The following is a 111,433-nucleotide window of genomic DNA, read 5'->3' on the forward strand; positions in this document are numbered from 1 at the left end:
CAATTTTCCCGGCCAAACGGCTGTCGAGATCGCGAGAATGGCACTGCGGATCGGCGACACCTGTGGGAAACACAGGGAGGAGACAGGCCTTGCCCCGACAAATTCACAATCTCATGCTTACCAACACGCCATCGTCCCTCCGCATCGCATGGCAGGGACAGGCATGCCTCGGTCAATGCTGGAGCCTTATAAGAGATGATAAGAACATCTCCTGTCGGGCTCCTCTTCAAGATACCCCTCTCGTTCCCGCCGGTCGTTTGACTCCGGCGAGCGAAAAGGGCACATCTCTTGCCCGAGCTGCCACAGAGAGAATGGCACCGGAAAAATGGCCTGAAATCGGCCAGATACGGGAAGTGGTACAGATTTGGCATGATGACGCCACGCAACATGATCCGGTCGCTAGGGAACGAGGCCCCCATCCTTGCGGATGGCCGTCGTGCTCCCGACCGTCGCGAGATTTCGCTGCGCTGGCTGTCCGGCACCTTCCTGACCGGTATCACCTCGTCCGTATTGATGGGCGTCGCCCTGTTTGCCGCCCTCGACGGTCGTCAGCAGCTGGCAATCCCTGCAGAAGCCTCCGCCTCGGTACCCGCCGATCACGACAATGAATCCGTCCAGCGCGGCAAGCGGCTGCTTGGCGGCAAGATCGTCGCCGTCCCCACCGATCGCAAGATCATGGAAGTCTCGACCGTCGTCCATGAGGGCAACAAGGAACTGGTGCGCCGGCGCCCCTTCGCCCACGTGAAGATGAACCTGGCGGCAGAACATGTCGCCCCGGAATCCTATCCGAAATTCGACCCCCTGGCGATCTTCGCCTCGAGCGAAGTGCCGCCTCCGCCGGCCAACCGTACCGGCCTGATCTACGGCTCAAATGTCGAATCCGAAGTCAGCCTGCAGACCATGCCCTTCCCGCTCAAGGGCACGACCTATGCCTATGCCGCGCCGATGACGCTCGAAGAGGTCGAGGAAAACGTCCGCTCCAACGGTTCCGTCCTCACCTCCGGCGATGCGCAGCTCTCCGCGCTCTATTACGTCGACCCGCAGCGCTTCTCGACACCCGACGATGTCGACCTGACGTCAGGACTGGCGGCGCGCGTGGTCGAGGAGAACATGTCGGTCTCCACCGCCGAGCAGATCACCCCGCATACGCGCGAATATGCCGACGACATCATTCCGGTGCGCAACCCGGCAACCATCGCCGATGCGATGAACCAGGTCGGCTATCCGGAAGGCAAGGCGAAGGAGATATCCGGTTATCTTGAGGCCCGTCTCGGCAGCGCCAATGTCCAGCCCGGCGATGTCATCCGCGTCGGCGTCATCCAGCAGGGTGACATGGCGCTGGTCGTCCGCGCCAGCGTGTATCGCAACGGGCAGCATCTGGCGACCGTCGGCCTTGACGACCACGGCCATTTCGTCGACAGCCGCGAACCGCCGATGCTCGACGCCGTGGCCACCGCATTCAGCGATCAACCGCCACAGGCCTTGGCGGGCCGGGATCTGCCGAGCGTCTATGACGGCATCTATCGCGCTGCCCTCTCCTACGGCATGAGCCCGGAAATGACCGCGCTTCTCATCAAGCTGCTCGCCAGCAATGTCGACCTTCAGGCTCAGCTGAAACCGACCGATACGATCGAGGCCTTCTTCTCCGTCACCGACGAGAAGGGCAAGGCGTCGAAAGATTCCGAACTTCTCTATGTCAACGCCCATTTCGGCGACACGAACACGCGCTTCTACCGGTTCCAGGACGCCGACGACGATAATTCCGTCGACTATTTCGACCAGGATGGCCGCAGTATCCGGCAGTTCTTGCTGCGCAGCCCGGTTCCGAATGCCCGCATGACCTCCGGTTTCGGTATGCGCAATCACCCGATCCTTGGCCGCGCGCTGATGCATACCGGCACCGACTGGGCCGCCCCGCGTGGCACACCGATCATCGCAACCGGCAATGGCGTGGTGGAAAAGGCCGGATGGGATAGCGGCGGTTACGGCAACCAGACGATCATCCGCCACGCAAACGGCTATGAATCCTCCTATAACCACCAGAGCGCCATCGCCAAGGGCATCGTTCCCGGCGCCAAAGTGACTCAGGGCCAGGTGATCGGCTATGTCGGCTCGACTGGCCAGTCGACCGGCGCCCACCTCCATTACGAGCTGATCGTCAACGGCACGCGGGTGGATTCGATGAAGGTCCGGCTTCCGGGCGGAAAATCCCTGGAAGGCAAGACGCTCGCCCGCTTCGAAGACGAGCGCAAGCGTATCGACGCCCTGCTCAACACACCGGCCTCGGACGAAGTCGCAAGCCGCTAACGTCTTGGAAGACATCGCCGCAAATACGAGGCGGATATGAAAATGGCGGCCCGAAGGCCGCCATCATTGTTTTCAGGGATTGAGCGATAAGCCGCATTACGCCGCTTCGCTCATGCTGCCCTTGATCCGGAACAGCAGCCGATCCGAGCCGGAGGTCACCTTGACGGTCGACGCATCCGGAATGTGACCGCCGAGGATCTGCTCGGCGAGCGGATCCTGAACGTATTTCTGGATCACCCGCTTCAGCGGACGTGCGCCATAGACCGGATCGTAGCCCTTTTCGGCCAGCCATTCGCGAGCATCGCCGTCGAGTTCGAGTTCGATCTTGCGATCGGCCAGAAGCTTCAGCAGGCGCTGTAGCTGGATATCGACGATCGCACCCATCTCGCTCCGCTTCAGGCGGTGGAACAGGATGATCTCATCGACGCGGTTCAAAAATTCCGGCCGGAACGACGCCCTCACCACGCTCATCACCTGTTCGCGAACACTGTCCGTATCCTCGTGTTCACCGAGATTGGTCAGATATTCGGCCCCGAGGTTCGAGGTCATGATGATGATCGTGTTCTTAAAGTCGACCGTGCGGCCCTGACCGTCCGTCAGACGCCCGTCATCGAGCACCTGCAGGAGAACGTTGAACACGTCCGGATGCGCCTTCTCGATCTCGTCGAACAGCACGACCTGATAGGGCTTGCGCCGGATCGCCTCCGTCAGTGCACCGCCTTCGTCATAACCGACATAGCCCGGAGGGGCACCGATCAGCCGCGAGACGGAATGCTTCTCCATGTATTCCGACATGTCGAGGCGAACCATCGCGGTCTCGTCGTCGAACAGGAACCGCGCCAGGGACTTGGTGAGCTCCGTCTTGCCGACGCCGGTGGGGCCCAAGAAGATGAACGAGCCGATCGGCCGGTTCGGATCCTGAAGGCCGGCACGCGAACGGCGAACCGCACGCGACACGGCCTGGACCGCATCGCCCTGTCCGACCACCGACTTCGCCAGCTCGTCTTCCATCCGCAAGAGCTTGTCGCGCTCGCCTTCCAGCATCTTGTCGACGGGAATGCCGGTCCAGCGCGAGACAACATGCGCGATCGCATCCGGATTGACGACTTCCTGCACCATGCTGTTAGACGAATTGTCCTGGGCTTCAGCCGTTGCAAGCTGCTTTTCCAGATCCGGAATGACGCCATAGGTCAATTCGCCGGCGCGCTGGAACTCGCCCTTGCGCTGGGCGGTGGCCAGTTCGTTGCGGGCATCGTCGAGCTGCTTCTTGAGGTCGGCGGCAAGACCGAGCTTCTGCTTTTCCGCCTGCCAGCGGGCCGTCAGCGCATCTGCCTCTTCTTCGAGAGAGGTGACTTCGCTTTCAAGCCGCAGCAGCCGGTCGGCAGATGCCGCATCGGTTTCCTTCTTCAGCGCTTCACGCTCGATCTTCAGCTGCATGATGCGGCGGTCGAGTTCGTCCAGTTCTTCCGGCTTCGAATCCACCTGCATGCGAAGACGCGAAGCGGCTTCGTCCATCAGGTCGATGGCCTTGTCCGGCAGGAATCTATCGGTGATGTAGCGGTTCGACAGCGTTGCCGCAGCCACAAGCGCCGAATCCGAGATCCGTACCTTGTGATGCTGCTCGTACTTTTCCTTCAACCCGCGCAAGATCGAGATCGTGTCCTCGACCGTCGGCTCGTCAACCATGACGGGCTGGAAACGACGAGCAAGAGCCGGATCCTTTTCCACATGCTTGCGGTATTCGTCGAGCGTGGTCGCGCCGACGCAATGCAGCTCGCCGCGGGCAAGCGCAGGCTTCAACAGGTTCGATGCATCCATCGCGCCATCCGACTTGCCGGCACCGACCAGCGTGTGCATCTCGTCGATGAACAGGATGATCTCGCCGTTTTCGGACTGCACTTCGTTGAGCACGCTCTTCAGCCGCTCCTCGAATTCGCCGCGATATTTCGCACCGGCAATCAGGGCACCCATGTCGAGCGCCATCAGCTTCTTGTCCTTGAGGCTTTCCGGCACATCGCCATTGACGATACGCAGAGCAAGACCTTCGGCGATCGCCGTCTTGCCGACGCCGGGTTCACCGATCAGGACCGGATTGTTCTTGGTACGGCGCGACAGAACCTGGATCGTGCGACGGATTTCGTCGTCGCGGCCGATCACCGGGTCGAGCTTGCCCTCGCGGGCATCGGCTGTCAGGTCGCGGGCATATTTCTTCAGCGCGTCAAAGCCCTGTTCGGCGTTTGCGCTGTCGGCCGTGCGGCCCTTGCGGATGTCGTTGATCACCTGGTTCAGGCCCTGCGCCGTAATGCCGGCCTTCTTCAGCGATGCCGAAGTCGATGCCGAGCTTTCGATCAGAAGCGCAAGCAGCAGCCGTTCGACGGTGACAAAACTGTCGCCGGCCTTCTTGGCGGCGTCTTCCGCTGTCGAAAACACCTTGGCAAGCGGCTGCGAAAGATAGATTTCGCCATTGCCGCCGGAAACCTTGGGCAGCTTGGCAAGGGCGGCGTCATTGGCGATCCGCGCTTCCTTGGCATTGCCACCGGCGCGTTCGATCAAGGATGAGGCCATGCCCTGGTCGTCATCGAGAAGCACTTTCAGCACATGTTCGGGCGCAAACTGCTGATGCCCGTCGGAAAGCGCCTGGGTCTGTGCCGACTGCAGGAAACCGCGCACCCGCTCGGAGTATTTTTCGATATTCATTCCATACCTCCTGTGATCGCCCTGCCCTTAAAGAAGGCACAGACCGACGATTGAGATTGAGCTCCCTTCGTGAGGCAAGCCCCGCCGGATCACCGGCTCCGATCAAGATATGGGAGTATCATCTTCGGTTTTAAAGAAGCATGTTCAAGCTTTTGCGGCCTGCCGAAAGCGCCGGTCTCCGCACTTTCGAATCGAAATTTAATCAGCAAAATGTGATGGCAAGATCAGAAAGACGTGAGCGCCATTTTGTCGCAGGGGGAGTATACCTACATATGTTGTGAAGCCGGTTGGGGCCTGGCTTCGAAAGACTGTCAACAAGGTAAATCAAAATGTCTGAAGACAAGACCTCCCAGCTTATCAGCATGTTCAAGAACCTGATCAAAGACCACGGCCTGCCGCAGGGCGTCGCCGATATCCGCGATCCCGACTTCCAGGCACTGGCCGAAGCCCATATCGACGAGTTCCATGAAGCTCGTGACGAATGCGAAAGCGACCGTACACTGTTTTGATTGAAGCACTGCCTGCCAGAGATTTAACCTGGCAGGCCATGTGGTCGGGCTATCGCGCCGGCCTGTCGAACGGGTAGGGAACCTCGCCCGGTATCGACAAAGGGAACCCCGCCCTTAGGCAGGTTCCGCCACCTTCTCCGCATTGTATTCGGCACTGATCTTGGCAATCTCGTTCTTCGAGCCGAAAATCACCGGCACGCGCTGATGCAGTCCGGTCGGCACGATGTCGAGGATCGTCGACTTGCCGATGATGGCCGCGCCACCAGCCTGCTCCACCAGAAAACCGATCGGATTTGCCTCGTAAAGCAGGCGCAGGCGCCCCCCGGCCGCAGGCTTGTTGCGATCCGCCGGATAGAGGAACACACCGCCGCGGTTGAAGATGCGGTGCGTATCGGCAACCATAGAACCGACCCAGCGCATATTATGGCCTGTATCGATGGCGTTTTCGACATAGGCCGAAACCACGTCGTCCCAGGAGGAACGCCGCGCCGCATTGATGGCAAATTCCTTGGCATCCGGCACGATCTTGGCGTCCGCATTGGTCATCACATAGACGCCGTCATCGTTGAGCGTGAAGATCTGCACGCCCGCGCCGATGGTGATGACAAGGCTCGTCTGCGGCCCGTAAGCCGCATAGGCGGCAACCATCTGGCCGCGACCGCTCTTCAGGATATCGGCAGGCGTCTTAGCTTCGATCACCGAGAAAATGGTGCCGACGGTGACATTGACATCGAGATTGGACGAACCGTCGAGCGGATCGAAGATCACCGCATATTTGCCGTCGGCATGAATGGCGACCTCGGTGTCGAGCTCCTCGGAAACGGCAAACGAAACCGCCGGCGATTTGCGGCAGGCCTCGAGCAGGATCTCGTTCGAAAGGATATCGAGCGGCTTCTGCGTTTCGCCCTGGACATTGGTATTTTCGGTGGCGCCCGTCAGCCCGTCCAGCGCCGATGTCCTGAGCTTGTCCGAAATCTGCCGTGTGGCCTCCGCGATATTGCCGAGCACGGTGACGAGATCATCGTCCAGCACGGTACCTTTGCGGCCTTCGAGATAGGTTTCGAACGTCGTCATCACATCACTCCCTGCAGGATAGGCGGAAAATGCGGCTCGGGCCGCCAGGAAACCTATCTAGAGCGGATTTTTGTGTAAGCGCAATGAATTTCCGCACTGCGGTAAGCATCTATAATCGTTTGAAAATCTCTTTGTCCGGGCAAGCCGCTCAAATGAGGAGATTCAATCGTTTGAGAACTGGCGTGTTCGCCCTTGCCGCCGCCTGCGGCAAGGACGGTCGCCAATCAGATGCCGACCGTCCGCGTTGCCACATGTTCCGCCTTGCCTGCCAGCCAGCCATTGATGGCGGCACCGAGGCCCAGCAGGATAAAGACGATTGCCGTCGAGCCGAAGCCCCCCGTCCAGCCATGGATGATGCCCACCACAAGCGGGCCGATTGCGGCCAGCAGATAGCCGACGCATTGCGCCATGCCGGAAAGATGCGCCGCGACATGCGGATCGGGAGAACGCAGGACGATGACGGTCATGGCAACCGCAATCAGCCCGCCCTGCCCCACACCTTGCAATACCGCCCAGAACCAGACGGACCACAGCGGCGCGAACAGGAGCCCGAGCAGGGCAATCATGGCAATGGTGCAGAGCACCACATTGATGATCCGCTGATCGCGACCGCGCACGGCCAGATGCGGCGCGACAAGACACGATCCCGCCTGCACCATGACCGAGACGGACACGATCGCGCCGGCCGTCACCCCATCGATGCCCCTTTCACGCAGGATCGGAGCGAGCCAACCGAAGACGCAATAGGCGAGTGCGGACTGAAGACCCATGAACAGCGTCACATGCCACGCAAGGCGGTCGCGCCACAGGCCGATGACACGAAATCCGGTGCGCCGCGCCGTCTTCGGCATGCTGAGCACCTGCGGCAGGAAGATCAACCCGACGACAAGCGCCGGCACGGCCCAGGCGGCGAGCGCCATGCCATAGGATCCCGACATCAGCGTTTCCAGCGGAAGCGTGAAGCCGGCGGCACAGGCGGCACCGGCGCAAAGCGCCATCGTGTAGCATCCCGTCATCAACGCCGCCCTGTCGGCAAAGTCTCTTTTGACGAGACCGGGCAGAAGAACATTGCCGACGGCGATGCAGGCCCCGGCAAGTGCGGTGCCGACAAACAGCAGCGGCACGGAGGCAAGTCCCCGCATCGCCGTGCCGAGCGCCAGCAGAGCGATGACGCCAAGCAGAGTCCGCTCCGCCCCGAACCTCTGGGCAAGACGCGGCGCCAGGGGCGAGAACGCACCGAGGCAGACGACGGGCAGCGTCGTCAGCAGGCTGGCGCCGAACGAGCCGAGGCCAAGGCCAGTCCGGATTTCCGGCAGGAGCGCCGATGCGCTGGAAAAGAGCGGACGAAGATTGAAGGCGATCAGCACGAGGCTGACGGCCAGCAGCAACCGGCCACGTGTCGTCGCCAGTTGAGGCGGTGCCGGCGGAGGCAGGCTATCGGCCTCTGCATCGATCAGTTGCCGGCCGTCGTCGATGACGGCGGCGTCGTCCGTCTGTTCAATTGCTGTCATTGGGGCATGTCCTTCAACGCGGCGAGAACCGGCGCCATGAAACGCCGGACCGCCGCATCGGCCGCTTCGGGGCGGCCGGTTTCAATGGCATCGATGATATCCGCATGGGCCTGCATGTCGGGCTCCGGCACATCGCGATCGATGGTGGCTTCGATTGTTTCACTGATCGAGGCGGAGAAGAAATCGTAGATCTCCACCATGGCCCGATTTCCGCTGGCTGCGATCACGGCGCGATGAAAGGCAAGATCGCGGGAAACGAAGGCCTCCCTGTTGCCACCGTCGAAATTGCCGCGCTCGGCCAGCAGCCGGCGCAGATCGGTGATGATGATCGGCGTTTGCCTGAGCGAGGCAAGACGCGCCGCTTCGACATCGAGCGCGCAGCGCGCCTGGAACTGGTCGCGCAGGCTTGCCCGCCGCGCTGCCGAGAGCAACGGCGCAGTGTCGGTGCGCGACAGGACATAGGTGCCCGAGCCCTGGCGCGCCTCGACGAAACCCTGCGCGGCCAGCACCCGCACGGCCTCCCGCACGGTCCCCTTGCTGATCGACAGCATGGTGGAAAGCGCCGTCTCGTTCGGCAACTTGGCACCCACGGCCCAGCGCCCATCGACGATCTCGCGCCGTATCGCGGCAACCGCCTCGTCGGCCAGACTGGTCTTGCTCAGGTTCATCATCGACATAATCACAAAGTCATTGGATGACTTTGTGATTATGTCGGCAATTGCCTATTGTCAATATTCCTGCCGCGGCAAGCTTAAGACCGGAACAGAGAGACGTAAGTGCCGTGAACTCCACCCGCCGGCAAATGGTCAGCCGGTGGAAAGACCCGCCTTCCCGGCCCGAAGCCATTCGATCACGGCTTGCGCATTCTGCTGCGGCGGAAAGACCGGATAGAAGACATGCCTGATCCGGCCAGCCTCGATGATCATGGTCAGGCGCTTCATAAGCACCAGCCCGCCAGCCTCGAAAGTCGGCAGGCGCAGAGCCGAGGTAAAATGCAGAAGATGGTCGGAAAGCAGCGGAAACGGCAGATGCAGCCGCTCGACCGCCTCCATCTGATACTCCGTCGTCTGGGTGGAAAGACCGAAGACCCGATCGACGCCGAGCTCTCTCAACTCGGCAAAATGATCGCGGAAGGCGCAGGATTGCGGTGTGCAGCCTCGCGCCCCCGGTATCTCGTCCCATCCGGCAAGCGCCTTCCCATCAGCCGGGCTGGTGCGCGGATAGGCATAGACGACCGCGAGTCCGCCATCACGCAGATCGACCATGGTTCCATCCGTGGCCCGCAACACCACATCCGGCAGTGCCATGCCGGCAAGATGCAAGGCCGCACCATCGTCTTCCGGCATTTCGGCAACCATCCCGGTCTTGTCTCCGCTCATATGCTTCCGCCAAATTCTAGGTCTGCCCAAATCGCGAAGTTACAGGATTCTTCCTGTGTTTGAAGCCGTTGGCACCGGAACACCCATGCCGGCTTCCGCCCTTCACCCGTTGCGGACACGCGCCATCAGGCATAGCTACAATGATCTCAGCAGGAAATATCAGAGCGATGGATCTCTACAAGAATACACTCAATATCGCGCAGGATACGAAGAAGATGGCACTCTGGGCGCTGGCGGGTGCCATTGTCTCCCTGCTTTGCGCAGCCTCCGGCCTGCATCTCATCAAGGGTGCCGCCGCAGGCTGCTTCGATGAATTTCTGCTCGACTGCGGCGCGCTTTTCTTTGGCGGCTGCACCATCGCGCTGATCTACCGGCTGTACAGCATGGGGGGAGCCAAGCCAGTCGTCACGCTTGGCCCGGAGGGGTTTTGCGATGTGAGGATTGCGTCAGGCACCATCCCCTGGGCGGCCATTCAGGGCATCTCCACTGCACAGATACGTCGGCAGAAATTTGTCGTGCTGACGATCGATCCGGCCATCGAGGCAGGTCTCGGCCTGACCGCGATGACGCGGTGGACGCGCAACGCCAATCGCAGTCTGGGAATAGACGGGCTTTGCGTCGCAACTCAGGGCTTGAAGATTGGGCACAAGCAATTGCTGGACAAGCTTGAGGGATACATGGCCGCTCGGGCGAACGAAGCCAGATAGGTCGCCGGAAATAAACCCCGGAAACCCTCGTCGATTACGCAGGCAATCGGTCCGCGCGCGGAAAAAGAGCCGCACGCCACCTCGCGCCTCAAGTCTACAGCGCTTTCGTCAGCACCTCGAATTGCAGGCCCGGCTTTGTCGGGGTGCCGAAGCGTGTGTCGCCGTACGGAAAGGGTTCCGTAATCCCTGTCCGCTGATAGCCTCGCCGTTCATACCAGGCAAGCAGCGCATCGCGCACGTCAATGACCGTCATCTTGACCGAGCGACCGCCATGCAGGCGAATATAGGCTTCCGCCGAGGACAGCAGGCGACGCCCCAAACCTGCATTCTGCATGTCCGGGTCGACCGCCAGCGAACCGAGATACCAGACATCGTTGCCGCTTGGCTCGAGCCAGACACAGCCCTTCACCTTGCCCTCGGGCTTGAACACCATCAGCCGCGCATCCGGCTTGTCGGCCACGTCCTGTGCCAATGTTTCCTCGCTGATCCGGTCGCCGTCGATGAGGCCGACCTCGGTCGTCCAGGCAGACTGTGAACTGTTGTCGCGATACGCCTGGTTCAACAGCGTGACGACGTGCGGCAGGTCTTCATCCCTTGCCTGTTCTATTTCGAGCATAGTGTGATCCTCCGCTCGGTTGCTGAGAGAGCGGTCGGAAAGCCGTCTCTCGATAATATCGATCTGTCTTGAAAAATCGCCGGAAAGACCGGCAGTCAGCTCGCGCACTACGTTGTCGATCAGGGGCAGGATCGCCTGCTGTCCGCGCTCGACCGCCGTTCTACCGGCAGCCGTGATGATCACGATGGACTGCCGCTTGTCCGACACGCCCTTGGAGATCTGTACCAGTCCCGCCTTCACCAGCTTGGCCACGCTCTTCGTCATCGCCGGCTGACTGACCTTCATGGCAAGCGCCAGGTCACCCACCGTGCGGCCGTCCGGCCCGACCAGCAGGAACAGGACCGGATAGAGCCCGGAAGGCACGGATACGCCGTTATGCCTGGCAAGCGCACTCGCATCGGCCAGCATCTCTTCAGCCAGCCGTTTCAGGCGACTGCCCAGGAAGGCGTTGGGGTATTGCGCCAGGACATCCATAAGTAAAACCTTTTATATAACCGGTTATATAGATAGAGATGCACTTATCAAATATCAACCCAATTCATGACTACCTATCACAAATAATGTTGATCATGCCTTGGGATCGGACGCCCGGCGCGCCGCAAAACCCGAATGAGACAGGCAACCGGCTACGCTACGATCCATAAAGATCAGTCATTCATGTCGGAGTTCTTGCATCCCATCGCGGCCCCCTTAGGATGCCGCCATCGGCACCGGCTGATCATGCCCCGCAAGACACAGCCGGACTTCAAGACCGGGCGCTCTGCGCCGCATCGGACAGACGAGAATGCACCCCAAACCCGCCATCGTCGCAGATCGATCCGCCCTGGATTATTACGACAGCCAGACCATCGACGTCCCCCGCGCCATCACTGCACTTGAAGCCTGGACGATGATAACCGAACAGACGGGACCGCTGATGCGCCTTGCATTCAAGGCCCGCGACGCGATCTCCGCGCCTTTCGGCGTAAGGCGCATCGGTGGCTTCGCGCAGCCGCGGCGAGACGAGGTCAAAGTCGGCGATCATCTCGACTTCTTTCTCGTCGAGGATATCGGCTCCGATATCCTCGTACTCACGGCCAGAGACCGCCATCTCGACGTGATGACCTGCGTGACCACCGGCGCAGGCAGCGTATCGATCACCGCATCCGTCATCACCAAGAATCGTTTCGGCAGGCTCTACATGCTTCCCGTCGGCCTCGCTCACCGGCAAATCGTGCGCAACTCGCTTAAACGGTTGAGGAAGACGATCGGCAGCAAGCAGTGACAATATCCCGGATGTCATCCTCAGGGAGCGCTTGGCATACAAGATCCACCAGCCATTGCCATTCAACCGCGGAAACCAGATGCAAGTCGTTCAAGCCAACTCTATTGGCCACAGCGGATGGCAAAACGTTCAAGGAACCGGAGAATTGCTTGCCGGTTTTCCGCTTCTTGCAGATAGCGGTGGATCTCCTCGCCGGATTTGTTCATCAACTCGAAACGCAGGAATATATCTGGAAAAAATCGGTCACTGATCGTCGACAGTACTCCCCTGAGTTGGTTCAGCGCGTCGTCCCCACGATGCGAGGCATGCATCAGCACAATTGGCTTGCCGATGATCTCGGGACGGGAAACGAGCCAGTCGATGGCGTTCTTCATCCCGCCCGCAATGGATCGGACATATTCCGGGCTAGATATGATCAGCCCATCCGAGTGCTGGATGGAAGACATGAAATGCCGGAGAATCTGAGGCAGGGGTGCCTCCTCCAGATCCGGTGAAAAGATCGGAAAATGACCAATGGCGTCGAAGACGTCCATGTCATGCAGGGGCCGCGCAGCCGATGCGACCCCGGCCAACATCGCCGTATTGGTGGATGCCCGCCGGGTGCTGCCGGATAATGCCAAGAACTTCATCACGACGATCTACAGCATTGCCCGGAAAATCGAAATCGGTTTTCGGAAAGCATGGCGCTGAGGCTCGGAGGGCACGCAAGGGTATCACCAATTTGCCCCATGACACTCTCTCGGAGCACGGAATTGCAACGAAGGCGGCCGGCGGCAGGACCCGCCACGGCGCGTTGATCACGATCCGGATCACTTCCCGCAAATCGCGCCTCCCGAAACGTCAATGCTCGAATGACGATCCCGCCAAAACATAAAAAAACTCCGGCCAATGGCCGGAGTTTTTGCAATGTGCTTGGCGTTGGTCGTAGCCTTATTCGCCGGCGGCGACGTCTGCCATTTCCGTTGCGGGCTCTTCACCCTCGGCGGCTTCGGCGCTCTTGCGCGGCTGACGGCGAGGACGGGTTGCGGCAGCACGGCGGCGGCGCGGGGCGGCCTCCGTCTGGGCTTCTTCCTCGACCACGACCTCGGCAGGCGTGCCTTCGATCACCGGCTGCGGACCGGAGCCATCCTCGATGACAGGAGCCGAAATCTCGGCAGCTTCCGTCACCTGCGGCGCGACCGGAGCCTTAGGCTCGGCGGAACGCTCGGCGCGCTCGCCACGGTCGGGACGATCCTGGCGACGCTCGCGGCGCTCGTTGCGATCCCGGCGGTTTTCGCGCGGCTGCTGCTCCTGGCCACCCTGGGCCTGGTTGTTCTGGCCCTGACCATTCTGACCTTGCGGGTTCTGGCCCTGAGCGTTCTGCTCGCGGGGTTCACGCTGCTCACGCTGTTCGCGACGCTGCTGCGGTTCATCGATCATCGGCTGCGGTGCGTAGCCCAGATCGTCGCCATCACCACCGTCGAGGTCGTCCTGATCGATCGAATTGCCGTCACGTTCCTGATGCTGGAAGCGATCCTGCATCTGGGCCTGGGCTGCTGCGATGATGCGGTTGTAATGTTCGGCGTGCTGCAGATAGTTTTCCGCCATGACGCGGTCACCTGAACTCTGCGCATCGCGGGCAAGAGCCGAATATTTTTCTGCAATATGCTGGGCAGTCCCGCGGATTTTTACATCCGGTCCGGAGCTGTCATACGTCCGGCTGAGCGGGTTTCCGCCCTTGCGCTGGAAGTTGTTGTTACCACCACCGCCGCCGCCGTTATTGTTGCTACCACGCCCTCGACCACGCTTGTTCTGCTGTCCTGGCCTCATTTATCGTTCACCAACTCTCTGTCTTCGCTGATAAGGGGCCACGCGGCTCGCCGGTCAAAGCCGGAACAAGACTTCGCGTGTTACGCACAGGTCGACCAAGGCGGCCTGCCGCTTTCAAAGTCAAATTACCTGATTCACGCACCGGGAATGCCCAACCTTATCGGCCCCTCGAAAAGGACAGAATTAAGGGTTGACCCGTAACCCGAACGAATCGCTGTTCATTCCCAGCTGCCCCGATGCGTAGCCGCAAGCTATCCCGCTTCCTTTGCGATTCCAAGCTTTTTCTTTTGCTTTGCAACATCTCACGGCACATCAAATGCAGGCCTGGTAAATATCAGGGCGCGATCGTTTCCGCCGTAATCACGCTGAGCCTCCACAAGCTCGAAGCCCGCATCGGCAAACAGCGCAGTCACGGTAACCTTCTGGTCGAAGCCGATCTCCACTCCGACATATCCGCCGGTTTCGAGAAACTCCGACACCCGGCCGGCGATTTCGCGATAGGCGTCCAGTCCGTCGACCCCACCATCCAATGCGGCGAGAGGGTCGAAACAGCGGACTTCCGGTTCCAGTTCGGGAATGACATCACTGCGTATATAGGGCGGATTTGACACGATTATGTCGAAACGCCCTTCAATTTTGTCAAACCAGTGGCTGGAAACCGCCTGGAAGCGCTCCGAAAGCCCAAGCCGCGCAGCATTTTCCCGCGCCGTGCGAAGTGCATCCTCGGAAATATCGCTGGCCACACCGGTCGCATCGGGCAATGCATCGAGCAGTGCCAGAATGATCGCGCCGGTTCCGGTACCAAGGTCGAGTATGCGCAGATCTCGTCTTTCAAGCATCCGCGCGTGGGTAATCAGGGTCTCGACCAGAACTTCCGTATCGGGCCTTGGTTCCAGCGTCTCCTTCGAGAGCAGCAGATCCAGCCCGTGGAATTCCCTTTTTCCTAATATGCGGTGCACCGGCTCGTGTTTCAAGCGGCGGGCGGCGGCCTTTTCGATCTCCGCGATCTCGCCATCGCTAAGAACCCGGTCGCCGCCGACGAAGACTTGCGTACTCGAAAGATCGAGCAGACCGCCGATCAGGATGCGCGCCTCCATCGCCGCATCGGTAAAACCGGCCTTGGAAAGCCGCGCCCGCAGATTGGCAACCGCCGCACCCAGCGTGGCCGGGCTCTTCGTTGCCTCGGGCGTCATCCCTGTTGCTCGCCGAGCTGCGCCAGCTGACCCGCCTGATAATCGGCGATCAGCGCATCGACCACTTCGTCGATTTCGCCCACCATCATCCGGTCGAGCTTGTAGAGCGTCAGGTTGATGCGGTGGTCGGTGACACGCCCCTGCGGGAAATTATAGGTGCGGATGCGCTCCGACCGGTCGCCGGAGCCGACCTGGCTCTTGCGGTCCGCCGAACGCTCGCTGTCGGCCTTCTGCCGCTCCATGTCATAGAGCCTGGAGCGCAGCACCTGCATCGCCTTGGCGCGGTTCTGGTGCTGTGATTTTTCCGAACTGGTGACGATCAGCCCGGTCGGTAAATGGGTGATGCGCACCGCCGAGTCGGTCGTGTTGACGTGCTGGCCGCCGGCGCCCGACGATCGCATCGTATCGATGCGGATGTCTTCCGGGCGGATCTCGATATCGATCTCTTCCGCTTCGGGCAGCACCGCGACGGTGGCAGCCGACGTGTGTATGCGCCCCTGCGTCTCGGTATCGGGCACGCGCTGTACCCGGTGCACCCCGCTTTCGAATTTCAGCTTGGAAAACACCCCGCGGCCGGAAACCGTGGCGATGATTTCGCGGTAGCCGCCGGCCTCGCCCTCGCTGGCCGACAGCACCTCGACCTTCCAGCCATGCGCGCTGGCATAGCGCTCATACATGCGAAACAGGTCGCCGGCGAAAAGAGCTGCCTCATTGCCGCCTGTACCGGCGCGGATTTCCAGGATCGCGCTCTTCTCGTCGGCGGCGTCCTTCGGCAGGAGCAGGATCTGCATGTCCTTTTCCAGCCCCTCGATCCGCTCTTCCGCATCGGGCAGCTCCATTTCGGCAAGCTCGCGCATCTCGCGGTCGGTGCCCTTGTCGGACAGCATCGCCCTCAGATCCGCCACTTCCGCGACGGTCTTTTCATATTCGCGGATCTTGCCGACCACCGGCTGCAGTTCGGAATATTCCGATGCCAGCTTCACATAGACGTCGGCCGCCGGACCTTCCGACATGCGCGCCTCGATCTCGCCGAAGCGGCGTTCCAGCTCGCGCATCTTTTCGACAGGAAGCTTCGCCACCCAGTTACTCCATGTTTTTTTCTGCTTGCTAGAGCATTGGCGCAGGAAGGGAAAGCCTTGTTTCCGGGGGCTTTATCCCCTCACCAACAAAATCTAAGACTTAGCTTTGCTAAGATCTTGATTTTGTATCCTCTCCCGCAAGGCGAGAGGTGGGGCACAGAGCGCGCCTCCCCGGCATCTCTCCCCTTGTGGGAGAGAAAGCGATTTCAACATCTTAGCCAGAGGCTAAGTGTTAGAAATCGCAAGTAAGGGGATCGCACCTACAATGGAATGTTGTTCGCCTCGGCAAATTTCAAGAGCAGCTCGCGGATCGGTTCGTTCGACCGCACATCATCGAGCGCGGCATTCAGTTCCGCCTCCAGCTGCCCCGCATCCAGCCCCAGCAGCATCGCCTTGACCGGACCGATCGAGGTTGCCGCCATCGATACCGAGCGGAAGCCGACGCCGATCAGCGCCATGGCCGAAAGCGGCTTGCCGGCCATCTCGCCGCACAGCGTCACCAGCGTCCGGTTGCGCTCTCCGGCCCGCGCGATATCGCGCAGGATCCTGAGGAACGGCTTGCCGAGATTGTCGAACCGGTCGGCCACCCGCGCATTGCCGCGATCGGTCGCAGTGGAAAACTGGAAGAGATCATTGGAGCCGACGGAAACGAAATCCACTTCCGCCATCAATTCGTCGAGCTGCCACATCAGCGCCGGCACTTCCAGCATCGCTCCGAACTGCAGCTTGCGCGGCAGCGAATGGCCGAACTTGGAGAGATACTGCACTTCCTTCTGCAACAGGTCGCGCACCTGACGGATTTCGGAAACCTCCGTCACCATCGGCAGCATCATCCTGAGTTCGTTTCCGGCAGCCGCCTTCAGCAGCGCGCGAAGCTGGGTGCGCAACAGGCCCGGCCGGTCGAGCGCCAGACGGATCGCCCGCCAGCCCAGCGCCGGGTTTTCCTCTTCCTGGTTGCGGAAATAGGAGACCACCTTGTCGCCGCCGATGTCGAGCGTGCGGAAGGTGACCGGCCGGCCGGCCGCCTGCTTGATCACGCTGCGATAGAAGGCTTCCTGCTCCTCGAGCTTCGGCATGGTCGAGGCGATCATGAACTGCAGCTCGGTGCGGAACAGGCCGATGCCCTGCGCGCCGGATTCAAACAGCTGCGGCAGGTCGACCAGAAGGCCGGCATTCATGTTGAGGCTGATCGGCCGTCCATCCTTGGTGACGGATTCGACCTCGCGCAGCGCCCGGAACTGTTCCTGTCGCTTGGCGCGCAGGCGCACCTTTTCCTCATAGGCCTTCTGCACCTCGGGCATCGGCCTAACATGCACCTGCCCGTCATCGCCGTCGATGATGATCGGATCGCCGTTTTCCGAAAGCGCGACGAGGCCCGCCGCCTGGCCGACGACCGGAATGCCCATGGCGCGCGCCACGATCACCACATGACTCGTCACCGCGCCGTCTTCCAGCACCAGGCCGCGCAGGTTCTGGCGCGGATAGTCGAGCAGTTCCGCAGCCCCCATGGCACGCGAAAGAATGATCGCGTCGGTCGGGAAACCGTCTTCCATGTCGCGGCCGGAATAGCCGGTCAGCTGCCGCAGCAGGCGGTTCGCCAGATCGTCGAAATCATGCATCCGCTCGCGCAGATAAGGATCGGTCAGGCGCATCATGCGCGCCTTGGTGTCGCTCTGCACCTTCTCGACCGCGGCTTCCGCCGTCAGGCCGTTATGGATCGCCTCTTCCATGCGGCGCACCCAGCCCTGGTCATGGGCAAACATTCGGTAAGTCTCGAGCACCTCGCGATGCTCGCCCTCCTGCGCCACGTCGCGACGCTGCAGCATGTCGTCGATCGAGATCCTGAGCGACCCGAGCGCCCCTGCCAGCCGGATGATTTCCTTGTCGGCATCGTCGTTCAGGAGATTGGTGACGACGATGCGCGGCTCGTGCAGCACCACATGGCCTAGCCCGATGCCTTCGTTATAGCCGTTCGCCTCAATAGAGACGGCGCGCGTCAGGTCAAGTTCCAGCCCCGGCGCGGTGATCTTTTTCAGTTCCCCGGTCGCGATCATCTCGGCGATCACCATCGCCGTAGTCTCTAGCGCCTCGACCTCGTCCTCGCGGTAATTGCGGCTCGCCTTGTTCTGCACGACGAGAACGCCGAGCGTGCGCCCGGCCCGGAGGATCGGCACGCCGAGGAAGGAATGATAGATCTCTTCGCCGGTTTCCGGCAGGTAGCGGAAGGCGGGATGCGCCTGCGCGTCGGAAAGATTGAGTGGCTGCGCGGAGGCGGCGATAGTGCCGACGAGGCCCTGTCCCATTTTCAGCTGGGACGTATGAACGGCCTCCTTGTTGAGGCCCTCGGTGGCGTAGAGTTCGAGCACGCCGTCGGAGCGCAGCACATAGGCCGAGCAGACCTCGGCCACCATGTTGCTGGCGATCTGGGTAACGATCCGGTCCAGGCGTTCCTGCGGATCAAGCGGCTCGGCCATCAGTTCGCGCAGGCGCTTCAACAGAACGCGCGGACCTGCCGACAGGTCTCTCATCGGCATCATGCTCCCCTTACAGCCCCAAAATTGCCGGCCCGGCGCGACGCACCGGACGGAGCATCATGCCGAACTATTACATCAGTTTTTATCCAGACCGTAAGCGGAATGCAAAGTCCGAACTGCAAGTTCCGAATATGCACCGTCGATCAGGATGGAAATCTTGATTTCCGACGTGGTGATCGCCTTGATGTTGATCGACTTGCCGGCCAGCGCCTGGAATGCGTGGGCGGCAACGCCCGCATGGCTGCGCATGCCGATACCGATGACCGACACCTTGGCGAGGCCCGTTTCGCTCTGCGCGACGTCGAAGCCGATCTTGTCCTTGTTGTCTTCCAGAACCTTCAACGCCTTCTGCACGTCGCCGGACGGCACGGTGAAGGTCATGTCGGTCTTCGATCCGTCCTCGGAAATATTCTGGACGATCATGTCGACATTGATATGGGCTTCGGCCAGCGGACCGAAGATCGCAGCCGATACGCCCGGCCGGTCGGCCAGACGACGCAGCGAAATCTGCGCTTCATCCTTGGCATAGGCGATGCCGGTGACGACTTCCTGTTCCACGATTTCTTCCTCGTCGCAAATCAAAGTACCGGGCGGGTTCAAGAAGTCTCCCATGCCCGGCGCATCGGGATCTTCGAAACTGGAGCGCACGAAGGTGCGGACCTTGTGGACCATGGCAAGCTCGACGGAGCGCACCTGCAGCACCTTGGAGCCGAGCGAGGCCATTTCGAGCATTTCCTCGAACGACACCTTCTTCATCCGGCGCGCAGCCGGCACGATACGCGGGTCGGTCGTGTAGACGCCATCGACGTCGGTATAGATATCGCAGCGATCGGCCTTCACGGCAGCAGCGATCGCCACCGCCGACGTGTCCGAGCCGCCGCGGCCGAGCGTCGCGATCCGGTTGTCGGGACCGAGCCCCTGGAAGCCGGCGACGACGGCCACCTGGCCCTCGCCCATCCGCTTGATGATGTCGGAGCCGTCGATCTCGAGAATACGCGCAGCGCCATGGGCGCTGTCGGTGCGGATTGGGATCTGCCAGCCCTGCCAGGATCGGGCATTGATGCCCATCGACTGCAGCGCGATGGCAAGAATGCCGGACGTCACCTGTTCGCCGGAAGCCACGACCGCATCATATTCGCGCGCGTCGTAGAACGGCGAATTGGCGCCGGCGACCTTCGGCATGTCCTGCACCCAGCCCACCAGTTCGTTGGTCTTGCCGGACATGGCGGAGACGACGACGGCAACCTCGTGCCCGGCATCGACCTCACGTTTGACATGGCGCGCGACGTTGTGAATGCGTTCAAGATTGGCGACGGACGTGCCGCCGAACTTCATGACGATGCGAGCCATAAGACTAAAACCACCAACTCGCCCACAGCCCTGCCGGGGCGCCTGAAAACCATTGCAGAATATCCTGCCGGAAGGGCCTGATATCGAGTTGGCGTCTCTTAGCGAAAAGGCACGGTGGGTGCAATGGCCGGAAGAGGCCCAAACAGTACGCCTGTCATAAAAGTGGATATCGGCGCTCATGATCGCCGCAAACGACATAGCAGCGAAAAGGGCCGGTCAGCCCGGCCCTTTTGCAATTCTCGTTCAGGACGCAGGCAGGAAGCCTGCCTCAGTCAACTCGCCGACGCGCCGAAGCGGAGGCCGTCACTGGTTCCAGTGACGATTGAACTGGCCCTGCGGATCCTGCTTGTCCGGTGGCGGAGGACGCTTCGGCTGTTGCGGACGCTCGTCCCGTTGAGGACGCTGCTGATCGCCGCGCTGCGGCCGCTGGTCGTCGCGCTGCTGGGCGCGATCCCGATCCCTGTCGCGGTCATTGTTCCGGTCACGATCGTTGTTCCGATCCCGGCCACGATCCCGGTCCTGGTCGCGACCGCGGTCTCCGCGATCGAAGCCCGGCGGTGGCGGCGGGCGGCGATCGTTATCGTCGAAGCGCGGGCGGTCCCGATCACGGTCACGGTCCCTGTCACCCCGATTCCAGTCACCACGGTCCCTGTCCCTGTCACGGTCGCGATTGGTGTCCCAGCGATCCCTGTCGCGGTCATGCTGCCAGCCGGGCGGCGGCGGCAATGGCCGTTCGGCCCGCCAGTTATAGTCGCGCCAGCGACCCCGATCCCGATAGAAATTGCGGTCGCGGTAATAGGTACCCCAATAGCGGTCGACGTCGAATGTCACCGTCGGAATGCCGAGGCCACCGTAATAGTCGGGCTCCACATAGACGCGATTCGACCGGTAGGAAGCCTGCACGTAGCTGCCGGATACCCAGCCGCGGCCGCCGGCAAAGGCGACATCGCACCAGTTCACCGAACTCATGCAGCCATAGATGGTCACCGGCGAACCATAAGGAATGACCGTCACCGCCGGGTAACCGGTGCTGGGGCCGGAGCGCATGTTGACGTTTGCCGTGGCATATCCCTGGACTGCCGCATCGGCGATCGATGGCGCAGCCATCAGCGCGCCCAGGGCGGCAGCACTCATCAATAACTTCTTCACGGGCTTCCTCCTGATCGGTTTTCTGGTGCGAGCCATTGTTTTCACACCAGCTTTTATTGTCGCCGTAGAATGTCGAACGGCCCCGATTGTTCCAGTGCACGCCTGAATAGGCAATGAATGGCATGTTAGACATTCGTTCACCAACCAGCCGACAGCCGGTACGGGGAAGAAGTCCGGTTACCGCCCCAATCCGGTCAAATACTTAGCAGAAAAATGTCCGAATTTCGTCCCCGCCCCCAAGACCTGGGCCTACAATCATGCCGTTCCGCTTCGGCTACACCGGTCTGCATTGCCGGCGAGGCGGAGCCGGTGATCCGGAGAAACGCCCTTATGCAAGCGGGACGCCGGGGGCCGCGCAGAAAATGGTCTGCCTCTCCTTGAAGAAAGGGGACGTGCGTGTGTCGCACACATACCGGGTCAGTGCCGCAAGGCATCAAACCCGCCGCAGACGGACCGGAGTTGCGCGGAAAAACACACCGAACGGGACACGCCGTGTGTCACTTTATAAAAATTTCATTCGAGGCACCCGACGTGTCCCGGCCGAAATTCCGGAATGTCGAAATTTCAGAACCGCCAAAGGCACCAAGGGAGGACTCTGTCCTCCAGCCAGCAGGAAATATAGGCAAGGAGAACAACAGATGGCACGCCCCGACTATACCGAATACGAAAAGCGCCGCGCCGAACACCATGAAACCGCGTGGCGGTTTGCAGCAACGCTCAACAACATTCGCAACCGCCACTGCAGATTGAGGCTTTGCCGCAGGCTCCAGTCCTGTTCAGGCCCCATGCTGCCATCGGAGCACCAGCGCGGCGCAATCCGGGCGCAACAGGAAATCGGCCTCACTGGCAAGGCCTGTGCCACCCTTCCCCTCTGTATGGCGGCAACCTCCGCAGAGCACTATGCCTCAACCCGTGCACTTTCGGAGAATCTGACCGAGCTTCGCAGCACGCGTTTCAAGGACTATACCAGCCGCGAATTCCTCGACGTCTTGAAACGGCATATGCGCATCCAGCACCGTCGGCCGTGATCTGCCCCTTGACTTCATCTCCCCAACGTCCGACTTCAGGCTCCAAACGCGAAGGATGAAAAGATGACGGAAGCAGCCAGAACAACGGTCGACAAGGATCAGGTCGAGATGTTCTCGAAAATGGCTGCCGAGTGGTGGAGCCCGACCGGCAAGTTCAAGCCGCTGCACAAGTTCAACCCCGTGCGGATTTCCTATATCCGCGACCGCATCTGCCAGAATTTCGGCCGCGACCCGAAGGCTCATCGCCCGCTCGAGGGCCTGCGCATCCTCGATATCGGCTGCGGCGGCGGGCTTCTGTCCGAGCCGGTTGCCCGCATGGGCGCAACCGTCGTCGGCGCCGACCCGTCGGAAAAGAATATCGGCATCGCCTCGACCCATGCTCGCGAGACCGGCACCGAGATCGATTATCGCGCCGTGACCGCCGAGGATCTGGCGAAAGCCGGCGAGACCTTCGACGTCGTTCTCAACATGGAGGTCGTTGAGCATGTCGCCGACGTCAACCTGTTCCTCACCACCTGCGCCTCCATGGTGCGCCCCGGCGGCCTGATGTTCATGGCGACCATCAACCGCACCCTGAAGGCCCGCGCACTGGCCATCTTCGCCGCCGAAAACGTGCTGCGCTGGCTGCCGCGCGGCACCCATCAATACGAAAAGCTGGTGCGCCCCGAAGAGATCGAACGCCCGCTCGAAGCCTCCGGCCTGCACGTCATCCACCGCACCGGCGTCTTCTTCAATCCACTCCAGGATCGCTGGAACCTGTCCTCCGACATGGACGTCAACTACATGCTGCTCGCCAAGCGGGAGGGGTGATTTCAAACTTACCGTGGTCATGCTAATCTGCAGTTCGGTGATAGGAGTGTGAAATTAGATGGCCAAGGTAACGCTTGCACCGGAAATCGAAGACTTCGTCAACGCAAAGGTGGATCATGGTGCGGCCACTTCCGCGGAAGACTATGTGAACGACGTTCTGCGCGCACGGCGGGATGCGGAAGACGAACTCTGGGCCGAGATTCAGATCGGCATCGATGACATCGAGGCCGGCCGCTTCACCAGTGTGGAAGAGGCTTTTGCAAGTGTCCGTGAGGAACTTGGCCTGAAGAAATCAGCCGCTGAATGAAGGTTAGATTTTCGCGACAGTCGCACGTTGATCTCTTGAACATCACCGGAAATATTGCGAAAGACAATCCTGCGCGGGCTGATAGCTTCGCGGACGAGCTTGAAGCGGCCAGCCTCGCGCTTTCCGACATGCCGAAGGCATTTAGGGTGCTGACGGGGCGCGATGGCCGGGAGGTCCACCTCAAGCCGCACGGCAAATATGTCATCATCTATCGGGTGACGGAACGAAACGTCGACATTCTTCGCATCATCCACGGCGCCAGAAATTATCGCGGGGCCTTTACCCGCAAGGAGTGATCCATGCGCTGTGCCGGCTCGCCGGTCGGGGGTCCAAAAATCCCCACGACAATCCGCCGTGCTAGACTCCTCCCGAACAGACAGGCAATAGTCCCGCAGACGGCGGCCCGTCCCGCCGGGATATTTGACAACATGAACGAGTCGTCGCCCGAAAACGGGATCAATTCGTCTCGTCGGGCACTCTCGGCAGCGGTGCGATGTCTATGCCCTCTTCGAGCAGTTCCTTGACCTCGCCGAGGCTCGCCTGGCCGATGATCCCGCGGGCATCCGCCTCGCCGTAATGGATCTTGCGCGCCTCTTCGGGAAACTTCTCGCCGACATCCTCGGCATTGGCCCGGATCTCGGCCACCGCCTCCCTGAGCTTCGCCATAGCTTCCTGCCGTGCGAGGTCCATCGCCATCTGCTTCTTGGCTTCCTGCTTGCGTGCGGTCGAGACCGCCGGCGCCATCAGCGACTTGGAGATCGAGGCGGAATCGCAGACGGGACAGGTCAGGAACCCGCTCTTGATCTGCCGGTCGAAATCCGCGCTTTCGGAAAACCAGCCTTCGAACACGTGCGCATTGTCGCAGCACAGCGAATACTTGATCATGCGGCTACTCCTCCGGCACCGCGATCAGCATCCGGGCCGGGCACGTTTTCCAGCACGAAGTCTCGTGCATTCTTGAGATTGGGAACCTTCTGGCGGGCGGCGGAAACCGCTGCGATATCGATATCCGCAACGATCACCTCTTCGCCGGCATCGGCCGCGCGGGCAAGGATCTTGCCCCACGGATCGACGATCAGCGAATTGCCATAGGTCTCGCGTCCGTCCTCATGCACACCGGCCTGGGCGGCGGCAATCAGGAAGGTGCCGTTTTCGATCGCCCTCGCCCGCATCAGGATCTCCCAATGCGCCTCGCCCGTCTGCCTGGTGAACGAGGCAGGTATGGTCAGGATTTGCGCACCGGCCATGGCCTGGGCACGAAACAATTGCGGGAACCTGAGGTCGTAGCAGATCGCCATGCCGAGCTTGCCGAACGGCAGGTCGACCACTTTCGATGTGCCGCCCGGCTCATAGGCCGAGCTTTCGCGCCAGCTCTCGCCATTGTCGAGATCGACGTCGAACATGTGGATCTTGTCATAGCTGCAGATCTTCTTGCCATCCGGCGCAAACAGGAAACCGCGATTGGCAATCTTGCCGTCGTCGCGGATGATCGCCGTCGAGCCGATATGCAGAACGATCTTCAAGTCCGCTGCAAGCGCGCTTGCCGCAGCAACGATCAGGTCGTCCGCCTCGCCGCGCAGCACCTCGCGCGCCGCCTTGCGGTCGCGCTGCAGCATGCCGGTCATTTCCGGCGTCTGCACATAGGTCGCACCGCGCGAAGCGGCATCGCGCACCAGCCGGGCCATGTCGGCGGCGTTTCTCTCGGGGCTGCCCCCGGAGCACATCTGGACTGCAGCTACTCTTGTCACCATCAAAACACCTTACGCGGCCAGCATTGCATCCAGCTTGCCCTGGCGATCGAGCGCATGCAGGTCGTCGCAGCCGCCCACATGCTCGCCGTTGATGAAGATCTGCGGAAACGTCGAGCCGCCATGGGCCTTTTCGATCATCTCGGCGCGCAATTCCTTCGAATAGGTCGCGTCATGCTCGACATAGAAAACGCCCTTCTTCTCCAGAAGCGCTTTCGCACGGGCGCAGTAACCGCAATATTCGCGGGTATAAATGATGACGTCTGTCATGATGGTCTCCGGGCGCAGAGGATCTTCGCGCCGCCTTGTCATGTTTTTCATATAGTTTCGGCAAGCGCCATTGCAAAGGTCAAAACGCTGACCTCTGTCGCACCGGCCTTCTTCAAGGCGCGCGTGGCGGCAGAAACCGTCGCCCCGGTCGTATAGACGTCGTCGATCAGCACCAGCCGCTTGCCGAACACCTCCGCCTCATGCCCGGCGGCAATGGCAAAGGCTGCCCGCACATTGTCCTGCCTGGCCCGCGCCGTCAGCCCGACCTGCCGCTGCGTCCTCTTCGTCCTCACCAGCGCCGCCGGCAGGTAGGGCGTTCCGGTCCGACCAGAAAGATGCCGGGCAAGTTCGGCCGCCTGGTTGAACTTGCGCAGCGCAAACCGCGTCCGGTGCAGTGGCACCGGCAGGATCGCATCGCAACCGGCAAGGCAGTCCTGCCCTGCCCGCTCCATCCATCCGGCCATGACCGGCGCAAGATCGCCCCGGTCCCGGTATTTGAGCCCGTGTACCATGGCCCGCGCCGCGCCATCGAAGATCGCCGCAGCCCGCAGGCGCGCAAACACCGGCGGATCGGCAATCGCCTGCGCCGACAACATTCCCGGCCCCGGATCATAGGAAAACGGCAGTCCCAGCACTTCGCAATAGGGCCGCTCGATGAAGCGCACGCCACTCCAGCAGGCCGCACAGACGCCACCATGCCGCCCGGTCAGCGCCCCGCAGGACAGACAGACCGGCGGATAGACCATATCGGCGACGCGCCGCCCGCAGCCGGAAACGGATGCGATCAGCAGTCTGGCGATACCGGCGGCACTGCGCTCTATCATCGGTTCTTCGCTATGGCTCGGCCACGAAGGCGGTCTTGGACTTGACAATAGGCGCAAGAGCGCGCCTTAGCGAAGCACAATCGAGTGGTGATGATGCAGATTATTTTCGACGAGACCCTGGTTGCCCGCCGCCGCGAACGCGCCCGTGCCAATCGCGCCGAAGGTTCGGACTTCCTGCTCGATCTCGCAGCCGAGGAAATGGCCGAGCGGCTCGCCGTCGTCGAACGCGAATTTCTCCACGCGGTCGAGCTGCACGGTGCGACCGGAATTGCAGCCCGCCGCGCACTCCTGACCGGCAAGATCGGCACGATCGAGCGCATCGAGACCAGCGACATCTTCGCCAATCCGGGTGAGACGATCACCATCGCAGCACTCGACGACGTGCCGCTGGAGCCAGCGTCGGCTAATCTCATTCTCTCGCCGCTCTCGCTGCATACGCTGAACGACCTGCCGGGCACGCTGGTGCGCATCCGCCGCGCCCTGAGGCCCGACGGCCTGTTCCTTGCCGCCATTCCGGGCGCCGGAACGCTTGCCGAACTGCGCGAGGTGCTGCTGGAGGCAGAGGCCGAGATGACCGGCGGCGCAAGCCCGCGGGTCATTCCGTTTGCCGACGTGCGCGATGTCGGCGGCCTCCTGCAGCGGGCAGGCTTCACCCTGCCGGTGGTGGACTCGGAAACCTATACGGTGCGCTATGACAGCATTTTCCCGCTGATGAAAGATATCCGCGCCATAGGCATGGCAAACCCGCTGACGGGCCGCAGCCGCCAGCCACTCGGGCGGTCATTCTTCATGCGGGCGGCAGAACTCTATGCCGAGCGCCATGCCGACCCCGATGGCCGCATCCGCGCAAGCTTCTCGATCATCTATGTCTCGGGCTGGGCCCATCACGAAAGCCAGAGGCCGGCTCTGAAGCCCGGTTCCGCCAAGGTCCGGCTGGCCGATGCGTTGAAGAAGATGGAAATCTGAGTGCGAACGATAGGCGAAGCGGATAAGCGCTCGCGGCGCCAAACGGCTCAGTGCGCCGCGTTGCTGTAGGTATTGGCAATCCCGGTGAACATGTTGTCCATCAGGCTGTAATAGTTGCCGAGGGCCGCGGCCAGCGTCACGCCGACAATGGCCACCAGAAGGCCGTATTCGACCGCCGTCGCGCCGTTAACATCCTTCAAGAAGCTGCGTAGCAGGCGCATCGGCCGTCCTTAATCCACAGTGGAAACAGTTGTCAGTCCTGTTCGGGGATGGATCAGCAGCCGCTGTCTGCCCCATACCCCTGAACGATGCATACGGAGCCCGGCGTTTCCTGCAGCACGCTCCTGCGGATCGTGTAATGCTTGGTACTGCCGTCTGCCGGCTTGATCGAACCGGTCGTCAGCGTATCGAAATCTTCCTGCACATGCGCCAGACGCCTCTCGTCCGAATGTTCGGCCAGCATCGGCGTCAGGATCAGGGAAAGAGCGATCGCCGCCGTACCGAAGAGCAGCGCCATGTTGAGCACGCCCGTCCTGCCGGATCTGTATGTCGACCGTTGGCGGTTCCGAACAGTTTTCCAGAACTCGTCGTCCATTCCTCGAAAGCCTCGTCAAACATTACGTGCTGAAAATGAACGATGCCAGAATGCGTTGAATGAAATGTTAACGCGGAATAAATTCGAGGACTCTAATTTAATTAAAATGCCGCCTTTCGGGCAGCATATTCGGCCAAGAAGCACCCTTCAGAGAAGGTCCTGAAGGATCGGAATGAGCGGCTCGTCTGCCGGCGGCATCGGATAGTCACGCAGCGCAGCAGGGCGCACCCACTTGATCTTCTGGCCCTCGCGTCCGGTCGGTACGCCTTCGAAGCGGCGGCAGACATAAAGCGGCATCAAAAGATGGAACGTCTCGTAGGTGTGGCTGGCAAATGTCAGCGGTGCGAGGCAGGCAGGCTTCGTCACGATCCCGAGCTCTTCTTCAAGCTCACGCACCAGCGTCTCTTCCGGCGTCTCGCCGGGCTCCATCTTGCCGCCGGGAAACTCCCAGAGGCCGGCCAGCGACTTGCCCTCAGGCCGCTGGGCAAGCAGGATGCGCCCATCCGCATCGATCAGCGCACAGGCGGCCACGAGCAGCATTTTCCTCTGTTCGGTCATGATTTCCGCCAATAGCGATAGGAATAGGCCCTGGTGAAGCCGAACCGGTCGTAAAGCGAAATGGCGCCATCATTGGACGCCTCGACCTGCAGCCAGGCGGTCTTGGCGCCGCTGATCCGGGCCCATCGGAGCGCCGAGGACAGCATTTCGGTACCGAGCCCCCCGCGCCGATGGGATTGCGCTACGGCGAGCGACAGGATGCCGGCAAGATCGTTGTCCTGCACGCAGAGCACCGTCGCCACCGCGCCATTGCCCGGATCCTGCTTCATGAAGAAACCCGACGGCGGCTTGATCGCGCTGAGGATTTCGGCAAGCGCCGGCTTCAACGCCGCATCCTCTTCCGACACCTGCAGGCAGGCATCGGCAAAGCGGCCGATATCGTGGCTTGGCAGATAGTCCAGCGTATCGGGCAGTTCCAGATGCGAAAGATCGACAGTCATCACATCGGCCGTCTCGAACATCTCCCAGCCATCGGCTTCCAGATGGCGGATCATCGCCGGCGGTGCGAGCGGCGTCTCGCGCAGCACCAGTGTGCGGCCATAGTCGCCGAAGCGCTTGGCAGCCCTTGCCAGTCTCAGATCGAGATCGCGATGATCGGACGGATCGAGCGGCACGACGCAGTTGACCCGCTTCGACGGATGCCCGCCGGTCAGCCGCACCTGCCAGCTTCCGTCATAGACGACGGATGCAGCCGGCCAGGCCCGGAAGCCGACGGCTTCCAGCCTGCGCACCAGCGGCAGATTGGCCTCCACTGTTGATGTAGCCATCAACGACATCAGCTCCTGTAGTCGCCGTTGATGGCGACATATTCCTTGGTGAGGTCGCAGGTCCAGACGGTTGCCTTGCCGGCCCCGAGCCCGAGCTCGACCTTGACCGGAATATCCTGCTTCTTCATCACCGCCGATGCAGCCTCTTCCGAATAGGAAGGATCCCGCTCGCCATTGACGGCAACCCGGATATCGCCGAACCAGATCGCCAGCTTGTCGCGCTCGGCAGCCTCACCGGCCTTGCCCACGGCCATGACAATACGGCCCCAGTTGGCGTCCTCGCCAGCAGCCGCGGTCTTCACCAGCGGCGAATTGGCGATCGACAACGCAATCGTCTTCGCCGCAGCGTCACTCTCGGCGCCGGTCACGGTGATTTCGAGCATCTTGGTGGCGCCTTCGCCATCGCGGGCCACCTGGATCGCCAGATCCTTCAGGAGCGCATTCAGCGCCGCGCGGAACGAGGCGAGCGCCGGGTCCTTTGCATCGGAAACATGCTTCTGGCCATCGGCGGAAGCGGCTCCGGTGGCAAACAGCATCAGCGTGTCGGAAGTCGACGTATCGCTGTCGACGGTCATCGAATTGAAGCTCGGCTCGACACCGGCAGACAGCATGGCCTGCAGTGCGGCAGAGGAAATATCGGCATCGGTGACGACGAAGGACAGCATCGTCGCCATGTCGGGCGCGATCATGCCGGCACCCTTGGCAATGCCGTTGATCGTCACCGTCACGCCACCGATCTCGGCCGTGCGGGTGGCGACCTTGCGATAGGTATCGGTGGTCATGATCGCCTTGGCGGCTTCCTGCCAGAAATCGCCGGTCGCGGTCTTGTTCATGTCGCCGAGAACGCCGGAAAACTTGGTCGCGTCGAGCGGTTCGCCGATCACGCCGGTAGAGGCAAGGTAGACCTCGCTTTCGCCGCAGCCGACCGCTTCCGCAGCCGACTTCGCCGTCAGCGCGGTGGCGGCCTTGCCCTTGGATCCGGTAAAGGCATTGGCATTGCCGGAATTGACGACAACGGCGCGCGCCGTTCCGTGCGGCAGATTGGCCCGGCAGAAATCGACAGGCGCGGACGGGCATTTCGACTTGGTGAACACGCCTGCGACGGCAGCCGGCTTGTCGAACACCATCAACAGCACGTCGGTGCGGCCCTTGTACTTGATGCCGGCAGCGGCAGTGGCCATACGGACACCACGGACGACCGGCATGTCGGGATAGGTTTTCGGAGCGAGCGGCGAGACGGAAGCGGACATATTCGATTGACCCGGGGCGATTGACCGTAAACTGGATATGAAAGGGCCCGGAAAGACCGGGCCCTGGCACGATATTACTGCTTCGGCGCTTCGGCAGGCGCCGCAGCGGCACCGGCCGCCGCCGGATCGGCCGCATCACCGGCACCGTCCTGCATCTTGCTCACCTCGTCATAACCCTTCTTCAGGGCTTCGTCGGTGATGTCGATCTTCTGCTCGGCCTTGGCCTTGTCGAGAATGGCGACATACTTGTCGCGCATGACGAGCTGCTTGACCTGGTCCTTGACCTGGTCGAATGCCGGCGGGGCGGCATCGCGCTTATCTTCGACCTTGATCACGTGGAAGCCGAACTGGGTCTTGACCGGGGTCTTGGTGTACTGGCCCTTGTCGAGAGCGAATGCCGCCTGCTCGAATTCGGGAACCATGCGGCCGGGACCGAACCAACCCAGTTCGCCGCCGTCATCCTTGTTGCTGTCCTGCGAGTTTTCCTTGGCCAGCTTGGCGAAATCCTCGCCCTTGTCGAGCTTGGCAATGATCGCCTTGGCTTCGTCCTCGGTCTTCACCAGAATGTGGGCAGCCTTGATTTCCTGCTGCTTCGGCATCGCTGCGATTTCCTTGTCGTAGCGCGCCTTGACTTCAGCATCGGTCGTTGCGTCGACGACATGTTCGCGGAAATAGGCATTGTGCAGCTCGCGATCGCCGATATAGGCCATGCGCTTCTTGAACGCGTCGGTCTTGTCGATGCCTTCAGCGAGCGCGCCGCTGGCGAGAAGCTTGACGTCGATGGCGCCGGAAAGCGCTGCGACCTGCTTCTGGTCTTCCGGCAGCTGTGCGAGCTGCGGGTCAAGGTTCTGGATCGCCAGGTCGAGTTCCGACTGGTGGATTTCCAGCTTGCCGACCTTGGCAACGACCTTGTCTTCCTGAGCAAAGGCCGGAACCTGGAACGAGATCGCAGCGGCAATCGCCGCCGTTACGAGAAGTTTGTGACGCAACATCAAGTTACCTTTCGCATGGGTGGCCGGTCTCTGGGCTCGGATCCGGTCTCGAATCCTTCACAAACACCGGAATGTGGCCATTCTGTATCGGCCGCAACCGTTGACATAATTCGGACCCCCTCTTATCTGTCACGCAACTTGGCGTCCAGAAGAGTTTCCGGGCGCAGCGGGTCAATTTGCCGGCACCGGAACGGGTAATCGTCCGGCCAGCAATCCCATGGTACTGAGATCAGAAAGGACCATTCGCATGGTCAGCTTCGGCGGCATCGCCCGCAAACTTTTCGGTTCGGCCAATGAGCGCCGCGTTCGCGGCTACAAGCCGAGGCTCGACAAGATCAATGCCATCGAGGAAGCAACCAAGGCACTGACCGATGAGCAACTGGCTCACAAGACGGTCGAGTTCCGCCAGATGCTCGCCGACGGCAAGACGGTCGACGATCTGCTGATCCCGGCCTTTGCGGTCGTCCGCGAGGCCTCGCGGCGTGTGCTCGGCATGCGACCTTTCGACGTCCAGCTAACCGGCGCGATGATCCTTCACGACGGCGCAATCGCCGAAATGAAGACCGGTGAAGGCAAGACGCTGGTGGCAACGCTCGCCGTCTACCTCAACGCGCTGCCCGGCAAGGGCGTGCATGTCGTCACGGTCAACGACTATCTGGCCAGCCGCGACGCCGGCATCATGGGCCGCCTCTACGGATTCCTCGGCCTGTCGACCGGCATCATCGTCCACGGCCTCGACGACGACCAGCGCCGCGCCGCCTATGGCTGCGACATCACCTACGCCACCAATAACGAACTCGGCTTCGACTATCTGCGCGACAACATGAAGTACGAGCGCGTCCAGATGGTCCAGCGCGGCCACAACTATGCGATCGTCGACGAAGTCGATTCGATCCTGGTCGACGAAGCCCGCACGCCGCTGATCATTTCCGGTCCTCTCGACGACCGCTCCGATCTCTACACAACGATCGACACCTTCATTCCGCTGCTGATCGAGGAAGATTACGAGATCGACGAGAAGCAGCGTTCGGCCAACTTCTCCGAAGTCGGCACCGAGAAGCTCGAAAACCTGCTGCGCCAGGCTGGCCTGTTGAAGGGCGAATCGCTCTACGACGTCGAGAATGTCGCGATCGTCCACCACATCAACAACGCGCTGAAGGCTCACAAGCTCTTCCATCGCGACAAGGACTATATCGTCCGCAACGGCGAGATCGTCATCATCGACGAATTCACCGGCCGCATGATGCCGGGCCGCCGCTATTCGGAAGGCCAGCACCAGGCGCTGGAAGCCAAGGAAAAGGTACAGATCCAGCCGGAGAACCAGACGCTCTCCTCGATCACCTTCCAGAACTATTTCCGCATGTATTCCAAGCTCGCCGGCATGACCGGTACGGCGCAGACCGAAGCGGAAGAATTCGGCAATATCTACAAGCTCGAAGTCATCGAGGTTCCGACCAACCTGCCGATCGCCCGTATCGACGAGGACGACGAGGTCTACCGGACCTTCGAAGAGAAGTTCAAGGCGATCATCACCGAGATCAAGGCAGCCCACGAGCGCGGCCAGCCGGTTCTCGTCGGCACGACCTCGATCGAGAAGTCGGAAATCCTGGCAACCATGCTGCGCCAGTCGGGCTTCGAACAATTCAACGTCCTGAACGCCCGCTACCACGAGCAGGAAGCCTATATCGTCTCCCAGGCCGGCGCGCCGGGTGCCGTCACGATCGCCACCAACATGGCGGGCCGCGGTACCGACATCCAGCTCGGCGGCAATATCGACATGCGCCTCGAGCGCGAGCTCGAAGGCATCGAGGACGAGGCCGAGCGCCATGCCCGTGAAGCGGCCGTGCGCGAAGAGGTCAAGGCGCTGAAGGCCAGGGCTCTCGAAGCCGGCGGCCTCTACGTCATCGCCACCGAGCGCCACGAAAGCCGCCGTATCGACAACCAGCTGCGTGGCCGCTCCGGCCGCCAGGGCGACCCCGGCCGCTCGAAATTCTTCCTGTCGCTGCAGGACGACCTGATGCGCATCTTCGGCTCCGACCGCATGGACGGCATGCTGCAGAAGCTTGGCCTGAAGGAAGGCGAGGCAATCGTCCATCCCTGGATCAACAAGGCTGTTGAACGCGCCCAGAAGAAGGTCGAGGCCCGCAACTTCGACATCCGCAAGAACCTTCTGAAATATGACGACGTCACCAACGACCAGCGCAAGGTCATCTTCGAACAGCGCATCGAGGTGATGGATTCGCAGGACGTGTCCGAAACCGTCGAGGACATGCGCCACGAGGTGATCGAGGTCATCGTCACCAAGCACATTCCCGAACGCGCCTATGCCGAACAGTGGAATGCTGCCGGCCTGCATGAGGATGTCATCCGCCTGCTCAACCTCGATCTGCCGATCGAGGACTGGGTCAAGGAAGACGGCATCGGCGAAGAGATCATCCTCGAACGGGTGACAGAAGCTGCCGACGCCGCCGCAAACGATCGCCGCGAACGCTTCGGCGCCGACATCATGAACTATGTCGAGCGCTCGATCCTGCTGCAGACGCTCGACCACCTGTGGCGCGAGCATATCGTCAACCTTGACCACCTGCGTTCCGTCATCGGCTTCCGCGGCTATGCCCAGCGCGATCCGCTGCAGGAATACAAGGCCGAGGCCTTCGAACTGTTCCAGGCGCTTCTCGCCAACCTGCGCGAGGCGGTCACCGCCCAGCTGATGCGCGTCGAACTGGTGCAGAACCCGGAAGCTCCCGAACCGCCGCCGGTCTATGACGAAAGCCATATCGATCCGGTCACCGGCGAAAACCAGGTCACCGGCATGGACGGCGAGAACTTCATCGCAGCCCCTGCGGATCGCCACCCGGAAGATCCGTCAACCTGGGGCAAGGTCGGCCGCAACGAAGCCTGCCCCTGCGGCTCGGGCAAGAAATACAAGCACTGCCACGGCGCCTTCGAACAGGCCTGAACCTGACAGTCAAAGCCATTTGAAACGCCGCCCACCGGGCGGCGTTTTCATGTGCGGCCCCTCTTCATCCACAAGCAACCTCAAATCCACCAACCGTTTCTTAACCGCGACCTGTCAGGTTTTGCAGCAGTGTTGTGCGGCATAACGAGTGTCACGTGCCTTTGATGGCGGTCATCGAAACAGCGGGAAAATTGCTTCCGCCGGGTCTGCGCGCCCGGTTTGCGCCGCTGATTGCCTCAGTGACCGACAAGGCCGGCACGCTGATGACCGACCGCAGCGATGTCGCGCGGGCGCAGCGCCAGGCCTTGACCGCCTTCGTCATCCGCATCGCCAGCGCCGCCATCGCCTTTCTCTCCCAGATCGTGCTGGCCCGCATCATGGGCGAATTCGAATACGGCCTCTATGCCTTCGTCTGGGTGATCGTCATCCTCACCGGCAATCTCTCCTGCCTCGGCTTTCACACCTCGATCATCCGCTTCTACCACCAGCATGTCGCCGCCGGTGACGCTGCTGCGGCACGCGGGCTGAACGTCGCCGCCTGCCTGGTGGCGCTCGTCGTGGCATCCGTCGTCGGCGCCCTCGGCTTCGCCTTTCTGGGCGTGTTCGGCGAAAGCCTCGCCGCCTATTACATCCTGCCGGTCGGCATCGCGCTGTTCATCATCCCGATGATCGCGCTCGGCGACATACTCGATGGCCTGGCCCGCTCGCGCGACTGGCCCGTCTCGGCCCTCGCCCCGACCTTCATCGCAAGACCGATCCTGATCCTCGCCTTCATGGCGATTGCCGCCCTTTCAGGCGCCCCGCGCGATGCCACGACGGCGATGGGTGCTGCCCTTGCCGCCACCTATCTGACGACGCTCGCCCATCTTCTCCAGCTCGTCCTGCGCCTGAGGAAAACCGCTGAGAAAGGCCCGCGCCGCTATCTCCTCGCCCCCTGGCTGAAATACTCGCTGCCGCTCTTTCTCGTCGACGGCATCGGCTTTCTCTTGACCAATGCCGATGTCGTGGTCGTCGGCCTCTATCTGCCTCCCGACCAGGTGGGCGTCTATTTCGCCGCCGCCAAGACGATCGTGCTCGTCCAGTTCGTCTATTTCTCGATCAAGGCGGCCGCAGCGCCCCGCTTTTCCGCCATCGTGGCCAAGAAGGACATCCCGGCCCTGGCAGCCTTTGCCGCCCAGGCGACCCGCTGGACCTTCTGGCCGTCGCTCGCCGTCGGGCTCACCGCACTTGCCGCCGGCGAGCTGCTCCTGTCGCTGTTCGGCCCGGCCTTTACCGATGGATACTGGCTGATGGCGATCCTGTTTGCCGGCATCCTGACGAAATCCTCGATCGGCCCCGCCGAAATCCTTCTCAGCATCGCCGGCCATCAGAACCTTTGCGTCGCGGTCTATGCCGTGACCCTGTCGGCAGCGATCGCGCTCTACGTGATTTTGATCCCGCTCTTCGGGGTTACCGGTGCAGCAATCGCTGCATCGGGTGCGATCATGATCGAAACCCTCTTGCTTCACATCGCCGTTCGCCGCAGGCTGGGAATCACACTCTTTGCCTTCGCAAGGCAAAGCCCGGCAGTATCCGCAGGGTATTGATGACGATGCAGATCCCTCCCTTCAACGGCGAGATCGAGAAGACCGGCGCACCGGACGGCAGCGCCGCGCCCGACCAGCAGGACCAGGACCGGCCGTCGCTGCCGGAGGCGGACCTGCGCCTTGCCGTCGGCAAGCCGGGGCGCGAGCTTTCGCTCTATCCCGCAACGCTGGGCTACGACCTGCAGGAAGAGCTGGAATTTCTCTCCAACCGGGCGATGGAGCCGAATATCTTCTTCTCCGCCCGCCTGCTGGCACCCGCCATGCCGCGGGTGGAGGACAAGCAGGTGCGCTTCGCCCTGATCCGCGACGACAATGGCGCGCGCTCGCGCCTTCGCCTGCTGATGCCGTTCACCGTCGAGCGGCCGGGCTTTTCCGTCGGTGCATCGATCATCCGCACCTGGGCCAATCCCTTCGGCCCGCTCGGCACCCCGCTCGTCGATGCCGAGGATGCCGCCGAGACGATCGACAACCTGTTCGAAGTGCTTGCCAACCCGCAGACCAAGCTGCCATCGGTCCTCGTCCTGCCCGATATAAGGGTCAACGGCCGCTTCGCTCAGCTCGCCAAGGCGGTCGCCATCGCCCAGGACCTCGCCGTCGCCACCACCGACACCTTCCGCCGCCCGATGCTGGAAAGCTATCTCGACGGCGATGCCTACCTCAAACAGGCACTCTCCTCCCATCACGTGCGCGAAATGCGCCGCCAGTGGCGCAGGCTCGCAACCCTAGGCGACCTCTCCTACAACGTCGCCCGCCAGCCGGAAGAGGTGCGCCTGCGCATGGAGGAATTCCTCGCGCTTGAGGCCAGGGGCTGGAAGGGCAAGAAACGCTCGGCGCTGATCAACGACCGCTACCGCGCAGCCTTCGCCCGTGAGGCGATCACCAATCTCGCCGAGGCGGATGCCGTGCGCATCCACACGATCGATCTTGATGGCCGCGCGATCGCCTCGCTCATCGTCTTCCTGATGGCCGGCGAGGCCTATACCTGGAAGACCGCCTATGACGAGACCCTCGGCCAGTATTCGCCCGGCAAGCTTTTGATGATGAAGCTGACCGACTGGCATCTCGACGACGCCAACATCCTGCGCACCGACAGTTGCGCCATACCAGACCACCCGATCATGAGCCGCTTCTGGGAAGAGCGCGAAGAGATGGGCACGCTCGTCATCGGGCTCAGACGCAACAGCGACCGCGACGTGCGCCAGGTCGCAGCCCAGCTGCATCTCTACCGCAACACCCGCAACCTCGCCCGCATCCTGCGCGAAAAGATCATGCACCTCGCCGGCCGCGATGGCTGAGACATACGACAGGCCCTGAGCCCTGAGCCCTGAGCCCTGAGCCCTGAGCCCTGAGCCCTGAGCCCTGAGCCCTGAGCCCTGAGCCCTGAGCCCTGAGCCCTGAGCCGTCATGTTAGACCGCCGGCCCGGCTCGCAACCCCATTTGCGGGCCTCTCCGGCACCCCGCCGACAAAATGAAATGGCCCCGCCGATATTTGCCCGCCTGCGCCTTGCACGACCGGCCGCGACCATGTTAGAGCCCCTCTGCCTGCCGTGCCCCGTTGGCGGAATTGGTAGACGCGCCTGACTCAAAATCAGGTTCCGAGAGGAGTGCTGGTTCGATTCCGGCACGGGGCACCACCACATCCTGAAATTACTCAGGAAAATCAATGATTTCAGCGCCTTAAGCCTTTCCCTTGGTACATATTTTGGTACAGGGAAGGTACATTCGTGGGTCTTATGCTCCCTTACACACAACCACTTCCGGGTGGGGCTTGGCGTTATCGCCGTCCCGTTCCTGATCGCCTCAAGCCAATCATCGGGAAAAACAATCTCATAAAGACGCTTGGTAAGACGCATCAGGCAGCGCTAGTAGCTTATCCGAAGGTTCATGCCGAATTTGAACGAACCTTGCGCAAAGCCGAGGAAATTCTGAGCGCAGAGACTGAGCCTAAGGACTTGCCGATCCTGACGAAACTTGAGCTTTACCTTGAAGGCATTGCCAGAGTTCGCCGCATGGGGTTCGATCCTTATGATGCAACGGTCGATCCGTCCGATCCTGAAAGTATGGCACAGGACAATGCCCGGACAGCTGTCGCAGACATGATCCTTGACGAATATCCCACTGACCCAACGACGGGTGATCCCAGCGATGTGAGCAAGATGGATGCCTTTGTCGTGAGGGCATTGAACAGCGGCGCTCCAACCACCCCCGAGCCAACATTGGAAGATGCTAAGAAGCTCTACATCGCGGAACGCATCACAGGCACAGAAATAGACATCAAGAAAAAAATCCAGCGCCTTGATCGGGTCACAGGCTACATCGAGGCCGCTTTGGGCCGTCCACCAACAGTTCCAAAGTTCAGCCGTTCCGACGCCAAACTGGTCCGCGATCACATGCTTTCGACCAACCTCAAGCCCTCTTCCGTCAAACGTGATCTGAACGTCGTCAAAGCTATGTTCAACCATATCATCACTGAGATGCAGTTGGCGGGATGTATGAACCCGTTCGCAAAGCTTCCGATTGCTGGCTTAAATGAAGACCCAGAGGATGAACTCCGAGACCCCCTGCCCGACGACATCCTGCTGTCCGTGCGACGGTTGATCCTCAACAGCGCCAATGACGACCTGCAATCAATTTGGCGTCTGCTTGAGGGTACAGGATGCCGTTTGGCGGAAATCACCGGCTTACGCCGAGAGGATTTGGTGCTTGAAAGCGACTACCCTCACATCGTCGTCACATGGCACGAAGGACGGCGCATCAAAAACAACGCTTCTAAACGTGAGGTGCCATTGGTGGGTGATGCCTTGGAAGCCGCAAAGGAAGCATTGACGGCGGCGAAGGACGGAACGCTGCTCTTTGCTCGATACGGTAAGGAGAGCGGCCCAACCAATGCATCTGCTGCGCTGATGAAATATGTCCGTCGGGTGACGGAAGACCCTGCACATGCCGTCCATTCGCTGCGCCACAACATGAAGGACCGCCTCATACTTGCGGAAGCCACGGAGATGGACCAAAACCTTATCCTTGGACACTCTGTCGGAGGTGTTGGCAACCGAACTTATGGAAGCCCGAGAGCAAAGCTTAAGGCGATCACACGCGCTATGCTACGGGCATTTGCCGAGGGTGAGACCATGGCGGCATAACCAGCGAGACACCTTTGGCGTTTACTCGGGCGGACCATTGCTTGAACAGGCGAGGCGCTGCGTTGAGGCGGTGAAGTTGCCGAAGTTAGAACCAGAGCAATCATAGCGGTGGTGCATCCCAGCCTCTGTCTCGCTGGCTTCTAAAGCTCCTGAGCGGGGCTTGAGGTGCGCCGTTTAGTTGAAGCTGTTCTTGCTGAGCAACAACGCCCTCGTACTGCCGAAGGATTGCTTCTGCATGGGGAACGAACGCTGAGGCTGTGACCCGCCACTGGTAAGTCATTCGCACGGCCTTATCCCAATCCACCCAGCGCCCGGAGTTCTCAATCGAAGCCTTGTTGTTCTCTGCCATGTCATAGATCTGCTGGCACTGGGACCGCATCGTTGAGAGCGTGTCGGTGCAGCTCTGGTAGATTTGAGGTTCACCGGGGTAGAGGGCTTGGAGACGGCGCATCAAGCTTGCCGTTCCTTGGTCCAACAAAGTTATTGCCCTGATGCATTCCCCGGCCACCTCGGCATTCAGGCGGAAGGCTTCCATCTTTCTGTCTGCCTTCTTGGCTGCATCTTCTCTGCCCCATCCAATCGCTGCGAGTATGATCGAAAGGAAATCCATAGCGCCCACCAAAGCCGAACTATCGCTAGATTGCGCGATTGTAAGTGGCGGTCAATGGTCGCTATGGTTGATTTTGAGCGGTGCGGATCAGGACAATCACGATGAATGAAACGGTCGACGATTATGAGGTGAGCCCAGAGTTTGCACAGCTACTTAGACGAGCGGAGCAGATGCTCTCGAAGATGGGGCTAGACCTAAAGTTCGTCTACGATTTATCAGACGGCGAAGACTGGGGTTTCATACTCAAGTGTCTGAGCATCTTGGAGGCAGCTATGGGGGAGGTAATTCTCGACCGTTGCTTCAACAACAAATACGCTCTTCCCAGAGACGAGAACGAATTGTCAAAGATCGTTGCAAAGATGAGCTTAGAGGGCGGGACAGGCAAGCTTGCGTTCTTGAGGGCATTCTCGCTTCTCTCGAAAGAGACGGTAACATTCGTTCGAACTCTCAACTCAGTGCGAAATCGCTATGCCCACGATATACGCCTCAATACCATGAGGCTGGAAGAGGTTGTCGACGGTGATACTATTCGTTCACTGGTTAGAGTTCGTGGCATCTATGATGCTACAACTACGCCCCAACAGCTTAGGTTCTTCATTTCGTTCGGGGTCCTCAGTGTGCTTTGGGAATTGCATTTCCGCGCGGAGCCAAAGCCAACGATCCTCACTGGCGGCTTATCTACTATGTGACAGGGAATATTTTGGCGGAAATTTCTGAGCCACCCATCAAATAAGCAGCAACCGCACAATCCCCCGTGCCCCCCTCTCGATCTTATCGCGTGGCTAGATATCAAGTGTGCTTAAATCGCCGTAGCAAGGGGTGCCACCCCCTGTGTACGTTGTGATGAAACGTCCTTTATCGGCAATGGCGTAAGCCGATTATCCCCCTTTGCATGGGACCAGCGATGACACGTCGGACATAAGACGGCCAGATCGGAGAGAGCGGTTTGGCGCGGACCGGCGCTTATCGGATAGAGATGATGGACATCGAACATTGCGGCATCTTCATCGGTGAAGTTGCACCCTTCACAAACGATCATTCCACCGTGTTTCCTGCGGTTCTCATCCTTCTTGGCGCGACGTAGTGGCTTGTTTCGCTCGATTTCCAACATCGCCTTCAATAAGCGTTCGCCTTCGGGTGAGGACGGCTCAATCCCAGGGTAGACCGAGCCTACCTGAACTAATTTTCCACGATCAATAAAACCGGCTGGCGGCATAATCTCATGGCGGCGTGTAATCTCTCGGTCTTTCAAAGCTTCCCAGAGATTGTCTATTGCCTCTGGGTCTCGACGAACTGTGTCGTAAGCATTCTCAAGGATACGCCTGTCGGCAAATCCCAAGTCCTCAACCAGACGCGGCTCACCCTCGATAGCGTAAACCTCAGTCAAAATCGTCGCTACAGGCCACTGGCTCATGCGCTCCTTGGTTGGGCCATCTGCAATAAAATCGGAAGTCTTTCCATAGACCCCTGTGACCCTCATTACCTCAAGCGCCCGCCCTCGGAAATCATCGGAGACCTGAGCGCCACCGCCGATACTAACGAGGAATGGCATTTGAAGAGCCTTCTCTGCAGTATTTCTCCCAAGCATAAAGAATTTGCTGGGTTCCTTGTCTAAATCCCCTCGGGGGCCGAATGCGATCAAGCTGACTATCGATGTTCCATAAACAGCTTTCACGCCCATCAACTCGGACGAGTTCTTAACTAGCTCTTTGAATTGCATGATAAACTCCGTTCACAATAGGACTAAAGCTCACCTCTTAATTGTCCGTTTCTGCATTGATGCAACTCGCCTTGCCAATTGGAATGCAAGGGCATGTCCGCGATGGGTGTGCTTATAGCGAACTAGCCGCTATTCGGTTCGATAAAGACCCATTGACAACCCAAATCGAACCGAAGATAAGCGAACCACCTTAATCGAACTCAGGGGTTCCCGATGCACCTTCGTGCCTATCTCCGCGCCAGCACCAAAGAGCAGGACGCCAGCCGCGCCAAGAAAGACCTCCAGTGCTTTGCTGATGAGCGGGGAATGAAGATTGTGTCGTGGTATGTCGAGAACGAGAGCGGCGCGTCGCTGGCCCGCCCTGAGCTGTTCCGTCTGCTTTCCGATTGCCATCCCGGCGACGTGCTTCTTGTCGAACAGGTGGACCGCTTGAGCCGATTAAATGCCGACGACTGGTCCAAGCTCAAGGCAGAGATTGCCGCCAAGCGGGTGCGGGTGGTCGCGCTTGACCTTCCAACCTCCTATCAGCTGGCCAATGCTGGGGATGATTTCAGCAGCCGGATGCTGGACGCCATCAATGGAATGATGCTGGACATGCTGGCCGCGATTGCTCGGAAGGATTACGAGGACAGGCGTCGGCGTCAAGCTCAGGGTATTGCCGCAGCCAAAGCCAAGGGTGAATACAAGGGTAGACCCGAGGACGCCAAGCGCAACGCCGAGATCATGCAGATGCTTCGTGACGGCAAGAGCTGGGCGGGGATCATAGCTGCGACACGTTGCTCTCGCTCAACCCTCAGCCGCCTCCGTCTTCGAATGCAGGAAGAAGCTGCTCTCGATCAGAACAGTGCGCGGTAAACCCGAATTATCGCTATGAAGGAAATTCCAGCAGACAGGTAGGTCAAATCCACAAATGCGGCTGGGGCCCGCTAAGGCGACATGCGGTTGGCACGAATAGGGGCATCAGTAGCTCATTCTTCATTGTGAGCATTCAACCCACCGCAACGAAAGTATCTCCCATGACCACTCATACCCAGATCTCCACCCAGTTCTTCCTCGTCCATCATTGGCGTTTGTACCACATGGATGGCGGCGTCACGTGCCTGATAGAAGCCCCAGATCACGCAACAGCCAAGCGTAAGGCCGCTGAGCTTAGCCCCGATTGGACGACTGATCTCCGCGTCGAATGGGTACCCTATCATGACGTGAACGAGGCACGAGAGCTCGTAGAGTTCCTCGCCCAAAGAAAGCCATCCCGGCCTCTGCCGCCCATGGACGATGACATCTACTAAGCTACTGGCCAGTGGTCGTCAGCATATCTCCTTGAGTAGCCGGAGGAACTGGCGGCCGCTGGACGCGTTTGCTTTGGGTTCCTCTGAGCATTGCCTGAATAGGGGCAACAGTAGGCCACCCCCGGTTCCCTCACTGTAGTTATACCTTGGTTGACTATAGCTCCTTGACCGATGGGTGGTGGATGATGGACCACCCTTCCTCAGCATAAACAGAGGCTAATGAGGTCTACCATGGTCCCACCTGTGTCAGCCTGAGGACCGATGCCGTCGCTCCCTGCACAGATCATGCCATGAAATCCACATGGGCAGACATCCAACTCCATCATCCTGATCACGGAAGCCAAGGGTGAGTATCTCCGGTTCGCCACGGTTCTGTCGGAGGTCTGCACTGCTTGGTAGTGAACCAAGGTCCAGCACGGCCTGAACGCCGACGAGCTTGATGGCCAGCGGAGATCTCCCCCCGGCTCACGCTCCACAAAGTTTATTTAAGGCAATAGTGCAGGTGTCCCCCGAAGCTCTCGTTACATAACCACTTCGGCCAGTGCCATCATCCTGTCGATAAACCGATAAACGGCCCACGCCCTGTCGATCCATTTGATCACCAGAGGGAAATAGCGAACGAGAGCCGGTTTATGAGAAGTTGAGGTTCTCATTGACCAATCCTCCTAACATTCGAACTGAGGTTGACCCTCAGCGGCCCGTCCGTCGCGGATTGCACGAACGGCATATTGGCTATGCATTGGACTGCTGCCGGAGCGAATGTATCGGGGGACCCCCGGCACCCTCGTAACTGATCGCGTCACCGTGCACCAGAACTGCGCTCGGCAGTCCCCGGCTATCTGCTTCCACCGCCATCGCTACAGCTCATAAATCGCCCTGACCGAGGGATAGGAAACTGCTGTCTAGCGGCACCCTTCACCCACGAATTGTTTTACCATTCACAGCAAAGGTATCTGTTCTGCAGCTAGATCTTTTCCATTACCTACGTCCGTCGATCACCGTCGAATTGATCGGCTCATTTACTGCTCGGCACGTCGAGACCGGCCTCACCGTCGATCTCACCAAACGCCGGAACCGCAACACGACCAAGGGTCCCATCTCTCCGCTTTGCCGAAAGCTCCTAGACCTCGGGCACGACCCTGAGACCCAAGTGCTTATTGTTCGTGACTTACCCGGTCGTGACCAACCGATGGCGATCTTCAAGCGGGACCGCAGCCTCAAGGCTTGGGCCGCCCGTGATTGTGTCGAGAGCGGCACGGCATCGCTTCGGGTCAAGAAGTGGAAATCGCTACCGTGCGCGGTCAAAGCATTTCGCGAGGGCTAGGTGTCTGGCCTACCTTTGAACCGGCAAATGACGCAACCGCTCTGAATTGCTTCGACCGCACAGTGGCGCTCAGCCATTGCGCTGCACCGGAATAGAGCCATGGTACCGACCGATGTTGGACCATGGTTTCACGGCCAAGGCGGAGACCAGTGGGTTTTGGTCTGCGTGTGCCTATCGGTGTGTTTAGACTTTAGCTTTCAAAAGCGCCGGACCTCGAACCCGCCTTCCACAACGTGATCGGCAGCGGCCCAATCTGGAAGCCAGCCATCTACCAGTTCCCGAGTGTCAAAGTTGAGTGCGTCGAGGAGGCCAAGTGTTTCATCAGAATATTCCCCACAATGGAGACTTCGGAAATCATCGTAAGCTTCGCCACCGCCTAAACGTGCAGCGCAAATCAGGATATCCTCAAATATAACTAGAGAGCTGTCCTGAGCCGATTGTCTCAGACACGTAGCCCATAGGGCATTTGCTGGTCGGTTGAAGGCAGCGATCAACAAGCTCGCCAGATTGGTGGAAATTGCCTCACCCCAGCCGTGGGCTTCTTCGCGATGCGGAGCTATTGCGGACAGGATACGCAGTTTCAGCAGCGCTTCCGCCCGGAGAACTTTGTCGCTCAGCAGATTTAAGGCGATAAGGAAATACGATTTTGCTTCGTCGTGCTTCCCGGTAAAATACAAAGCATCCGCGAACCGAAACGCGACTGAGCCTGTCGGCTGAGACCCAAACAGCTTTCGGTAAAGTTGGGCTGCGATACGGTACCTACGGCACTCGAACAATGCCCCAGCTAGTTCGCTCAGGAAAAAGCCTTGTTCGAGAAGGTTCGGCCTAAGTCGTTTCGCTTCGTTGAGCTGCAGAAAAGCATTCTGGCTATCCCCTCGCATCATGTAGAGATTGGCAAGGGAGTAGTGGATCAGAGCTGCCCCCTCATCGTCACCTTCTGCGTGGTCGAGTGCAGCCAGATAGAAGCGCCTTAAGGCTTCCGCATCGATGAAGTTGTGTTGGGTGTCCATGAAAGCAGAGACAACAGCAGCATAGTATTCGTCGCCCTGCTCGTGAAGGCCGTTCTGGATCGCTAGATCGACTGCATCCTCCATGTCCTGGCATAGCGATTTCGATGCGAAAGCTGCGAGTTCCCGAAAGGGTGTAGCTAGCTCACGCGCAAGGCAAAGCCGCGCCATCTCAACAACGCGATCAAGAAGTCCCATGTGCCAACACGCGGCGAGAAGCCCGTAGACAAGCGTGGGTTCAAGAACCTCGGCTTGGTCCACAGCAGCTATAAATCTCATCTGCGCCGTTTCACCGTGCGCGATCGTCAGCGTATCCTTCTCGACCTTAATTGAAAGGACAACCCCTGTGCCGCCCTGATTTTGCTTCAAGCGGATGAATGGAAGGGAACGCCGAATATCAGTGAGAACTCTTTCAAATGACAGGCGGACCGACGTCGGCACATCATAGCTGATCGCGAGGCAGACCTGCTCTTGCTGACCGAGGCTCTTAAGCTGCCTAGTTCGCTCCAGCACGTCGCGGACACGCAGTCCCGCAGCGCGATCCCACCGTTCACAAAGCTTGACGGTTACCGAACTCGCGCCGTCACGCCGCTGCTGGTTTGCCTCGCTCGACCAAATCCAATGAAGTTCACGCGTTGGCACACACGCCCGAACCACTATCGACGGAACTCCTAATTGGTCCATATATCGAAGCCGGTCCATTTTGACGGGTACCCTTTTGGCTTCACGCGGGTTGTCGGTACCTTTCATCTGGACGTAAAAGAGCAGACCTGTTGCTGTCCCGTCGTCCTCGAAGATTTCTACCTCAAGGTCGATACCGTAGTCTCCGGTCTTTCTTCTGCAGACCCACGCATCGGGCATCGTGGCCTCGAAGAGCTTGATCGACAGATCTTCGATTTGGTGAGATCGGTGACGTGTTGGCAACTATCGGTTCCAAGGTCGGACAGAGACTATATAAGCCTGATCTAAATCGAGAATGACTAGCTGGAGCACCATGCACCCAAAATCACAATCTCTCCACACACAATCAGAGGCGAACCGTGGTCTCCTGCTGATGCAGCCAAGTCCCGCTCTGTCGCGTCACCCAATTCTAGCGTGTGGAGCGTCTTCGGATCCACGACTGCGACAAATTGGCTCGTCAGCAATCCGGAACGACCAGACGTATGGTTTATGGACCTAAATTGCGATAACGCCCTAGAATTTCTCAAAGCCCCCCCAAATTATCTTTGAGGCAAGGTTTCACACCTACAACTGTGATTAGACAATGTGCTACCGAATCAATATCACGGTAATCGGACACACAAGGAGACTGGAATGTCGCTTTCGACCGGATCCATCAGCCAACTCCGCAAAGACCGCAAGCGCCCAACGGAAGAACATCCCACCTACAAAGTGGTAATGAACCGCCCCGGCTTTTCCGGAGACCGTTTGGCTTAAGTTATGCGGCCATGGCTGGTGCGTCCAGCATGGCGTAGTATCGCTCTTCGGCCTCGGCTGGCGGTATGTTGCCGATGGGCTCCAGAAGGCGGCGGTTGTTGAACCAATCGACCCATTCGAGCGTGGCGAACTCCACGGCTTCGAAGTTGCGCCATGGTCCTCGCCGATGGATGACCTCGGCCTTGTAAAGACCGTTGATCGTTTCGGCGAGAGCATTGTCGTAACTATCACCAACGCTTCCGACCGACGGCTCGATGCCTGCCTCCGCCAGCCGTTCGGAATAACGAATGGACACATATTGCGAGCCGCGGTCGGAATGATGAACCAGCCCGCCACGTTTGACGGGCCGCCGATCATGAAGCGCCTGGTCGAGGGCATCGAGCACAAAGCCCGCATGGGCCGTTCGGCTTGCCCGCCAACCGACGATACGGCGGGCGAAGGCATCAATGACGAACGCCACGTAAACGAAGCCCTGCCAGGTCGCGACATAGGTGAAATCGGATAACCACAGCATGTTCGGCGCGGGAGCGAAGAACTGTCGGTTCACCCGGTCTAGCGGACACGGGGCAGACTTGTCCGACATGGTTGTTTTGACTGGCTTGCCGCGAATGACGCCTTGAAGCCCCATCATTCTCATAAGCCGAGCGACGGTGCAGCGGGCAATATCGTAACCCTCTCGCTGCAACTGCCGCCAGACTTTGCGCACGCCATAGACCTGGAAGTTCTCGTTGAACACCCGGCGTATCTCGACTTTCATGGCAATATCATTCCGTTCGCGGGCTGACAGGCGGTCCACGTCCGTGCGTTTGGCAACGACCTCATAGTAGGTGGACGGGGCAATCGGCAGCAGCCTGCAAATCGGCTCGACCCCGAGCACCGAGCGGTGTGCATCGATGAAGGAAATCATCGCTTCAGTGGGCGGTCGAGCTCCGCCTGGGCAAAATACGCCGAGGCTTTGCGTAAAATCTCATTCGCCTGACGAAGCTCCCGGTTCTCCCGCTCCAAAGCCTTCATCTTCTCCGCCACGTCACTCGGCAAACCTGCACGCTTGCCGCTGTCGACCTCGGCCTTCTTCACCCATTCATTGAGCGTATGCGCCGAGCAGCCGATCTTGGCCGCTATGGAAGATACAGCCGCCCACCGGGAAGGATGTTCGGCTTCATGATCGGCCACCATTCGAACGGCCCGGGCGCGGACTTCAGGAGAAAATTTGTTCGTCGTCTTGCTTGTCATAGACCCTACTTCTCACGAGTTGGGGTCTCCGGCAAAGCCGGGGCGGTTCATAACCAGAGAGCTTCGATTTCTTCAGTCAAGCGTGGAACGTGAACCACAATCAGCATGGTCGCTGATCAGCAAGGCTTCCAATTCGGCGAAACGAAAGAAGAAATAAGCATACGCATGGGGGATCTTTACTCTTCGCTTGATTGGCAACGCGAGGTCGGGCCGATCGAACACGGTGAGCCTGAGGCTCATCGCTCACCGTGGCGGCGCGACTTTGCTCGATTGATACACAGCAGTGCATTCCGTCGACTGCAGGGTAAGACCCAAGTCTTCCCTGGACACGAGAGTGACTTTTTCCGAAACCGGCTCACCCATTCGCTTGAGGTAGCCCAGATCGCGAAGTCCATCGCCATAAGGCTGAACGCAACACACCCATTATTTCGATCAAAAAAGCAAAAGATCGATCCGGACATCGTTGAGTTCGCCGGCATGGCGCACGACCTAGGTCATCCTCCGTTCGGCCATAATGGCGAAGAAGCACTCGACGAATGCATGCGTGAGAAGTAACCGTTGCGAGGACCCCACATTTCCAGAGGGTTTCGGCTCGCGCATAGTTCGGCTCTGACATGATTGTGGGAGACGGAACTATGGATTTCGGACCAGTCGATTTCGACGAGAAGGCGTCACCGCATAGTGCTGATGACAATCATCAGCACTATGCTACGAGCGAAGTTGTCGATGATAGGCGGGCACCTCGCCGTGTCGAGGTTTTGCTCGGCAAAGAACGCCGGCGCCGTTGGAGCGCTGATGAGAAGGCGGAAATCACGGCGGCCAGCTTCGTGCCTGGTGCAAATATCTCTGCCGTTGCGCGCCAATATGGCGTGAGCCAGGGGCTGCTGCACTATTGGCGGCGCTGCGCGCGAGAGCACATGTCGGATGACGAGGAAATGCGCTTTGTGCCGGTTGTCAGGGCCGATGAAGGCTTGGGCGGCCCGGCCGCGGTGACGGCGCTGATGATCCGTGTCGAAATCAACGGCGCCTGTGCCGTGATCGAGGGTGGCATCGATGAGCAGGCACTGTGCATGGTGTTCAAAGCGCTCAGGGCCTCGGCGTGATCTCACTTGGATCGGATTTGCGGATCATGATTGCTTCAAAACCGGTGGACTTCAGGAAGGGCATCAATGGGCTGGCGGCGCTGGTATCGACTGCGCTCGGCGCCAACCCATACTCAGGCGACATCTATGTCTTCCGCAGCAAGCGGAACGATCGTCTGAAGATGGTTGTCTGGGATGGCAGCGGCATGGTGCTGTTGACCAAGGTTTTGGAGGATCGGCGATTTACCTGGCCGGCTGTTCACGATGGAGCGGTTCGTCTCGGCGCCAGCGAATTGGCGCTTTTGCTCGATGGCCTGGACTGGACACGCGTGGAGAAGAAGCCGGTCAAACGGCCTGCAAAGATAGCGTGATCTCATTGGAATTGATCGACAATTCCGTGACGATATGCTAGATTTTGGCATGCTCGATCGTGGCCAACATCTGCCGCGGGATCCTGACATTCTGGTCGGCATGATCCTGGAAAGAGACGCTGAAATCGAGCGTCTCAAGGTGCTGTTGAAGTCGGCCCATGCAAAGCCCTTTGGCCAACGATCCGAACAGTTAGCCCATGTGGTCGAAGGTCAGATCCGTCTCGATCTGGGAGACGTGGCCGTTGAGTCTGAGGTGGCTTCGGAAAGCGAAGGTACAGGCCTCCCGAAAATGCCGCGCCCGGCAAGGAACCATTCTCAGCCTCGTCGCAACATCGGCGCTTTGCCGGAGCATCTTGAGCGAGTTGTCGAGGTCATCGAGCCATCCTCGTTGGAATGTGCCTGCTGCCAGGGAAAGCTCCATCGTATCGGAGAAGACCAGAGCGAGGTCCTGGCGTCACGGCCGGCAACGCTCTATGTCCTGCGCACGGTGCGCCCGAAATATGCCTGCCGGGCCTGCGAGGCCGGCATCGTTCAAGCGAAGGCGAAGCCTCGGCTGTTCGACGGAGGGCTGGCCACGACGTCCATGATCAGCAATGTCGTGGTATGGCGATATGCTTGGTATCTGCCGCTCAACCGCCAGGTTCAGATGTTGAAGGGTCAGGGTGTCCGGCTCGATACGTCAACGCTTTGCGGTTGGGTGAAACGCTCCGCCTGGTGGCTGAAATCGCTCTACGACAAGCTATTAGCCTATATCCATAGTCATTCTCGGGTCTTTGTCGATGAAACCCGAATGCCGGTACTCAAGCGAGACCGAACACGAACCAAGATTTGTCAGTTCTGGGCTCACGCCGTGGACGATCGGCCCTGGAATGGTCCAGCCTATCCGGCTGTCGCCTATGTCTTTGCGCAAGGTCGGGGAAAGACGGAGATCCAGTCGCAGTTGGTCCGCTATAGCGGGATTTTGCAGGTTGATGCGTACAAGGCCTACAAGAGCCTGACCCGACCGGATCGCCGGGCCGGCAGCATTGCGCTTGCCTACTGCCTGGCCCATGCGCGTCGCAAGTTTGTCGATGTCTTCAAGAAGTACAAATCCGAGCTGGCCAAGGTGGTGATCGAACGCCTGGCTGAGGTCTATGCGATCGAGGCCTCAATCCGCGCAACGAGCGCCGAACACCGGCTCGGTGTCCGGCAAGCAAAGAGCAAGGTCCTGATGGCTGATCTGAAAGTGCTCCTGATGGACGCGCTCAAAGATATATCCGCCAAGGACCCAGTCGCTTCCGCCATCAAATACACGCTTGGCCATTGGGCTGGCCTGACCCTCTTCCTTGAGGATGGAAGACTTGAAGTCGATTCCAACACCGTCGAGCGTAATATGCGCAGCGTCGCACTCGGGCGCGTCAACAGCCTGTTCGCCGGCAGTGATGGCGGTGCCGAGACCTGGGCCATATTAGGCTCTTTGCTGACCACGGCCAAATTGAACGGGCTCGATCCCTATACCTGGCTCAATGACGTTCTTGAACGCATCGTGTCCGGGGAGATAAAGTCTACCTCGCTTTGGCGTTGCCTGCCGTGGCATTGGAAACAGGAACATGCGGATATGAACATGGCGGTAGCAGCGTGAAGGCTCCCAAGCGTGCAAAGCTTCTGACGCTTGATCAGTTGGAGGCGTGGTTCGACAAGGCAGAGCCGGCGCCACCATGCCGGGGCGTGTCAACGCTCAATGGGTTCCTGACGGGATTGGCCGCAGGTCCGGTCTTCCTGCTTCCCAATGACTGGATGTTCCATGTCATTGGGAAGCACGAGGAAAAGGCCTTCGTCGGAAACAAGACCTACGCCGTGATCGAAACGATCGTCGATCACTACAACCTCATCGCTCACCAACTGACGGCGCCCGGCCGGTATGCACCGATGTTCATGCGCACGGATGATGAGGAAGTCCTGCCTGGCGATTGGGCCGATGGGTTCTATGGCGCCATCAAACTGAACCTGGCAGCCTGGGCGCCTCTCATGGCCGAGAAACAGACCGGCGAACCCATCATGGCCATATTGATGCAAGCCACCGAGGCAGATCTCCTCGAAATGGTCTCAGCAGTGTACCCGAGGCCGCCCGAGGCCCTCCTTAAAGACGCATGGCGTGCCATCCCAACCGCCGTCGAAACCATCTACGCGCACTGCAAACCAATGCGCTTCAATCCCGGCGCTCCAGCAAACGATATCTCGTAGGAAAGATCCCCCAGAGGCACCTCGTCAAGCGTCAAGCTAAATCCGTGTGGGGCGCTCGCAACGGATACCGTGAGAATGGTGGCTTCGAGGGCAACGCGCAAACTCTGCACATTCTTGCTCGACTTGAAAAAAAGAGTACCGGTTCGACTCCTGAAGACTTTAAGCAATTCAAAGACGACGGCTCGGATAATAGGGTCGGGCTGAATCTCACCTACAGATCGCTCAGCGCCATCCTGAAGTATGATGCCGCGATTCCATTAACGTCGGACAATCGCCCCGCTGGGAAGAAACAAAAGGTCGTCAAAGGCTACTACGAAAGCGAACGCGAATTAGTAGAAAGAATAAAAAAGTCCGTAGTGGGCGATGCACATTATGCGGACTTCAAAACCATTGAATGCTCCATAATGGACATAGCTGATGACATCGCATACTCCACTTACGATCTTGAGGATATATTCAAGAGCGGATTCCTCAAGCCTCTCGATCTCTTTGACCTAAACCATGATATATATAAAAATGTCGTAGACACGATAAATGAACGCATAATCAAGCAATACCCTGGAATTGATGTTGTAGTAGATATTGAAACAGTACATCAGGTTCTGCACTTTGTATTCCAAGACATCTTCAGTGTCTCGAAGGACGACATAAAACTCGTTCGAAACAAATCCGTTTCGCCAGAGCAGAAGAAGATGATTTTCTCAGCTCAGGCCCACAGCTGGTCCAATGTGATGGCAGAAAACGGATATCACCGGACAGACTTCACTTCTTCGCTCATTCAGATGTTCATAGAGGGTGTCGAGGTGGTGAAGCACAAATCACACCCGCAGCTCCATCAAGCTAAACTTGAGATTGATACGTTTGTTGCTGTCGAAACGTTGAAAAACATCACGTATCAGGCGATTATTCGATCCCCCGCACTACAGGTCGTGGAGTTTCGTGGAAAAGACATTGTTAAGAAAATATTTGTCGCAATAACGAAAGACGACGGGGACAGATTACTTCCCAGTGACTTCAGAGAGCTATACAAAGCGTCTCCCGGCAAAGATGAAAAGCTTCGAGTGGTTTGCGATTTCATCGCAGGTATGACGGATAGGTACGCGATTGAGTTCTATAGCCGTCTGTACGGCGCAAACGGGCTCACCATGCACAAGCCATTCTAAGGAGTTGGTAAGCAAAAACTTAAAAGTCTTGTTCGGTAAAGAGGTGAATATCTTGGGCGATCGGGCCGAGCTAAAAAAAATAATCGAAGCCGTCGAAAATTTCTACGACGCGGATATTTACGCGTACTCTGCACCGATTGACCATGAGGGCTTTGGGCGGATCGTAAAGAGTTTTCGAAAACGGCGACCTAATGCAATCCTCATACTCACGACCTCAGGCGGGCTAGCTAATTCAGCTTATAAGATCGCGCGGTTCTTTCAGGAACAGTACGAAGAGTTCTTCATCTGCCTTCCTAGCGTATGCAAGAGCGCCGGCACATTACTCGCCATTGGAGCCCATAAATTGATCATGGGGCCTTTCTCCGAACTTGGCCCGCTCGATGTCCAACTCTACGAACGCGATGAGATCTTTTCTCGAAAATCAGGCTTGTTGAGCCATTCTGCGTTCGACGCGCTTAAACAGGAAGCCTTCTCCCTGTACGAACACTTCCTTCTGTCGATTAAGGCTAGAAGCGGCGACAATATCAGCTTTCCCGTAGCGTCATCTGTAGCTGGCGACTTAGCCGGCCACCTGATGGCACCTATATTTGAACAGATATCACCGAACGTGCTTGGCAGTGACTTTAGAGACCTACAAGTGGCCATCCATTATGGTAGCCGCCTGGCGCAATATTCCGAGAATATCAGCGATGCAAATATCCAACTGCTTACTGAAAATTATCCGTCCCACGATTTTATCATAGACACTCAAGAGGCTTCTGAGCTTTTTTCAAACGTCGAAGCTCCCGATGAAACTCTTTGGAAACTTATCGGAACAATAGCCCAGTTCGTGCTTTCGGAGAGCGAAAGCGGCATCGTTAATCGACTCAGCTCACTTACCGATCCAAAAGCGACCGAGGAACAGGACAATGAGGATGAGGAAGACATCTTTGAAGATAAAGACCACGCCGGAAACATGGGTAGTGGCGCAGACCCAGATCGCGAAGGCCATAATCGAAAGGGGTCGCAAGGAACACATACCCCCGAAAGTCACGGCCCCAGCGAAACCGACGACGAAGCTGGCGGTGAGACAACTACCGCTTGAGCTTCTGTCCATCTGAGATCGGACAGCTTGTGTAGCCCTATATCCGTGTTTGAGGGGTGAAGAAGCATCACATCCATGCTAAGGGCGGATATTGAGCGCCCGACTCTGCGGATCGATACGCATCAGCCGATCTAGCACATTCACAATGCCTGACATCATACCAACCTTGCCGCTCTAAAGTCCGTGATGACGCCTTCTGCTGGAAGCGGAAAGCGATACCTCGCTCGTGCTCCATTCACCGGCCAAGAGAAACTCCCCCGAGAAGAGCCTAGGTTACCGCAGCTTACACCGACGGAAAACTCTGCTGCCATCAGAATGGTCGACCATCTAAAGCCCGCAGGTGCATTGTGCCGGTCGATAGAGCCAAGATTTCGGTACACTTTTACAGCTGTTTTGGTACAATACGTGGCTAGAAGCGGGAAAGACATATCGCGCAAACCATTGATTCAAAAGTCATGTTTCACACCCCTCAACCAGCCTCATGCCGGCACGGGGCACCACATCTTCCCGAAAAATCCAGACATTCCGTACCCACCCGCACATGACACGATGACACAGAGGCGGCACTAAGGGTTTTCCTGTGGCGGCTTGCGGGATAAGAAGACACCGGGCAAATGGCCGCCGACCATGGGACCCGCTGGACCATCACGACAATGTGCCGGATAGGCGCGAGCCGCGGCAGGACCATGGCCGTTTACACCAAGGCCAATTCTGTTACAGCTTCGGCAAAATTCCGCCCCGGTGGCGGCATAGACGGCAATCGTCGACACGAAAATTGAAGGAGACAAGCATGGCGCTGGCAGCTACCACCCCCCAGACCCGCAAGGGCCTCGGTTATGCGGTTTTCATGACGGTTGCGATGGCCGCCACCGTTGGCAGCGCCCTCGGCTTCGAGCATATCGGCGGCTATATTCCCTGCGCGCTCTGCCTTCTCGAACGCGAGCCCTATTATTACGGCGTCCCGATCGGCATCCTGGCAATCGGCGCCTGCGTTCTCAGCCTGCCAACCTGGATCGTCCGTCTGCTTCTCGTCATACTCGGCATCATGATGCTGGTCGGCGCCGGCATGGGCGTCTATCATTCGGGCGTCGAATGGGGCTTCTGGCCCGGCCCGACCGCCTGCGGCGGCAGCACGGCCATCACCACCAATGCCGGCAATCTTCTGGGTGACCTCAACACCGTGCACGGCCCGTCCTGCGCCGATGCGGCGCTTCGCGTCCTGGGCCTCTCCTTCGCCGGCTGGAATGTCGTTGCTAGCGTCTTCCTCGCAGCCGTCGCCTTCATCGGCGCAAAAAAGGCCGCCTGAGGCGGCCTTCATTCCGAACGGCAAAAGCGGCAAGCGCCGTGCAGCCCGATGATCAGGGCTGCAACTCGGTATCCCAGTAGAGATAGTCCATCCAGCTTTCATGCAGGTAGTTCGGCGGGAAAAGCCGGCCATTGTTGTGGAGATCCTGCACGCTCGGCGCATAGGGCTTCTGGTGCGGCACCATGCCTGCCTGCTTCGGAAGCTTGCTGCCCTTCCTCAGATTGCAGGGCGAGCAGGCCGCCACCACATTTTCCCAGGTCGTCTCGCCGCCATGCGCCCGCGGGATGACGTGATCGAAGGTGAGATCGTCATGCGCCCCGCAATACTGGCATTCGAACTTGTCGCGCAGGAACACGTTGAAGCGGGTAAAGGCCGGGTTGCGGGTCGGCTGGACATAGGTCTTGAGGCTGACGACGCTCGGCAGCTTCATGGTGAAACTGGGTGAGCAGACCGAATGGTCGTATTCGGCGATGATGTTCACACGGTCAAGAAAGACCGCCTTGATCGCGTCCTGCCAGGACCACAACGACAAGGGATAGTAACTCAGCGGCCGGTAGTCAGCGTTCAACACGAGCGCCGGCAAGGCCTGCGGGGAGACTGCAATCGTCAAGTGACGCTCCTACCCGATTCGGCATCTATCTCCTCTATATTAGGTCCGTTGTTACAGGATTGTGAAGCCCAATAAATGCAGTGGGATACTTCCTTTCGGCAAGCACCGTGCAAAGCCCTGCGCGCAAGGCTTTTGACTGCCGCCGCAAGCCGTTGCGAACGCCTGTTTCAGGCCACGGGCAGCGCCTCGCGACGCATCGTCGCGGCATAATGCGCCCAGAAAAGCCGGGCCGCGACGGAGCGGTAGGGGGCCCATGCCGCAGCGATCCCGGCCACCTGGCGGATATCCGGCCGCGCTTCCAGGAGAAGCCCCCGGCCAACAGCCGCCCTCAGCGCCACATCGCCGGCAGGAAAGATATCCGGATGCCCGCCGCAGAACATCAGATAGACTTCTGCCGTCCATGGCCCGATACCGGGAAGCGCCACGAGCCGACGCATCGCCTCATCCGCGTCAAGCAGACAGATACCCTCTAGCTCGATGCCGCCGCTGTTGACGGTGTCGGCGAGGCCCTTGAGCGTCGAAGCCTTCGCCCGTGACAGACCGAATGTGGCGATCACTTGTGGGTCGAGCGCCGCATAGCGCTCCGCCGTCACCGGCCCCGATGCCTCGATCCGCCGCCAGATCGCATCCGCACTGGCGCGCGACACCATCTGCGACACGATGATCGAGGCAAGCCCACGGAACCCCGGCTCCGCCAGCCTCAGCGGCAGCGGCCCGGCAATCTCCGCCACCGGCACGAGCCGCGGATCGATGATGAGCAGTTGCGCAAGGCCGGCCTCGACATCGGCGTCGCTTCGGATGATTGTCAAAACCACAGTCTCCCTCGTATTCCCCATTGGCCGCCCGGCAAAAACCATGGCACAACAAGCCATGCCAGCCGCCTCTCCCAATAGCCCTGTCTTCCGCTTCGCGCCAAGCCCGAATGGCCTTCTCCATCTCGGCCATGCGTTCTCCGCCCTCATCAACCAGAACATGGCAAGCGCTACGGGCGGGCGCCTGTTGCTGCGCATCGAAGATATCGATCTCACCCGCTGCACAGACGAATTCGAACAGGCGATCTACCGCGATCTCCAATGGATCGGCCTTTCCTGGGAAGAGCCGGTGCGGCGGCAATCGCAGCATTTCGATCTCTACCGGCAGTCACTGGAGACTTTGCGTGAGATGGGCCTCGTCTATCCCGCCTTTCTAACCCGTGGCGAGGTGAAGGCGCATGTGGCCGAACACGAGGCGAGCGGCGCCGCATGGCCGCGCGATCCGGACGGCTCGCCGCTCTATCCCGCCACCGACCGTGAGCGCAGCGATACCGAGAGGCGGAAGCTGATGGCAGGCGGCATCCGCCATGCCTGGCGGCTCGATATCGCCAAGACGCTTGCCTTCGCAGGAACACCCCTGTCCTGGCAGGAAACCGGCACGGGAGCGCCCGAGGTCATTGCCGCCGACCCGTCAGCCTGGGGCGATGTCGTTCTGTCGCGCTCCGATGCCCCGTCGAGCTATCACCTGTCGGTCGTAGTCGACGATGCGCTGCAAGGGGTGACGCATGTGGTGCGCGGCCGCGATCTCTATGAAAGCACCGCCATCCACCGGTTGCTGCAGGTCCTGCTTGGCCTGCCGGAGCCGGTCTATCATCACCACCGGCTGATCCTCGGTGCCGATGGCCGCAAGCTTTCCAAAAGCGAGGGATCAACCGGAATTGCGGCCTTGAGAAACGAGGGGTTCGTGCCCGCCGATATCCGCCGCCTCGTGGGTCTCGGCGTCGGCCTCTGACTGTTCCCGTCTCTTGGCGCGGCGCTGCTTCTGCACCTGGTTGACGACCGAATAGACCCGGTACTTCAGGATCGCCGCATTGAACTCTGCGCCGAGCATGAAGATCACGCCCACCATATAGAGAAACACCAGCACGATCATGATCGACGCCAGCCCCGCATAGGTGGCGGCATAATTGGCAAAGGTCGACAGATAGGCGGCAAAGCCGAAGCCGAACAGCGTCCAGATCACGATCGTCAGAACCACGCCCGGCAGCACGTCGATGATCCGCCTTTTGCCCGAAGGCAGCCATTTGTGGGAAAACAGAAGCCCGATCAAGAGAAGCAGGCCGGTGCCGACAAGGCCCCAGTTGGCGACCGCATTGAGGTCGCTCATCAGCCAGGGGAATTTGGTTTCCGCATAGCGCTGCGCCACCGGCACGGCGAGAAGCACGATGCTGATCACGGCAAAGATGACGACCGCCACCACCACATAGCCGAGGCTCGCCAGACGCGTCACGTACCAGGCACGCGTTTCCGTCATCCGATAGGCGCGGTTGAGCGAGATGCGCAGCGCCTCGACCCCGTTTGAGGCGAAATAGGCGGCGGCAAGCACCGAGACGGTCAGCAGCCCGCCGCGCGGCATCTCGATTACCCGCTGGATTTCCGAGGCGATCGGCGTGGCTATATCCGCCGGCCAGGCATCGAACATCAGGTGGATAGCCGTATCGGAAAAGCCGCCGGCACCGAGAAAGCCCGCAAGAGCCGTGCCGAAGATCAGGAAGGGAAACAGCGCCAGAAGCCCCGATAGCGCCACATGGCTTGCCATCGCCCAGCCGTCATCCTCGGTGAAATGCCAATAGGCGTCCCACAACACTTTGAAGGCCAGCCTGTGCCATCGCGGCCTGCGCATCTCCTCCGTCAATGGACACTCCGTTGTGACTTCCAGCGAAATATGGGAGGAACACTCTCGATTGTACAGACGCTCCGCCCAAAAGCGCCCACGGGAAGTGCCCCACATGACTGTAGCAAGAACGATCATCGTCACCGGCTGTTCCTCCGGTATCGGCGCCTATTGCGCCAGAGCGTTAAAAAGTGATGGCTGGCGTGTCTTCGCGACAGTGAGGAAGGCAGAGGATCTGGCAGCGCTGGAGGCAGACGGCATCGAGGCGCTGCTGATGGACTATACGAAGCGCGATACGATCGACAGCCTGGTCGAGACGGTCGTCGAACGCACCGGCGGACAGATCGACGCGCTGTTCAACAATGGCGCCTATGGCCAGCCCGGTGCGGTGGAAGACCTTTCGACCGACGTGTTGCGCGAGCAGTTCGAGACCAATCTTTTCGGCTGGCATGAGCTGACCCGCCAGATCGTGCCGCTGATGCGCGCCAGAGGCCGGGGCCGCATCGTCAACTGCTCGTCCATCCTCGGTCTCATTCCCTATCGCTACCGCGGCGCCTATACCGCGTCGAAATACGCGCTCGAAGGACTGACGCTGACGCTTCGGATGGAGCTTGCCGGATCAGGCATCGAGGTGAGCCTCATCGAACCCGGCCCGATCGAGAGCCGCTTCACCGCCAATTCGCTCGCAAAGATCAACCAGCATATCGATCTCGAAGGCTCCGTTCACGCCAAGGAATACAAGCGCCAGCTCAAACGGCTGAACGGGCGGGGCCAGATCAGCAGGCACAAGCTTGGCCCCGATGCCGTCCATGCCGTGCTCGATCACGCCTTGAACGCGCCACGCCCGAAGCCGCATTATCTGGTGACGCGACCGGCAAAGCAGGGCGTCTTGCTGAAACGCTTGCTTCCGGCGCAACTCTTCTACACGCTGATGCGCCGTATCGACTGACAACTGACGGGAGGCAGGACATGTCGAGCTTCACCACCATTCTCGCGCTGATCGTGATGGGCCTTGTCGTGCTCGTCCTGATCCGCGGCCTTTTCAACATGCTGAAGGGCACCGACGCCAACCGGTCCAACAAGCTGATGCAGCTGCGCGTGCTTCTCCAGGCAATCGCCGTCGTGCTGATCATGCTGACGCTGTGGATCACCGGCGGCGGCCGCCCGACCTGAGGAGACCGGACTTGGTCAAACTGAACAAGATCTACACCCGCACCGGCGACAACGGCACGACCGGCCTCGTCTCCGGCCCGCGCCGGGAAAAATTCGACCTGAGGGTCGAGGCCTATGGCACGGTCGACGAGACCAACTCGGCCGTCGGCATGGCCCGTCTCCATACGGCAGGCGTCGAGGAACTCGATGTCATGCTGGTCCGCATCCAGAACGATCTCTTCGATCTCGGCTCGGACCTCGCCACACCCGATACGGACGAGGAATTGAGCTACGAGCCGCTGCGCATCATCGAGGCGCAGGCGGATCGGCTGGAGCGCGAGATAGACGCCCTGAACGGCGAGCTCGACCCGCTGAAATCCTTCGTGCTTCCCGGCGGAACGCCCGCCGCCGCCCATCTGCATATGGCGCGAACCATCGCAAGACGCGCTGAACGGCTGATGGTCGAGCTGTCGCGACAGGAAACGGTCGGCGCCGCGGCACTCAAATACATCAACCGCCTGTCGGATTTCCTCTTCGTCGCCGCCCGTTTTGCCAATGACCGCGGACAGGCGGATATCCTATGGGTGCCGGGCAAGCACAGGTGAGGCGTGGTAGCTGTGCAGAATGTCAGGCGCATTGGTCCGACGCCGCACACACCCGCGACCTGTCGGCAATCTCCATTTCCTGATTGCCGGCCCGCAGCAAGTGCCGCCGCCGGTCGAATAGCGATATGAGAAAAGCGCAATACGCGACACCGAATCCGCGTTGTAATCGGGTGAAAAATGCGTATCCATGTCGCCCACTGACAATTGAGAAGACGACAAATGTCGCAGTTTGCCGTCAGTGAAAGTCAAGGAAGGACCCCATGAAGATCCTGGTGCCTGTAAAGCGCGTCGTCGATTACAACGTGAAGATCCGTGTGAAGCCGGACGGCACGGGTGTTGAACTTGCCAACGTGAAGATGTCGATGAACCCGTTCGACGAAATCTCCGTCGAAGAGGCGCTGCGTCTCAAGGAATCCGGCAAGGCAACAGAGGTCGTCGTCGTCTCGATCGGCCCGGCCAAGGCGGAAGAAACGCTGCGCACCGCGCTCGCCATGGGCGCCGACCGCGCCATCCTCGTCGAGACCGACGATCTGGTCGAGCCGCTCGCCGTCGCCAAGATCCTGAAAGGTGTCGTTGATGCCGAGCAGCCGGGCCTGATCATTGTCGGCAAGCAGGCGATCGATGACGATTCGAACCAGACGGGCCAGATGCTGGCAGCCCTTCTCGGCTCCGCCCAGGCGACCTTTGCCTCCAAGATCGAGATCGCCGGCGACAAGGCGACCGTCACCCGCGAAGTCGATGGCGGTTCGCAGACGATCGAGGTCAAGCTTCCGGCCGTCGTCACCACCGACCTGCGCCTGAACGAACCGCGTTACGCCTCGCTGCCCAACATCATGAAAGCGAAGAAGAAGCCGCTCGACAAGAAGGCTCCGGCCGATTTCGGCGTCGACACCGCACCGCGCCTCAAGGTGCTGAAGACCGAAGAACCGGGCGGCCGCAAGGCCGGCGTCAAGGTGGCAAGCGTCGAAGAGCTGGTATCCAGCCTCAAGACCGCCGGCATCATCTGATCGCGCAGGAACAGGAGCAAACATCATGACCATTCTTCTTCTTGCCGAAAACGATGCGTCCGGCCTGTCCGACCAGACCGCCAAGGCGCTGACCGCAGCAACTCAGATCGGTGGCGACGTGCATGTGCTGGTTGCCGGCGCAGGCGCCAAGGCTGCAGCGGAAGCCGCTGCCAAGCTGTCCGGCGTCGCCAAGGTTCTCGTTGCCGACGATGCCTCGCTCGCCAACAATCTCGCCGAACCGCTCGCAGCTTTGATCGTCTCGTTGGCACCGTCCTATGACGTGATCATCGCTCCGGCCACCACCTCCGCCAAGAACGTCCTGCCGCGCGTTGCAGCCCTGCTCGACGTCGCCCAGGTCTCGGAAATCATCGAGGTCGTTTCGGCCGACACGTTCAAACGCCCGATCTATGCCGGCAACGCGGTCCAGACGGTGCAGTCGACCGACGCAAAGAAGGTCATCACCGTGCGCACCGCCTCCTTTGCCGCAACGGCAGAAGGCGGCTCTGCCTCGGTCGAAAGCGTCTCGGCTGCCGGCAATCCGCGCGTATCGAGCTTCGTCTCGGACGCGCTCGCCTCGTCCGAGCGCCCGGAACTGACCTCTGCCAAGATCATCATCTCCGGTGGCCGTGCACTCGGCTCGTCGGAAAAGTTCCAGGAGGTGATCCTTCCGGTCGCCGACAAGCTCGGTGCCGCCGTCGGTGCCTCGCGCGCCGCCGTCGATGCCGGCTACGCCCCCAACGACTGGCAGGTCGGCCAGACCGGCAAGGTGGTCGCCCCCGATCTCTACATCGCGGTCGGCATTTCCGGCGCCATCCAGCACCTCGCTGGCATGAAGGACTCGAAAGTCATCGTCGCCATCAACAAGGACGAAGAGGCACCGATCTTCCAGGTTGCCGACTACGGCCTCGTCGGCGATCTCTTCGACATCCTGCCGAAACTCGAAAAGGCCCTCTGATAGGGCTCTTCGTCTCGCAGGTGCGAAAAAGCTGGCAAAAACATGGCCAGGCGAATAGAAAAAATGCCGAGCCGCAACACGCGGCCCGGCATTTTCAATAAAGAGCGCGCGCAAAACAAATGCGGGCCTGGCAAGGGAGCGGGTAAGGCTATGGCCATGAAGAATATCGGCATCGTCGGCGCAGGTCAGATGGGCTGCGGTATTGCGCATGTATCCTCGCTCGCCGGCTACAAGGTACAGATCTACGATCTGGCGGCCGACCGGATCCAGGCGGCACTGGCAACCATCAACGGAACGCTTGCCCGCGCCGTATCGAGCGGCAAGCTGACCGACGAGGAGCGCAATGCAGCCCTCTCCAAGATCTCCGGCTCCGACAACGTCAACGATCTCGCCGCCATGGACATCGTCATCGAAGCCGCGACCGAGGACGAGAGCGTCAAGCGCAAGATCTACGCCCATGTTTGTCCCGTATTGAAGCCGGAAGCGCTGCTCGCGACCAACACCTCGTCGCTGTCGATCACCAGGCTCGCTTCCGCGACCGACCGCCCCGAGCGCTTCATGGGTATTCATTTCATGAACCCGGTGCCGGTGATGAAACTGGTCGAACTGGTGCGCGGCATCGCCACCGACGAGCCGACCTTCAGGGCCGCCAAGGAATATGTCGCCTCGCTCGACAAGACCGTCACCGTGTCGGAGGATTTCCCCGCCTTCATCGTCAACCGCATCCTGTTGCCGATGATCAACGAGGCGATCTACACGCTCTATGAAGGCGTCGGTTCCGTGGATGCGATCGACACCGCCATGAAGCTCGGCGCCAACCACCCTATGGGACCGCTGCAGCTTGCCGACTTCATCGGCCTCGATACCTGCCTGTCGATCATGCAGGTTCTCTATGACGGCCTGGCGGACAGCAAGTACCGCCCCTGCCCGCTTCTGGTGAAATATGTCGAGGCCGGCTGGCTCGGCCGCAAGTCCGGCCGAGGCTTCTACGATTATCGCGGCGAGACCCCGGTTCCCACCCGCTGATCAGAGGCGGCTCAGGAAGCCGCCCTGCTCTGTTCGACCCGCGCCTGCAGCATCCGCTCGAACGCCCGCTTGATCGCGTAGACATGCGGGTCCTTGTATTCGAAGCCCTTGTTGCGAAGGTGAATGAGCATTGTCGCATTGACTTCGAAGATCACCACATTGCCGTCGTGGTCCAGTCCGCAATCGATGCCGAAATAATCGAGCCCGACGCGCCGCTGGATTTCGGCAAGCACCGCCATCTGCCGCTCGCCGAAATAGCGTTCGGGATGATTGAGGAAATCTTCTTCCTCATGCCGCATCCATTCGATCTCGGCCATCCGGGTCGAAGCATGGTGGACTTTCCAGACATCGCCGATCGCCAGGTGATAGGGCAGGATCTCACCGCCGACGAAAATGAAGCGGTACTTGCGGAAATGCCCGTCCTTCGAGCTGTAGTCGACATAGTGGGTAAGGTAGAGCGACTGGTCACCGGCCTCTCCGGCAAATGCTACGAGCGTATCGGCATCAGCCACCAGTTCCATCATCTCCCCACCATGGAAACCGCTCTGCCGCACGATGACCGGCAGCGGCGGCGCCTCGCTTCGGCGGACGGCTGCGACGAGATCCGCGGGCATCACCTTCTTCGTCACCGGCATGACGGCGTTCGGCAGGTCTGCCAGCAGTTCGGCGATCGACTCGCGATTGGTTCCCGCAATCAGTGTCGGATGGTTGACCACCGGCAAGGAGAGGAGGTCCACCATCTCCCGCGTGGCATCGATCGTGTCGAGCCCGCGATCCGGCTCGGCAACGAGGTTAACGATGATATCCGCTCCGATATCGAGCTTTGCCGGATCATGGCTGTAGCCGGGAATGACGACGAAGAGGTCGGCGTCGAAAGGGGCACCCTTGATCAGGTCTTCATAGGGTGTGTTGCCGCCGACAGGCGAGAACAGCATCAGGGCGTGCAATTTAGCCGGTTGCGTCGCGGCCGGATAATGTCGGGCGGCGCCCATAGCCGCCACCTGACGGAAGCAGATTTTCGCCGCCTCCACATTGCCTAGCATCTGCTCGATACTGCCGCAGAGCAGCAGGACCTCGCGATCACTACCATCCAGCCTCAGGGCCTGCTGTGCGCAGAAGAGTGCTTCTTCGGGCCGGTCTAGGTCACGCAGCGCCAGCGCCTTGTTGTAAAGGGCCGTAAAATCGTCCGGAGCAAGGGTCAGGCCACGATCATAGGCGAGAAGCGCTGCGGCATTCTGGTTGCAATGCTGCAGCAGCGTGCCGAGACGAATCCAGCAGGCGGCATTTTTCGGCCTAGTCTTGCAGCTCTCGCTGGCAGCGGCAATGGCCCCGTCCATATCGCCGCGTGCCTTGAGCAGCTCGATGCGCTTTCCCTCGGCAAGCGCATGCTGGGGATCGAGCGCAAGCACTGCGCCGAAACCCTCCAATGCCTCGTCGAACCGCTTCATGTCGGCGAGAAGCAGCGCCCGCCTGTAAGTGAGGTCGACTTTGTCTCCCTGCCCCGAAGCAAGGATCATCGCGTAGCAGGAGAGCGCGCGCTCGAATTCACCATTGGCGTGACAGGCCTGGCCAAGCCCGCGGATCACCTGCGGATCGCCGGGACTTACCACCATCGCGGCCTCGAACCAGTTCACGGCCTCCTGGGTCTTGCCGGTCTGCAACATCAGGAAGGCCAGCGTGCTGCATGCGGCCGGATGACGGCGCACCGCATCCGACCAAGAGAGCAGAAGATCGATTGCTTCCTGGTAGTGACCGGCGCCCATCAGCGCGCTGGCCTGGCTGACGGCGGACGAGAAGGCCGCCTGATCATCGGGCTGCGAAGAAAGTAACTGATGCATGAAATCGACTTCTGGCGGGAGTAAATCTGGCGCAAAAATCCCCGTCCGGGCTTGCGCAAGGCTGTCCAAAACCCTGCGTGGAAATCTCTGGCGCTTACTCTGCCAAGCCTCAACCGAGGCGCGCAGATTGACGCATATCGGACCGTTTTGGCCGTTTCACGAGCCGATCGCCGCCTTGACCAGTGCGGCTGCGTCGGGGCTGTCCCAGGCCGCGGGACCGTTCATAGACGAGATGAGGCAACCCTTTTTGTCGAGGATCAGCGTCGCCGGCAGACCGAAAGCAAGCCCTTCCTTCTTCACCGCGTTGAAGACACCCATCGAACTGTCGCGATAAAAGCCGAGCCGATCGATCTTGTAGTCCTCCAAGAATTTTTTCGGCTTCTCGTCGCTGCCGGTATCGATATTGACCGCGACGACCTCGAAATCCTTGCCGCCCATCTTCACCTGAAGCGCGTTGAGTGCCGGCATCTCTTCCCGGCACGGCACGCACCATGTAGCCCAAAGATTGACCAGCACCGTCTTGCCCGAAAGATCCGCGGTCTTGATATCCTGCCCTCCGGGGCCTTTGAACGCCAGATCGATGCGTCGCGGCGGCTGTGCCTCGACCATCGCCGCCACCTGCCCCCTGGAGAAGCCGGCAACCGATTTCGCCAGTTCGGCCGAGCCTTCGCACTGCCCGGCAGAGGCCGTCAGAAGACTGCCCCCACCCTGGCCGCCCTCGCCATTGCCAGACCCCATGCTCGTCACGTATACCGCCACGGCACCGGCAAGGATCCCCGCGACGGCGGCAATCACGATCAATCGGACGGACGGAAGGCCAAGCGGTCTTTTGGACGTCATCAATCACTCCAGGACTTGAGCACAATGGCCGACAAGAAGGACGCGACCTCTTCCAACCAGATGTGGGGCGGACGCTTCGCTTCCGGGCCGGACGCGATCATGGAGGAGATAAATGCCTCGATCGGTTTCGACAAGAAGCTCTATGCCCAGGATATTCGCGGCTCGATTGCCCATGCCACCATGCTGGCCGAAAAAGGCATCATTTCGCGCGAAGATAAAGACAAGATCGTCGAAGGTCTGAACACGATCCTGTCAGAAATCGAAAGCGGCCAGTTCGAGTTTTCCCGCAAGCTCGAAGACATCCACATGAACATCGAGGCGCGACTGGCAACGCTGATCGGCCCGGCCGCCGGACGCCTGCACACCGCCCGCTCGCGCAATGATCAGGTGGCGCTCGATTTCCGCATGTGGGTCAAGGAGGAGCTCGCCAAGACCGAGAAGATGCTGACGGCCCTGATCGCAGCCTTCCTCGATCGCGCCGAGGAACATGCCGAGACGGTCATGCCCGGCTTCACCCATCTGCAGACCGCCCAGCCGGTCACCTTCGGCCACCATTGCATGGCCTATGTCGAAATGTTCGGCCGTGACCGCGCCCGCGTGCGCCACGCGATCGATCACCTGGACGAAAGCCCAATCGGTGCCGCAGCCCTTGCCGGCACCGGCTTCCCGATCGACCGCCACATGACGGCAAAGGCCCTCGGTTTCCGCGAACCGACCCGCAACTCGATCGACACCGTCTCCGACCGCGATTTCGCGCTGGAATTCCTCTCCGTCGCCGCCATCTGCGCCGTCCACCTGTCGCGTCTCGCCGAAGAGATCGTCATCTGGTCGACACCCCAATTCGGCTTCGTACGCCTGTCGGATGCCTTCTCCACCGGCTCTTCGATCATGCCGCAGAAGAAGAACCCTGATGCCGCCGAACTGGTACGCGCCAAGACCGGCCGTATCAACGGTTCGCTCGTCGCGCTGCTGACGATCATGAAGGGCCTGCCGCTCGCCTATTCCAAGGATATGCAGGAAGACAAGGAACAGGTCTTCGACTGCGCCGAGAACCTCGAACTGGCGATTGCCGCCATGACCGGCATGATGCGCGACATGACGATCCGCACCGACCGCATGCGCGCCGCCGCGGGCTCCGGCTATTCTACCGCCACCGACCTTGCCGACTGGCTGGTGCGCGAGGCTGGCCTTCCCTTCCGCGATGCCCACCACGCCACCGGCCATGCCGTGGCGCTGGCGGAAAAGAAGGGCTGCGACCTTTCCGAACTGTCGCTGGAAGAGCTTCAGGCGATCAACCCGGCAATCACCGAGAAGGTCTTCGACGTGCTGACCGTCGACGCCTCCGTTGCCAGCCGCCAGAGCTTCGGCGGCACAGCACCGTCCGAAGTCAGAAAGCAGATCGCCTACTGGCGCAACAGGAACTGAACCACCACATCTGGCCTATGTCCCAGATGCAGGAATAATCACTGCACAAGCGCGCGGAACTTCGCTATGAAAGTTTCGCCGCCTGTCAGCATCTGCGCCGGAGAAGAGAAAAGAATGTCGAAGTCGCTGGTCAAATTTGCCCGCATCACCCTTGCGCTGAGCCTTGCCGGCGTCATTGTCACCGGCTGTGGCCGCAAAGGCGACCTGGACCGCCCGAGCACGCCGCTCGAACAGCAGAACGTGCGCAAGAGCGCCAAGGACGAAGGCAAGAAGCAGCCCGTGCCGGACCGCCCCTTCATCCTCGACAAGCTCCTGTAATTCCAGAGACCTGACGTGAACCATTTCCAGTATATCGACGGCGTGCTGCACGCCGAAAACGTCGACATTCGCGATATCGCCAAGGCGGTAGGCACCCCCTTCTATGTCTATTCGACGGCAACGCTCGAGCGTCATTACAAGGTTTTCGCCGCCGCGTTTTCCGATGTCGACGCGATGGTCTGCTATGCGATGAAGGCCAATTCCAATCAGGCGGTGCTGAAGACGCTCGGCCGCCTCGGCGCCGGCGTCGATGTCGTTTCGGGTGGTGAGCTGCGCCGTGCGCTGGCTGCCGGTATCCCCGCAAGCCGCATCATGTTCTCCGGCGTCGGCAAGACGGTTGCCGAAATGGATCTGGCGATTTCCGCCGGCATCTACTGCTTCAACGTCGAATCCGAGCCGGAACTGGAAGTGCTGAACCTGCGCGCCGTCAAGGCCGGCAGACGAGCGCATGTTTCCTTCCGCATCAACCCGGATGTCGATGCGGGCACCCATGCCAAGATCTCGACCGGTAAAAAGGAAAACAAGTTCGGCATCGCCTATGAGCGTGCCCGCGGCGTCTATGCCCATGCCGCCACGCTTCCCGGCATCGAAGTGACCGGCATCGACATGCATATCGGCAGCCAGATCACCGAGCTGGAACCGTTCGAACATGCCTTCCGCCTGCTGCGCGAACTGGTCGACGCGCTTCGCGGCGACGGCCATACCATCGACCATGTCGATATCGGCGGCGGCCTCGGCATCCCCTACAAGGACGACAAGACCCCGCCGCCCCTGCCGGATGCCTATGCGGATACGGTCAAGCGCCAGCTGCGCTCGCTCAACTGCAGGATCGTCACCGAGCCGGGCCGCCTGATCGTCGGCAATGCCGGCATTCTGGTGACCGAGGTCATCTATGTGAAGGATGCCGGCGAAAAGACCTTCGTCATCGTCGATGGCGCCATGAACGATCTCATCCGCCCGACGCTCTACGAGGCCTACCATATGATCCGCCCGGTCGTCGTACCGGCGGCCGATGCGCCGCGCATCAAGGGCGATGTCGTCGGCCCGGTCTGCGAGACCGGCGACTATCTGGCGCTTGACCGCGAAATGGCCGAGCCGAAGCCGGGCGACCTGATCGCCGTGGCCTCCGCCGGTGCTTACGGTGCCGTCCAGGCCGGAACCTACAATTCCCGCCTTCTTGTGCCGGAAGTTCTGGTCAAGGGTCCGGAGTTCCACGTCATCCGCCCGCGCGGCACCTATGACGAGCTTATCGGCCTGGATTCCGTACCGGCCTGGCTTGCCTAAGCCTTCATTTCCCGCATAGCGCGACCTTCACTTTTGCGGGAAAATGCCCAAAATTTGGGGGCTGGCGAAAGCCTGCCCTCGTCTTCGCCACAAACATCGCTATTGTATAAGCTTGATTTGCGCCGCCACGAGTGGAGACGGACCGCATGAGCTTAACCCGCAAAGGTGCTTTCGAGACGCATCCCGCGCTTGCGCGCCGGGTAGCGCTGAAGCGTTCCTTTGCGCGTACCGTGCTCTTCTTCGAACGTCTGCTCCCGCTCGCACTGGCGCCGGTCGGCATTGTTGCCCTGTTCTTCGCCTTTTCCTGGTTCGGCATTTTCCGCATCGCGCCGGACTGGCTTCGCTGGATCCTTCTGGCGATCTTCGCGCTCGGTCTCGTCTTCACCCTCTATCCGCTGGCCCGCATCCGCTGGCCGAGCGTGTCCGAAGGCGATCGTCTGCTCGAAGACCGCAACAACCTTCCCCACCAGCCGGTCGGCGTGCAGGAAGACGAGCCGGCCTTCGAGACGCCCTTCTCGCGTGCCTTGTGGAAGGAACACCAGATCCGCATGGCCGAGCGGATCGCCGCACTTGATACCGGCCTGCCACAGCCGGATATCGCACGCCACGACCGCTACGCCCTGCGCTCCATACCGGCGCTGCTCTTCGTCGTTGCGCTCGCCTATTCCGTCTCCAATGGCGGCGGCAGCCTCGGTGATGCCTTCGCCCCCGCTCCGCCCTCGGCCAGCGTCAATCCCGACCTGAGGATCGATGCCTGGCTGACACCGCCCTCCTATACCGGACGTGCACCGATCTTCCTCACCGGCCAGCAGGCGCAAAACGCCGGCGGCACCATCTCCATCCCGCAGAACTCAGCGCTGACCGTGCGCGTTACCGGTGGCGAGGGCGAAGAAGCCGTGGTCTATACGACCGCAGCCGACGGCAAGGCCGCGACGCTCGAGACCGACGAAGCCAAGGCGGCTGCGAAAAAGGCTGCCGAGGCCAAGCAGGGCGCTGCATCCCAGCCCTCTGCCCAGCCCGCCGCTCAACAAACTGCTTCATCGCAGACGGCAGCCAATGACAAGCCGGCCAGCCCGCCGCCCGCCCTGCAGGCGGCACAGGGGGCGAGCCAGACTGTGCCCCCGCGCAACTATTCCATGTCGGTCGGCGAAAGCGGCAAGCTCTCCGTCAATGGCGAGAACTGGACCTTCAACGTCATCCCCGACCGTGCGCCCGAAATCGCCTTCGAAGGCCAGCCGAAGCGTTCGGTCAACGGTGCGCTGGAAATCGGCTTTCGCGCAAGGGACGACTACGGCATCCGTGAGGCCCACGCGCTGATCGAACCGGCCGACCCGCAGGACCCGGCGGCAAAGCCGCTCTATCCGCTGCCGGAATATAGGCTCGACCTGCCGCGCCAGACCCGCGGACAGGAGATCAAGGGGCTGACCAGCCGCAGCCTGATTGAGCATCCGCTGGCCGGAAAGCGCGTCCGCATCACGCTTGTGGCAACCGATGGCGCCGGCCAGACCGGCCGCAGCCCGCCCTATGAGATGGTCCTGCCCGGCCGCAGCTTCTCCGAGCCGCTGGCAGCAGCCGTGGCCGAGGAACGCCAGGTCTTTTCGCTCGATACCCGCCAGATGCCCCAAGCGATCGCGCTCAACGAGGCGCTGACCATTCGCCCCGACGAGACCATCCCCAACCTCAGCCACTTCCTGCTGATCCGCTCGGCGCTGGAGCGCATGAAGCTCGCGAGCGGCGATGAGGAAATGAAGAAGACGGCCGATTACCTCTGGGAAATCGCCCTCGGCATCGAGGACGGCGATCTGTCGCTGGCCGAACGGCGCCTGCGCGATGCCCAGCGCAACCTTTCCGAAGCACTGCAGAATGGCGCAAACGATCAGGAAATCTCCCGCCTGATGAAGGAAATGCGCGATGCCATGCAGCAATACATGAAGGAACTCGCCCAGCGCATGCAGAACGCGCCGCGCGGCCAGAACAACATGCAGGCGCAGAACGTCATTCGCCAGCGTGACCTGCAGAACATGATGGACCAGATCGAGAACCTGGCCCGCTCCGGCAATCGCGATGCCGCCCAGCAGATGCTCAACGAATTGCAGCGGATGATGAATAACCTGCAGGCCGGCCGGCCGCAGCGCGGCCAGCAGGGCCAGCAGCAGCAGAGCAGCCAGATGCGCCAGCAGATCGACAAGCTCGGCGAGATCATGCAGGAACAGCAGAAGCTGATGGACCAGACCTTCAAGCTGGACCAGGCGATGCGCGACCGCATGCAGCGCGGCGATCCGGACGATCAGGGCGAAGGCGACGACCAGCAGCAGTCACAACAGGGCCAGCAAGGACAGCAGGGTCAACAAGGACAGCAGGGCCAGAACGGCCAGCAGAACACCGACCAGATGACCGCCGAACAGCTTCGCGAGGCGCTCAAGAACCTGCGTGCCCAGCAGGAAGGCCTCGGCAAGAAGCTCGGGGAATTGCAGAAGGGTCTGAAAGGCCTTGGCATGCAGCCCGGCGAAGGCTTTGGCCAGGCCGAGCGTGAAATGGGCAATGCCGGTCAGGCGCTTGGCGAGGGCCAGGGCGAACAGGCAGTCCAGGGCCAGGGCAATGCGCTCAACGCGCTGCGCCAGGGCGCCCAGAACATGATGCAGCAGATGATGCAGGCCATGCAGGGGCAACAGGGCCAGCAGGGGCAGGAAAACGGCCAGGGCGAAGGCATGGCCAATCAGGGTGGCCAGGACGGACGCGACCCGCTCGGCCGGCCCCGCTCGACCTCAGGTCCCGATTTCGGCGATCAGGTCAAGGTACCGGACGAAATCGACGTCCAGCGCGCCCGCGAAATCCTCGACGCCATCCGCAACAAACTCGGCGGCACGCTGTCGGGCGATGCGGAACGGCAATATCTGGAACGCTTGCTGCAAACCCAGTGAGCCGGACGACGATCCCCTCACCAACAAAATCTAAGACTTAGCCTTTGGCTAAAGCGTGTCGCATCTATTCGGCCTCATAGCCTGCTGCCTTGAAGAAGTTTCGGCATTCAGCGACTGAGAAGAGGCTGACGATATCGCCGAGCGCTTGGCTTATTGTATCGAAGCTGCGTGCGGCCCGCTTTCGCAGAAGCGCCTTGAGTTTCGAGAAGGCCATCTCGATGGGGTTCAGGTCCGGGGAATAGGGTGGCAGGAATAGAAGCCACGCTCCCTTTTGTTTGACCAGTTGTTCAGCTCGTTCGCTTTTGTGGAAGCCGACATTGTCGAGGATGACGACGTCGCCGGGCGACAGTGTCGGCGCAAGTTGCGTTTCGATCCATGTTTCGAAGATACGGCTGTTCATAGGTGCGTTGATGATCCATGGCGCAGTCCGGCCATAGGATCGCAGACCCGCAATGAAGGTCTGGGTTTTCCAGTGACCGAATGGGGCATAGGCGGTAAAACGGCTGCCTTTGGCAGACCATCCGGTGCGCTTTGTCAGGCGGGTGTTCGTCGAAGTCTCATCGATAAAGATCAGCCGCGACAAGGCCTTGTTGAAGAACGACTTTCGGCGGTTGATCCACAGATCACGCGCCCTGGCGATCTCCGGTCTGCGCTGTTCGCTTGCCTTGAGGCTTTTTTTTATTGCTCAGCCCAAGCCGGTGCAGAAACCGGCCAACTGTCGCACGATGGACTTCGATACCGCGCTCTGCGAGTTCGACACACAGCTCATCCAAGGTCACCTCACCATGGGCCGCCACGCGGTCGCTGATCCAGTCTTCATGGGCCGAAAGCTTGCTATGGCCAGGCGGATGGCCCTGCCTGGCTGCAGCAAGCGAACCAGATGAACGGTGCAGGATCATCATGTTATTGACGAACCGAGGCGAAACGCGGAAATGCCGCGCCGCTTCCCGGTTACTATTACCTTCATTCACAAACGCAACGACACGCTCACGCAACGCGATCGGATGCGGCTTGCCCATGGTGCTCTCCTTCCATGGGCAAAGTGAAACACAGATCACACAAAACGGGAATCCCGAATCCGGTTAGCCGCGACACGCTTTAAGATCTTGATTGCCCTCGCGCGGGACGCGCTCCGGCCTTTGTTCGCTAAAATCGACTTTATCGATTTTTGGACTTCGTCCAACGCTCCAAAGCCTCTCCCGCAGGGGGAGAGGTAGCGCACCGAGCAAGCCTCCTCGGCATCTCTCCCCTTGCGGGAGAGAAAGCGATTTCAACATCTTAGCCAAAGGCTAAGTGTTAGAAATCGCAAGAGAGGGGATAATGTCTTTAAGAGACCGAAAACCTCACGCCGCCCGGCTGGTCGCCCCTGCAAGCGCCATGGCGACGGCCTTGCGGATATCCGGCAGCGCGAATGGCTTCGGCACGACATCGACGATCTTGGCGGCGAGATCGTCGGCACGTTCCCGCTGTTCGGCATAGCCGGTCATCAGCAGGATCTTCATCTCGGGAAAACGGGCAGAAGCCTGATGGGCAAGCTCGATCCCGTCCATCACCGGCATGCGGATGTCGGATAAAAGCAGGTCGTAGGAGCCTTCGTCGAGCCGCTCCAGGCCCTCGGCGCCGTCACCGGCTTCAAACGTCTCATGGCCATCCAGGCGCAGCGCGCGGGCAACGAAGCGGCGAAGGGATTCCTCGTCTTCGGTAATCAGGATTCTGGCCATAGCGATCATCGCTCCCTCTGTTTCATTTCGGGAGCAAATGACCAGACTTTCCTTTTCGAGGAGTAAACGCCACCCCTACCGCGGCCTCGGATGGTTAACGCCTTGCGACCGCAACCGGGCTAATTCCTGTACCCGGCCGCCGTCCTTGAGCCTCAGGCATCGCCCTTGACCACGCCGACGAAAGGCAGTTCACGGAAGGCATAGGCCGCATCCATGCCATAGCCGACGACGAAATAATCCGGGCATTCGAAACCGACATAATCGGCTTCCAGTTCTTCCTTGCGCTTGACGCTCTTGTCGAGCAGGACGGCGATCGTCACGTTGCGGGCACCGCGCTCGTAGAGCAGTTCCTTGGCAAATTTCAGCGTCCGGCCGGATTCGAGAATATCATCGATCAGGAGGACGTCGCGGCCATGCACATCGCTGTCGATATCTTTCACGATGCGAACGCCCTGCGACACCGTGCCCGTGCCGTAGCTCGACAGCGTGATGAACTCGACTTCCGGCGCAAGCCCGGTTTCATGCAGCGCCCGGATGAGATCGGCGGCGAAGATGAACGAGCCCTTGAGGATCGCGATGACCAGCAGGTCTTTCACCGGGCCGGCCGCGATCTCGGCCGCGATGGCGTGGTTACGTTCCGCGATCTGCTCTGCGGTGAAAAGCGGGTCTATCTGCTTGCCGCGCACGATGGGCATGAGGCTCTCCTGCATGTCTCTCAAAGCATGGGCGATAGCACGAGAGACAGTATCAGAGAAAGGAGCTAGGCGCCGCGCGGCACCAGCGACAGTCGCAAATCCGGAAGTTTTCCACCGGGATGGGGCACACGGGCCGAAAACCCATAGCTTTGCCCGCCACCGATCTGTGCGGCAGCCGTGGAAATCAGCGTGGTCGCGACCACCGTGTTGCCGGAGACGAGGTCGGCGCGGATCACCGGCATGGCGAGCTTTCCATGCGTGCGGTTCTCGACGATGCCGTTGATCAGCAACACCCGCATGCCATTGGCATCCTGCGGCGTCATCGTCACATGGGTGATGTCGATCGGCTGGGCCGGCGGCACGGGCTTGGTGCCCGGGATCAGCGAAAAGCCGCCGAACAGCATGAACACGGCAACGACCGCCACTGCGACCGTGGCGATGAACATGTCGGCCGGCATCTTGAGAAGCTTGGTCTCGATCAAGCCGGCCAAACCGCTTCCAAGACCGCTCGCAAGACCGGCGGAAGCCGGCTTGCGGGCCGCGACGGCAGAAACCTCGGCGCGCTGGCGGCTTCGGAAGGCATGCACCGTTCCATCCTGCGGCGCCCGATATTGGGAGGACCTGTCACGCACCGTTTCGAACTCGGCATCGACGACGTCTACCGGCCGGCGGAAATGCAGAACCTTCCCCCTCGCCTCTTCGGGCGGGAGAATGTCGATCACGGCCTTGGCGCTGGCCTGCTGGCGGTCGTGGTAGGTGCCCATCGCGCTCTCTCCGTCCGCCTCGCCGGGGCCGCTTCGATCCCATGAATCAAGCGTGAAGAGGTCGGGCATTGAAACAAGTTCCCGCCAGTCGTAAACTAATATGGTTAACGCTTTCCAAATCCGACCAGAAAATCGTGCTTTTGACTGCTTGATTTACCTTTCGTTTACGCGCGGCGTTAAGAAGATAGCCGTTCGCTAGCGTTGCAAATGCCAGGACAAGGTCTCCGGTGATCCATTTCGAAAATGTTGGTCTGCGTTACGGCATGGGCCCGGAAATTCTTCGGGATATGACGTTCGACATTCCGAAACGTTCCTTCCAGTTCCTCACCGGGCCTTCGGGCGCCGGCAAGACGAGCCTGCTGCGCCTTCTGTTCATGTCGCTCAATCCGACCCGCGGCATCATCCGCATGTTCGGCCGCGATCTTTCGCAGATCCCGCGCGGCGAATTCCCGATGCTGCGCCGCCGCGTCGGCATCGTCTTCCAGGATTTCCGCCTTCTCGATCATCTGACGACCTACGAGAACGTCGCCCTGCCCTTGCGCGTCCGCGGCAAGGATGAGGCCTCCTATCGCAATGATGTGATCGACCTGTTGAAATGGGTCGGCCTCGGCGAGCGCATCAATGTCCTGCCGGCAGTCCTGTCCGGCGGCGAGAAGCAGCGTGCGGCGATCGCCCGCGCCCTGATGGACCGGCCGGAAATATTGCTTGCCGACGAACCGACAGGTAACGTCGATCCGCCGATGGCGCGCCGGTTGCTGAGCCTCTTTCTCGAACTCAATCGCCTCGGCACGGCCGTGGTCATTGCCACCCACGATCTCGCGCTGATGGATCAGGTCGATGCGCGACGGATGATCCTGACCGAAGGGCGGCTCGACATCTATGAATGAGGCAGGCCGAGTGAAGCAGCCAGCGCTTCAGGATGACACGCAACAGGCCGGCGGCGGCGAGGGCTCACCGCGCCGTGCACCCATGCGCGTGCGCCCCACGGGCCCGATCCTGCCGCCGTCGAACATCCAGGGCAACGCCCTGATGGTCGTCATCGCAATCATGGCCTTCCTCGCCTGTCTGACGCTTGGCGCCGTCAGCATGGTGCGCGCCACGGCGGCCGGCTGGCAGAGCCAGATTTCCCGCGAGATCACCATCCAGATCAAGCCGTCCGACGGGCTAGACATGAATGCCGCGCTGCAGAAGGCGAAAGATATCGCGCTGAGCTTCGTCGGCACCAAATCCGGCACGATCATGGATGACGAGGCAACCGCGAGACTGCTCGAGCCCTGGCTCGGTTCCGACCTGAAACTCGACGACCTGCCGGTGCCCCGCCTCATCATCGTCACCATCGACGAAAGCAATCCGCCGGATTTCGCCGCCATGCGCGACCTGTTGAAATCGGAAGTGCCGCAGGCCTTTCTCGATGATCACCGCACCTGGGTCGACCGCCTCGTCTCCATGGCACGCACGACGGTCTGGATCGGCACAGGCGTGCTGATCCTCGTCTTTACCGCCATGATCCTCACCGTCATCTTCGCCACCCGCGGCGCGCTTTCCGGCAACAGGCACATTGTCGAGGTGCTGCATTTCGTCGGCGCGGAACGCACCTTCATCGCCAAGGAATTCCAGAAGCATTTCCTCAAGATCAGCCTGAAGGGATCGGCGATCGGCAGCGTGCTCGCAGCACTTCTGTTTGCCACGGCAAGCCTCTGGCAATCGAATTTCCGCGCCACGCCGGAGAGCGATCAGGCGACGGCACTTTTCGGCTCCTTCACCATCGACTGGAGCGGCTATCTCGGCATCTTCGCCACCATGCTGATCATCGCCCTGCTGACCACCGTGACCGCCCGCTTCACCGTGATGCGCACGATCGACGAAATAGACCTGGTGCGCTCCGACCCATCGAGATCGGATGGCCTGCCGCCATCATGACAATCGGTCATATTCCCGATATCGTTTGCGGGACTATGCTTTGCCTTAATCTGCGACTAATGACGGACCATGAGATTCGGCCGGAGCAATCGCTGGACGTCTGAAGACCGCCCTCCGGGTCGGCGAGGATTCTGGCTATTGTCGCGCCACAGCCTGCTGCGGCGTTTCGCCAGGCGCCTCGTTCTCCTGGCTTTCATCGGCATAGCCATCCTCGTCGGCGGCTTCCTCTGGTTCGCCGATTCGGTCTCCTCGCTGCGCGCGCCCGACGGCGTGAAGGCTGACGCGATCGTGGTCCTGACCGGCGGCTACCTGCGCATCGAGCAGGCCGTCGGCCTGCTGCGGGACGGTGCCGGCAAGCGGCTCCTGATTTCCGGCGCCCATCCCTCGACCACGCCGACCCAGATCCGCAGGACCACCCAAGGGTCGGCGGACCTCTTCAAGTGTTGCGTCGATATCGGCTATGACGCCATCGACACGATCGGCAATGCCAATGAGATTGCCCGCTGGATCCACGATCACGATTACAAGTCCGTACTCGTCGTCACCAACAATTACCACATGCTGCGCAGCCTGCATGAGCTGCGCCGGGTCGATCCGGTCACGCAATTCATCCCCTATCCGGTCATCACCGCAGATCTAACCCGCCGTGCCTGGTTTACCGAGCCGGATACGCTGCGCACCATGCTGGGCGAATATGCCAAGGTGGTCCTGTCCGCTTTCCGCGACTGGCTCGGCTTCGAGCGCTGGAGCGGGCTGCGCACCGATGAGGAAGAACAGAAGGAAAAACAGGCGACCGACTCCTGACCCTCTTGCCCTGCAGTCGGGCAAGACCTCTTTTTTCCGGCGGAAATCTCGTGTAGGCAACGCCTGTTCAAGAGGACGCCAACATGCTTCTGCTGCGCTCGGTGCTGTTCAACACCGCCTTCTATCTCAACACCATCGCCCGCATGATCGTGCTCTCGCCGATCTATTTCGTCATGCCGCGCAAGCCTGCCTATGCGATCCCCAAAGCATGGGCCGCATCCTGCAACTGGCTGATGGCAAAGATCGTCGGGGCGACGTTCGAGATCGAGGGCCTTGAAAACGTGCCCGAAGGCGGCTGTATCTTCGCCCCCAAGCATCAATCGGCCTGGGATACCGTGGCGCTTCTGCCCTACCAGCGCGACCCGGTCTATATCCTGAAGCGCGAACTGATGTGGATCCCGCTCTTCGGCTGGTATGCGGCCAAGCAGAAGATGATCCCGGTCAATCGCGGCGCTCGCGGCAAGGTGATGATCGAGGTGATGAAGCGCACCCGCGAGGAAATGGCCGCCGGCCGCCAGCTCATCATCTACCCGGAAGGCACCCGCCGCGCACCGGGCGCCGAACCCGAATACCGCTACGGCATCGCCCGCATCTATCGCGACGTGAAGGTGCCTGTCGTGCCGGTGGTCGCCCATTGGGGCTTGTTCTGGGGTCGCCGCAAGCTCATCAAGCATCCGGGCCATTTCAAGGTCCGCATCCTGCCGGCAATTCAGCCCGGCATGGATCCTGACGCCTTCTACGCCCACCTGATCGACGTTCTCGAAAAGGCGAGCGACGAACTGCTGGTCGAGACGGTGAAGGCCAATCCGCACCTGCCGCTGCCGCCGACGGCCGTCAAGCGGCTCGCCGAACTCAAGGCTCAGTCGGCGGACTGACGGCCTTCCGCCTTACTCACCGCGTCTGCCACGGCTTCCAGCCACAAATCGCGAATGCCCATTTTCTTCAGATGGGCAACGGTGTTGATCACATAAGCGTCATTGGGGCCTGACTGGCCGTGTGACCTGAGCACGATTTTGGCGGCTTCTTCGACATCGAGGCTGCCGGCATATTGAACATGGTTCCGATCGACGACATAGGCCACGGCCTTCACCCGCCGTCCGTCCGGCAAGCCGATCGGCAGGATCCTTTCCAGATAGACATTGGTGATCAATTCCCGCTTGCGCAGGTAATCCAGCGCATCGTCGCGCTCTTCCGCCGCCACCCGAAACGCCACGCCCCGGCAGGAACCTCCACGATCGAGCCCCATGACGAGACCAGGATTTTCCTCGGTGCCGCGATGCGCGGTGGACCAGATGCAGAGCGAGCGGCGAAATCCGTGGACACGCGCCGCCTGCCGCTCAACATAGGGGAAACCCGGATTCCACATCAGTGATCCGTAGCCAAAGACCCAAAAATCGTCCATATCGCACGCCATGCATCGCCTGTTCTTGAGCGGCACCAATGGGAGAACATGATGGCAGCGTCAAGCCGAACCGGCACCAGCAAGGCAATATGGTGGATTGCTGGTACCGTCGTCGTCGTTATCGCGCTTTATACGGCAGGCTGGTTCTATACGGCCTCGATATTGCGGGAGAAAACCCTGCTTCTTCTCGGCAGTCGCTCGGATGCCGGCATCTCGGCCTCCTGCGACGATGCCGAATACCGCGGCTTCCCCTTCCAGATCGGGCTCTACTGCACCCGGGTGGACGTCGATGACAACGTCAACGGTATTTCCGCAAGCTTCGGCGCCCTGCGCTCGTGGACCCACGTCTACAATCCCAAGCACATCTTCTGGGAACTCGATTCGCCCTCCGAGATCCGCACCAGCAACGGCCTGACGGTATCGACCAGCTGGCTACTGCTGAAGTCCAATCTCATCACCAAGCTGAAGGGCATCGAGCGTAGCACGATGACGCTGGAAAAGCCGAAGACGACCATCGTCTCCTCGGCAACCGGCCAGACATTCGACATCGCGGCCGATCAGGCCGAGATCAAGCTTCGCCAGGATGGTGCCGATCTCAACGCCTCGATCGCCCTTGAGAACGCCACGACGACGGCCAAGGGCCTGCCGCAGCTTCTTCCGCCGACGACCACCAGCATCAGTGTCAACTTCGAAAACCGCGCCGGTGTGCTCGACGGCAGCGACCGTGGCGGCCTTGCACTGCGCGGCTCACAGGGGCGGTTGCGCGAATTCAAGGCGGATCTCGGCCAGGGCCAGGTACTGACCCTATCCGGCCCCTTTTCCTTCGATGATCAGGGCCGCATGTCGGGCAAGCTGAAGCTGAGGATGGAAGACATTCCGGCCTGGCAAAAGAGCCTGACGGCCGCCTTCCCGGATCTTCAATCGACGATCGGCACGGCGGCGAACATGCTTCAGGCGCTCGGCGGCGGATCGAAGGCCTCGCTCGACATCACCATCCGCCGCGGCAAGGTATTTGCCGGCGGCCTGATCCCGATCGGCGAAATCCCGCCCGTCTGAACGATAGGAGAACCGAAGCCGCAACCGGCTTCGGATACCATTTCGAAAGCTGGGTTATTTCTTCGCATCCAGCGCGTGGCGGCCGAAATCCGGCGCATCCACATCCTGACCCGCCTGGACGATGGAGCGGCGGATCGCCCTTGTGCGGGTGAAGAGTTCGAACAGCTTGTCGCCCTCGCCCCAGCGGATCGCCCGCTGCAGATAGGCAAGATCCTCGGAAAACCGCGACAGCATTTCCAGGATCGCATCCTTGTTGTGCAGGCAGACATCCCGCCACATGGTGGGGTCGGATGCCGCCAGACGGGTAAAGTCGCGAAAGCCGGAAGCCGAATATTTGATGACTTCCGATTCTGTCACAGTGCCGAGATCGTCCGCCGTGCCGACGATATTATAGGCGATGATGTGAGGCAGGTGCGAGACGATCGCCAGAACCTTGTCATGGTGCTGCGGGTCCATCTCGTCGATGCGCGAGCCGAGCGCCATCCAGAACGCCTTGAGTCGATCGAGCGCACCGGGATCGGTATCCGGCAGCGGCGTGAAGATGCACCAGCGATCGCGGAAAAGCCCCGCAAAGCCTGCATCCGGACCGGATTTTTCCGTACCCGCCAGCGGATGGCCCGGAATGAAATGAACGTTGTCCGGCATGTGCGGCGCCATCTGCGCGATGACCGATGCCTTGGTCGAGCCGACATCGGTGACAATCGCGCCGGGCTTCAGCGAGCCGGCAATCTGCTGGGCAACCGCTTCCGAAGCGCCGACCGGCACCGAGACGATGACGAGATCGGCATCCCTCACCGCATCGGCGGCCGACACCGTATACTCGGTGCCGAGCTCCAGCTCTTCCGCCCGTTTCAGCGTTTCTTCGCTGCGCGTCGAGACGACCACATGTTTCGCCAGCCCGAGCTGCTTGACGTCGCGGGCGATCGAGGAGCCGATCAGGCCGATACCGATCAGCGCGATCCGCTCGAAATGCACGTCGCTCATCATTTCCGTCCCATGAACTCGCCGAGCGCCTCGATGACGCCGCGATTAGCCTCTTCCGAGCCAACGGTCATCCTGAGCGCGTTCGGCAAGCCGTAGCCCTTAACCGCCCGCAGGATATAGCCGCGGCTCGTCAGGAATTCATCGGCATCCGGTGCCCGCTTGCCATCGACATCGGGGAAGTGGATCAGCACGAAATTGGTGACCGAAGGCGTGACCTTGAGACCGATCGCCTCGAACGCATGGTTGAGCTTGTCGAGCCACAGCGTATTGTGTTCGACGGCCTCGACGATGAAATCCTGATCGCGCATGGCGGCAGCACCGGCAGCGATCGCCGGCGCATTCATGTTGAACGGACCACGCACGCGGTTCAGCGCATCGAGAATGCCGGCCGGGCCGTACATCCAGCCGATACGCAATGCGGCAAGACCGTAAGCCTTGGAGAAGGTGCGGCACATCACGACATTCTTGTTCTGCGAAACGAGTTCGACACCCGCCTCGTAGTCGCTCTTGCGCACATATTCGGCATAGGCGGCGTCGAGAACGAGGATGACATTCTTCGGCAGGCCGGCATGCAGGCGGCGGATATCGGCAACCGGCACATAGGTCCCGGTCGGATTGCCCGGATTGGCGATGAAGACGAGCTTGGTCTTCTCCGTCACCGCGCCGAGGATCGCGTCGACATCGACCGTGTATTCCTTCTCCGGCACTTCGACAGCCTTGGCGCCGGCGCCCATGATCTGGATCTTGTAAACGAGGAAGCCGTGCTGGGTGATGATCGCCTCGTCGCCCGCGCCAAGATAGACGTGACACAGTAGACCAAGCAGTTCGTCGGAACCGTTGCCGCACATGATGTTGGCGACGTTGAGCCCGTGCACCGAGGCGATCGCCTCGCGCAGTGCCAGCGCCTGCCCGTCAGGATAGAGCTCAAGATGGCCGGCCGACTGGCGGAAAGCCTCGATGGCCTTCGGGCTTGCGCCGAGCGGGGTCTCGTTGGAGGAAAGCTTGAACACACGAGCGACGCCCGGAGCATGTTCCTTGCCGGGCACATAGGCGGCGATATCCAGAATGCCTGGACGCGGAACGGGCTCACTCACAACGATGCTCATCGGATCAACCTTCTCGGAAATGCCTGCTCTGGCAGGGGGTGTGAGTGGGATTAAAGCCGAATGCGGCCTTTGTCGAGTGGTGAGCGCGGTCGACACGCTGCGATAGAGAAACTATTGCGACCGCATGGACCGCACGCCCTGGGGTGCCAGAACCGGTACGAAAACACGACGCGACGCGCGGGCTGCAACCGGCAGGCCCTGATAGAGACGTTTCTGCGCCTCGATGATGAGAACGCCCGAGAACAGCGGCCAGAAACGACGTCCCATTCGCTCGAAGACATTCCGGGCTCGCAGCACCGCACGCACTCTCGACGGCGGAAAGAACAGGGCTTCAGCCGCAGCACCAGGGGTGAAGTTCGTCTCGCGCAGCAATGTCGTCAGCTGGCTTCGGGAATAGGGGCGACCGGAACCAAAGGGCGTATGCTCCATGCGCGCCCACACCCCGCGCCGGTTCGGCACGACGATGACGAGCCGCCCACCCGGCGCCAGAATGCGCCAGATCTCCTTCAGGCTCTCCCGCGGGTTCTCGGCAAATTCTAGCGAATGCACCATCAGCACCCGGTCGATCGAGGCATCGGGCACCGGCAGTTCCTCATCGAAGACGAGCGCGGTCGAAGACAGTTCGCCGACCGGCCAGTTCACCGCACCCTGCCCTGCCGGCATGAAGGCGAACGTCCGCTCCGTGTCGGCACGAAAACGGTCGAGATAGGGGATGGCGTAACCGAGCCCGACGAGACGCTCCTCCGGCAGCCGGGCCCAGAGCGAGGCGAGCGCCATGGCGATAGACTGTTCGGCCAGACGGCCGAGCGAGGAATGGTAGAATTCTCGAAGGTCAACAATATCGACAGACAAAACGCAAATGCTCGTGTTCTAAGGTTGGACTTGGATGCCCCTGCCTCTACATTGTTCCGCAAAAGACATAGAGCAATAGGTGCATCCTGATGAAGCCTCTCGAAATCGAAGTTTTTCCCTGCCGAACCGATAATTTCGGCGTTCTTGTTCACGATCCGGAAAGTGGCCTGACCGCTTCGATCGATGCGCCGGAGGAAAAACCGATCGTCGAGGCCGCCACCCGCCGCGGCTGGAAGATAACCCACATTTTCACCACCCACCACCACACCGACCATGTGGAGGCGAACCTCGCGCTCAAAGAGCGCTACGGATTGGAGATCATCGGCCCGATCAACGAGGCGGTCGCCATTCCCGGTCTAGACCGCAGCGTTGCCGATGGCGACGAATTCCTGTTCGGCGATCATCCGGTTCGTGTGATCGAGACGCCCGGTCACACCGCAGGGCATATCTGCTTCCATTTCCCCGAGGACAAGATCCTGTTTGCCGCCGACACGCTGTTTGCGCTCGGCTGCGGCCGCCTGTTCGAACGCCCGGCAGCCGATATGTGGCATTCGCTGCAGAAGCTTGCCGTGCTTCCCGACGAGACTGCCATTTATTTCGGCCACGAATACACGCTGTCCAATGCCCGTTTCGCCCTGACCATCGATCCCGGCAACGAAGCCTTGAAGCGGCGCGCGGCCGAGATCGAGGAAATACGGGCAGCCGGCGGCTTCACCATTCCGACCATGATGGGGCTGGAAAAGGAAACCAACCCCTTCCTGCGCGCAAACGACCCGGCCATCCGCCGCAACCTCGTGATGGAAAGCAGAACAAACGAGGAAGTCTTCGCCGAAATCCGCAAGCGCAAGGACGAGTTCTGAACCGATGGCGGCCGGATCATCAAGGCAAACCGCCGATCAAATCATCGTCACGCTCGGCATGCAGCGCCACCCGGAGGGCGGCTGGTTCGTCGAGATGTTCCGCGATGGCGACGGCAGAACCCGTGGCGCATCGACCGCCATCTATTATCTTCTTCAGGCGGGCGAGCGCTCGCACTGGCACCGGGTCCGCGATGCCGCCGAGGTCTGGCACTACTATGCCGGTGATCCGCTGCTGTTGAAAATTTCCGATGGCACTACAGTCAACGAGATCCGCCTCGGCGTCGACTTCGCGACCGGCGAGCGGCCGCAGGCAGTTGTCCCGGCCAATGCCTGGCAGGCGGCCGAACCGCTCGGCGCCTATACGCTGGTCGGCTGCACCGTAGCCCCGGCTTTTGAATTCTCAAGCTTCGAAATGGCTGAGCCCGGCTGGCAGCCGGGCTGAAACGGCGCGAGATCAATCGCGCGGCGGCTTGCCGTGCTTACGGTCGAAATTGCGTATCCAGAGATAGGCATAAAGTGAACCACCTGCTGCAATGCAGAGCGGCAGTATGTAGAATGCGAATATCTGCAGGCTTGTCATTGAAGCCTCCGAAGGACGAAATTGCCAGATAAATGTAACATGGCAGCGGCAAAAAGCCAAGATAATACAGCCCCGATGAATTGCAGTGCACCGGCTTGGCTGCCTGCGGATGTGTAGAGTGCCGCAGCGATGGGAGCGAAGACGCCCACGGTCAAGCAGGATGTAGATGCCCGGTCGAAGGCATTAGCGAGATATCTCGTTTGTTCATTTTGGATGAGCGACATGCTAAAACAGGCCAAGTGAAACAATGCACCCAAGCATAACGGCAGACCAAAAACTCGCAACCCTAGATAGCAGTTCGGTGATTATTCCGCAACAGCCGTCCCCGATCTCATCCGGATCATCTCCTTCGCCGCCAGCAGCGCCCCACCGGTAATCAGCATGCAGGCAATGAGAATACGCCAGCTTGGCTCAGCAAATCCGGTGAGCAGCAGGACGAGGGTCGAGAGCAGCGGTGCCGCATAGCTCGCCGCGCCGATCACCTGGATATCGCCGTTCTTCACCCCGTAATCCCAGGCGTAGAAAGCAGCACCCACCGGCAACAGGCCAAGGCCGACCACCGCCATCCATTCCCCGCCACTGGCCGGCCAGACCGTCGTCTCGAGCGCCATATGGCAGACGAGCGACAGAAGCGATGTCGCGAGGCAAAATCCGGTCACCACATCCGTCGAAACCCGCTCGAAACTGCGCGTCATCAGCGAATAGGCGGCCCATGAGAAGGCACAGAGAAGGGCTGCGCCGTAACCCACGAGATAGGACTGATCGAACGAAACCCCGTTGCGCGAGACGATCGTCACCGTGCCGCAAAGCCCGGCAAGCGCGCCAGCGACATGATACCAGCGCAGCCTTTCCCCCGGCAGAAGCGCCGAGCCGATGACGATCAAAAGCGGCCACAGATAGGCGATCAATCCCGCCTCGACGGCCGGCGCGTTCCGCAATGCCGTGAAATAGAGGAAGTGATAACCGAACAGGCCGGCAATCCCGGTGATCCACACCTTGGCCGGCTGCCGCAGCAATCGGATCCGTTCCGGCCTCAGCGAAAGCAGGATCAGACCGGGCAAGCTGCCGATCGCAAAGGTCATCGCATTCATCTGGAATGGTGGAACGCGGCCGGACGCGGCCGTCATCAGCGCCAGAAGCGACCACATCAGGATCGCCGCAAAGCCGATCAAAGTACCCTTTACCCTCACGCCTGCCCCTCTTGCACCGTCTGTCAGGCCCTCATGGTCCGCCTGTCCGGGGCCGGCCGATCACTCGCCATAGCGTGCGGCGGTAATGTAGAGCGGTCCCATCCTCGTCGGGATGCGGGCATAGATGGGCGCATATACCGTGGCATCATCGCCTTTGGCAAACCACACTTCCATCGGCGTCTGCCTGAGATACTCGATATCGGATCGGCCCTTGCGATATCCGGATTTCGGCTCGTAGCGCACCGAGCAGACGGTCACCTCGCCCTTGAACCCTTTTGTCTCGTAGGGCTTGGTTCCCTCCTGCTTCAAGACGAGGTCCATGCGCGACTCGCCGTCATAGACCGGCACCCGGCCGGAGCAGATCTTCGCGCCGGCAGGAAAGATAAGCCCGCTCAACGGATCGAGCACCGACTTCAGGTCGCCGGGCGCCACCGGGATCCAGTTGTCGGGGTTGCGGCGCGGCGGCGGCTTGATCGTCGTGTCGGTCACGTTGCCGTTCTGGTAGATGACGTCGTAGATGCGGGTGCGCTTGCCGAGCTTGTAGACCAGATTGTAACGGTCCGCCTGCAGCCGGTCGCCGCTGATCCGCCCCGCGACATTCGTCTCCGCCGAAACCTTCTTGATGACGTTGACGATGCCGCCCGACTGGAAGATGCCGTTGATCTTGTAGTCGTTGCCATCAAACTCGCTGGAAAACTTGGCGGTCCCGATCGGCAATATGCCGAGCGTGATGTCGTACTCGGTCACCTGCGTGATATCCGCAGACAGGGCCGGCACGGCGCTCGCGGCCAGGGACAGAGAGAGCAACAGGGCAATTCCCGCAAGCGGGCGGATGATGTGAAACATGGGCTGCCTGCACGTGTTGGAATATCGTCTTGTGGGATATAAGACGCGCATCATGGCAAGAAAATAGCCAAGCTTACTGCGGCCTTCGGTGCAAAGCCTATCGATTGCCAAGGTTTTGGCTTGACGCGCGCGGCCCCACTGACTATAGAACCGCAACTTTCCAATCAGGACCAGTTGGATCGGCGTGCCGGACATTGTCCGGATGAGCCTCCGATTGCAGAAGAAAATAAAGGTGAATGCCATGTCTCGTGTATGCGAACTGACCGGCAAGGGCGTAATGACCGGCAACAACGTCAGCCATGCCAACAACAAGACCCGTCGTCGGTTCCTGCCGAACCTGTGCCAGGTCACGCTGATCTCCGACGCTCTCGGCCAGCGCTTCCGTCTGCGTGTTTCCGCGCATGCCCTGCGTTCGGTTGAACACCGCGGCGGCCTTGATGCCTTCCTCTTGAAGTCTGATGAAAACGAACTGTCGATGCGCGCCCGCCTGCTGCGTCGCCAGATCGCCAAGAAGACTGCAGAAGCCGCTTAATAGCGCCTTCCTCGACTTCACCGGCTTTGGAGAAGGCTTGACCGGTTGAACCCGGACAAGCCTTTTCTCTTTGGCTAAACGCAACTGGTGGCATACCCCAGGATAAAAAAATGCAAGCTTTACGCTACACTTCCCTCTATGCTCTGGCCATGGCGGCCGTCGTCGTCGCCTCGAACTTCCTCGTGCAGTTCCCGGTCAACGGGACCCTGGTCGGCATCGCGCTTGGCGATCTTCTGACCTGGGGCGCCTTCACCTATCCCTTCGCCTTCCTTGTCACCGACCTGACCAACCGCCAGTTCGGACCGAAGGTCGCACGCCGCGTCGTGTTCGTCGGCTTCTTCCTCGGCGTTGCCCTGTCGCTCTGGGCATCCGCACCGCGCATCGCGATAGCTTCGGGAACCGCATACCTGATCGGCCAGCTGCTCGACATTTCCGTGTTCAACCGGCTTCGCCGCCAGACCTGGTGGCAGGCACCGCTTGCCGGCTCGCTCATCGGCTCGGCACTCGACACGACGCTGTTCTTCTCGCTCGCCTTTGCGCCCGTCTTCGCCTTCCTCGGCGCCAATGAAGACTTTGCCATCGGCTGGTCGCCGATATTGGGCGTCTTCGCCACGGAGGCGCCGCGCTGGCTCTCCTGGGCGCTTGGCGACCTGGTGGTGAAGATCGTCGTCGGCATCGTGCTCTTGCTGCCCTATGGTGCGCTGATGAGCGTTTTGAAGCCGATGCCGCAAGCGGCCACGAAGACCGCCTGACTTTGACGAAGGGAGCCTCGGGCTCCCTTCTTTTATTTCTTCCAAGCAAATTCCAGCATCACGCTGCGCTGGAAGAAATTGCCGTTATCGTCCGAAACCAGGATGACATGCGGCAACCCGTCTGCCCCCTTGATGACGTCGATGCCTTCCATATTGTCGATCGCGTAGCTTGCGTCGGCATCGACCAGAACTTCGCCATCGACCACGGCACCCGGCCGGATGTCATCGCCCCTGATGAGCCTGATCCGCATGCCCAGGCCGCCGAACAGGCTGAAGCGCCGCTCGAGCAGCAGCATGTCGCCATTCGGCAGGAAGGCACCGTCGGTCGCGTCATAGGGATCATGGCGAACCACCGAGAATTCACCCCGCATCGGCCCGTCGATGATCGCGGCCAGCATATTGCCTTCCTCATCGAGGCTTCGCTCGGCCACCACGATCAGCCCGCCCTTGAGCGGGCCGTCGGCCGGCGAAGGCACCAGCGTCTCCATTCCGGCATTGCGCCGCAATTCCCGCCGCGGCAGAAGAAAATCGACGGTCCGCGCCGGCTTCGACGCCTCGAAGCCTGGATCAGGATAGGCATCCACCCGATGCTGCTGCTCGAAACTGACATAGGCCTCGCCGTTCCGCAGCGCCAGCCCCTCGGCATCGGAGGCCGATTTCGATCCCGGACGCCCGCTGCGCAACAGGATCGGGGCAACCGCCACTTCGGAAAGCCCCGACAGGCGGCCGGACGCATCCCGCTCGATCTCTCCACTCAACCAGTTACCCGTATCGAGCACCGTCACGAAATGCCTGCCGTCCGGCCGGAAGCGGATGCTGGAAAGCGATTGCACGCGGCCGTCGGTGGAGGTGAATTCGATGCCGCCGATAAACTCCAGCGGCCCGAAATCCCGCTCACTGGAACCCGGCTTGAACTCGGCAATCGGCTTGGCAGTCACCTTTATAGCATCCTGCGCAAAAGCAACGGCCGGTGCCATCGCAAGGACGACACCGGCCAGAAGAAGGTTCAAAAGCCTGGACAAAGGCGTCAGCCGGCCCTGCGCATGCGGCTACCGCGACCGCCACCTGCGGCCTTGTCGGCAAACAGTTCGGCAAGCTGCTCGGTCATCGCGCCGGCCAACTCGTCGGCATCGACGATCGTCACGGCATTGCGATAGTAACGGGTCACGTCATGGCCGATACCGATCGCCAGCAGCTCCACCGGAGACTTGGTCTCGACCTGCTCGATGACAGCACGCAGGTGCCGCTCCAGATAATTGCCCGGATTGACCGACAGCGTCGAGTCGTCGACCGGAGCACCATCCGAAATCATCATCAGGATCTTGCGCTGTTCCGGCCGGTTGATCAGCCGGTTATGCGCCCACATCAGCGCTTCGCCGTCGATGTTTTCCTTCAGCAGACCTTCGCGCATCATCAGGCCGAGATTGCGGCGCGACCGGCGCCATGGTGCATCGGCCGACTTGTAGATGATGTGACGCAGGTCGTTGAGGCGGCCTGGCGATGCAGGCTTGCCGCTGGCCAGCCACTGTTCGCGCGCCTGCCCGCCCTTCCACGCCTTGGTGGTGAAACCCAAGATCTCGACCTTGACGCCACAACGCTCCAGCGTGCGCGCCAGAATGTCGGCGCAGGACGCGGCAACCGTGATCGGACGACCGCGCATCGAACCGGAATTGTCGATGACGAGGGTGACGACCGTATCGCGGAACTGCGTGTCGCGCTCCTTCTTGAAGGAAAGCGGCTGCATCGGATCGATGATCAGGCGCACGAGACGGGCCGGATCGAGATAGCCCTCTTCAAGATCGAAATCCCAGGACCGGTTCTGCTGCGCCATCAGGCGGCGCTGCAGCCGGTTGGCAAGCCGCCCGACGGCACCCTGAAGATGCGCAAGCTGCTTGTCGAGGAAAGCCCGCAGGCGGTCGAGCTCCGCTTCGTCGCAGAGTTCCTCGGCGGTGATTTCCTCGTCGAAGGCCTCCGTGAAGATGTGGTAATCCACCTTCTCGTTGAAATCGTCGAACGGGCTGTTCGGCCGGCGCGTCTCGCCGGGCGTCTCGGAATGGTCGTCGGCCTCGTCGGACATCTCGTCGTCCGACATTTCGGCGCCGTCCATCTCGCCTTCGTCCATCTCCTCGTCGGCCGCTTCGCTCTGCTCGGCGGGCGCGGCGTCGGAACCGGCTTCTTCCTCGACCTCTTCGTTCTCGGTCTCGCCGCTGCTCGGCTGATCCTCTTCCGACTGGTTCTCGACCTCTTCCTGCTCCTGATCGTCGCCCTCGAGGTCCTCGGCCATCTGCATCGACGACAGCATGCGGCGCACGACCTTGGCGAAGGCCTGCTGGTCTTCGATGACGGATTTCAGGTTGTCGAGATCGGTAGTCGCCTTGTCCTCGATGAACGGGCGCCACAGGTCCAGCACCTTCCCGGCGCTCTCCGGCGGCTTCTGGCCCGTCAGCTTCTCGCGCACCAACATGGCGATGGCCTCGCCGATCGGCGCATCTTCCTGGCGCTCGATGCCGGAGAAATTCGCCTTGGCGTATTTCTCTTCCTGCATCGAATTGAGGTTGGCGGCGACGCCGGCCATCCTCAGCGCCCCGATCGATTCGACACGCGCCTGCTCGACGGCATCGAACACGCTGCGCGCATCCGAGCCCTGCGGCGACAGCGTCGCATGCACGCTGGTATCGTGGCAGGCAATCCTGAGCGCCATGGAATCGCCGAGACCACGGGTCACCGCAAGCTCATGCGCCGTCGGACGCTTCGAGATCTCCGGCAGGCGAATCCGCTCGCCGGCCAGGCCCGGACGCTCGTTGGCGAAGGAAACCTCGACCTCTTGATTGCCGGCAATCGACCGCACGCAGCCGGTGATCGCCCGCCGCATCGGCTCGGTATCGACCGGACCGGCGGGCTTGCCCTTGGAATTGTCTCCGCGACCTGCCATCGGCTTCGCTTCCTCTGCGTTATGCTCCCAATACGATATTGGCAGCGCTTTCCTTCAGCTCGACGCCGAAGGCACGCTGGTACTGTTCGGCCACGAGGGTCCGTTCCAGTTCATCGCACTTGTTGAGGAAGGTGATGCGGAAGGCAAAAGCGACATCGCCGAAGATCTCGGCATTTTCCGCCCAGGTGATGACCGTACGCGGGCTCATCACGGTCGAAAGGTCGCCGTTGATGAAGGCCGAACGAGTAAGATCGGCAACGCGCACCATCTTGGAAACCGTCTCGCGGCCTTCCTTGGTGGCGCCGAACGACTTCACCTTGGCGGCGACGATATCGACTTCCTTTTCATGCGGCAGGTAGTTCAGCGTCGTCACGATCGACCAGCGGTCCATCTGCGCCTGGTTGATCTGCTGCGTGCCGTGATAGAGGCCGGTCGTATCACCGAGGCCGACGGTGTTCGCCGTTGCGAAAATACGGAAGGCGGGGTGAGGACGGATGACGCGGCTCTGGTCGAGCAGCGTCAGGCGACCCGACGATTCCAGCACGCGCTGGATGACGAACATCACGTCCGGACGACCGGCATCATATTCGTCGAACACGAGAGCGACGTTGTGCTGGTAGGCCCAGGGCAGGATGCCGTCCTTGAATTCGGTGATCTGCTTGCCGTCCTTCAGCACGATCGCGTCCTTGCCGACGAGGTCGATACGGCTGACATGGCTGTCGAGGTTGACGCGCACGCAGGGCCAGTTGAGACGGGCTGCGACCTGTTCGATATGGGTGGACTTGCCGGTACCGTGGAAGCCGGACACCATCACGCGTCGGTTATGAGCAAAGCCTGCAAGAATGGCGAGCGTCGTGTCGCGATCGAAGAGATAGTCCGGGTCGAGATCCGGAACATAGGGGTCACCATTGCTGTAGGCGGGAACCATCAGATCGGTATCGATGCCGAAGACTTCCCGAACCGAAACGGTCGTGTCGGGGAGGTTGGTAATATCCAAATCAATCTTGCTCATCATCACTCCAGGGCACGGGCAACCGCCCGGCCGTCATCCACGCTGCCTTGATTTTTGAGGCTTAGCAGAAACCCGCCTGCTTCAACAACTGATATGCTTGCACCACGGCACGAAAACGTTCCTCCGATCCGCGGTCGCCGCCATTGGCGTCCGGGTGGTGCTTCTTGACCAACTCCTTGTAGCGGCTCTTGATCTCGGTAGAACTGGCATTGGCGCCAAGTCCCATCGTCTCGAAAGCCTTCGCCTCCAGCGTCTTCAGCTTGCGCCCCTGCGTCTCGTAGCGCCCGCCGCCACCGGCCCGCGCCTGGGACACGAAGCCGAACGGATCCCGGAAGCGCTGCTGCGCATAGGCTGCACCGGCCGAACCTGCGGCACCCGCACCACCGGACCGCGCCGTCGAATGCAGCGGTGCGTCCTTGGCATCCTTGTTGACGCCGACCGTCCAGGTCGGGCGATGCCCGGTAATCGCTTCCTTCTGGTAGCGCGCGATCTCGCTGTCCGACAGGCCTGAGAAATAGTTGTAGCCCTTGTTATATTCCTTCACATGCTCGAAGCAGAACATGAAGAACTGGCCTTCCGCATTGCGTCCGACCGGCGCCCGGTGAATACCCGGCTTGTCGCAGCCGTCCCATTGGCAGGTCGGAGCCTGCGGCGGGGCATCTTGCTGCCTTTTCCGGCGCGTCCGGATACGGTCAAAATATTTGGAATCGAGCTTCATGAGACACACATTATGGGCTCCACCACGGAGCCGAACAAGAATTGACAAACCGGTTTGTTCTTGGTTTCTGAGTTCCCCTTTTTTCGTCCCTCGCATCCACATCAAGGTCATTCGGCAATGTCAGTCAGAACCCGTATCGAAGCCACGCTTCGCCAGAACCTCTCCCCCGAACGCCTCGACGTGATCGACGAGAGCCATCAGCACGCTGGACATCAACCGAACGTGACCGGCGACGGCGAAAGCCATATGCGGGTCAGGATAGTATCGGCTGCGTTTGCAGGCATGAGCCGGATCGACCGGCACCGGACGGTGAATGCGCTCCTGAAACCGGAGCTCGACGCCGGCCTCCACGCGCTCGCGGTCGAGGCCGCAGCACCGGGAGAACCGACACGCTGGTGATAGAAAGTCGATGAAGCTCAGATAAGAACTATCGGGATTGGCGCCAAGGTGCCCGACCTTAGAATCGCTAAGCATACGCGCAAAATCTGAAGAAGGCCGTAGCTGATATTTTGGCCGGCGCCTGACTTGAACTGTGAGCTTTTTGGGCTCATTTTGTTGCTATGGCACAGGTCAAAACATCATCATCAGCCTTTACCGTCCGCAACTCGCGCACGGGACAGTTCGTTACCGTCAAAGGTGCTGGCGCGCTCAAAGGTAGTGAACTGGCCATCAAACGCGGCGTGGACCTGACCAAGCCGATAGCAAAACAGGCGCTTAAAGCTAATCGCAAACCGAAGGCAAAATAATTGGCCGGATCGGTCCTCGATACGCACGCTCTATTTTGGCTCGTAACTCAGCCCGAAACTCTCCATGAAGATGCCTTGGTGGCAATAGCCGCCGCTCAGGAAGCCAGAAAGCTTTTCGTTTCACCTATCACAGCATGGGAATTGGCTATTGCAGTGAACAAGAAAACGAATGCTCCGGACATAGGAGGCTTTACGGTAAAGGATTGGTTCAAGGCAGCAATTGAAGCCACATCTTCAAAAATTGTGCCGATAGGTCCAGCTATCGCCCTCGAGGCAGCCAGCATGATCGCAACGACAGCTCACAAGGACCCTGGAGATTGCTACATCATCGCCACCGCTAGATACAAAAAAGTCCCAATCATAAGCCGAGACGGAATAATTCGTCAGATAGCGGAAACCGGCTACATCGACATTATTGGCTGCTGAACCGCGTAAGCATTTGCAACCGCATTTCCCTTTGTCGACATGATTGCCTAGTCATAGCAGCGACAAAAAGGATGCGCCTTACACCAAATTTCAATCCCGCCACTACTCCGCCGCCGGCACCGTATCTCCCGCCGGCCTGACCCTCAGCCGGGTGATCCGATTCTTCTCCCGCTTCATCACCACGAAGCGCTTGCCGTAGAAGGTGAAGGCCTGCCGCTCTTCCGGGATGAGCTTGGATTCGTTGATCACCAAGCCTGCGATCGTCGTTGCCTCGCCATCCGGCAGGTCCCAGCCGAGGGCGCGGTTGAGATCGCGGATCGGCACCGAACCATCGACCACGATCGAGCCATTGGCCTCCTTGCGCACGCCCTGGATCTCGACATCATGCTCGTCGGCAATATCGCCGACGATCTCCTCCATGATGTCCTCCAGCGTCACGATGCCCTGCACCTCGCCATATTCATCGACGACGACGGCAAAATGCACCTTGCGCTTGAGAAAGGCCGCGAGCTGGTCCTTCAGGCTGGTGCTGTCGGGCACGAACCAGGGCTTCTGCATGATTTTCAGGATGTCGACATCGGCCGGCGTTGCCCCGGGCTCCAGCAGCGCCCTCAGAAGATCCTTGGCATGCATCACGCCGATGATGTTTTCGGTCGAGTTGCGCCACACCGGCATGCGCGTATAGGGGCTTTCCAGCACCGTGCGCACGATCACTTCGGCCGGGTCTTCGGCATTGACCGCCACCATCGCCATGCGGTGGCGCATCACGTCGGACACTTCGAGTTCGCTGAGATCGAAGAGCTCGCTCAGCCGGTCGCGGTCCTCGGCTCCGTAATTGCCCTCGCGATGCAGCGTATTGAGCGCCGCATGCAGGCTGTCATGGCCGCAAAGCTCAAGTGTCCTGTGCTCCAGCGACGTTCCCGTCGCACGCATCAGCCCGCGGATGACCGCATTGACGCCGCGCGAAAGAAGGCCGCCCGATGATGTCATCTGGCAAGCTTTTCGGTGAGGAAACTCAGGACTTCCGACGAGGGCACATCGTCGGCAACGAAGGACTGGCCGATGCCATGGGTCAGGATGAAGGTCAGCTTGCCGCCCTTCACCTTCTTGTCCTGCATGATGGCGGTAAGAAGCATCTCGGCACCGGGCAGCTCGCCCGGAATGTCGCTCATTCTGGTCGGCAGGCCGACCGCCTTCAGATGCGCCTCGACGCGCCGGCCGTCGTCGGGGCTTGCAAGATTGAGCCGGGCGGAAAACTCGTGGGCCAGCACCATGCCGATCGCGACGCCCTCGCCATGCACCAGCCGTGCTCCGTCATACTGCACGGCAGCTTCCAGCGCGTGGCCGAACGTGTGACCGAGATTGAGCAAGGCCCGCCGTCCGGTCTCGCGCTCATCCTCGACCACGACATCGGCCTTCGACTGGCAGCTGACGGCAACTGCCTCGATCCGTTCCGGACCGCCGGCAAACACCTTTTTCCAGTTCTTTTCCAGCCATTCGAAAAAGGCCGGATTGTCGATCAGCCCGTATTTGGCCACTTCCGCATAACCGGCACGGAACTCCCGCTCCGACAGCGTGTCGAGAACCGACGTATCGGCAAGCACCAGATCGGGCTGGTGGAAGACGCCGAGCAGGTTCTTGCCATGACGGGAATTGACCCCGGTCTTGCCGCCGACGGAGGAATCCACCTGCGACAGGAGTGAAGTCGGGATCTGTACGAAGCGCACGCCGCGGCGAACGATGCCGGCTGCAAAGCCGGCGAGGTCGCCGATCACGCCGCCACCGAGCGCGATCACCGCATCATTGCGCTCGATGCGCGCCGCCAGCACCATGTCGCAGACGGTGGCCAGATGATCGAAACTCTTGGTCTTTTCGCCGGCGGGCAGCGTCAGCGACACGGCCTCGATGCCATCTGTCTGCAGCCCGTCCATCAATCCTTCGAGATAGAGCGGTGCGACATGTTCGTCGGTGATGATCGCCGCCTTGCGCCCCTTCAGCCGCGAGGTGATCTCGCCGCCGGCACGCGCCAGAAGGCCCGGCCCGATCAGGATATCGTAAGCCCGGTCTCCGAGCGGCACATGCACCAGGCGTTCGGGAGCACGGGTCTGAACTGTCATTGCGCTTCGCTTTCATTGGCAAGCCCGGCAACGGCCTGCAGAACTTCATTGACCATCACGTCCTTGCGGACATTGCCCGAAATAACGGTCAGATCCGCCAGTTCGTAGATCGGGTAACGCTGGATCATCAGGTTCTCCAGCGTCTGCTTCGGATTCTCCGTCTTGAGCAGCGGCCGGTGATCGCGCCGGTTGACCCGGTCCCACAGCGTATCGAGATCTGCCTTCAGCCAGATGGAAAGGCCGCCGAGCTTGATCTGTTCCCGCGTCGCGTCATTGATGAACGCGCCGCCACCGGTCGAGACCACGCGCGGCCCCTGCTTCAGCAACCGCTCGATCACCCGCGTTTCCAGCGCGCGGAATTCACTCTCACCATATTGTGAAAAGAGCTCGGTGATCGTCATCCGCGAGACGGATTCGATTTCGGCATCAGTATCGATGAACGAAACGCCCAATGTCTGGGCAACCAGCCGGCCGATGACGGATTTGCCCGCCCCCATCAACCCGACAAAGATCAGGTTGCGGTTGCCGAGCGCTGCGCGAGCCTGGTCCCGTAATGTTTCTCGCTCGACTGTAATCTCTTCACTCATGATGCCGTCCATTCGCGAAAAACGGTATCAACAAATGTTCATGCACCGTCAAGCCACGCAGGCCCCTGCATCACGCCAAACGTGCAGTTCTTGTTAATCTGTAAACCATTAGAGCTATAGTGCGCCGGAACGATACGGAGCTTTCCATGCCGACACTTTTCCGCTTCCTGTTCATCCTGGCTGTCATCGCCGGCGTGATCTATGGCGGCATGGTGGCACTCGTGGTGCTGGTCGAACCGAAGGATCGCGACATCACGGTGAGAATCCCCTCCGAACGGCTCAATCCGCCGCCTCAACAATAACGGTTTCCGCGATGAGAGATCTGTCAGCCGCCCATATCGAGGCCTTTCTCGAAATGCTGAGCGCCGAACGTGGCGCCGCTGAAAACACCCTTGCTTCTTACCGGCGCGACCTCGACGATCTCTACGAGTTCCTGATCACCAGGAAGACCACCCCGCTTGCAGCAGATAGCCCGGCACTTGCCGCTTATCTGGCAGATCTCGGAAGGCGCGCATTCGCCGCCACGTCGCAGGCACGCCGCCTTTCGGCCATGCGCCAGTTCTACAAGTTCCTCTATGCGGAGGGCCTGCGCACCGACGATCCGACCTCGGTTCTGGATGCACCGAAAAAGGCGCGCGCCCTGCCGAAGAACCTGAGCGAGGAAGATGTCACCCGCCTCTTGGATCGTGCCGCGGTGGAGGCAGCAGAGCCGGGAGAAAATAGCCTGTCGCGCCTGCGCATGCTTGCGCTTCTGGAACTGCTTTACGCCACGGGCATGCGCGTCAGCGAACTCGTCGCACTGCCCGTCAGGGTGCTGGAGCAGGATGGCCGCTTTCTGATGATCCGCGGCAAGGGCAACAAGGAACGTCTCGTGCCGCTCTCCCGCTCGGCCATCGCCGCGCTCCAGTCCTATGGCGAGGCGAAAAGGAAGGCCGAAGGCGATGACGAGGAGAGCCCTTGGTTGTTCCCGTCCAGCGGCAGCGCCGGCTATCTGCCGCGCCAGGTCTTTGCCCGCGACCTCAAGGGACTGGCCGCCCGCGCCGGGCTGAAGGCCTCTTCGATCTCGCCCCACGTCATGCGGCATGCTTTCGCAAGCCATCTTTTGGCGCATGGCGCAGACCTGCGCGTGGTACAGGAACTGCTTGGACATTCAGACATTTCGACCACACAGATATACACACATGTGCTGGAAGAACGGCTTCGCCAATTGGTGGAAACACATCACCCTCTTGCAAAAGAGGCCAAAAACCGGGAATAGAGGCCCCAACTGAAAATGGGACCTCCATGATCCCATGGCAAAAACAACGGGAAACCGGATCTGATGCAGACTTATCTCGATTTCGAAAAGCCGATCTCCGACCTCGAGGCAAAAATCCACGAGCTGAAGAAACTCGCGGCCGAAGATGAGAGCATCGATACGTCCGACGAGATCAGCCGTCTGGAAGTGCGCGTCAAGGAAGCGACGCGCGACATCTATTCCAAGCTCGGCGCCTGGGAAAAGACCCAGGTTGCGCGCCATCCGCAGCGTCCGCATTTCGTCGACTATTCGGCACACCTGTTCACCGAATTCACCCCGCTCGCCGGTGACCGCAATTTCGGCGAGGATGCTGCCATCCAGGCTGGCCTTGCCCGCTTCAATGGCATGCCGGTGGCACTCATCGGCCAGGAAAAGGGCAGCGACACCAAAACCCGCCTGAAGCACAATTTCGGCAGCCCACGTCCGGAAGGCTATCGCAAGGCGATCCGCATCATGGAAATGGCCGACCGCTTCGGCCTTCCCGTCATCAGCCTCGTCGATACGGCCGGTGCCTATCCGGGCGTCGGCGCCGAGGAGCGTGGCCAGGCGGAAGCCATCGCCCGTTCGACTGAGATGTGTCTTGGCCTGAAAGTGCCGATGATCTCGATCGTCATCGGCGAAGGTGGTTCCGGCGGTGCGATCGCGATTGCCACCGGTAACCGCGTCTACATGCTCGAACATGCCATCTATTCGGTCATCTCGCCGGAAGGTGCAGCCTCGATCCTGTGGCGCGACAGTACCCGCGCCCGCGAAGCGGCCACCAACATGAAGATCACCGCCGAAGACCTGAAGGGCCTCGGCATCATCGACGAGATCATCCCCGAACCGGTCGGCGGCGCCCATCGCGACCCGAAGACGGTCATGGATGCGGCAGGCAAGGTCATTTCCTCGGCGCTGAAGGACTTGTCCAAGCTTTCCGGCGACGAAGTGCGCGCCGCCCGCCGCAAGAAGTTCCTCGATATCGGCCGCAATCTCTAGGCGCATCCTCCCCTTCGGGACGGTTGCCAAAATCGGCCATAGCGATCATAACAGTCGGCGTCTGGAGGTTTTGCTGGACATGCGATTTTGAGCGGTTAAGAAAATGTAAAGCTTACCGTATCATTATCCTACGCCTATGCCCCGGTTTGATGCCGAATTAGACATGTGGTCCGTCCCGATGCGTCTGAAACACATCGCCTTTGCTCTTCTGGTTGCGACAGCTCTCACCGGCTGTAACGATACGCTCGATTCGTCGAGCATCGACCTCTCGACCGTCAAGAACAAGGTAAACCAGCCGCTGCCGGCCAAGGTTCTCGCCGATATGCAGGCGAAGAACATGCCGCGCACATCGCCGATCATGATCCGCATCCTCAAGGAAGAGGGTAAGCTTGAGATCTGGAAGGCGACTGCCGACAACCGTTTCGACGTCATCAAGAGTTACGACATCTGCGCCTGGTCCGGAAAGCTCGGACCGAAAGTGAAGGAAGGCGATCGCCAGGCGCCGGAAGGCTTCTACAGCCTGACGCCGGCCCACCTGAACCCGAATTCCAAATATTATCTCGCCATCAATACCGGCTATCCGAACCGCTACGACACCGCCAACGGTCGCAACGGCACCAACCTGATGATCCACGGTGCCTGCTCGTCCTCGGGCTGCTATTCGATGACCGACGAGCAGATCCTCGAGATCTATGCCTTCGCGCGCGACGCCTTCAAGGGCGGCCAGACGACGATCCAACTGGAGGCGCTGCCCTTCCGCATGACGGCCGATAACATGGCCCGCCATCGCGACAGCGAGAACTACGCCTTCTGGAAAATGCTGAAGGTCGGCTACGACAATTTCGAAGTCACCAAGCGTCCGCCCGAAGTCGCCTTCTGCGACAAGAAATACGTCTTCAATCAGGACGGCAAGGGCGCCTTCAACGCAGCCGGCGCTTGCCCGTCCATGTCGACCCCGCCGGCACTCGCATCCGCCCTGTCTTCCTACGAGAAGACCTATGATGTTGCCTACGAGAAGGCCGTCGACAAGCTTGGCACCAAGGTATGGTACGAGCCGACGGAAGCCGAGCGCAAGGCGGTTGTCGCCGAAAAACGCAAGGGCCATGACATCGCCTATGCGCCCACCGGAACCTCACTCGAAGCCGGCAAGCTGATGAGCCAGGCTGATTTCCAGGAAATGATGGAAAAGCGGATGGCGGCCAGCCAGCCGAAGCCTGCCACCACCATCATGGCATCCGCCGCACCGCAGCCGGCAACGACGGCCGCGCAGATGAAGCAGGGTCGCCTGCCCGCCGCGGCCACCGCAACGGCAACGGTTGCAGCCGCCACGCCGGCCACATCCGCAGAACCGACGACCACCGCCAGCATCGCCGCGCCTACGATCCAGACAGAGGCAGGCAAGGTGGCAGCGGTCCCGATTCCCGAGCAGAACCCGATGGACGCACTCGCCTATGCCGCGCCCGCAGCGCCGGTCAGCGAAGCCAAGAAGCCGTTCTGGAAGTTCTGGGACAAGCAGTGACCTCCCCTCATGAGAGCCTCTACGATCTCAGAGGCCTCAAATGCCCGCTGCCGGTCCTGAAGACCCGACGCCGGTTAAAGACCATGATGACCGGCGATTGCCTGACCATCGACACCAGCGATCCGCTGGCGGCGATCGACATCCCGCATTTGTGCAATCAGGACGGCCATACGCTGCTCAGCACAGAGAAGACCGTGAACGGCCACCGCTTCGTCATCCGCAAGGGCCAGACAGCCGAAATCTGACGATCACCGGCTGAAGCCGGGCACCGCGAGCGGATTGTCCTCCAGCGCAGCCCGGTCCGGCCGGTCGAGCCGCGGTTCGCCGGTGAAGGCGGCAAACAGGTCGGCAACGAATTCTTCCGACAGGCCCTTGGTGATCAGCACCATGCGGGTCTTCTGATCGGAACCTTGCGGCCAACGCGGCAGGCGTTGCGGCGGATGGAAGATCGCCTGTACCCCATGCAGCACAAGCGGGCGCTCCGGATTGTCGGAGAGCTTGACGACCGCCTTCATCCGCAAAAGCTTCTCGCCATGGGCCGAGCGCAGCAGATCGACGAACATGTCGATCGCCATCGGATCGATCGGCCTTTCATGGATGATCGAAAACGAGCGAATGTCGTTGCCATGGCGGTTCACGTCATGATGATGATGGTGACCATGCGAATGGCCGGCGTGATCGTGACCATCATGATGATGGTGATGCTGATGGTCGTGCGCATGGTCATGATGATGGCCGTGGTGATGATCATGATGATGATCATCGTCGGCCGCCATCTCGTCGCGCAGCCAGCGATCCACATCGGCGATTTTCGTTGCCGGATCGTAGAGCCCGTTGGCAAGCACCGACAGGCTGCCGGCCTCGGCGCTATCGCCATCGACGAGAGGCGCACGCGGATTGAGTGCCGCAAGCTTGGCCCTGAGCACGGAGAGCTGCGCCGCATCGGCGAGCGTCTGTTTCGACAGGATCAACCGGTCGGCGACGGCAACCTGCTTGACCGCCTCCTGATGCGCGTCAAGCGTCGCCAGACCGTTGACCGCATCGACGACGGTTACGACGCCTTCAAGGTCGAAATTCTGCGCGATGACCGGATTGCCCATCACCGACTGCATGACCGGAGCCGGATCGGCGAGCCCCGTCGTCTCGATGACGACCCGCGTCACCGGCTTGGCGCGACCCGTCTGGATCGCATCGATCATCGAGGCAAGCGTATCGACCAGCTCGCCCCGCACCGTGCAGCACAGGCAGCCATTCGACAACTCGATCATCGAATCGCCCGAGGATTCGACGAGCAGGTTGTCGATACCCACCTCGCCGAACTCGTTGATGATCACTGCGATGTCACGCGCCGCCGGATCCTGCAGCATGCGGTTCAGCAATGTCGATTTTCCCGCACCGAGAAAGCCGGTGATGATCGAGACCGGGATCCGTTCAGCCGCTATCGGCATGGTGAGATCGTCCTTATGGGTTGGCGGCCGGCCTGACGACCGGCCTCGGCACCGCCGCACCCTTGGCAGGCGCCTTGGCCTCGCCCTTCTTCGGCGCAGTCTTCTTCACCTTCGGCGGCGGAGGAGGAACTTCACCGCCGGTGATCGGATAGACGGCCACATATTGCGGCGGATGATCCATCTCGTGAATATAGGGCGAATGCTGGATCGTGCGGCCGGCATCGTCGCGCGTCTCGCTGCGGATTTTGGCGGCCTTCGGATTGCAGATCTCGGCACTGACGTCGTTGACCTCGGACGTATCGCCCGACACCGGCAGCGAGGCAAGCGGCACGCCCTGGTTCGGCGCCGAGGTCAGCCCCTGCTGCAAAAGGTTTGCCGTGTCGTCGGCACGCCCGGCAAGGCTGTCGGAGCCGAGCACGACCGAAATGACGCTGCGGTTGCCGCGCGTGGCGGATCCGATCTGGTTGAAGCCCGAGGCGCAGATGAAGCCGGTCTTCATGCCGGTCGCGCCGTCGAAGCGGCCGATCAGGGTATTGTAGTTGTGATACTGGCGCTTGCCGGTATCGATGCCCTCGATGGTGAAATAGCCCATATATTCGGGGAAGTCGCGACGCAGCCGCAGCGTCAGCACCGCAAGGTCACGCGCCGTCGTATACTGGCCCTTGCCGGGCAGACCGTTCGGGTTGATGTAATGCGTCGAGGTCATGCCGAGCCTGGCGGCTTCCGCATTCATCATGGCAACGAAATTGTCCATCGAACCGCCGACGGTTTCACCCACGGCATAGGCCATGTCGTTGGCGGACTTTACCAGCATCATCTTCAGCGCGTTGTCGAGCGTCATCGTCGTGCCGACGCTGAAATTCATGTTGCTCGGCGGCTGCGACACCGCCCTCTGGCTCATCGTCACCACGCTGTCGAGCTTGATGCGGCCGCTCTTCAACGCGTCGAAGGTCACATAGGTCGTCATCAGCTTGGTCAGCGATGCACCATACCATTTCAGGAAGGCATCCTGCTGGGCGATCACCCGACCGGTATTCGAATCGACGATGATTTTCGGATTTGCGGAAGCCGCGCCTGCAAAGGCCAGAGTGGCGGACAAGACTGCGGCGGAAGCCAGGCGGGTGGACCGGCCGGCACGGAAAAGAGAAAACGGCAAGATTGTCCTCATGATTGCGGCGTTAAGCACGCGGCGCATAGACGCCCTCTATGACCAAGGAATGGCAAAGAAGATTGATTACGTCAATCACCGGAGGCACTATCACCGGTGGAGGGGATACATAACCGCGTGAAGCCGGCCACATCGGGCAGCAATGTGAGATGGCCTCGCGTCTGGTCACACGAAGAAACATGAAGAGGAGCATTGACGGCCGGTGCGTTTTGGCCGGAAATGCTCTGGACGTTGAAGGAAAGAGACACGAATGCCCATATTGAACCGCGCAGCCGAGCTTCAGGGCGAAGTGACGGGCTGGCGACGATTTCTGCATCAGCATCCCGAAATTCTTTATGAGGTCCATGACACGGCAGCCTTCGTCGCAGAGAAACTGCGCGAATTCGGCGTCGACGAGGTGGTCACTGGCATCGGCCGAACCGGCGTCGTCGGTATCATCCGCGGCAAGGGGGAAGGCACCCGCACGATCGGCATGCGCGCCGATATGGATGCGCTTCCGCTGACCGAGGTGACCGGCAAGGATTATGCGTCCAAGACACCGGGGGCCATGCATGCCTGCGGCCACGATGGCCACACCTCGATGCTTCTCGGCGCTGCCAAATATCTTGCCGAAACCCGCAATTTCAACGGCACGGTGGCCGTCATTTTCCAGCCGGCCGAAGAAGGCGGCGCTGGTGCGCTCGCCATGGTCGAGGACGGCATGATGGAGCGCTTCGGCATCGAAGAAGTCTATGGCATGCACAATATGCCCGGGATTCCGCTCGGCCGGTTCGCCATCCGCAAGGGCGGCATCATGGCAGCCCCCGACCGCTTCACCATCACCATCAAGGGCCGCGGCGGCCACGCCGCCCAGCCGCACAAGACGATCGATCCGATCTTCATCGGCTCGCAGCTCGTCGGCAGCCTGCAGGCTATCGCCGCCCGCAATGCCGATCCCGTCCAGTCGGTGGTCATATCGGTCACCCGCTTCGATGCCGGCACCACCCACAACATCATCCCCGATACGGCAACGATCATGGGCACGGTGCGCACGCTGAGCGAAGATACCCGCGACCTTGCCGAAAACCGTATCCGCCAGATCGTCGACGGCCTCGTCGGCGCCCACGGCGCGGAGGCTGATATCGACTATTACCGGCAATGCCCCGTCACCTCCAACCATGACCGCGAGACCGACCACGCGATCGAAGCCGCAACCGAGATCGTCGGCACCCCGAATGTCGATCCGAATGTCGACCCGACCATGGCCGGCGAGGATTTTGCTTATATGCTGAAGAGCCGCCCCGGCGCCTTCATCTTCATCGGCAATGGCGAAACCGCCCCGCTGCACAATCCCCGCTACGACTTCGACGACGAAGCGATTGCCTTCGGCATTTCCTACTGGGTACGGCTCGCCGAAAAACGCCTGTCGGAATAGGCCTTGAGCAACCTCCCGGAGGCGGCGTGCTGCCTCCGGACCGTTCAAGCGCAAAAAGCCAAGGCCTTGGACAAACAGGGCAAGCCGAAAGATCGCCATGCGACCCAGAAAAAGGCTTGGCTAATCCAGGCGGCTTTTGTATGGGTTGCGATAAGTGGTCCCATAGCTCAGTAGGATAGAGCGCAGGATTCCTAATCCTGAGGCCGATGGTTCGAATCCATCTGGGATCACCACCGTTCCTCGAAATGATCAAAGGTTGCGCTTCAGGCTAAGGCTTGGCTATCCACGCGCGTGGGGCAACGAGGATGGGGCGATGCGCTTCCGAGTTTGCAGCGCTGACAGTTTCACCACGATTGACGTTTTTGCTTTACAGCAAGACAAAATCTGGTAACTCCCGCATTTGAGAGTGCCCTTGTAGCTCAGTTGGTAGAGCACCTGATTTGTAATCAGGGGGTCGCGGGTTCGAACCCTGCCGGGGGCACCACTCATTTTCCAGCCTTTTCACCTTTGCCCGGCCTGCGCATTTTTTGCCCGGCGCGATAGAGACAGAAGCCTGCGCGAAATCGCTGAAGTCGCCGTTCTTCCCATCCGCCCAACGCCATGCCGTATCGGACGCGACTAGACCTTGGCGCGTCGCATCAACTCGTCCAGCGCCTCGCCGTAAGACATGCCGGTATCGTTGCAGAAGGTCTTGAAGCGGTTGATCACGTCGATGGGCGCACGCACGAAGGCCTGATCGAAGGGCTGTGACGGTTTGCGGACGCGCGCCACACGCTCAACCACTTCCCGGCTTTTGAACCCCGCCCGTTCTGCGGCCCTATCGCCGAGATCGTCTCTGTCGTTGGCGTCCTGGGCGCCGTCTCGCGGCGAGAACTTCGATACGTCGAGACGCTTGTCGTCCTGGCCAAACCCGAAATCCCTTGCCATCAGGCCGCCCTTTCATCCTTCAGTGTCTGAAGCAGTTCCAGCACTTCGCCGGTCAACTGCATCGCGTTTTCGATCGCAGCCGGCACGCCGTTGATTGCCGTCTGACTGAGTTCCTGCAGCGCAAGTCGCTCCATGAACATGGCGTTATAGGCTTCCCTTCGGTGCAGATGAGTACCAAGCACCGGCAGGCCGCTCTTGCGCATCTGCTGGCTGATTTCCCGCTCGATCCGGCGCACGAAGGGCGGCGGGCTGGTCCGGTTGAAGGACAGTGCGAAATTCAGCGGCCGACCGACATCCGCCTCGCTTTCCCGGACAAGGCTGACCGCACGTGCCGCCTGCTGCGCATCAAGGGCGCTTCCGGCAAGCGGGATCAAGGTCAGGTCACTGCGGATGATCGCCCGTGATGTCAGGCGGCTGGCCGTACCTTCAAGGTCGATGAAGACGAACTGCGCCTGCGAAGCCGTTTCGTTGATCAGGTCACGAATATTGGCTTCCGTGGCGTCGCTGCGAACCTTGAGCGGCAGCGTGCTTTTGCCGGACCGCCAGTCCGTGATCGGCCTGTTCGGATCGGCGTCGATGATGATGACCGAGGCCCCCGACTGCACCAGGCATGTCGCGATCGTCAGCAATGTCGTCGACTTCCCGGCGCCCCCCTTCGGGTTGGCTGCGCAGATGACAGGCATATCGTTCTCCAACCTGTGAAACTGGTTCCATCTAGCATAAATGAAAGCATGCAGGCAATCCTGCATTCAAGCAAGCTACCATCATTGCATGATCGCATTCTTGCGATCTTGATATCAACAATGATTGCATGCATGACATCAAGAAATCACGCATGCAAAAAATTTTCATTTACCAATAACTATAGCAAAAACAGCATCTTAGAAAGGAAAGAACAGCCCAACACTCGAGACGAAACCGGTTGCATCGCGGAAGAGCGACGACTGGCAGGATCTATTCTGCTCAACCAAGGGCCATGACGCCAGGGAAGGATGCGGGATCGGTCCACATGCCGGCCATTGCTGCCGACATGCGAGAGCCTCGTACATCAGGGACGGCGGCCTGCATTGCCGCAGGCTAAGAACAACCTCTGGCCTATTACCTCGCACCGACGCTGGCACGAAGCGTATTGTCGGAAGGCATGGACCCGCGACGCCTTACGGCAGGATCGGTGATTGCGACGGGTGCTTGATCGAACTGGTAAACATCGGGTCGACCGTCTGCAGGCGGTCCCAGGAAACCGAGACGCCGAACAGCAAGATTGCGATGATCGGTATAACAAGAAGCACGACGCCGCCGCTGATGCGCATGACCAACTCCAAAACTACATAGTCATGGCCGAGACCTTGTGCGCAGCAGCTTAACGGTTGGTTAATTTGTGCCAGTTTTACACAACCGGGAAACGTATCCACAGCACGATTCTGGAAGGCACATGATTCGGCGAGAAGGGCCGAAAAATCGCCCCAATCCTCTCCCCCGCCGCGGCAACGTTCAAATCGGTGCCGGAATGAGGCCATTTCAAGGGCTTGGAGCGACCGTCAGTCCAATAGCGCACGCACGCGCACCGCGAGTTCCCGCGCCGTATAGGGCTTCTTCAGCCAGCTGCCCGAAAGCGCCAGCTCGCGCCCCGCAATCGCCGGTTCGGCATAGCCGGAGGTGAACAGAACCGGGATATGCGGCCGCTCGGAACGTACCCTGTTTGCCAGTTCGTCGCCTGTCAGACCACCGGGCATGACGACATCGGTAAACAGCAAGGCGATATCGTCATGGCGATCGAGCTGCGAAAGCGCCTCATTTCCGTTTTCAGCCTCGATCACCTCGTAACCGAAACTCGTCAGCCTGGAGACCGTCACCCGTCGCACCCGCGGATCGTCCTCGACCACCAGGATCTTCTCGCGCCCGCCGGGCAGCGGGCTGGAGACCTGGGCGCCGCCGCCATCGGCATGGCTGATATCGATCTTCCGCCTGGCGGCCGGCAGAAACATCCTCACCGACGTGCCCTGGCCGATCTCGCTATAGAGCTGGATATTGCCGCCCGATTGCTTGACGAAACCATAGACCATGCTGAGGCCGAGCCCCGTGCCGGCACTCACACCCTTGGTCGTGAAGAACGGTTCGAACGCCTTCTCCTTCACCTCCGGGCTCATGCCGCTGCCCGTATCGGTGACAGCGACGAGAACGAACTCACCGGTGCGCATGTTGGAATACATCTGCGCATAATCGACATCGAGCTTGATGTGAGAAATCTCGACGGTCAGCTTGCCGCCGCGCGGCATTGCATCGCGCGCATTGATGACGAGATTGAGAATGGCATTCTGCAACTGCGAAGCATCGACCAGCGCCTCGTTGGGCGCGCCGGCGATCACTGTCTTGAACTCGATCGCCTCACCAAGGGTGCGCCGCATCAGGTCGGAAAAACTGGAAACGAGCTGCCCGACATCGACGAGCTGATTGTTGAGCGGCTGCCGTCGGCCGAAGGCGAGAAGCTGGCCGGTCAGCTTGGCACCATCATCGGCCGCCGCCTGCGCCTCCTGGAGCAAGACCTTGAGGTTCGGATCCTCAAGCCGGTATTCCATCATTTCCAGATTGCCGCTGATAACGGTGAGCAGGTTGTTGAAGTCATGCGCCAATCCCCCGGTCAGCTGACCGATGGCCTCCATTTTCTGGGATTGGCGCAACTCCTCCTCGATCTTGTGGCGGCTCGTCAGGTCGCGGATGAAACCGGTGAAGATCCGCTTTCCGCCGCTTCGCGCCTCGCCGACGGCAAGTTCCATCGGAAACGTCGTGCCATCCTTGCGCAGCCCGGTGACCACGCGGCCATAGCCGATGATCCGGCGCTCGCCGGTTTCCATATAGCGGGAAATATAGCCGTCATGCGCATTGCGGTCGGGATTAGGCATCAGCATGCGGACATTCTTGCCGCAAACCTCGGCCTCGCTGTACCCGAACAGGCGCTCCGCCGCGACACTGAACGAGGTGATGATACCCGCCTCATCAATGACGATGGTCGATTCCGGCACGGTATCGAGAATGGAGCGTAGATGCGCCTCCCGTTCCGCCAGATCGTTCTGTACCCGTTTCATCTCGGTCACGTCGTTGTTGGTCTGGATAATGATGGGCAAGCCATCAACCGAAAGGGCAACGGCAACCCAGCGTGTCGCGACAAAGACCTGATGGCCGTCGCGACTGCGATGTTCTACTTCCCCTTCCCAGGAATGATGCTCCGCCACGCGCTGGCGTATCTCGTCCAGCGGAACGGGAAACCGCGTCTGCAGCAGCCGGTGGACCGACTGGCCAATCGCCTCCTGGCGTGACCAACCGTAAAGCCTCTCACAGCCGCTGCTCCAGCGAATGATCGTCCCCTCGCCGCTGTGAACGAGCACATTGGCGTCATCCAGCAAGTGAAGGACGGAATCCAGCTCAGCCTGGGTCGTCAGCGTGCTTCTTATTTTCTCAGGCATCAAAATTCCTGGCTGCGGTTAGTGGTGGCGACGTTCGTCAGCCGAAACCATCGGCTCCCCCCAGCCGTATTCATCGTTGTCTCCGGCCAATTGTGCAAGCGTCATCGGCTTGATGATCTTGACCGAATGGCGACCGACGCAGCCAAGCACGCCCTTTGTCGTCAGCTTGGTAATGGTGCGCGAGACCGTCTCGATGGTCAGCCCCAGATAGTCTGCCATGTCCTGGCGGGTCATCGGCAACTGCACCATCGACTGAACCCCGGTCTTGGCCGCTGCCCGGCGCAAGTGCTTCAGCAGAAATGTGCAGAGCCGTTCCTCCGCGCTCTTGCACGACAGCAGCACCATCTGGTCCTGGGCAGCGGCCATTTCGTCGCATACACGTGCGAAGAGCTGCGGGCGTAGCTCCTCCGATTCCTGGACGGCGGCTTCGAAAGTGCGACGGGCTAGACGGCGGATCTTCGTTCCGACGATCGCTTCGGCGCTGTAGAGATAATTGCCCTTCAGCGAAACGCCGAGGAGATCGCCTTCGAAGACGAAACCGGTAATCACCCGGCGACCGTCAGAAATGATGCGGAATATCCTGAGCGCGCCTTCGGCCACTTCAAACACGTGCTTCGCGTCATCGCCTTCTAGGAAAAGCGACTGGCCCGGCTGCAGGCATTCGACGGGCTGGCGCGAAAACAGGCCGCTCAACGTTTCCGGTTCGACCTGCGAAAGAAGGTTTGTGGTGCTGCGTTCGCGATTATAGCTGGTGAGAAACATGTTCGGATCCCCGTCGTTTGATGGGGGTAGTTGACGTGATTGCAGTAACACGCGAATGCTACCGCCGTAAAAGACGGTTCGAATTGGTAACAGTTTGTAACAGCCTGGCTTGATTTTAGATGTCCCTTGATCCCGCCCACGCGGCACATATCCTTGTCGTTGACGACGACCCTCGTATTCGCCAGATGCTCGCCCGCTATTTCGAGGGTGAGGGATATCGCGTTACCACCGTTCCGGATGGCGTCGAGATGAACGTCGTTATGCGCCAGAACAGCGTCGACGCAGTCTTGCTCGACCTTTCGCTTCCCGGCGGTCGCGACGGTCTCGATCTTGCGCGCGATATCCGTGCCACGTCCGACGTGCCGATTATGATGCTGACCGGACGCGACGATGTGGTCGACCGGATTATCGGCATCGAGATCGGCGCCGACGATTATATCGCCAAGCCCTTTCATCTGAGAGAGGTTCATGCCCGGCTGAAATCCATCCTCAGGCGCCGCCAGCCGGCGCCTGCGGCAAAGCCGGCCCAGGAGGAAGACAGGATCATTCGCTTCGAGGGATGGTCGCTCAACCTGTCGCGACGCCAGCTGGTTGATCCGGACGGGGCGGAGGTGGAACTCACGACCGGCGAATTCGACATGCTCGCGGCCTTCCTCAACCATGCAGGCCGGGTACTGACACGCGACTTCCTGATGGACCTGACCCGTGGCCGCCACCTGGAAGCATTCGACCGCACCATAGATGCGCAGATCGTCAGGCTGAGGCGTAAGATAGAGGCTGATGCCAAGCATCCTCAGTTCATCAAAGCGATCCGCGGCATCGGCTACATCTTCACCGGAAAGATCGGCTGATCCGGCAGGCTGTCGCTATCGGCGGAGATGATCAGCCCATGGCCTCTCGGACCATGGTCGAGGTAATCGACAAGCACGGGCCAGGTCGTCGGCACCGCCGTCCAGATATGGATCTTCTGGCAACGCTCAGCCATGGCGAATGTCTTTACCGCGGAAAACAGCAACGCCCTGACTTCCTCGCAATCCTTCAGGCTCACGGCGGCGATCAGCGGCACTTCGACTTGGCGTCGAAAATCACCCTCTCCTCTCACCGCGACATGGCAGATACCGCGTATATACCCCTCCCGGTCCTTGACCACGAACCAGCGGCGGCAATCTGCTGCACGGCGGGTCAGCGCAGTCCATTGGTCGAGGTCGAGGCCGGGCATGATGCGCTCGATCAGAGCATAGGCCCGTAAAACGTCTCGGGCATGCAAGGTGCCGATCCTGTAGCCCATTGCCCCTCCGTCGCGCTCTTATGCGCAGACGCGTGCATGCGTCCGGTGGGAGTGTGCGTGAGACGAGAAACGCCGCCTTGACTTCGATCAATGGGTGACATGCTCACTCATGACATGCGCTTGCCCGAAGATGCATCCATGCCTCGCGGCATAATTCGCCGGTGAGGTAGCTGACGAAGGCCGGCAAATGCCCGAAGGATGCCGCCGAACAGGACGGCGAACAACGAACCGATGGCCACGCCGATCGCGGCCCAAACCCCACCCGCAAAGCTGAACGGCATCGCCGGCACGAACCATTTCATGGTCTTCGAGAAAATTGGCGGATCGATATGCTGCAGGATCGCCAGAGGCCTCAGGACCGGAGGCGCCGCCGCGAGATCCTCGAATTGATCCGAAAGCGCCTCATAACGCTCGAATGTCCTTCGCATCGCGTCACCCTGCGAATGCAGGAAGGGTTCACTGGACAGCGAATAGATGTTGAGTGCTGCACGCCGATCGAGCCCTTCGTGATTGGCCTGCTCGTCGAAGGTCTGGATGATGCTTGTCAATTCGTCGATCGCGCCGCCGAGACGCTGCCGATACTGCTGGGCAAATTCCGGCGCCTGCGAAAACAGGACACCGCCCGAAGCGACCACCAGCAGGACCAAAACGCGGCGAACAACAGACAAGATCAACCCTCGGCTTCATCGTTTCCGGTCAACGGAAAACCATCGCAAAGGTTGCAGGCCAACGTATTATCTGAGGCGAGCGCTCTAGCGGCTTGGCGAGCGCTCCTTCACCCGTTCCATCCGGAAGCCGAGGCCGATCAACCGTCCCGACAAGTGTGCGAGAACAGGCCAGCGGGCAATGCCGCGAATGAAACCCGGTGGCCCCTTGCGCTTCGCCTCGTCCTTCTCGTCCGCCCGCCGGCCGCTGCGCATCATCAATTGCAGCTTCTGCGTCGCCCGCGTCGGAAAACTGCGGCGCTTTTCGATGGCGGCAAGATCGGCATCGGAAAGCCTGTTTTCGCCAAGCGGCGCCGACAGCAGGTTTGCCGCAGCGACTGCATCCTGGATGGCGAGGTTTACGCCCACTCCGCCGATCGGCGACATCGCATGTGCCGCATCGCCGATGCA

Annotated in this window: 114 protein-coding genes, 3 tRNA genes, 1 pseudogene and 1 other annotated feature (1 of these 119 only partly in view); of the genes and pseudogenes, 57 read left to right on the forward strand and 61 right to left on the reverse strand. The window is 60.4% G+C overall.

The features are described 5' to 3' along the window. Window positions 1-369: 369 nt before the first annotated feature. Window positions 370-2,307 carry a peptidoglycan DD-metalloendopeptidase family protein gene (locus NCHU2750_RS16500; RefSeq protein ID WP_119941503.1) on the forward strand — a complete coding sequence of 646 codons (1,938 nt, stop codon included), beginning with the start codon at window positions 370-372 and terminating at the stop codon, window positions 2,305-2,307. Between the two features lie 96 nt (window positions 2,308-2,403). Here NCHU2750_RS16500 and clpB read toward each other — a convergent pair whose 3' ends face one another. After that, entirely contained in the window at window positions 2,404-5,004 is a 2,601-nt protein-coding gene (gene clpB / locus NCHU2750_RS16505) for an ATP-dependent chaperone ClpB (protein ID WP_119941504.1), read from the reverse strand. A 329-nt stretch (window positions 5,005-5,333) separates the two neighbouring features. Here clpB and NCHU2750_RS16510 point away from each other — a divergent pair, with 329 nt between their 5' ends. Further along, window positions 5,334-5,513 carry a hypothetical protein gene (locus tag NCHU2750_RS16510; protein WP_119941505.1) on the forward strand — a complete coding sequence of 60 codons (180 nt, stop codon included), beginning with the start codon at window positions 5,334-5,336 and terminating at the stop codon, window positions 5,511-5,513. Window positions 5,514-5,627: 114 nt separating this feature from the next. Here NCHU2750_RS16510 and NCHU2750_RS16515 read toward each other — a convergent pair whose 3' ends face one another. From NCHU2750_RS16515 to NCHU2750_RS16530, 4 genes are all read right to left on the reverse strand, one after another. Further along, entirely contained in the window at window positions 5,628-6,587 is a 960-nt protein-coding gene (locus NCHU2750_RS16515; protein ID WP_119941506.1) for a class 1 fructose-bisphosphatase, read from the reverse strand. Between the two features lie 224 nt (window positions 6,588-6,811). Further along, window positions 6,812-8,098 (reverse strand): CynX/NimT family MFS transporter, encoded by a 1,287-nt coding sequence (locus NCHU2750_RS16520; protein ID WP_119941507.1) that lies wholly within the window; start codon window positions 8,096-8,098, stop codon window positions 6,812-6,814. Then, window positions 8,095-8,769, reverse strand: a complete 675-nt coding sequence (locus NCHU2750_RS16525) for a FadR/GntR family transcriptional regulator (protein WP_119941508.1) — start codon at window positions 8,767-8,769, stop codon at window positions 8,095-8,097. The genes NCHU2750_RS16520 and NCHU2750_RS16525 overlap by 4 nt, the downstream gene beginning before the upstream one ends. Window positions 8,770-8,904: 135 nt before the next feature. Next, on the reverse strand, window positions 8,905-9,477 hold the full coding sequence (locus NCHU2750_RS16530; RefSeq protein ID WP_119941509.1) for a peroxiredoxin: 573 nt from the start codon (window positions 9,475-9,477) through the stop codon (window positions 8,905-8,907). 167 nt (window positions 9,478-9,644) lie between these two features. Here NCHU2750_RS16530 and NCHU2750_RS16535 point away from each other — a divergent pair, with 167 nt between their 5' ends. Next, a complete protein-coding gene (locus tag NCHU2750_RS16535) occupies window positions 9,645-10,184 on the forward strand; it encodes an STM3941 family protein (protein WP_119941510.1) in 540 nt (179 codons plus the stop codon). Between the two features lie 94 nt (window positions 10,185-10,278). Here the strand turns inward: NCHU2750_RS16535 and NCHU2750_RS16540 are convergent, their stop codons facing one another. Next, the gene (locus NCHU2750_RS16540) at window positions 10,279-11,274 is read right to left on the reverse strand and encodes a bifunctional helix-turn-helix transcriptional regulator/GNAT family N-acetyltransferase (RefSeq protein ID WP_119941511.1); all 996 of its coding nucleotides are present in this window, start codon (window positions 11,272-11,274) and stop codon (window positions 10,279-10,281) included. Window positions 11,275-11,584: 310 nt separating this feature from the next. Between NCHU2750_RS16540 and NCHU2750_RS16545 the strand changes: the two genes are divergently transcribed. Then, on the forward strand, window positions 11,585-12,064 hold the full coding sequence (locus tag NCHU2750_RS16545; RefSeq protein ID WP_119941512.1) for a DUF2867 domain-containing protein: 480 nt from the start codon (window positions 11,585-11,587) through the stop codon (window positions 12,062-12,064). Window positions 12,065-12,165: 101 nt separating this feature from the next. Here the strand turns inward: NCHU2750_RS16545 and NCHU2750_RS16550 are convergent, their stop codons facing one another. The 7 genes from NCHU2750_RS16550 to NCHU2750_RS16580 form a co-directional block, all read right to left on the reverse strand. Further along, window positions 12,166-12,693: an NADPH-dependent FMN reductase gene (locus NCHU2750_RS16550; RefSeq protein WP_119941513.1), complete on the reverse strand. Its 528-nt coding sequence runs from the start codon at window positions 12,691-12,693 to the stop codon at window positions 12,166-12,168. A 301-nt stretch (window positions 12,694-12,994) separates the two neighbouring features. After that, window positions 12,995-13,873 (reverse strand): DUF4167 domain-containing protein, encoded by an 879-nt coding sequence (locus NCHU2750_RS16555; protein WP_119941514.1) that lies wholly within the window; start codon window positions 13,871-13,873, stop codon window positions 12,995-12,997. 302 nt (window positions 13,874-14,175) lie between these two features. After that, the gene (gene prmC, locus NCHU2750_RS16560; protein WP_119941515.1) at window positions 14,176-15,066 is read right to left on the reverse strand and encodes a peptide chain release factor N(5)-glutamine methyltransferase; all 891 of its coding nucleotides are present in this window, start codon (window positions 15,064-15,066) and stop codon (window positions 14,176-14,178) included. Then, a complete protein-coding gene (gene prfA, locus NCHU2750_RS16565; RefSeq protein WP_119941516.1) occupies window positions 15,063-16,145 on the reverse strand; it encodes a peptide chain release factor 1 in 1,083 nt (360 codons plus the stop codon). Before prfA ends, prmC begins: the two co-directional genes overlap by 4 nt. A gap of 260 nt (window positions 16,146-16,405) precedes the next feature. Continuing rightward, a complete protein-coding gene (ptsP, locus tag NCHU2750_RS16570) occupies window positions 16,406-18,673 on the reverse strand; it encodes a phosphoenolpyruvate--protein phosphotransferase (RefSeq protein ID WP_119943433.1) in 2,268 nt (755 codons plus the stop codon). Between the two features lie 81 nt (window positions 18,674-18,754). Continuing rightward, window positions 18,755-20,029 carry an aspartate kinase gene (locus NCHU2750_RS16575; RefSeq protein WP_119941517.1) on the reverse strand — a complete coding sequence of 425 codons (1,275 nt, stop codon included), beginning with the start codon at window positions 20,027-20,029 and terminating at the stop codon, window positions 18,755-18,757. Between the two features lie 303 nt (window positions 20,030-20,332). Then, the gene (locus NCHU2750_RS16580; RefSeq protein WP_162939660.1) at window positions 20,333-21,178 is read right to left on the reverse strand and encodes an SH3 domain-containing protein; all 846 of its coding nucleotides are present in this window, start codon (window positions 21,176-21,178) and stop codon (window positions 20,333-20,335) included. Window positions 21,179-21,816: 638 nt separating this feature from the next. Between NCHU2750_RS16580 and NCHU2750_RS16585 the strand changes: the two genes are divergently transcribed. From NCHU2750_RS16585 to NCHU2750_RS16600, 4 genes are all read left to right on the forward strand, one after another. Beyond that, window positions 21,817-22,206 carry a hypothetical protein gene (locus NCHU2750_RS16585; protein ID WP_119941518.1) on the forward strand — a complete coding sequence of 130 codons (390 nt, stop codon included), beginning with the start codon at window positions 21,817-21,819 and terminating at the stop codon, window positions 22,204-22,206. Between the two features lie 63 nt (window positions 22,207-22,269). Next, window positions 22,270-23,016, forward strand: a complete 747-nt coding sequence (gene ubiG / locus NCHU2750_RS16590) for a bifunctional 2-polyprenyl-6-hydroxyphenol methylase/3-demethylubiquinol 3-O-methyltransferase UbiG (RefSeq protein WP_119941519.1) — start codon at window positions 22,270-22,272, stop codon at window positions 23,014-23,016. A gap of 58 nt (window positions 23,017-23,074) precedes the next feature. Then, window positions 23,075-23,323 carry a ribbon-helix-helix domain-containing protein gene (locus NCHU2750_RS16595; RefSeq protein ID WP_119941520.1) on the forward strand — a complete coding sequence of 83 codons (249 nt, stop codon included), beginning with the start codon at window positions 23,075-23,077 and terminating at the stop codon, window positions 23,321-23,323. After that, window positions 23,320-23,619, forward strand: coding sequence for a type II toxin-antitoxin system RelE/ParE family toxin (locus NCHU2750_RS16600; RefSeq protein WP_119941521.1), 300 nt, complete (start codon window positions 23,320-23,322; stop codon window positions 23,617-23,619). The genes NCHU2750_RS16595 and NCHU2750_RS16600 overlap by 4 nt, the downstream gene beginning before the upstream one ends. A gap of 160 nt (window positions 23,620-23,779) precedes the next feature. On the opposite strand, the gene NCHU2750_RS16605 is transcribed toward NCHU2750_RS16600, so the two are convergent. The 4 genes from NCHU2750_RS16605 to NCHU2750_RS16620 are packed head-to-tail and all read right to left on the reverse strand — an operon-like array spanning window position 23,780 to window position 26,087. Next, window positions 23,780-24,208 carry a DUF1178 family protein gene (locus NCHU2750_RS16605; RefSeq protein WP_119941522.1) on the reverse strand — a complete coding sequence of 143 codons (429 nt, stop codon included), beginning with the start codon at window positions 24,206-24,208 and terminating at the stop codon, window positions 23,780-23,782. Further along, entirely contained in the window at window positions 24,205-25,074 is an 870-nt protein-coding gene (locus tag NCHU2750_RS16610) for a carbon-nitrogen hydrolase family protein (RefSeq protein ID WP_119941523.1), read from the reverse strand. The genes NCHU2750_RS16605 and NCHU2750_RS16610 overlap by 4 nt, the downstream gene beginning before the upstream one ends. Before the next feature lie 9 nt (window positions 25,075-25,083). After that, complete coding sequence (gene grxC / locus NCHU2750_RS16615; RefSeq protein WP_119943437.1) at window positions 25,084-25,341, reverse strand: glutaredoxin 3; 258 nt, start codon at window positions 25,339-25,341, stop codon at window positions 25,084-25,086. A gap of 47 nt (window positions 25,342-25,388) precedes the next feature. Then, the gene (locus tag NCHU2750_RS16620) at window positions 25,389-26,087 is read right to left on the reverse strand and encodes a ComF family protein (RefSeq protein WP_245480418.1); all 699 of its coding nucleotides are present in this window, start codon (window positions 26,085-26,087) and stop codon (window positions 25,389-25,391) included. 171 nt (window positions 26,088-26,258) lie between these two features. On the opposite strand from NCHU2750_RS16620, the gene NCHU2750_RS16625 reads away from it, so the two are divergent. Further along, complete coding sequence (locus NCHU2750_RS16625) at window positions 26,259-27,131, forward strand: class I SAM-dependent methyltransferase (RefSeq protein ID WP_119943439.1); 873 nt, start codon at window positions 26,259-26,261, stop codon at window positions 27,129-27,131. 47 nt (window positions 27,132-27,178) lie between these two features. Here the strand turns inward: NCHU2750_RS16625 and NCHU2750_RS16630 are convergent, their stop codons facing one another. The 6 genes from NCHU2750_RS16630 to NCHU2750_RS16655 form a co-directional block, all read right to left on the reverse strand. Next, window positions 27,179-27,352 (reverse strand): Flp family type IVb pilin, encoded by a 174-nt coding sequence (locus tag NCHU2750_RS16630; RefSeq protein ID WP_119941525.1) that lies wholly within the window; start codon window positions 27,350-27,352, stop codon window positions 27,179-27,181. Between the two features lie 53 nt (window positions 27,353-27,405). Then, a complete protein-coding gene (locus tag NCHU2750_RS16635) occupies window positions 27,406-27,726 on the reverse strand; it encodes a hypothetical protein (RefSeq protein WP_119941526.1) in 321 nt (106 codons plus the stop codon). Between the two features lie 147 nt (window positions 27,727-27,873). Continuing rightward, window positions 27,874-28,284 (reverse strand): 8-oxo-dGTP diphosphatase MutT, encoded by a 411-nt coding sequence (gene mutT / locus NCHU2750_RS16640; protein WP_119941527.1) that lies wholly within the window; start codon window positions 28,282-28,284, stop codon window positions 27,874-27,876. Further along, window positions 28,281-29,051 (reverse strand): GNAT family N-acetyltransferase, encoded by a 771-nt coding sequence (locus tag NCHU2750_RS16645; protein ID WP_119943441.1) that lies wholly within the window; start codon window positions 29,049-29,051, stop codon window positions 28,281-28,283. The genes mutT and NCHU2750_RS16645 overlap by 4 nt, the downstream gene beginning before the upstream one ends. A gap of 8 nt (window positions 29,052-29,059) precedes the next feature. Next, window positions 29,060-30,301 carry a bifunctional glutamate N-acetyltransferase/amino-acid acetyltransferase ArgJ gene (gene argJ, locus NCHU2750_RS16650; RefSeq protein WP_119941528.1) on the reverse strand — a complete coding sequence of 414 codons (1,242 nt, stop codon included), beginning with the start codon at window positions 30,299-30,301 and terminating at the stop codon, window positions 29,060-29,062. Between the two features lie 74 nt (window positions 30,302-30,375). Further along, a complete protein-coding gene (locus tag NCHU2750_RS16655; protein WP_119941529.1) occupies window positions 30,376-31,293 on the reverse strand; it encodes a peptidylprolyl isomerase in 918 nt (305 codons plus the stop codon). 247 nt (window positions 31,294-31,540) lie between these two features. Here NCHU2750_RS16655 and secA point away from each other — a divergent pair, with 247 nt between their 5' ends. The 5 genes from secA (at window position 31,541) to NCHU2750_RS16680 (ending at window position 38,978) form a co-directional block, all read left to right on the forward strand. Further along, window positions 31,541-34,252, forward strand: coding sequence for a preprotein translocase subunit SecA (gene secA / locus NCHU2750_RS16660; protein ID WP_119941530.1), 2,712 nt, complete (start codon window positions 31,541-31,543; stop codon window positions 34,250-34,252). A gap of 164 nt (window positions 34,253-34,416) precedes the next feature. Next, window positions 34,417-35,838 carry a lipopolysaccharide biosynthesis protein gene (locus NCHU2750_RS16665; RefSeq protein WP_119941531.1) on the forward strand — a complete coding sequence of 474 codons (1,422 nt, stop codon included), beginning with the start codon at window positions 34,417-34,419 and terminating at the stop codon, window positions 35,836-35,838. A 5-nt stretch (window positions 35,839-35,843) separates the two neighbouring features. Beyond that, on the forward strand, window positions 35,844-37,133 hold the full coding sequence (locus NCHU2750_RS16670) for a GNAT family N-acetyltransferase (RefSeq protein WP_119943443.1): 1,290 nt from the start codon (window positions 35,844-35,846) through the stop codon (window positions 37,131-37,133). A 254-nt stretch (window positions 37,134-37,387) separates the two neighbouring features. Beyond that, window positions 37,388-37,472 (forward strand) — tRNA-Leu (locus tag NCHU2750_RS16675). A gap of 99 nt (window positions 37,473-37,571) precedes the next feature. Then, entirely contained in the window at window positions 37,572-38,978 is a 1,407-nt protein-coding gene (locus tag NCHU2750_RS16680) for a site-specific integrase (RefSeq protein ID WP_119941532.1), read from the forward strand. A gap of 100 nt (window positions 38,979-39,078) precedes the next feature. Here the strand turns inward: NCHU2750_RS16680 and NCHU2750_RS16685 are convergent, their stop codons facing one another. Next, window positions 39,079-39,588, reverse strand: a complete 510-nt coding sequence (locus NCHU2750_RS16685; protein WP_119941533.1) for a hypothetical protein — start codon at window positions 39,586-39,588, stop codon at window positions 39,079-39,081. Between the two features lie 101 nt (window positions 39,589-39,689). Between NCHU2750_RS16685 and NCHU2750_RS16690 the strand changes: the two genes are divergently transcribed. Continuing rightward, entirely contained in the window at window positions 39,690-40,277 is a 588-nt protein-coding gene (locus NCHU2750_RS16690; RefSeq protein ID WP_119941534.1) for a hypothetical protein, read from the forward strand. 110 nt (window positions 40,278-40,387) lie between these two features. On the opposite strand, the gene NCHU2750_RS16695 is transcribed toward NCHU2750_RS16690, so the two are convergent. Beyond that, window positions 40,388-41,308 carry an HNH endonuclease gene (locus NCHU2750_RS16695; RefSeq protein ID WP_119941535.1) on the reverse strand — a complete coding sequence of 307 codons (921 nt, stop codon included), beginning with the start codon at window positions 41,306-41,308 and terminating at the stop codon, window positions 40,388-40,390. A 213-nt stretch (window positions 41,309-41,521) separates the two neighbouring features. On the opposite strand from NCHU2750_RS16695, the gene NCHU2750_RS16700 reads away from it, so the two are divergent. Further along, window positions 41,522-42,163, forward strand: a complete 642-nt coding sequence (locus NCHU2750_RS16700; RefSeq protein WP_119941536.1) for a recombinase family protein — start codon at window positions 41,522-41,524, stop codon at window positions 42,161-42,163. 1,955 nt (window positions 42,164-44,118) lie between these two features. Here NCHU2750_RS16700 and NCHU2750_RS16715 read toward each other — a convergent pair. After that, window positions 44,119-45,852: a DUF4365 domain-containing protein gene (locus NCHU2750_RS16715; protein WP_119941539.1), complete on the reverse strand. Its 1,734-nt coding sequence runs from the start codon at window positions 45,850-45,852 to the stop codon at window positions 44,119-44,121. Window positions 45,853-46,242: 390 nt separating this feature from the next. Here NCHU2750_RS16715 and NCHU2750_RS31170 point away from each other — a divergent pair, with 390 nt between their 5' ends. After that, window positions 46,243-46,365 (forward strand): hypothetical protein, encoded by a 123-nt coding sequence (locus NCHU2750_RS31170; protein ID WP_256377688.1) that lies wholly within the window; start codon window positions 46,243-46,245, stop codon window positions 46,363-46,365. A gap of 1 nt (window position 46,366) precedes the next feature. Here NCHU2750_RS31170 and NCHU2750_RS16720 read toward each other — a convergent pair. Next, a protein-coding gene (locus tag NCHU2750_RS16720) for an IS3 family transposase (protein ID WP_119939629.1) occupies window positions 46,367-47,598 on the reverse strand; the annotation gives its coding sequence in 2 pieces (ribosomal slippage) (window positions 46,367-47,307 and window positions 47,307-47,598; 1,233 coding nt in all). Beyond that, window positions 47,198-47,314 (reverse strand) — a sequence feature (AL1L pseudoknot). (Overlaps the previous gene by 117 nt.) Before the next feature lie 105 nt (window positions 47,599-47,703). Between NCHU2750_RS16720 and dgt (NCHU2750_RS16725) the strand changes: the two genes are divergently transcribed. The 8 genes from dgt (NCHU2750_RS16725) to NCHU2750_RS16760 all read left to right on the forward strand — a co-directional run bounded on the left by dgt (NCHU2750_RS16725) (window position 47,704) and on the right by NCHU2750_RS16760 (window position 54,827). Beyond that, the gene (gene dgt / locus NCHU2750_RS16725; protein ID WP_502703797.1) at window positions 47,704-48,153 is read left to right on the forward strand and encodes a dGTP triphosphohydrolase; all 450 of its coding nucleotides are present in this window, start codon (window positions 47,704-47,706) and stop codon (window positions 48,151-48,153) included. 80 nt (window positions 48,154-48,233) lie between these two features. Next, window positions 48,234-48,701, forward strand: coding sequence for an IS66-like element accessory protein TnpA (gene tnpA, locus NCHU2750_RS16730; protein WP_119938734.1), 468 nt, complete (start codon window positions 48,234-48,236; stop codon window positions 48,699-48,701). Window positions 48,702-48,727: 26 nt separating this feature from the next. After that, window positions 48,728-49,051, forward strand: coding sequence for an IS66 family insertion sequence element accessory protein TnpB (tnpB, locus tag NCHU2750_RS16735; RefSeq protein WP_502703798.1), 324 nt, complete (start codon window positions 48,728-48,730; stop codon window positions 49,049-49,051). Window positions 49,052-49,100: 49 nt separating this feature from the next. Continuing rightward, window positions 49,101-50,672, forward strand: a complete 1,572-nt coding sequence (gene tnpC / locus NCHU2750_RS16740; protein WP_119942790.1) for an IS66 family transposase — start codon at window positions 49,101-49,103, stop codon at window positions 50,670-50,672. Continuing rightward, entirely contained in the window at window positions 50,669-51,274 is a 606-nt protein-coding gene (locus NCHU2750_RS16745; protein WP_119938732.1) for a YecA/YgfB family protein, read from the forward strand. The genes tnpC and NCHU2750_RS16745 overlap by 4 nt, the downstream gene beginning before the upstream one ends. Before the next feature lie 44 nt (window positions 51,275-51,318). Further along, entirely contained in the window at window positions 51,319-52,437 is a 1,119-nt protein-coding gene (gene dgt / locus NCHU2750_RS16750; RefSeq protein WP_162939662.1) for a dGTP triphosphohydrolase, read from the forward strand. 52 nt (window positions 52,438-52,489) lie between these two features. Next, complete coding sequence (locus NCHU2750_RS16755) at window positions 52,490-53,521, forward strand: SDH family Clp fold serine proteinase (protein ID WP_162939663.1); 1,032 nt, start codon at window positions 52,490-52,492, stop codon at window positions 53,519-53,521. A gap of 790 nt (window positions 53,522-54,311) precedes the next feature. Continuing rightward, entirely contained in the window at window positions 54,312-54,827 is a 516-nt protein-coding gene (locus tag NCHU2750_RS16760; protein WP_119941542.1) for a disulfide bond formation protein B, read from the forward strand. Window positions 54,828-54,879: 52 nt separating this feature from the next. Here the strand turns inward: NCHU2750_RS16760 and NCHU2750_RS16765 are convergent, their stop codons facing one another. Both NCHU2750_RS16765 and NCHU2750_RS16770 read right to left on the reverse strand, forming a co-directional pair. Beyond that, complete coding sequence (locus tag NCHU2750_RS16765; RefSeq protein ID WP_119941543.1) at window positions 54,880-55,437, reverse strand: HNH endonuclease; 558 nt, start codon at window positions 55,435-55,437, stop codon at window positions 54,880-54,882. Between the two features lie 167 nt (window positions 55,438-55,604). Next, the gene (locus NCHU2750_RS16770) at window positions 55,605-56,246 is read right to left on the reverse strand and encodes a DNA-3-methyladenine glycosylase family protein (protein ID WP_119941544.1); all 642 of its coding nucleotides are present in this window, start codon (window positions 56,244-56,246) and stop codon (window positions 55,605-55,607) included. 46 nt (window positions 56,247-56,292) lie between these two features. On the opposite strand from NCHU2750_RS16770, the gene gluQRS reads away from it, so the two are divergent. Next, window positions 56,293-57,201 (forward strand): tRNA glutamyl-Q(34) synthetase GluQRS, encoded by a 909-nt coding sequence (gene gluQRS, locus NCHU2750_RS16775; protein WP_119941545.1) that lies wholly within the window; start codon window positions 56,293-56,295, stop codon window positions 57,199-57,201. Here the strand turns inward: gluQRS and NCHU2750_RS16780 are convergent. Beyond that, on the reverse strand, window positions 57,118-58,092 hold the full coding sequence (locus NCHU2750_RS16780) for a YihY/virulence factor BrkB family protein (RefSeq protein ID WP_119941546.1): 975 nt from the start codon (window positions 58,090-58,092) through the stop codon (window positions 57,118-57,120). The genes gluQRS and NCHU2750_RS16780 overlap by 84 nt on opposite strands. A 106-nt stretch (window positions 58,093-58,198) precedes the next feature. On the opposite strand from NCHU2750_RS16780, the gene NCHU2750_RS16785 reads away from it, so the two are divergent. From NCHU2750_RS16785 to NCHU2750_RS16810, 6 genes are all read left to right on the forward strand, one after another. Further along, window positions 58,199-59,032: an SDR family oxidoreductase gene (locus NCHU2750_RS16785; RefSeq protein ID WP_119941547.1), complete on the forward strand. Its 834-nt coding sequence runs from the start codon at window positions 58,199-58,201 to the stop codon at window positions 59,030-59,032. A 20-nt stretch (window positions 59,033-59,052) separates the two neighbouring features. Beyond that, complete coding sequence (locus tag NCHU2750_RS16790; protein WP_119941548.1) at window positions 59,053-59,256, forward strand: twin transmembrane helix small protein; 204 nt, start codon at window positions 59,053-59,055, stop codon at window positions 59,254-59,256. A gap of 11 nt (window positions 59,257-59,267) precedes the next feature. Further along, a complete protein-coding gene (locus NCHU2750_RS16795; RefSeq protein ID WP_119941549.1) occupies window positions 59,268-59,840 on the forward strand; it encodes a cob(I)yrinic acid a,c-diamide adenosyltransferase in 573 nt (190 codons plus the stop codon). A gap of 260 nt (window positions 59,841-60,100) precedes the next feature. Then, the gene (locus tag NCHU2750_RS16800; protein ID WP_119941550.1) at window positions 60,101-60,847 is read left to right on the forward strand and encodes an electron transfer flavoprotein subunit beta/FixA family protein; all 747 of its coding nucleotides are present in this window, start codon (window positions 60,101-60,103) and stop codon (window positions 60,845-60,847) included. A 25-nt stretch (window positions 60,848-60,872) separates the two neighbouring features. After that, window positions 60,873-61,802: an electron transfer flavoprotein subunit alpha/FixB family protein gene (locus NCHU2750_RS16805; protein WP_119941551.1), complete on the forward strand. Its 930-nt coding sequence runs from the start codon at window positions 60,873-60,875 to the stop codon at window positions 61,800-61,802. A 150-nt stretch (window positions 61,803-61,952) separates the two neighbouring features. After that, entirely contained in the window at window positions 61,953-62,828 is an 876-nt protein-coding gene (locus tag NCHU2750_RS16810; protein WP_119941552.1) for a 3-hydroxybutyryl-CoA dehydrogenase, read from the forward strand. A gap of 11 nt (window positions 62,829-62,839) precedes the next feature. Here NCHU2750_RS16810 and NCHU2750_RS16815 read toward each other — a convergent pair whose 3' ends face one another. Then, window positions 62,840-64,666: a tetratricopeptide repeat protein gene (locus NCHU2750_RS16815; protein ID WP_119941553.1), complete on the reverse strand. Its 1,827-nt coding sequence runs from the start codon at window positions 64,664-64,666 to the stop codon at window positions 62,840-62,842. A gap of 156 nt (window positions 64,667-64,822) precedes the next feature. After that, window positions 64,823-65,506, reverse strand: coding sequence for a thiol:disulfide interchange protein TlpA (gene tlpA, locus NCHU2750_RS16820; protein WP_119941554.1), 684 nt, complete (start codon window positions 65,504-65,506; stop codon window positions 64,823-64,825). A gap of 24 nt (window positions 65,507-65,530) precedes the next feature. Between tlpA and argH the strand changes: the two genes are divergently transcribed. The 4 genes from argH to NCHU2750_RS16840 all read left to right on the forward strand — a co-directional run bounded on the left by argH (window position 65,531) and on the right by NCHU2750_RS16840 (window position 71,454). Continuing rightward, window positions 65,531-66,931, forward strand: a complete 1,401-nt coding sequence (argH, locus tag NCHU2750_RS16825) for an argininosuccinate lyase (protein WP_119941555.1) — start codon at window positions 65,531-65,533, stop codon at window positions 66,929-66,931. Between the two features lie 114 nt (window positions 66,932-67,045). Beyond that, window positions 67,046-67,249 carry an LPS translocon maturation chaperone LptM gene (gene lptM / locus NCHU2750_RS16830; protein ID WP_119941556.1) on the forward strand — a complete coding sequence of 68 codons (204 nt, stop codon included), beginning with the start codon at window positions 67,046-67,048 and terminating at the stop codon, window positions 67,247-67,249. Between the two features lie 15 nt (window positions 67,250-67,264). After that, the gene (lysA, locus tag NCHU2750_RS16835) at window positions 67,265-68,533 is read left to right on the forward strand and encodes a diaminopimelate decarboxylase (protein ID WP_119941557.1); all 1,269 of its coding nucleotides are present in this window, start codon (window positions 67,265-67,267) and stop codon (window positions 68,531-68,533) included. 146 nt (window positions 68,534-68,679) lie between these two features. Further along, complete coding sequence (locus tag NCHU2750_RS16840) at window positions 68,680-71,454, forward strand: TIGR02302 family protein (RefSeq protein ID WP_119941558.1); 2,775 nt, start codon at window positions 68,680-68,682, stop codon at window positions 71,452-71,454. Window positions 71,455-71,518: 64 nt separating this feature from the next. On the opposite strand, the gene NCHU2750_RS30960 is transcribed toward NCHU2750_RS16840, so the two are convergent. The 5 genes from NCHU2750_RS30960 to NCHU2750_RS16860 all read right to left on the reverse strand — a co-directional run bounded on the left by NCHU2750_RS30960 (window position 71,519) and on the right by NCHU2750_RS16860 (window position 74,703). Next, complete coding sequence (locus NCHU2750_RS30960; RefSeq protein WP_245480270.1) at window positions 71,519-72,037, reverse strand: IS630 family transposase; 519 nt, start codon at window positions 72,035-72,037, stop codon at window positions 71,519-71,521. Window positions 72,038-72,077: 40 nt separating this feature from the next. Next, the gene (locus NCHU2750_RS30965; RefSeq protein WP_245480271.1) at window positions 72,078-72,473 is read right to left on the reverse strand and encodes a winged helix-turn-helix domain-containing protein; all 396 of its coding nucleotides are present in this window, start codon (window positions 72,471-72,473) and stop codon (window positions 72,078-72,080) included. A 324-nt stretch (window positions 72,474-72,797) separates the two neighbouring features. Then, window positions 72,798-73,175, reverse strand: coding sequence for a response regulator (locus NCHU2750_RS16850; RefSeq protein WP_119943444.1), 378 nt, complete (start codon window positions 73,173-73,175; stop codon window positions 72,798-72,800). Between the two features lie 152 nt (window positions 73,176-73,327). After that, window positions 73,328-73,870 (reverse strand): hypoxanthine phosphoribosyltransferase, encoded by a 543-nt coding sequence (hpt, locus tag NCHU2750_RS16855; RefSeq protein WP_119941559.1) that lies wholly within the window; start codon window positions 73,868-73,870, stop codon window positions 73,328-73,330. 65 nt (window positions 73,871-73,935) lie between these two features. After that, entirely contained in the window at window positions 73,936-74,703 is a 768-nt protein-coding gene (locus tag NCHU2750_RS16860) for a hypothetical protein (protein ID WP_162939664.1), read from the reverse strand. A gap of 158 nt (window positions 74,704-74,861) precedes the next feature. Between NCHU2750_RS16860 and ftsE the strand changes: the two genes are divergently transcribed. The 4 genes from ftsE to NCHU2750_RS16880 all read left to right on the forward strand — a co-directional run bounded on the left by ftsE (window position 74,862) and on the right by NCHU2750_RS16880 (window position 78,233). Then, complete coding sequence (gene ftsE, locus NCHU2750_RS16865) at window positions 74,862-75,521, forward strand: cell division ATP-binding protein FtsE (RefSeq protein WP_119941561.1); 660 nt, start codon at window positions 74,862-74,864, stop codon at window positions 75,519-75,521. Window positions 75,522-75,603: 82 nt separating this feature from the next. Beyond that, complete coding sequence (locus NCHU2750_RS16870; RefSeq protein ID WP_119943446.1) at window positions 75,604-76,554, forward strand: cell division protein FtsX; 951 nt, start codon at window positions 75,604-75,606, stop codon at window positions 76,552-76,554. 69 nt (window positions 76,555-76,623) lie between these two features. Next, window positions 76,624-77,358 (forward strand): YdcF family protein, encoded by a 735-nt coding sequence (locus NCHU2750_RS16875; protein ID WP_119941562.1) that lies wholly within the window; start codon window positions 76,624-76,626, stop codon window positions 77,356-77,358. An 83-nt stretch (window positions 77,359-77,441) separates the two neighbouring features. Further along, window positions 77,442-78,233 (forward strand): lysophospholipid acyltransferase family protein, encoded by a 792-nt coding sequence (locus NCHU2750_RS16880; protein ID WP_119941563.1) that lies wholly within the window; start codon window positions 77,442-77,444, stop codon window positions 78,231-78,233. On the opposite strand, the gene NCHU2750_RS16885 is transcribed toward NCHU2750_RS16880, so the two are convergent. Further along, the gene (locus tag NCHU2750_RS16885; RefSeq protein ID WP_119941564.1) at window positions 78,218-78,760 is read right to left on the reverse strand and encodes a gamma-glutamylcyclotransferase; all 543 of its coding nucleotides are present in this window, start codon (window positions 78,758-78,760) and stop codon (window positions 78,218-78,220) included. The genes NCHU2750_RS16880 and NCHU2750_RS16885 overlap by 16 nt on opposite strands. A 48-nt stretch (window positions 78,761-78,808) precedes the next feature. On the opposite strand from NCHU2750_RS16885, the gene NCHU2750_RS16890 reads away from it, so the two are divergent. Beyond that, on the forward strand, window positions 78,809-79,816 hold the full coding sequence (locus NCHU2750_RS16890) for a DUF2125 domain-containing protein (RefSeq protein WP_245480272.1): 1,008 nt from the start codon (window positions 78,809-78,811) through the stop codon (window positions 79,814-79,816). Between the two features lie 54 nt (window positions 79,817-79,870). Here NCHU2750_RS16890 and NCHU2750_RS16895 read toward each other — a convergent pair whose 3' ends face one another. The 3 genes from NCHU2750_RS16895 to NCHU2750_RS16905 form a co-directional block, all read right to left on the reverse strand. Then, window positions 79,871-80,800 carry a prephenate/arogenate dehydrogenase family protein gene (locus tag NCHU2750_RS16895; protein WP_119941566.1) on the reverse strand — a complete coding sequence of 310 codons (930 nt, stop codon included), beginning with the start codon at window positions 80,798-80,800 and terminating at the stop codon, window positions 79,871-79,873. Then, window positions 80,800-81,906, reverse strand: a complete 1,107-nt coding sequence (gene hisC / locus NCHU2750_RS16900; protein ID WP_119941567.1) for a histidinol-phosphate transaminase — start codon at window positions 81,904-81,906, stop codon at window positions 80,800-80,802. Before hisC ends, NCHU2750_RS16895 begins: the two co-directional genes overlap by 1 nt. A gap of 111 nt (window positions 81,907-82,017) precedes the next feature. Beyond that, a complete protein-coding gene (locus tag NCHU2750_RS16905) occupies window positions 82,018-82,758 on the reverse strand; it encodes a class I SAM-dependent methyltransferase (RefSeq protein ID WP_119941568.1) in 741 nt (246 codons plus the stop codon). 89 nt (window positions 82,759-82,847) lie between these two features. Between NCHU2750_RS16905 and gloB the strand changes: the two genes are divergently transcribed. Then, window positions 82,848-83,618, forward strand: a complete 771-nt coding sequence (gene gloB / locus NCHU2750_RS16910; RefSeq protein ID WP_119941569.1) for a hydroxyacylglutathione hydrolase — start codon at window positions 82,848-82,850, stop codon at window positions 83,616-83,618. Between the two features lie 4 nt (window positions 83,619-83,622). Next, complete coding sequence (locus tag NCHU2750_RS16915; protein WP_119941570.1) at window positions 83,623-84,060, forward strand: cupin domain-containing protein; 438 nt, start codon at window positions 83,623-83,625, stop codon at window positions 84,058-84,060. A 12-nt stretch (window positions 84,061-84,072) separates the two neighbouring features. Here the strand turns inward: NCHU2750_RS16915 and NCHU2750_RS31175 are convergent, their stop codons facing one another. From NCHU2750_RS31175 to NCHU2750_RS16930, 3 genes are all read right to left on the reverse strand, one after another. Continuing rightward, window positions 84,073-84,198, reverse strand: coding sequence for a hypothetical protein (locus NCHU2750_RS31175; RefSeq protein WP_256377689.1), 126 nt, complete (start codon window positions 84,196-84,198; stop codon window positions 84,073-84,075). Window positions 84,199-84,503: 305 nt separating this feature from the next. Then, entirely contained in the window at window positions 84,504-85,388 is an 885-nt protein-coding gene (gene yddG, locus NCHU2750_RS16925; RefSeq protein WP_119941571.1) for an aromatic amino acid exporter YddG, read from the reverse strand. Between the two features lie 60 nt (window positions 85,389-85,448). After that, on the reverse strand, window positions 85,449-86,234 hold the full coding sequence (locus tag NCHU2750_RS16930; protein ID WP_119943450.1) for a DUF3108 domain-containing protein: 786 nt from the start codon (window positions 86,232-86,234) through the stop codon (window positions 85,449-85,451). 241 nt (window positions 86,235-86,475) lie between these two features. On the opposite strand from NCHU2750_RS16930, the gene rpmB reads away from it, so the two are divergent. Beyond that, window positions 86,476-86,766 carry a 50S ribosomal protein L28 gene (rpmB, locus tag NCHU2750_RS16935; protein WP_119943452.1) on the forward strand — a complete coding sequence of 97 codons (291 nt, stop codon included), beginning with the start codon at window positions 86,476-86,478 and terminating at the stop codon, window positions 86,764-86,766. A gap of 110 nt (window positions 86,767-86,876) precedes the next feature. Next, entirely contained in the window at window positions 86,877-87,518 is a 642-nt protein-coding gene (locus NCHU2750_RS16940) for a queuosine precursor transporter (protein WP_119941572.1), read from the forward strand. A gap of 32 nt (window positions 87,519-87,550) precedes the next feature. Here the strand turns inward: NCHU2750_RS16940 and NCHU2750_RS16945 are convergent, their stop codons facing one another. The 4 genes from NCHU2750_RS16945 to NCHU2750_RS16960 form a co-directional block, all read right to left on the reverse strand. Beyond that, window positions 87,551-88,495 carry an esterase-like activity of phytase family protein gene (locus NCHU2750_RS16945; RefSeq protein WP_119943454.1) on the reverse strand — a complete coding sequence of 315 codons (945 nt, stop codon included), beginning with the start codon at window positions 88,493-88,495 and terminating at the stop codon, window positions 87,551-87,553. 50 nt (window positions 88,496-88,545) lie between these two features. Continuing rightward, entirely contained in the window at window positions 88,546-90,450 is a 1,905-nt protein-coding gene (cobT, locus tag NCHU2750_RS16950) for a cobaltochelatase subunit CobT (protein ID WP_119941573.1), read from the reverse strand. A gap of 19 nt (window positions 90,451-90,469) precedes the next feature. Beyond that, complete coding sequence (gene cobS / locus NCHU2750_RS16955) at window positions 90,470-91,462, reverse strand: cobaltochelatase subunit CobS (RefSeq protein ID WP_119943456.1); 993 nt, start codon at window positions 91,460-91,462, stop codon at window positions 90,470-90,472. Between the two features lie 61 nt (window positions 91,463-91,523). Then, the gene (locus tag NCHU2750_RS16960; protein WP_119941574.1) at window positions 91,524-92,180 is read right to left on the reverse strand and encodes a J domain-containing protein; all 657 of its coding nucleotides are present in this window, start codon (window positions 92,178-92,180) and stop codon (window positions 91,524-91,526) included. Between the two features lie 117 nt (window positions 92,181-92,297). On the opposite strand from NCHU2750_RS16960, the gene NCHU2750_RS16965 reads away from it, so the two are divergent. The 3 genes from NCHU2750_RS16965 to NCHU2750_RS16970 all read left to right on the forward strand — a co-directional run bounded on the left by NCHU2750_RS16965 (window position 92,298) and on the right by NCHU2750_RS16970 (window position 93,352). Beyond that, window positions 92,298-92,579: a BolA family protein gene (locus tag NCHU2750_RS16965; protein WP_119941575.1), complete on the forward strand. Its 282-nt coding sequence runs from the start codon at window positions 92,298-92,300 to the stop codon at window positions 92,577-92,579. A 161-nt stretch (window positions 92,580-92,740) separates the two neighbouring features. After that, on the forward strand, window positions 92,741-92,926 hold the full coding sequence (locus tag NCHU2750_RS30600) for a hypothetical protein (RefSeq protein ID WP_162939665.1): 186 nt from the start codon (window positions 92,741-92,743) through the stop codon (window positions 92,924-92,926). After that, window positions 92,927-93,352: a type II toxin-antitoxin system VapC family toxin gene (locus tag NCHU2750_RS16970; RefSeq protein ID WP_119941576.1), complete on the forward strand. Its 426-nt coding sequence runs from the start codon at window positions 92,927-92,929 to the stop codon at window positions 93,350-93,352. A gap of 102 nt (window positions 93,353-93,454) precedes the next feature. Here the strand turns inward: NCHU2750_RS16970 and NCHU2750_RS16975 are convergent. The 3 genes and pseudogenes from NCHU2750_RS16975 to NCHU2750_RS16985 form a co-directional block, all read right to left on the reverse strand. Beyond that, window positions 93,455-94,210 (reverse strand): annotated as a pseudogene (locus NCHU2750_RS16975) (transporter associated domain-containing protein); the annotation flags it as partial. A 128-nt stretch (window positions 94,211-94,338) separates the two neighbouring features. Next, window positions 94,339-95,469 carry a 3-dehydroquinate synthase gene (gene aroB / locus NCHU2750_RS16980; RefSeq protein WP_119941578.1) on the reverse strand — a complete coding sequence of 377 codons (1,131 nt, stop codon included), beginning with the start codon at window positions 95,467-95,469 and terminating at the stop codon, window positions 94,339-94,341. Then, window positions 95,466-96,056: a shikimate kinase gene (locus NCHU2750_RS16985; protein ID WP_119943458.1), complete on the reverse strand. Its 591-nt coding sequence runs from the start codon at window positions 96,054-96,056 to the stop codon at window positions 95,466-95,468. The genes aroB and NCHU2750_RS16985 overlap by 4 nt, the downstream gene beginning before the upstream one ends. Before the next feature lie 146 nt (window positions 96,057-96,202). Between NCHU2750_RS16985 and NCHU2750_RS16990 the strand changes: the two genes are divergently transcribed. From NCHU2750_RS16990 to NCHU2750_RS17010, 5 genes are all read left to right on the forward strand, one after another. Next, a complete protein-coding gene (locus NCHU2750_RS16990; protein ID WP_119941579.1) occupies window positions 96,203-96,358 on the forward strand; it encodes a hypothetical protein in 156 nt (51 codons plus the stop codon). Between the two features lie 11 nt (window positions 96,359-96,369). After that, entirely contained in the window at window positions 96,370-97,314 is a 945-nt protein-coding gene (xerD, locus tag NCHU2750_RS16995; RefSeq protein WP_119941580.1) for a site-specific tyrosine recombinase XerD, read from the forward strand. 63 nt (window positions 97,315-97,377) lie between these two features. Beyond that, window positions 97,378-98,331: an acetyl-CoA carboxylase carboxyltransferase subunit alpha gene (locus tag NCHU2750_RS17000; RefSeq protein WP_119941581.1), complete on the forward strand. Its 954-nt coding sequence runs from the start codon at window positions 97,378-97,380 to the stop codon at window positions 98,329-98,331. Window positions 98,332-98,509: 178 nt separating this feature from the next. After that, window positions 98,510-99,850 (forward strand): L,D-transpeptidase family protein, encoded by a 1,341-nt coding sequence (locus NCHU2750_RS17005; RefSeq protein WP_119943460.1) that lies wholly within the window; start codon window positions 98,510-98,512, stop codon window positions 99,848-99,850. Next, the gene (locus tag NCHU2750_RS17010) at window positions 99,847-100,095 is read left to right on the forward strand and encodes a sulfurtransferase TusA family protein (RefSeq protein ID WP_119941582.1); all 249 of its coding nucleotides are present in this window, start codon (window positions 99,847-99,849) and stop codon (window positions 100,093-100,095) included. Before NCHU2750_RS17005 ends, NCHU2750_RS17010 begins: the two co-directional genes overlap by 4 nt. Before the next feature lie 3 nt (window positions 100,096-100,098). On the opposite strand, the gene NCHU2750_RS17015 is transcribed toward NCHU2750_RS17010, so the two are convergent. Together NCHU2750_RS17015 and NCHU2750_RS17020 are read right to left on the reverse strand one after the other, a co-directional pair. After that, window positions 100,099-101,298, reverse strand: coding sequence for a CobW family GTP-binding protein (locus NCHU2750_RS17015; RefSeq protein ID WP_119941583.1), 1,200 nt, complete (start codon window positions 101,296-101,298; stop codon window positions 100,099-100,101). 13 nt (window positions 101,299-101,311) lie between these two features. Then, complete coding sequence (locus NCHU2750_RS17020) at window positions 101,312-102,454, reverse strand: D-alanyl-D-alanine carboxypeptidase family protein (protein ID WP_502703799.1); 1,143 nt, start codon at window positions 102,452-102,454, stop codon at window positions 101,312-101,314. A 262-nt stretch (window positions 102,455-102,716) separates the two neighbouring features. Here NCHU2750_RS17020 and NCHU2750_RS17025 point away from each other — a divergent pair, with 262 nt between their 5' ends. The 3 genes from NCHU2750_RS17025 to NCHU2750_RS17035 all read left to right on the forward strand — a co-directional run bounded on the left by NCHU2750_RS17025 (window position 102,717) and on the right by NCHU2750_RS17035 (window position 104,364). Continuing rightward, window positions 102,717-103,880 carry a M20 aminoacylase family protein gene (locus NCHU2750_RS17025; RefSeq protein WP_119941584.1) on the forward strand — a complete coding sequence of 388 codons (1,164 nt, stop codon included), beginning with the start codon at window positions 102,717-102,719 and terminating at the stop codon, window positions 103,878-103,880. A gap of 156 nt (window positions 103,881-104,036) precedes the next feature. After that, window positions 104,037-104,113 (forward strand) — tRNA-Arg (locus NCHU2750_RS17030). A 175-nt stretch (window positions 104,114-104,288) separates the two neighbouring features. Beyond that, window positions 104,289-104,364: transfer RNA gene (locus NCHU2750_RS17035), tRNA-Thr, on the forward strand. Window positions 104,365-104,498: 134 nt separating this feature from the next. On the opposite strand, the gene NCHU2750_RS17040 is transcribed toward NCHU2750_RS17035, so the two are convergent. The 5 genes from NCHU2750_RS17040 to NCHU2750_RS17055 form a co-directional block, all read right to left on the reverse strand. Further along, the gene (locus NCHU2750_RS17040; RefSeq protein ID WP_119941585.1) at window positions 104,499-104,807 is read right to left on the reverse strand and encodes a hypothetical protein; all 309 of its coding nucleotides are present in this window, start codon (window positions 104,805-104,807) and stop codon (window positions 104,499-104,501) included. Then, on the reverse strand, window positions 104,807-105,490 hold the full coding sequence (locus NCHU2750_RS17045; RefSeq protein ID WP_119941586.1) for a nucleotide-binding protein: 684 nt from the start codon (window positions 105,488-105,490) through the stop codon (window positions 104,807-104,809). The genes NCHU2750_RS17040 and NCHU2750_RS17045 overlap by 1 nt, the downstream gene beginning before the upstream one ends. 474 nt (window positions 105,491-105,964) lie before the next feature. After that, window positions 105,965-106,117: a hypothetical protein gene (locus tag NCHU2750_RS30605; protein ID WP_162939666.1), complete on the reverse strand. Its 153-nt coding sequence runs from the start codon at window positions 106,115-106,117 to the stop codon at window positions 105,965-105,967. A 228-nt stretch (window positions 106,118-106,345) separates the two neighbouring features. Beyond that, the gene (locus tag NCHU2750_RS17050) at window positions 106,346-108,268 is read right to left on the reverse strand and encodes a hybrid sensor histidine kinase/response regulator (RefSeq protein WP_119941587.1); all 1,923 of its coding nucleotides are present in this window, start codon (window positions 108,266-108,268) and stop codon (window positions 106,346-106,348) included. Between the two features lie 18 nt (window positions 108,269-108,286). Beyond that, entirely contained in the window at window positions 108,287-109,030 is a 744-nt protein-coding gene (locus NCHU2750_RS17055; RefSeq protein WP_119941588.1) for a helix-turn-helix domain-containing protein, read from the reverse strand. A 119-nt stretch (window positions 109,031-109,149) separates the two neighbouring features. On the opposite strand from NCHU2750_RS17055, the gene NCHU2750_RS17060 reads away from it, so the two are divergent. Beyond that, on the forward strand, window positions 109,150-109,881 hold the full coding sequence (locus tag NCHU2750_RS17060) for a response regulator (RefSeq protein WP_119941589.1): 732 nt from the start codon (window positions 109,150-109,152) through the stop codon (window positions 109,879-109,881). On the opposite strand, the gene NCHU2750_RS17065 is transcribed toward NCHU2750_RS17060, so the two are convergent. The 3 genes from NCHU2750_RS17065 to NCHU2750_RS17075 all read right to left on the reverse strand — a co-directional run. Continuing rightward, a complete protein-coding gene (locus NCHU2750_RS17065; protein WP_119941590.1) occupies window positions 109,854-110,318 on the reverse strand; it encodes a hypothetical protein in 465 nt (154 codons plus the stop codon). The two genes, NCHU2750_RS17060 and NCHU2750_RS17065, sit on opposite strands and share 28 nt — an antisense overlap. A 107-nt stretch (window positions 110,319-110,425) precedes the next feature. Then, on the reverse strand, window positions 110,426-110,986 hold the full coding sequence (locus NCHU2750_RS17070) for a DUF2937 family protein (RefSeq protein WP_119943464.1): 561 nt from the start codon (window positions 110,984-110,986) through the stop codon (window positions 110,426-110,428). Window positions 110,987-111,070: 84 nt separating this feature from the next. After that, on the reverse strand, window positions 111,071-111,433 hold the 3' end of the coding sequence (locus NCHU2750_RS17075; RefSeq protein ID WP_119941591.1) for an FAD-dependent oxidoreductase. 867 nt of this gene lie beyond the right edge of the window; the window shows 363 of its 1,230 coding nt (coding positions 868-1,230); its start codon lies off the right edge, out of view; it ends in the stop codon at window positions 111,071-111,073.

This window comes from Neorhizobium sp. NCHU2750 (assembly GCF_003597675.1).
In the GTDB taxonomy this organism is placed as follows: Bacteria; Pseudomonadota; Alphaproteobacteria; order Rhizobiales; family Rhizobiaceae; genus Neorhizobium.

Coding starts and splice junctions, on each gene's coding strand:
- NCHU2750_RS16500 (WP_119941503.1), top strand. CDS start 370: ATGATGACGCCACGCAACATGATCCGGTCGCTAGGGAACGAGGCCCCC.
- clpB (WP_119941504.1), bottom strand. CDS start 5,004: ATGAATATCGAAAAATACTCCGAGCGGGTGCGCGGTTTCCTGCAGTCG.
- NCHU2750_RS16510 (WP_119941505.1), top strand. CDS start 5,334: ATGTCTGAAGACAAGACCTCCCAGCTTATCAGCATGTTCAAGAACCTG.
- NCHU2750_RS16515 (WP_119941506.1), bottom strand. CDS start 6,587: ATGACGACGTTCGAAACCTATCTCGAAGGCCGCAAAGGTACCGTGCTG.
- NCHU2750_RS16520 (WP_119941507.1), bottom strand. CDS start 8,098: ATGACAGCAATTGAACAGACGGACGACGCCGCCGTCATCGACGACGGC.
- NCHU2750_RS16525 (WP_119941508.1), bottom strand. CDS start 8,769: ATGATGAACCTGAGCAAGACCAGTCTGGCCGACGAGGCGGTTGCCGCG.
- NCHU2750_RS16530 (WP_119941509.1), bottom strand. CDS start 9,477: ATGAGCGGAGACAAGACCGGGATGGTTGCCGAAATGCCGGAAGACGAT.
- NCHU2750_RS16535 (WP_119941510.1), top strand. CDS start 9,645: ATGGATCTCTACAAGAATACACTCAATATCGCGCAGGATACGAAGAAG.
- NCHU2750_RS16540 (WP_119941511.1), bottom strand. CDS start 11,274: ATGGATGTCCTGGCGCAATACCCCAACGCCTTCCTGGGCAGTCGCCTG.
- NCHU2750_RS16545 (WP_119941512.1), top strand. CDS start 11,585: ATGCACCCCAAACCCGCCATCGTCGCAGATCGATCCGCCCTGGATTAT.
- NCHU2750_RS16550 (WP_119941513.1), bottom strand. CDS start 12,693: ATGAAGTTCTTGGCATTATCCGGCAGCACCCGGCGGGCATCCACCAAT.
- NCHU2750_RS16555 (WP_119941514.1), bottom strand. CDS start 13,873: ATGAGGCCAGGACAGCAGAACAAGCGTGGTCGAGGGCGTGGTAGCAAC.
- prmC (WP_119941515.1), bottom strand. CDS start 15,066: ATGACGCCCGAGGCAACGAAGAGCCCGGCCACGCTGGGTGCGGCGGTT.
- ptsP (WP_119943433.1), bottom strand. CDS start 18,673: ATGAGAGACCTGTCGGCAGGTCCGCGCGTTCTGTTGAAGCGCCTGCGC.
- NCHU2750_RS16575 (WP_119941517.1), bottom strand. CDS start 20,029: ATGGCTCGCATCGTCATGAAGTTCGGCGGCACGTCCGTCGCCAATCTT.
- NCHU2750_RS16585 (WP_119941518.1), top strand. CDS start 21,817: ATGGCACGCCCCGACTATACCGAATACGAAAAGCGCCGCGCCGAACAC.
- ubiG (WP_119941519.1), top strand. CDS start 22,270: ATGACGGAAGCAGCCAGAACAACGGTCGACAAGGATCAGGTCGAGATG.
- NCHU2750_RS16595 (WP_119941520.1), top strand. CDS start 23,075: ATGGCCAAGGTAACGCTTGCACCGGAAATCGAAGACTTCGTCAACGCA.
- NCHU2750_RS16600 (WP_119941521.1), top strand. CDS start 23,320: ATGAAGGTTAGATTTTCGCGACAGTCGCACGTTGATCTCTTGAACATC.
- NCHU2750_RS16605 (WP_119941522.1), bottom strand. CDS start 24,208: ATGATCAAGTATTCGCTGTGCTGCGACAATGCGCACGTGTTCGAAGGC.
- NCHU2750_RS16610 (WP_119941523.1), bottom strand. CDS start 25,074: ATGGTGACAAGAGTAGCTGCAGTCCAGATGTGCTCCGGGGGCAGCCCC.
- grxC (WP_119943437.1), bottom strand. CDS start 25,341: ATGACAGACGTCATCATTTATACCCGCGAATATTGCGGTTACTGCGCC.
- NCHU2750_RS16620 (WP_245480418.1), bottom strand. CDS start 26,087: ATGGTCTATCCGCCGGTCTGTCTGTCCTGCGGGGCGCTGACCGGGCGG.
- NCHU2750_RS16625 (WP_119943439.1), top strand. CDS start 26,259: ATGCAGATTATTTTCGACGAGACCCTGGTTGCCCGCCGCCGCGAACGC.
- NCHU2750_RS16630 (WP_119941525.1), bottom strand. CDS start 27,352: ATGCGCCTGCTACGCAGCTTCTTGAAGGATGTTAACGGCGCGACGGCG.
- NCHU2750_RS16635 (WP_119941526.1), bottom strand. CDS start 27,726: ATGGACGACGAGTTCTGGAAAACTGTTCGGAACCGCCAACGGTCGACA.
- mutT (WP_119941527.1), bottom strand. CDS start 28,284: ATGACCGAACAGAGGAAAATGCTGCTCGTGGCCGCCTGTGCGCTGATC.
- NCHU2750_RS16645 (WP_119943441.1), bottom strand. CDS start 29,051: ATGGCTACATCAACAGTGGAGGCCAATCTGCCGCTGGTGCGCAGGCTG.
- argJ (WP_119941528.1), bottom strand. CDS start 30,301: ATGTCCGCTTCCGTCTCGCCGCTCGCTCCGAAAACCTATCCCGACATG.
- NCHU2750_RS16655 (WP_119941529.1), bottom strand. CDS start 31,293: ATGTTGCGTCACAAACTTCTCGTAACGGCGGCGATTGCCGCTGCGATC.
- secA (WP_119941530.1), top strand. CDS start 31,541: ATGGTCAGCTTCGGCGGCATCGCCCGCAAACTTTTCGGTTCGGCCAAT.
- NCHU2750_RS16665 (WP_119941531.1), top strand. CDS start 34,417: ATGGCGGTCATCGAAACAGCGGGAAAATTGCTTCCGCCGGGTCTGCGC.
- NCHU2750_RS16670 (WP_119943443.1), top strand. CDS start 35,844: ATGCAGATCCCTCCCTTCAACGGCGAGATCGAGAAGACCGGCGCACCG.
- NCHU2750_RS16680 (WP_119941532.1), top strand. CDS start 37,572: ATGCTCCCTTACACACAACCACTTCCGGGTGGGGCTTGGCGTTATCGC.
- NCHU2750_RS16685 (WP_119941533.1), bottom strand. CDS start 39,588: ATGGATTTCCTTTCGATCATACTCGCAGCGATTGGATGGGGCAGAGAA.
- NCHU2750_RS16690 (WP_119941534.1), top strand. CDS start 39,690: ATGAATGAAACGGTCGACGATTATGAGGTGAGCCCAGAGTTTGCACAG.
- NCHU2750_RS16695 (WP_119941535.1), bottom strand. CDS start 41,308: ATGCAATTCAAAGAGCTAGTTAAGAACTCGTCCGAGTTGATGGGCGTG.
- NCHU2750_RS16700 (WP_119941536.1), top strand. CDS start 41,522: ATGCACCTTCGTGCCTATCTCCGCGCCAGCACCAAAGAGCAGGACGCC.
- NCHU2750_RS31170 (WP_256377688.1), top strand. CDS start 46,243: ATGTCGCTTTCGACCGGATCCATCAGCCAACTCCGCAAAGACCGCAAG.
- dgt (WP_502703797.1), top strand. CDS start 47,704: ATGGTCGCTGATCAGCAAGGCTTCCAATTCGGCGAAACGAAAGAAGAA.
- tnpA (WP_119938734.1), top strand. CDS start 48,234: ATGGATTTCGGACCAGTCGATTTCGACGAGAAGGCGTCACCGCATAGT.
- tnpB (WP_502703798.1), top strand. CDS start 48,728: ATGATTGCTTCAAAACCGGTGGACTTCAGGAAGGGCATCAATGGGCTG.
- tnpC (WP_119942790.1), top strand. CDS start 49,101: ATGCTCGATCGTGGCCAACATCTGCCGCGGGATCCTGACATTCTGGTC.
- NCHU2750_RS16760 (WP_119941542.1), top strand. CDS start 54,312: ATGGCGCTGGCAGCTACCACCCCCCAGACCCGCAAGGGCCTCGGTTAT.
- gluQRS (WP_119941545.1), top strand. CDS start 56,293: ATGGCACAACAAGCCATGCCAGCCGCCTCTCCCAATAGCCCTGTCTTC.
- NCHU2750_RS16780 (WP_119941546.1), bottom strand. CDS start 58,092: ATGCGCAGGCCGCGATGGCACAGGCTGGCCTTCAAAGTGTTGTGGGAC.
- NCHU2750_RS16785 (WP_119941547.1), top strand. CDS start 58,199: ATGACTGTAGCAAGAACGATCATCGTCACCGGCTGTTCCTCCGGTATC.
- NCHU2750_RS16790 (WP_119941548.1), top strand. CDS start 59,053: ATGTCGAGCTTCACCACCATTCTCGCGCTGATCGTGATGGGCCTTGTC.
- NCHU2750_RS16800 (WP_119941550.1), top strand. CDS start 60,101: ATGAAGATCCTGGTGCCTGTAAAGCGCGTCGTCGATTACAACGTGAAG.
- NCHU2750_RS16805 (WP_119941551.1), top strand. CDS start 60,873: ATGACCATTCTTCTTCTTGCCGAAAACGATGCGTCCGGCCTGTCCGAC.
- NCHU2750_RS16810 (WP_119941552.1), top strand. CDS start 61,953: ATGGCCATGAAGAATATCGGCATCGTCGGCGCAGGTCAGATGGGCTGC.
- NCHU2750_RS16815 (WP_119941553.1), bottom strand. CDS start 64,666: ATGCATCAGTTACTTTCTTCGCAGCCCGATGATCAGGCGGCCTTCTCG.
- tlpA (WP_119941554.1), bottom strand. CDS start 65,506: ATGACGTCCAAAAGACCGCTTGGCCTTCCGTCCGTCCGATTGATCGTG.
- argH (WP_119941555.1), top strand. CDS start 65,531: ATGGCCGACAAGAAGGACGCGACCTCTTCCAACCAGATGTGGGGCGGA.
- lptM (WP_119941556.1), top strand. CDS start 67,046: ATGTCGAAGTCGCTGGTCAAATTTGCCCGCATCACCCTTGCGCTGAGC.
- NCHU2750_RS16840 (WP_119941558.1), top strand. CDS start 68,680: ATGAGCTTAACCCGCAAAGGTGCTTTCGAGACGCATCCCGCGCTTGCG.
- NCHU2750_RS30965 (WP_245480271.1), bottom strand. CDS start 72,473: ATGGGCAAGCCGCATCCGATCGCGTTGCGTGAGCGTGTCGTTGCGTTT.
- NCHU2750_RS16850 (WP_119943444.1), bottom strand. CDS start 73,175: ATGGCCAGAATCCTGATTACCGAAGACGAGGAATCCCTTCGCCGCTTC.
- hpt (WP_119941559.1), bottom strand. CDS start 73,870: ATGCCCATCGTGCGCGGCAAGCAGATAGACCCGCTTTTCACCGCAGAG.
- NCHU2750_RS16860 (WP_162939664.1), bottom strand. CDS start 74,703: ATGCCCGACCTCTTCACGCTTGATTCATGGGATCGAAGCGGCCCCGGC.
- NCHU2750_RS16870 (WP_119943446.1), top strand. CDS start 75,604: ATGCGCGTGCGCCCCACGGGCCCGATCCTGCCGCCGTCGAACATCCAG.
- NCHU2750_RS16875 (WP_119941562.1), top strand. CDS start 76,624: ATGAGATTCGGCCGGAGCAATCGCTGGACGTCTGAAGACCGCCCTCCG.
- NCHU2750_RS16880 (WP_119941563.1), top strand. CDS start 77,442: ATGCTTCTGCTGCGCTCGGTGCTGTTCAACACCGCCTTCTATCTCAAC.
- NCHU2750_RS16885 (WP_119941564.1), bottom strand. CDS start 78,760: ATGGACGATTTTTGGGTCTTTGGCTACGGATCACTGATGTGGAATCCG.
- NCHU2750_RS16890 (WP_245480272.1), top strand. CDS start 78,809: ATGATGGCAGCGTCAAGCCGAACCGGCACCAGCAAGGCAATATGGTGG.
- NCHU2750_RS16895 (WP_119941566.1), bottom strand. CDS start 80,800: ATGAGCGACGTGCATTTCGAGCGGATCGCGCTGATCGGTATCGGCCTG.
- hisC (WP_119941567.1), bottom strand. CDS start 81,906: ATGAGCATCGTTGTGAGTGAGCCCGTTCCGCGTCCAGGCATTCTGGAT.
- gloB (WP_119941569.1), top strand. CDS start 82,848: ATGAAGCCTCTCGAAATCGAAGTTTTTCCCTGCCGAACCGATAATTTC.
- NCHU2750_RS16915 (WP_119941570.1), top strand. CDS start 83,623: ATGGCGGCCGGATCATCAAGGCAAACCGCCGATCAAATCATCGTCACG.
- NCHU2750_RS31175 (WP_256377689.1), bottom strand. CDS start 84,198: ATGACAAGCCTGCAGATATTCGCATTCTACATACTGCCGCTCTGCATT.
- NCHU2750_RS16930 (WP_119943450.1), bottom strand. CDS start 86,234: ATGTTTCACATCATCCGCCCGCTTGCGGGAATTGCCCTGTTGCTCTCT.
- rpmB (WP_119943452.1), top strand. CDS start 86,476: ATGTCTCGTGTATGCGAACTGACCGGCAAGGGCGTAATGACCGGCAAC.
- NCHU2750_RS16940 (WP_119941572.1), top strand. CDS start 86,877: ATGCAAGCTTTACGCTACACTTCCCTCTATGCTCTGGCCATGGCGGCC.
- NCHU2750_RS16945 (WP_119943454.1), bottom strand. CDS start 88,495: ATGGCACCGGCCGTTGCTTTTGCGCAGGATGCTATAAAGGTGACTGCC.
- cobT (WP_119941573.1), bottom strand. CDS start 90,450: ATGGCAGGTCGCGGAGACAATTCCAAGGGCAAGCCCGCCGGTCCGGTC.
- cobS (WP_119943456.1), bottom strand. CDS start 91,462: ATGAGCAAGATTGATTTGGATATTACCAACCTCCCCGACACGACCGTT.
- NCHU2750_RS16960 (WP_119941574.1), bottom strand. CDS start 92,180: ATGAAGCTCGATTCCAAATATTTTGACCGTATCCGGACGCGCCGGAAA.
- NCHU2750_RS16965 (WP_119941575.1), top strand. CDS start 92,298: ATGTCAGTCAGAACCCGTATCGAAGCCACGCTTCGCCAGAACCTCTCC.
- NCHU2750_RS30600 (WP_162939665.1), top strand. CDS start 92,741: ATGGCACAGGTCAAAACATCATCATCAGCCTTTACCGTCCGCAACTCG.
- aroB (WP_119941578.1), bottom strand. CDS start 95,469: ATGACAGTTCAGACCCGTGCTCCCGAACGCCTGGTGCATGTGCCGCTC.
- NCHU2750_RS16985 (WP_119943458.1), bottom strand. CDS start 96,056: ATGAGTGAAGAGATTACAGTCGAGCGAGAAACATTACGGGACCAGGCT.
- NCHU2750_RS16990 (WP_119941579.1), top strand. CDS start 96,203: ATGCCGACACTTTTCCGCTTCCTGTTCATCCTGGCTGTCATCGCCGGC.
- xerD (WP_119941580.1), top strand. CDS start 96,370: ATGAGAGATCTGTCAGCCGCCCATATCGAGGCCTTTCTCGAAATGCTG.
- NCHU2750_RS17000 (WP_119941581.1), top strand. CDS start 97,378: ATGCAGACTTATCTCGATTTCGAAAAGCCGATCTCCGACCTCGAGGCA.
- NCHU2750_RS17005 (WP_119943460.1), top strand. CDS start 98,510: ATGCGTCTGAAACACATCGCCTTTGCTCTTCTGGTTGCGACAGCTCTC.
- NCHU2750_RS17015 (WP_119941583.1), bottom strand. CDS start 101,298: ATGCCGATAGCGGCTGAACGGATCCCGGTCTCGATCATCACCGGCTTT.
- NCHU2750_RS17025 (WP_119941584.1), top strand. CDS start 102,717: ATGCCCATATTGAACCGCGCAGCCGAGCTTCAGGGCGAAGTGACGGGC.
- NCHU2750_RS17040 (WP_119941585.1), bottom strand. CDS start 104,807: ATGGCAAGGGATTTCGGGTTTGGCCAGGACGACAAGCGTCTCGACGTA.
- NCHU2750_RS17045 (WP_119941586.1), bottom strand. CDS start 105,490: ATGCCTGTCATCTGCGCAGCCAACCCGAAGGGGGGCGCCGGGAAGTCG.
- NCHU2750_RS30605 (WP_162939666.1), bottom strand. CDS start 106,117: ATGCGCATCAGCGGCGGCGTCGTGCTTCTTGTTATACCGATCATCGCA.
- NCHU2750_RS17050 (WP_119941587.1), bottom strand. CDS start 108,268: ATGCCTGAGAAAATAAGAAGCACGCTGACGACCCAGGCTGAGCTGGAT.
- NCHU2750_RS17055 (WP_119941588.1), bottom strand. CDS start 109,030: ATGTTTCTCACCAGCTATAATCGCGAACGCAGCACCACAAACCTTCTT.
- NCHU2750_RS17060 (WP_119941589.1), top strand. CDS start 109,150: ATGTCCCTTGATCCCGCCCACGCGGCACATATCCTTGTCGTTGACGAC.
- NCHU2750_RS17065 (WP_119941590.1), bottom strand. CDS start 110,318: ATGGGCTACAGGATCGGCACCTTGCATGCCCGAGACGTTTTACGGGCC.